82 protein-coding genes, 1 tRNA gene and 1 riboswitch are annotated in these 84,032 nt (G+C 59.2%); of the genes, 52 read left to right on the forward strand and 31 right to left on the reverse strand.

Features of this window, described 5'->3' with window-relative positions; translation table 11 throughout:
* Positions 1-1,169: signal transduction histidine-protein kinase/phosphatase UhpB (gene uhpB / locus BN1137_RS20480; protein WP_050720367.1), on the forward strand; the 1,169-nt coding region annotated here is incomplete at its 5' end.
* Positions 1,170-1,193: 24 nt separating this feature from the next.
* Positions 1,194-2,528, forward strand: a complete 1,335-nt coding sequence (uhpC, locus tag BN1137_RS20485; RefSeq protein ID WP_050720368.1) for an MFS transporter — start codon at positions 1,194-1,196, stop codon at positions 2,526-2,528.
* 13 nt (positions 2,529-2,541) lie between these two features.
* On the opposite strand, the gene BN1137_RS20490 is transcribed toward uhpC, so the two are convergent.
* On the reverse strand, positions 2,542-3,669 hold the full coding sequence (locus tag BN1137_RS20490; protein ID WP_050720369.1) for a GGDEF domain-containing protein: 1,128 nt from the start codon (positions 3,667-3,669) through the stop codon (positions 2,542-2,544).
* A 491-nt stretch (positions 3,670-4,160) separates the two neighbouring features.
* Here BN1137_RS20490 and BN1137_RS20495 point away from each other — a divergent pair, with 491 nt between their 5' ends.
* From BN1137_RS20495 to BN1137_RS20505, 3 genes are all read left to right on the forward strand, one after another.
* On the forward strand, positions 4,161-4,952 hold the full coding sequence (locus tag BN1137_RS20495) for a transporter substrate-binding domain-containing protein (RefSeq protein WP_050720370.1): 792 nt from the start codon (positions 4,161-4,163) through the stop codon (positions 4,950-4,952).
* 96 nt (positions 4,953-5,048) lie between these two features.
* Positions 5,049-5,993: an amino acid ABC transporter permease gene (locus tag BN1137_RS20500; RefSeq protein WP_050720371.1), complete on the forward strand. Its 945-nt coding sequence runs from the start codon at positions 5,049-5,051 to the stop codon at positions 5,991-5,993.
* Entirely contained in the window at positions 5,977-6,750 is a 774-nt protein-coding gene (locus tag BN1137_RS20505; RefSeq protein ID WP_050720372.1) for an amino acid ABC transporter ATP-binding protein, read from the forward strand. Before BN1137_RS20500 ends, BN1137_RS20505 begins: the two co-directional genes overlap by 17 nt.
* Before the next feature lie 66 nt (positions 6,751-6,816).
* On the opposite strand, the gene BN1137_RS20510 is transcribed toward BN1137_RS20505, so the two are convergent.
* Positions 6,817-7,188, reverse strand: coding sequence for a hypothetical protein (locus BN1137_RS20510; RefSeq protein ID WP_050720373.1), 372 nt, complete (start codon positions 7,186-7,188; stop codon positions 6,817-6,819).
* A gap of 185 nt (positions 7,189-7,373) precedes the next feature.
* On the opposite strand from BN1137_RS20510, the gene BN1137_RS20515 reads away from it, so the two are divergent.
* On the forward strand, positions 7,374-8,213 hold the full coding sequence (locus BN1137_RS20515) for a sterol desaturase family protein (protein ID WP_050720428.1): 840 nt from the start codon (positions 7,374-7,376) through the stop codon (positions 8,211-8,213).
* 69 nt (positions 8,214-8,282) lie between these two features.
* Here the strand turns inward: BN1137_RS20515 and BN1137_RS20520 are convergent, their stop codons facing one another.
* From BN1137_RS20520 to BN1137_RS20535, 4 genes are all read right to left on the reverse strand, one after another.
* On the reverse strand, positions 8,283-8,825 hold the full coding sequence (locus tag BN1137_RS20520) for a hypothetical protein (protein WP_050720374.1): 543 nt from the start codon (positions 8,823-8,825) through the stop codon (positions 8,283-8,285).
* A 131-nt stretch (positions 8,826-8,956) separates the two neighbouring features.
* Positions 8,957-10,279, reverse strand: coding sequence for a polyamine export protein PaeA (locus tag BN1137_RS20525; RefSeq protein ID WP_050720375.1), 1,323 nt, complete (start codon positions 10,277-10,279; stop codon positions 8,957-8,959).
* Between the two features lie 350 nt (positions 10,280-10,629).
* Positions 10,630-11,610, reverse strand: a complete 981-nt coding sequence (locus BN1137_RS20530; RefSeq protein ID WP_050720376.1) for a phage integrase — start codon at positions 11,608-11,610, stop codon at positions 10,630-10,632.
* A 75-nt stretch (positions 11,611-11,685) separates the two neighbouring features.
* Complete coding sequence (locus tag BN1137_RS20535; protein ID WP_157433878.1) at positions 11,686-11,988, reverse strand: helix-turn-helix domain-containing protein; 303 nt, start codon at positions 11,986-11,988, stop codon at positions 11,686-11,688.
* Positions 11,989-12,095: 107 nt separating this feature from the next.
* Between BN1137_RS20535 and BN1137_RS20540 the strand changes: the two genes are divergently transcribed.
* From BN1137_RS20540 to BN1137_RS20590, 10 genes are all read left to right on the forward strand, one after another.
* Positions 12,096-12,422 (forward strand): Cox family DNA-binding protein, encoded by a 327-nt coding sequence (locus BN1137_RS20540; protein ID WP_083443495.1) that lies wholly within the window; start codon positions 12,096-12,098, stop codon positions 12,420-12,422.
* A 75-nt stretch (positions 12,423-12,497) separates the two neighbouring features.
* A complete protein-coding gene (locus tag BN1137_RS20545) occupies positions 12,498-12,980 on the forward strand; it encodes a phage regulatory CII family protein (RefSeq protein WP_232306987.1) in 483 nt (160 codons plus the stop codon).
* A gap of 10 nt (positions 12,981-12,990) precedes the next feature.
* A complete protein-coding gene (locus BN1137_RS20550; RefSeq protein WP_050720378.1) occupies positions 12,991-13,401 on the forward strand; it encodes a hypothetical protein in 411 nt (136 codons plus the stop codon).
* A gap of 37 nt (positions 13,402-13,438) precedes the next feature.
* Positions 13,439-13,624 (forward strand): hypothetical protein, encoded by a 186-nt coding sequence (locus tag BN1137_RS20555; RefSeq protein ID WP_050720379.1) that lies wholly within the window; start codon positions 13,439-13,441, stop codon positions 13,622-13,624.
* A gap of 8 nt (positions 13,625-13,632) precedes the next feature.
* Complete coding sequence (locus tag BN1137_RS20560; protein ID WP_157433882.1) at positions 13,633-13,914, forward strand: helix-turn-helix domain-containing protein; 282 nt, start codon at positions 13,633-13,635, stop codon at positions 13,912-13,914.
* A gap of 46 nt (positions 13,915-13,960) precedes the next feature.
* Positions 13,961-14,407 carry a hypothetical protein gene (locus tag BN1137_RS23200; protein WP_408605560.1) on the forward strand — a complete coding sequence of 149 codons (447 nt, stop codon included), beginning with the start codon at positions 13,961-13,963 and terminating at the stop codon, positions 14,405-14,407.
* Positions 14,404-14,910, forward strand: a complete 507-nt coding sequence (locus tag BN1137_RS22955) for a hypothetical protein (RefSeq protein WP_232306989.1) — start codon at positions 14,404-14,406, stop codon at positions 14,908-14,910. The genes BN1137_RS23200 and BN1137_RS22955 overlap by 4 nt, the downstream gene beginning before the upstream one ends.
* A 394-nt stretch (positions 14,911-15,304) precedes the next feature.
* On the forward strand, positions 15,305-17,968 hold the full coding sequence (locus BN1137_RS20580) for a replication endonuclease (protein ID WP_198150689.1): 2,664 nt from the start codon (positions 15,305-15,307) through the stop codon (positions 17,966-17,968).
* 209 nt (positions 17,969-18,177) lie between these two features.
* On the forward strand, positions 18,178-18,516 hold the full coding sequence (locus BN1137_RS20585; RefSeq protein ID WP_157433879.1) for a hypothetical protein: 339 nt from the start codon (positions 18,178-18,180) through the stop codon (positions 18,514-18,516).
* 1,160 nt (positions 18,517-19,676) lie between these two features.
* On the forward strand, positions 19,677-20,210 hold the full coding sequence (locus BN1137_RS20590) for a hypothetical protein (protein ID WP_157433880.1): 534 nt from the start codon (positions 19,677-19,679) through the stop codon (positions 20,208-20,210).
* A gap of 34 nt (positions 20,211-20,244) precedes the next feature.
* Here the strand turns inward: BN1137_RS20590 and BN1137_RS22145 are convergent, their stop codons facing one another.
* The gene (locus BN1137_RS22145; protein ID WP_083443497.1) at positions 20,245-20,499 is read right to left on the reverse strand and encodes an ogr/Delta-like zinc finger family protein; all 255 of its coding nucleotides are present in this window, start codon (positions 20,497-20,499) and stop codon (positions 20,245-20,247) included.
* 505 nt (positions 20,500-21,004) lie between these two features.
* On the opposite strand from BN1137_RS22145, the gene BN1137_RS20595 reads away from it, so the two are divergent.
* The 3 genes from BN1137_RS20595 (at position 21,005) to BN1137_RS20600 (ending at position 24,345) form a co-directional block, all read left to right on the forward strand.
* The gene (locus tag BN1137_RS20595) at positions 21,005-22,219 is read left to right on the forward strand and encodes a hypothetical protein (RefSeq protein ID WP_050720384.1); all 1,215 of its coding nucleotides are present in this window, start codon (positions 21,005-21,007) and stop codon (positions 22,217-22,219) included.
* Positions 22,220-22,411: 192 nt separating this feature from the next.
* The gene (locus BN1137_RS22150) at positions 22,412-22,882 is read left to right on the forward strand and encodes a type III secretion system chaperone (protein ID WP_198150690.1); all 471 of its coding nucleotides are present in this window, start codon (positions 22,412-22,414) and stop codon (positions 22,880-22,882) included.
* Positions 22,883-22,893: 11 nt separating this feature from the next.
* Positions 22,894-24,345, forward strand: a complete 1,452-nt coding sequence (locus tag BN1137_RS20600) for a hypothetical protein (protein ID WP_050720385.1) — start codon at positions 22,894-22,896, stop codon at positions 24,343-24,345.
* Positions 24,346-24,734: 389 nt separating this feature from the next.
* Here BN1137_RS20600 and BN1137_RS20605 read toward each other — a convergent pair whose 3' ends face one another.
* Together BN1137_RS20605 and BN1137_RS20610 are read right to left on the reverse strand one after the other, a co-directional pair.
* The gene (locus BN1137_RS20605; protein ID WP_050720386.1) at positions 24,735-25,751 is read right to left on the reverse strand and encodes a phage portal protein; all 1,017 of its coding nucleotides are present in this window, start codon (positions 25,749-25,751) and stop codon (positions 24,735-24,737) included.
* The gene (locus BN1137_RS20610; RefSeq protein WP_050720387.1) at positions 25,748-27,562 is read right to left on the reverse strand and encodes a terminase large subunit domain-containing protein; all 1,815 of its coding nucleotides are present in this window, start codon (positions 27,560-27,562) and stop codon (positions 25,748-25,750) included. The genes BN1137_RS20605 and BN1137_RS20610 overlap by 4 nt, the downstream gene beginning before the upstream one ends.
* Positions 27,563-27,738: 176 nt before the next feature.
* Here BN1137_RS20610 and BN1137_RS20615 point away from each other — a divergent pair, with 176 nt between their 5' ends.
* The 24 genes from BN1137_RS20615 (at position 27,739) to BN1137_RS20720 (ending at position 45,631) form a co-directional block, all read left to right on the forward strand.
* Entirely contained in the window at positions 27,739-28,590 is an 852-nt protein-coding gene (locus BN1137_RS20615; RefSeq protein ID WP_050720388.1) for a GPO family capsid scaffolding protein, read from the forward strand.
* A 9-nt stretch (positions 28,591-28,599) separates the two neighbouring features.
* Positions 28,600-29,652 (forward strand): phage major capsid protein, P2 family, encoded by a 1,053-nt coding sequence (locus tag BN1137_RS20620; RefSeq protein ID WP_050720389.1) that lies wholly within the window; start codon positions 28,600-28,602, stop codon positions 29,650-29,652.
* 3 nt (positions 29,653-29,655) lie between these two features.
* A complete protein-coding gene (locus tag BN1137_RS20625) occupies positions 29,656-30,384 on the forward strand; it encodes a phage terminase small subunit (protein ID WP_050720390.1) in 729 nt (242 codons plus the stop codon).
* A gap of 114 nt (positions 30,385-30,498) precedes the next feature.
* Positions 30,499-30,960, forward strand: coding sequence for a head completion/stabilization protein (locus BN1137_RS20630; RefSeq protein WP_050720391.1), 462 nt, complete (start codon positions 30,499-30,501; stop codon positions 30,958-30,960).
* A gap of 20 nt (positions 30,961-30,980) precedes the next feature.
* Complete coding sequence (locus BN1137_RS20635; protein WP_050720392.1) at positions 30,981-31,493, forward strand: phage tail protein; 513 nt, start codon at positions 30,981-30,983, stop codon at positions 31,491-31,493.
* On the forward strand, positions 31,490-32,176 hold the full coding sequence (locus tag BN1137_RS20640; protein WP_050720393.1) for a phage virion morphogenesis protein: 687 nt from the start codon (positions 31,490-31,492) through the stop codon (positions 32,174-32,176). Before BN1137_RS20635 ends, BN1137_RS20640 begins: the two co-directional genes overlap by 4 nt.
* Before the next feature lie 4 nt (positions 32,177-32,180).
* A complete protein-coding gene (locus BN1137_RS20645) occupies positions 32,181-33,305 on the forward strand; it encodes a DUF2586 domain-containing protein (RefSeq protein ID WP_050720394.1) in 1,125 nt (374 codons plus the stop codon).
* A 3-nt stretch (positions 33,306-33,308) separates the two neighbouring features.
* Complete coding sequence (locus BN1137_RS20650; RefSeq protein ID WP_042654650.1) at positions 33,309-33,764, forward strand: phage protein; 456 nt, start codon at positions 33,309-33,311, stop codon at positions 33,762-33,764.
* Between the two features lie 3 nt (positions 33,765-33,767).
* Positions 33,768-33,977, forward strand: coding sequence for a TraR/DksA family transcriptional regulator (locus tag BN1137_RS20655; protein ID WP_042654649.1), 210 nt, complete (start codon positions 33,768-33,770; stop codon positions 33,975-33,977).
* A 25-nt stretch (positions 33,978-34,002) separates the two neighbouring features.
* Positions 34,003-34,329, forward strand: coding sequence for a phage holin, lambda family (locus tag BN1137_RS20660; RefSeq protein WP_005892368.1), 327 nt, complete (start codon positions 34,003-34,005; stop codon positions 34,327-34,329).
* Positions 34,316-34,777, forward strand: a complete 462-nt coding sequence (locus BN1137_RS20665) for a glycoside hydrolase family 24 protein (protein WP_050720395.1) — start codon at positions 34,316-34,318, stop codon at positions 34,775-34,777. The genes BN1137_RS20660 and BN1137_RS20665 overlap by 14 nt, the downstream gene beginning before the upstream one ends.
* 53 nt (positions 34,778-34,830) lie before the next feature.
* The gene (locus BN1137_RS20670) at positions 34,831-35,229 is read left to right on the forward strand and encodes a hypothetical protein (protein ID WP_232306991.1); all 399 of its coding nucleotides are present in this window, start codon (positions 34,831-34,833) and stop codon (positions 35,227-35,229) included.
* Entirely contained in the window at positions 35,126-35,356 is a 231-nt protein-coding gene (gene lysC / locus BN1137_RS22960; protein ID WP_232306992.1) for an Rz1-like lysis system protein LysC, read from the forward strand. Before BN1137_RS20670 ends, lysC begins: the two co-directional genes overlap by 104 nt.
* On the forward strand, positions 35,353-35,613 hold the full coding sequence (locus BN1137_RS20675; RefSeq protein ID WP_042871608.1) for a putative phage tail assembly chaperone: 261 nt from the start codon (positions 35,353-35,355) through the stop codon (positions 35,611-35,613). Before lysC ends, BN1137_RS20675 begins: the two co-directional genes overlap by 4 nt.
* A 50-nt stretch (positions 35,614-35,663) precedes the next feature.
* Positions 35,664-35,798: a DUF6890 family protein gene (locus tag BN1137_RS23205; RefSeq protein WP_408605562.1), complete on the forward strand. Its 135-nt coding sequence runs from the start codon at positions 35,664-35,666 to the stop codon at positions 35,796-35,798.
* Between the two features lie 9 nt (positions 35,799-35,807).
* Entirely contained in the window at positions 35,808-37,754 is a 1,947-nt protein-coding gene (locus tag BN1137_RS20680) for a phage tail tape measure protein (protein WP_050720397.1), read from the forward strand.
* Entirely contained in the window at positions 37,754-38,077 is a 324-nt protein-coding gene (locus BN1137_RS20685) for a DUF2590 family protein (protein ID WP_050720398.1), read from the forward strand. The genes BN1137_RS20680 and BN1137_RS20685 overlap by 1 nt, the downstream gene beginning before the upstream one ends.
* Entirely contained in the window at positions 38,074-39,261 is a 1,188-nt protein-coding gene (locus tag BN1137_RS20690) for a baseplate J/gp47 family protein (RefSeq protein ID WP_050720399.1), read from the forward strand. The genes BN1137_RS20685 and BN1137_RS20690 overlap by 4 nt, the downstream gene beginning before the upstream one ends.
* Positions 39,254-39,856 carry a phage tail protein gene (locus BN1137_RS20695; RefSeq protein WP_050720400.1) on the forward strand — a complete coding sequence of 201 codons (603 nt, stop codon included), beginning with the start codon at positions 39,254-39,256 and terminating at the stop codon, positions 39,854-39,856. Before BN1137_RS20690 ends, BN1137_RS20695 begins: the two co-directional genes overlap by 8 nt.
* Entirely contained in the window at positions 39,853-42,159 is a 2,307-nt protein-coding gene (locus tag BN1137_RS22965) for a phage tail-collar fiber domain-containing protein (protein WP_050720401.1), read from the forward strand. Before BN1137_RS20695 ends, BN1137_RS22965 begins: the two co-directional genes overlap by 4 nt.
* A gap of 13 nt (positions 42,160-42,172) precedes the next feature.
* A complete protein-coding gene (locus BN1137_RS20705) occupies positions 42,173-42,598 on the forward strand; it encodes a tail fiber assembly protein (RefSeq protein ID WP_050720433.1) in 426 nt (141 codons plus the stop codon).
* Positions 42,595-43,476: a hypothetical protein gene (locus BN1137_RS20710; RefSeq protein ID WP_050720402.1), complete on the forward strand. Its 882-nt coding sequence runs from the start codon at positions 42,595-42,597 to the stop codon at positions 43,474-43,476. The genes BN1137_RS20705 and BN1137_RS20710 overlap by 4 nt, the downstream gene beginning before the upstream one ends.
* The gene (locus BN1137_RS20715; protein WP_050720403.1) at positions 43,473-44,021 is read left to right on the forward strand and encodes a baseplate complex protein; all 549 of its coding nucleotides are present in this window, start codon (positions 43,473-43,475) and stop codon (positions 44,019-44,021) included. Before BN1137_RS20710 ends, BN1137_RS20715 begins: the two co-directional genes overlap by 4 nt.
* On the forward strand, positions 44,018-45,631 hold the full coding sequence (locus tag BN1137_RS20720; protein WP_050720404.1) for a hypothetical protein: 1,614 nt from the start codon (positions 44,018-44,020) through the stop codon (positions 45,629-45,631). Before BN1137_RS20715 ends, BN1137_RS20720 begins: the two co-directional genes overlap by 4 nt.
* Before the next feature lie 1,047 nt (positions 45,632-46,678).
* Here the strand turns inward: BN1137_RS20720 and phoU are convergent.
* The 5 genes from phoU to tadA form a co-directional block, all read right to left on the reverse strand.
* A complete protein-coding gene (gene phoU / locus BN1137_RS20725; protein WP_050720405.1) occupies positions 46,679-47,389 on the reverse strand; it encodes a phosphate signaling complex protein PhoU in 711 nt (236 codons plus the stop codon).
* A 158-nt stretch (positions 47,390-47,547) separates the two neighbouring features.
* On the reverse strand, positions 47,548-48,366 hold the full coding sequence (gene pstB / locus BN1137_RS20730; RefSeq protein ID WP_005328825.1) for a phosphate ABC transporter ATP-binding protein PstB: 819 nt from the start codon (positions 48,364-48,366) through the stop codon (positions 47,548-47,550).
* A 103-nt stretch (positions 48,367-48,469) separates the two neighbouring features.
* Entirely contained in the window at positions 48,470-50,119 is a 1,650-nt protein-coding gene (gene pstA, locus BN1137_RS20735; RefSeq protein WP_050720406.1) for a phosphate ABC transporter permease PstA, read from the reverse strand.
* A 51-nt stretch (positions 50,120-50,170) separates the two neighbouring features.
* Positions 50,171-52,408, reverse strand: coding sequence for an ABC transporter permease subunit (locus BN1137_RS20740; RefSeq protein WP_050720407.1), 2,238 nt, complete (start codon positions 52,406-52,408; stop codon positions 50,171-50,173).
* A gap of 204 nt (positions 52,409-52,612) precedes the next feature.
* Positions 52,613-53,152 carry a tRNA adenosine(34) deaminase TadA gene (gene tadA, locus BN1137_RS20745; RefSeq protein ID WP_083443499.1) on the reverse strand — a complete coding sequence of 180 codons (540 nt, stop codon included), beginning with the start codon at positions 53,150-53,152 and terminating at the stop codon, positions 52,613-52,615.
* Between the two features lie 306 nt (positions 53,153-53,458).
* Here tadA and BN1137_RS20750 point away from each other — a divergent pair.
* The 4 genes from BN1137_RS20750 to aceA all read left to right on the forward strand — a co-directional run bounded on the left by BN1137_RS20750 (position 53,459) and on the right by aceA (position 57,656).
* A tRNA-Pro gene (locus tag BN1137_RS20750) sits at positions 53,459-53,535 on the forward strand.
* A gap of 277 nt (positions 53,536-53,812) precedes the next feature.
* Positions 53,813-53,953, forward strand: a complete 141-nt coding sequence (locus BN1137_RS22765; RefSeq protein ID WP_198150691.1) for a hypothetical protein — start codon at positions 53,813-53,815, stop codon at positions 53,951-53,953.
* Positions 53,954-54,663: 710 nt separating this feature from the next.
* Positions 54,664-56,271, forward strand: coding sequence for a malate synthase A (gene aceB / locus BN1137_RS20755; RefSeq protein WP_050720408.1), 1,608 nt, complete (start codon positions 54,664-54,666; stop codon positions 56,269-56,271).
* Between the two features lie 71 nt (positions 56,272-56,342).
* On the forward strand, positions 56,343-57,656 hold the full coding sequence (aceA, locus tag BN1137_RS20760) for an isocitrate lyase (RefSeq protein WP_050720409.1): 1,314 nt from the start codon (positions 56,343-56,345) through the stop codon (positions 57,654-57,656).
* Positions 57,657-57,753: 97 nt separating this feature from the next.
* Here aceA and hda read toward each other — a convergent pair whose 3' ends face one another.
* From hda to upp, 3 genes are all read right to left on the reverse strand, one after another.
* The gene (gene hda / locus BN1137_RS20765) at positions 57,754-58,455 is read right to left on the reverse strand and encodes a DnaA inactivator Hda (protein WP_083443501.1); all 702 of its coding nucleotides are present in this window, start codon (positions 58,453-58,455) and stop codon (positions 57,754-57,756) included.
* Positions 58,456-58,658: 203 nt separating this feature from the next.
* Complete coding sequence (locus BN1137_RS20770; protein WP_050720411.1) at positions 58,659-59,699, reverse strand: DUF2066 domain-containing protein; 1,041 nt, start codon at positions 59,697-59,699, stop codon at positions 58,659-58,661.
* A gap of 134 nt (positions 59,700-59,833) precedes the next feature.
* On the reverse strand, positions 59,834-60,460 hold the full coding sequence (upp, locus tag BN1137_RS20775) for a uracil phosphoribosyltransferase (RefSeq protein ID WP_005320172.1): 627 nt from the start codon (positions 60,458-60,460) through the stop codon (positions 59,834-59,836).
* 176 nt (positions 60,461-60,636) lie between these two features.
* Here upp and purM point away from each other — a divergent pair, with 176 nt between their 5' ends.
* Together purM and purN are read left to right on the forward strand one after the other, a co-directional pair.
* On the forward strand, positions 60,637-61,674 hold the full coding sequence (gene purM, locus BN1137_RS20780; RefSeq protein WP_033131151.1) for a phosphoribosylformylglycinamidine cyclo-ligase: 1,038 nt from the start codon (positions 60,637-60,639) through the stop codon (positions 61,672-61,674).
* Positions 61,671-62,342: a phosphoribosylglycinamide formyltransferase gene (gene purN / locus BN1137_RS20785; RefSeq protein ID WP_408605561.1), complete on the forward strand. Its 672-nt coding sequence runs from the start codon at positions 61,671-61,673 to the stop codon at positions 62,340-62,342. Before purM ends, purN begins: the two co-directional genes overlap by 4 nt.
* Before the next feature lie 154 nt (positions 62,343-62,496).
* Here the strand turns inward: purN and BN1137_RS20790 are convergent, their stop codons facing one another.
* From BN1137_RS20790 to BN1137_RS20810, 5 genes are all read right to left on the reverse strand, one after another.
* The gene (locus BN1137_RS20790; RefSeq protein WP_050720412.1) at positions 62,497-63,258 is read right to left on the reverse strand and encodes a Nif3-like dinuclear metal center hexameric protein; all 762 of its coding nucleotides are present in this window, start codon (positions 63,256-63,258) and stop codon (positions 62,497-62,499) included.
* Positions 63,259-63,392: 134 nt separating this feature from the next.
* Positions 63,393-64,730 (reverse strand): sigma-54-dependent transcriptional regulator, encoded by a 1,338-nt coding sequence (locus BN1137_RS20795; RefSeq protein ID WP_050720413.1) that lies wholly within the window; start codon positions 64,728-64,730, stop codon positions 63,393-63,395.
* Between the two features lie 88 nt (positions 64,731-64,818).
* Positions 64,819-65,868 (reverse strand): sensor histidine kinase, encoded by a 1,050-nt coding sequence (locus tag BN1137_RS20800; protein WP_050720414.1) that lies wholly within the window; start codon positions 65,866-65,868, stop codon positions 64,819-64,821.
* Positions 65,869-65,974: 106 nt separating this feature from the next.
* Complete coding sequence (locus tag BN1137_RS20805) at positions 65,975-67,393, reverse strand: sigma-54 dependent transcriptional regulator (RefSeq protein WP_050720415.1); 1,419 nt, start codon at positions 67,391-67,393, stop codon at positions 65,975-65,977.
* Between the two features lie 268 nt (positions 67,394-67,661).
* Positions 67,662-68,510: a DUF2726 domain-containing protein gene (locus BN1137_RS20810; protein WP_050720416.1), complete on the reverse strand. Its 849-nt coding sequence runs from the start codon at positions 68,508-68,510 to the stop codon at positions 67,662-67,664.
* A 190-nt stretch (positions 68,511-68,700) separates the two neighbouring features.
* Here BN1137_RS20810 and BN1137_RS20815 point away from each other — a divergent pair, with 190 nt between their 5' ends.
* From BN1137_RS20815 to ppx, 3 genes are all read left to right on the forward strand, one after another.
* Entirely contained in the window at positions 68,701-69,213 is a 513-nt protein-coding gene (locus tag BN1137_RS20815) for a glycine cleavage system transcriptional repressor (RefSeq protein WP_050720417.1), read from the forward strand.
* A gap of 76 nt (positions 69,214-69,289) precedes the next feature.
* Entirely contained in the window at positions 69,290-71,359 is a 2,070-nt protein-coding gene (gene ppk1 / locus BN1137_RS20820; RefSeq protein WP_050720418.1) for a polyphosphate kinase 1, read from the forward strand.
* Positions 71,349-72,839: an exopolyphosphatase gene (ppx, locus tag BN1137_RS20825; protein WP_050720419.1), complete on the forward strand. Its 1,491-nt coding sequence runs from the start codon at positions 71,349-71,351 to the stop codon at positions 72,837-72,839. The genes ppk1 and ppx overlap by 11 nt, the downstream gene beginning before the upstream one ends.
* 66 nt (positions 72,840-72,905) lie before the next feature.
* Here the strand turns inward: ppx and mgtE are convergent, their stop codons facing one another.
* From mgtE to flgE, 9 genes are all read right to left on the reverse strand, one after another.
* Positions 72,906-74,249 carry a magnesium transporter gene (gene mgtE / locus BN1137_RS20830; RefSeq protein ID WP_050720420.1) on the reverse strand — a complete coding sequence of 448 codons (1,344 nt, stop codon included), beginning with the start codon at positions 74,247-74,249 and terminating at the stop codon, positions 72,906-72,908.
* Between the two features lie 124 nt (positions 74,250-74,373).
* Positions 74,374-74,543, reverse strand: a riboswitch (M-box (ykoK) riboswitch).
* Between the two features lie 186 nt (positions 74,544-74,729).
* The gene (flgL, locus tag BN1137_RS20835; RefSeq protein ID WP_050720421.1) at positions 74,730-75,938 is read right to left on the reverse strand and encodes a flagellar hook-associated protein FlgL; all 1,209 of its coding nucleotides are present in this window, start codon (positions 75,936-75,938) and stop codon (positions 74,730-74,732) included.
* A 3-nt stretch (positions 75,939-75,941) separates the two neighbouring features.
* The gene (gene flgK, locus BN1137_RS20840; RefSeq protein ID WP_050720422.1) at positions 75,942-77,942 is read right to left on the reverse strand and encodes a flagellar hook-associated protein FlgK; all 2,001 of its coding nucleotides are present in this window, start codon (positions 77,940-77,942) and stop codon (positions 75,942-75,944) included.
* A 3-nt stretch (positions 77,943-77,945) separates the two neighbouring features.
* Positions 77,946-79,043: a flagellar assembly peptidoglycan hydrolase FlgJ gene (flgJ, locus tag BN1137_RS20845; protein ID WP_050720423.1), complete on the reverse strand. Its 1,098-nt coding sequence runs from the start codon at positions 79,041-79,043 to the stop codon at positions 77,946-77,948.
* A gap of 55 nt (positions 79,044-79,098) precedes the next feature.
* On the reverse strand, positions 79,099-80,196 hold the full coding sequence (locus BN1137_RS20850) for a flagellar basal body P-ring protein FlgI (RefSeq protein ID WP_050720424.1): 1,098 nt from the start codon (positions 80,194-80,196) through the stop codon (positions 79,099-79,101).
* Positions 80,197-80,231: 35 nt separating this feature from the next.
* A complete protein-coding gene (gene flgH / locus BN1137_RS20855; RefSeq protein WP_050720425.1) occupies positions 80,232-80,903 on the reverse strand; it encodes a flagellar basal body L-ring protein FlgH in 672 nt (223 codons plus the stop codon).
* Positions 80,904-80,928: 25 nt separating this feature from the next.
* Positions 80,929-81,717 carry a flagellar basal-body rod protein FlgG gene (flgG, locus tag BN1137_RS20860; protein ID WP_033131136.1) on the reverse strand — a complete coding sequence of 263 codons (789 nt, stop codon included), beginning with the start codon at positions 81,715-81,717 and terminating at the stop codon, positions 80,929-80,931.
* A gap of 14 nt (positions 81,718-81,731) precedes the next feature.
* On the reverse strand, positions 81,732-82,478 hold the full coding sequence (gene flgF, locus BN1137_RS20865; protein ID WP_050720426.1) for a flagellar basal-body rod protein FlgF: 747 nt from the start codon (positions 82,476-82,478) through the stop codon (positions 81,732-81,734).
* Between the two features lie 145 nt (positions 82,479-82,623).
* Positions 82,624-83,982: a flagellar hook protein FlgE gene (flgE, locus tag BN1137_RS20870; RefSeq protein WP_050720427.1), complete on the reverse strand. Its 1,359-nt coding sequence runs from the start codon at positions 83,980-83,982 to the stop codon at positions 82,624-82,626.
* Positions 83,983-84,032 lie beyond the last annotated feature (50 nt).

Below are 84,032 nucleotides of genomic sequence, written 5' to 3' on the forward strand. Positions count from 1 at the left end.
TCGCCACCGTGACGGTGGCGGCGGGGCTGCAATCTCTGCTCTGGCATCTGGCCGGGGAGGATGGCCTCACCGCCCTGCTGCTGACCCTGACCGGCGGCCTGACCCTCACCTCCACCTGCATGCTGATCTGGCACTACCTGACCCGCGCCACCTGGGTGCCCCTCGGCCCGGCGCTGATCGATCAGCCGGTGGATTGGCGTTTTCGCCACCTGTTCTGGTATCTGCTGCTGTTCGTGCTGAGCCTCTGGCTGCAGCTCGGCCTGCCGGACTCGCTGGTGCGTTTCACCCCGTTTTGCCTCGCCATCCCCATCATGGCCATGGCCTGGCGTTATGGCTGGCAGGGGGCGTTGCTCGCCACCCTGATGAACACGGTGGCGCTGATGGCGGGCCAGGCCTGGCATGAACATCCGCTTGACCTGCTGCTCTCGCTGCTGGCCCAGAGTCTGACCGGCCTGCTGCTCGGCGCCGGCATCCAGCGCCAGCGCGAACTCAACCAGGCGCTGACCCGTCAGCTCGCCCACAATCGCCAACTCACCGAGCGGTTGTTGGAGACCGAGGAGAGCATCCGCAAGGAGGTGGCGCGCGAGCTGCATGACGACATCGGCCAGACCATCACCGCCATTCGCACCCAGGCAGGGATAGTGCGGCGGCTGGCACCGGACAACCGCGGCGTCGACCAGAGCAGCGCCCTCATCGATACCCTGTCGCTCGGTATCTACGACGCGGTGCGCGGCCTGCTCGGCCGATTGCGTCCGCGCCAACTCGACGACATGAGCCTGGAGCAGGCGGTGCGGGGATTGCTGCGCGAGCTCGAACTCGAACGTAACGGCATCGTCACCCGGCTCGAGTGGCAGCTGACAGATGAGGCGCTCTCCGATGCCCAGCGAGTCACCCTGTTTCGGGTCTGCCAGGAGGGGCTAAACAACGTGGTGAAACACGCCAATGCCAGCTCGGTCCGCATCCAGGCCCACCAGCAGGGCGAGCGGTTGCAACTGCTGCTGGAAGATGACGGCTGCGGCCTGCCCGAGCAAGCCCCCCAGGGCTACGGCCTGCTCGGCATCCGCGAGCGAGTACAGGCGCTCGGCGGCACCTTGCAGCTCTCCTGCCTGCACGGCACCCAGCTGACCCTGAGCCTGCCCAGTCGCAAACGGGAGAGCCCAGATGGCTGAGTTCCCACTCCAGAAGGGTTTTCCATGCTGAGCTTTATCAAGAGCCGACCAGCCGCGCCGCCATTGCGGGATCAGACCGAGATCGATGCCACCTATCGCCACTGGCGCATCCACCTGCTGCTGACCATGTATCTGGGCTACGCGGTGTTCTACTTCACCCGCAAGAGCTTCAACTTCGCCATGCCGGATATGCTTGCGAGCGGCATGCTGGGCAAGGCCGACATCGGCATGCTGTGGACCCTGTTCTACCTCACCTACGGTTGCTCCAAGTTCGTCTCCGGCATCATTAGCGACAGGGCCAATCCCCGTTACTTCATGGGGCTGGGGCTGATGGCGACCGGGGTCATCAACATCTTGTTCGGGCTCTCGTCATCGCTCTGGTTGTTCGCGGCGCTCTGGATTGCCAATGCCTTCTTCCAGGGCTGGGGCTGGCCCCCCTGCTCCAAGCTGCTGACCAGCTGGTATTCGCGCACCGAGCGCGGCTTCTGGTGGTCGGCCTGGAACACGGCCCACAACGTGGGCGGGGCGCTGATCCCGCTCATCGTCAGCACCATCGCCCTGCAGTATGGCTGGCGCTACGGCATGATAGTGCCCGGCGTCATCGCCATCCTGGTCGGGCTCTTCCTGTGCTGGCGGTTGCGTGACACCCCGAGCACCCTGGGGCTGCCCACGGTCGGCCAGTGGCGCAATGATGCGCTGGAAATCGCCCAGCAGACCCAGGATGCCGGTCTCACGCCACGCCAGATCCTGCGCAAATACGTGCTCGGCAACCCTTACATCTGGCTGCTGGCCTGCTGTTATGTGCTGGTTTACGTGGTGCGCACCGCCATCAACGACTGGGGCAACCTCTACATGACCGAGCAGCGCGGCTTCAACCTGATGAGCGCCAACTCGGCCATTTCGATGTTTGAAGTGGGGGGCTTTATCGGCGCCCTGGTGGCGGGCTGGGGGTCAGACAAGCTGTTCAACGGCAACCGGGGACCGATGAACCTCATCTTTGCGGTGGGGATCCTGCTGGCGGTGGGCTCACTCTGGCTGATGCCCTTCTTCAGCTATGTGATGCAGGCGACCTGTTTCTTTACCATCGGCTTCTTCGTGTTCGGGCCCCAGATGCTGATCGGCATGGCGGCGGCGGAGTGCTCCCACAAGGATTGCGCGGGCGCCGCCACCGGCTTCGTCGGCCTGTTCGCCTACATGGGGGCCGCGCTGGCGGGCTATCCCCTGGCCAAGGTGATGGAGATCTGGCACTGGAACGGCTTCTTCGTGGTGATCTCGGTGGCGGCCGGCGTCTCCGCCCTGTTGCTGCTGCCCTTCCTCAAGGCCCAGGCGCCGCGCCCCCTGCTCGCCGAACCGAGTTAATACAGATAGAACTTCAGGCGCTCTGGCAGACCCGGTTCTTGCCCGTCCGCTTGGCCTGATAGAGGGCCCGATCGGCCAGGCTGAACAGGCTATCGAAGTGCCAGTCGTTCAGGCAGGGAACCAGACCGATGCTGGCCGTGATCTTCATCCCATCCAGCGGCAGCGCCGCTATGCCCTGCAAGATCTGCTCGCAGCGCGCCTGCTGGGCGGCGGGATCGCGCTCCGCCAGCAACAGCACAAACTCTTCACCGCCAAAGCGGCTGGCGATAAGCCCAGGCTGGCTGGCCAGATAGCGGCCCACCGCCGCCAGCGCCCTGTCCCCCGCCTCGTGACCGTGGCGGTCGTTGATCTGCTTGAAATCATCCAGATCCAGCATCACCAGCGCCCCGCGCCTGCTCGCCTTGCCAGCGCGTGCCATAAAACCGCGCCGGTTCAGCAAGCCCGTCAAGGGATCCTGGCTGGCCTGCTGGCGCAGCGCCAACGCCCGGTACTGGGTGCAGAGCAGCAAGACACCGAAGGTGGAGAGGTAGTTACCCATCAACATGGAGAGAAAAGGCAGCACATTGACCGCATGCTGATCCATCAACACCTGGACATCACCGCTGAACAGAGCCCCCATTCGCACCAGATTGAAGCCATACAGCAGAATGTTGACCACGGTGAACACCAGCACGGCGGGCAGATAGGCCGGATAGCCGTGACGCCACACCTGCCGCACGATCACCGCCCCCAGCACCATGTAGCTCAGGCAGGCCAGCAGCACCCTGGGTGCCATGTCGTCGTTAAACAACACGCTCCAGCTCAGCACCACCACATAGACCAGCATAAACAGCGTGAACGCCCGCCAACTCGGGGCCTGGCCAAAGAAGCGCTGCAAGGCCAGCGGCATCAGCGCGATGCAGAAGGTGATGAGCAGGTTGGCCAGCCAGATCCCCGCGATGTTGGGGGCAAAGGCCTGCAGGAAGAACAGCGACTGGGCCACCAGGGCGCACAGGCTGGACCACCACCAGAGCCCGAGACCGGGGATCTCCCTGTGGGTTGCCCAAATGATGGAGAGGGTGATGAACCCAAGTCCATAGCCCCCCAACGCCATGAGCATCAGCGTGAATACATCCAGTTCGAGCAATAGTGAGGTGTTCATACCCAGACCTTCCTGTGAGGATGGCTGAGTATATTGGAAGGTCAGGGCAAGACACAGAAGGGGCCCTGCTCCTTCATCAAATAATTCTCATCTGCGCTGCACCTACCACGACCAACGGGGTCATCTGGCGATACCGTTGGGCGCAAACAAGCCCGTTTGATCCCCGCCATCGCCGTGAAAGCACCGCAAAGTGACCCTGATGGCGTTTTGCACTTGAACCCGTGCCATTAGATAGATATGTTGTTTTCATGTGGTTTTATGAGCCAAGCCGCGAGGAAAAACGTTCACTAACTTATTGAGTCATCTGACACAATCGACTTTTGGTACATTTTTCACTCAGCTCTCCCCTCATGGAATCTCATATGGGGCTTTTGCCCAACTCAAGACAATAATCCTGTCTTGCCTGTTGCCGGATGCAGCAGTCTCTTGTGCCATGGAGTCGCACGGGATCAGGTTCAAGGCCGAACACACTTTCGACAGAGACGTCACCTATGATCAAAAAACTCATTCTCTCTACCCTGCTGCTGTGCGGGCTGGCCAACGCCGCCGCCCCCAGCTCCACCCTTGACGCCGTGCTGGAGCGCGGTGTGCTGCGGGTCGGCTTCGATGCCGGCTATCAACCCTTCGAGATGACCAACAAACAGGGCCAGTACATCGGCTTTGACGTGGATCTCGCCAAGATGGTCGCCAAGGAGATGGGGGTCAAGGTAGAGTTCGTCAACACCGCCTGGGACGGCATCATCCCGGCCCTGCTGACCGACAAGTTCGACGTCATCATGGGTGGCATGACGGTCACCCCCCAACGTAACCTGCGCGTCAACTTCGCCGACCCCTACATCGTCGTCGGTCAGACCATAGTCCTGCGCAAGGACAAGGCGGGCGAGATCAAGTCCTTCAGTGACTTAAACGATCCCAAGTACAAGATTGCGGTCAAACTCGGCACCACCGGCGAGCAGGCGGTCAAACGCATGATCCCGAAAGCCACCCTGCTGCAGTATGAAACCCAGGACGACGCCAAGCTGGAAGTGATCAACGGCAAGGTCGATGCCTTCATCTATGACCTGCCCTATAACGCCATCTTCGCCTCCCAAAATAAGGATGCCGTGGTGCATCTGGACAAACCGTTCACCTTCGAGCCGCTGGCCTGGGCCATCCGCAAGGGCGATCAGGACACCCTCAACTGGTTGAACAACTACCTGCGCCAGATCAAGGGCGACGGCAGCTACGACCGTCTCTACAAGAAGTGGTTTGAATCCAACAGCTGGTTGAATCAACTCAAATAACCTCTCAAGGGGCGGCTCGCCGCCCCTTCACGCAGACCCCACACAATAACGACAAGAGAGGTTGTGACAGTGATCAACCCCAAATCCACAAGACAGATGGAAAAACAACCCAATCAGCTGCTCTGGCAAGGCGTCTTCCTGCTGCTGCTGCTGACTGCCATTTTTGGCATCTACAAGGCCGTACAATCGGTGGATTACACCTGGCGCTGGGAACGCATTCCCCAGTACATCGCCTATCAGGCCGAACAGAAGAACTATGCCGAGTTTGACGGCACCGTGGTCACCGACAAGGGCCACCTCTTCCTGCAAAACGATGCCGACCCCCATCAGCGTCAAGCCATCGCCGCCAGCGGCACCCAGGTAGCCGAAGGGGACACCATCTTCCTCGGCGATACCCTGGACACACAATTGAGCTGGACCGCAGGCCCCATCGCCTGGGGCGTCTGGGTCACGGTCAAACTCTCGCTGGTGGCTGGCGTCTTCGCCATCCTGCTGGGCACCCTGGCGGGGCTGGCTCGGCTCTCCCCCAATCCCGCCCTGCGCAACCTGGCTGTCACCTATGTGGAACTCATCCGCGGCACCCCGCTGCTGGTGCAGATCTTCATCGTCTACTTCTTTATCGGCACGGTACTCAACCTCGATCGCTTCACCGCCGGGGTCGCGGCGCTGGCGGTCTTTACCGGTGCCTATGTGGCCGAAATCGTGCGCGCCGGTATCAGCTCCATCCACAAGGGGCAGATGGAGGCGGGCCGCAGCCTCGGGCTGACCGCCGCCCAGACCATGCGCTACATTATCTTGCCGCAGGCATTCAAGCGGGTACTGCCGCCGCTCGCCGGCCAGTTTATCAACCTGATCAAGGACTCCTCCTTGGTCTCGGTTATCTCCATCACGGATCTCACCAAGGCCGGCCGTGAGGTGGTCAGCTCCACCTTCAGTCCGTTCGAGGTGTGGTTCACCGTGGCCCTGCTCTATCTGGTGCTGACCGGCACTCTCTCCTTCCTGGTGCGTCGTCTGGAGGTGAAATATGCGCGCAGCAACTGATCCCACACCCAACAAGCGCAATGGCGCCGATCCCATCATCAAGGCCACCGGGGTCGAGAAGATCTACGCCGGCGGCGTTCATGCCCTGAAAAACGTCAGCACCCAGGTCGCCGAAGGGGAAGTGGTGGTGATCGTCGGCCCCAGTGGCTCGGGCAAATCCACCTTCCTGCGCACCCTCAATCAGCTCGAGACCATCAACGACGGTGATATCGTCATCGATGGCATCTGCCTGACCGAGCCCGGCGATGTCAACAAGCTGCGCGAAGAGGTGGGCATGGTGTTCCAGTCCTTCAACCTCTTCCCTCATCTCAACGTGTTGGACAACATCAGCCTCGCGCCCCAGAAGGTACGCGGCCTGTCGCGCAGCGATGCGCTGGACAGGGCCAAGGCGCTGCTGCTCAAGGTGGGGCTTGCCAACAAGGCAGAGAGCTATCCGTCCCAGCTCTCTGGCGGTCAGCAACAACGGGTGGCCATCGCCAGGGCACTTGCCATGCAGCCGCGCATCATGCTGTTCGACGAGCCCACCAGCGCGCTGGATCCCGAGATGGTAGGTGAAGTGTTGGACGTGATGAAGGGGCTGGCCCGAGAAGGCATGACCATGGTGGTGGTGACCCACGAGATGGGCTTCGCCCGCGAGGTGGCGGACAGGGTACTGTTTATGGAGAGCGGCGAGTTGCTGGTGGATGAGAAACCCACCGACTTCTTCGACAATCCCCCCTCCCCCCGCCTGCGCCAATTTCTGAGTCAGGTGCTATGAGTCGGTTATGAGCCCATAACAACGAAGGGAGCCCAGGCTCCCTTCGTTCATTTAAACAGTCAGCCATCAGAAACGGTAACGGCTCACCAACCCCACATAGTGAGACTCTGGCTGCACCACGGGTGCCAAAAACCAGCGATCCGTGCTGTAGGCCCCCACGGCGGCCCCCAGCGCATTGGCCCCCGCATCGAGGGCAGAGAAATCCCCCTTGCCCGAGGCCAGCTCGATCAGCTCCCCTGCCACCCCAAGACCGGTGGAGACCCCGAAGCCAATCCAGCCTCGATGCTCCCGATAGCCGTAATGATCGGCGATAGCCGTGAACCCAGCCCCCATGGCCGCGCCGCCGGCAAAATGACTCAGCTCGCTGTTGAAGCTGTCATTCGCCTGTGCACTCGCGGTCAACAGGCCGAGCATGACGTAAACATATGTCGTTTTCATCGCGCCTCCCCACCTGACACCTTGCCGCTCATGGCACGCCCCAACCGGGGCGCCCTCTCTTCCAGTGTAAGCGAGGATCCCCGGCAGGGCGGTAGAGGCCTGCCGTGGTGGCGGAGTGAAATGTTAATGAATTTTTAAATTCCTTCGGTATGCTGGAACCCAACTGGTCCAACCGGGTGTATCACATGGATGTGCAACTGCTGCTGCTTTATCTCTCCCCCGTCTTTCTGGCCTTCATCGGCTGGGAGATGTTCTATCTGCGCAAGCACGGGGCGGCCTTTCCCACCGCCACCTACCAATGGCGGGATCTGTTCGCCAACGGGGCGCTGGCGCTGATGCACCAGGGCGGGGATGCGCTGGCGGCCATCGCCATCGCGTACCTCTACGACACCCTCTGGGGCTGGCGGCTGTTTGATATCGAGCTCAACTTCTGGAGCCTGCTGTTGCTGTTTTTGCTGCAGGACCTCTGTTACTGGCTATTCCACTTTGCCAGCCACCATGTGCGCTGGCTGTGGGCCTCTCACGTGGTGCATCACAGCTCCGAGCGACTCAACCTCTCCACCGCCTTTCGCCAGAGTCTGATGTACCCCATCTCCGGCATGTGGCTGTTCTGGATCCCGATGATCGTCATCGGCTTCCCACCCGAGGCCGTGGTCGCCACCGTGCTGCTCAGTTTGGGTTTCCAATTTTTCGTCCACACCCAGGTGGTGGGCAAGCTGGGCTGGCTTGAGACTATCTTCAATACCCCTTCCCACCACAGGGTGCACCACGCCAGCAATGCGAAATACATAGACCGCAACTTCGCCGGGGTACTCATCATCTGGGACAGGTTGTTTGGCACCTTCGTAGAAGAAGATCCCGGCGAGCCTTGCCGCTTCGGCATCACCAAACCGGTGCGCAGCTTCAACCCGCTCACCCTCACCTTCCACGAGTGGCGCGACATGCTGCGCGAGGTGCGTGGTCTGCCCTGGCAAGCGAAGTGCAGAGTGCTGTTTGGCAAGCCGGCTGGCCCCGCCTCTTCCTGATAGCGCTTCGCCACCCATATGACTGAGGCCACCCTGGGGTGGCCTCATCATTTATCCGCTCAGGGCAGCTTAACGCCCCGCCAGCACCCGCTTGGTCTGCTTGACCCAGTCGGAGACACGCCCCTGTAGGGGGAAGCCTTGCCAGATCTGCTCCCACTGAGCGGGGCTCAGCGGGCGACCCAGCCTGCGCTGTACGCCGGCATAGAGGTAGTCATGCGCCGTGGTGCGCGCCTGGGCCGAGGTGAGAAATTTGGCGACTGGATCGGTCAGGCGCACGTCTCGCATGCCGAGCAGCGGGTAGTCGCTGTGCACGGCGGCCAGCATGGTCTCGCGCATGGCAGACTCGATATAGCCACGAGCAAACAGCGCCGTCACCGACTCCAAGGATCCTTGATCCGGGCCATGATACTCCTCATCGAACACCGGGCTCGGTTCGGCCACGGCGCTTTGCACCTTGGCATCGGGATCGGGCTGCGGTACTACCACGGCGGCTTTGGGGGCCGCCGGCTTGGCCACTGTGGCCGGTTTGCGGGGGGCGCTCTGGCTGCAGGCACCCAGCGCAAGGGCCAATGCCACACACGTCAGTGCACGAGAACGAAACGACATCTGCATGATTGCTGATAACTCCTTTTACGATTCCTGAACGACCTTTGCGGTCGCGATGGGTCCCACTCTGGTGACCAGCTACTGGTCAATCTTGTCGATATCGGACACCCGGCCCGCCTGAGGAGCCGGGTATCCGATCACACCGTCGCGTCCGCAGCCTTCTCGGCGGCGATGGGCTCCACTCTGGTGACCAACAGTTGGTCAATCTTGTAGCTGTCGATGTCCACTACCTCGAACTTGTAACCGGCGTACTTAACCGAATCGGTGCGCTTAGGGATCTTGCGCAGCATAAACATGATAAAGCCGGCGATGGTCTCGTAGTTCTGTGCATCCGGGAACTCTTCGATGTCGAAGGCCCGCATCACGTCGGAGATGGGGGTCACCCCGTCCACCAGCCAGGAATTCTCGTCCCGCTGCACTATCTGCTCTTCCACCACGTGGGTGGCCCACTCACCCATGACGGTACTCATCAGGTCATTCATGGTGACGATGCCCACCACCAGGGCGTACTCGTTCATCACCACGGCGAAGTCGCCTCTGTGGTTCTTGAAGTACTCCATCGCCTCGTAGAGGTTCAGGGTGTCGGGGATGATGATGACGTTCTGCACCAGGGAGCCGCTGTTGAGATCGATGCTCTGGCCGCTGATGACGCGGATCAGCAGCTCCTTCGCATCGACGAAGCCCTTGATGCTGTCGAGGTTGTGATCACACACCAGGAACTTGTTGTGGGGGTGTTCGGCAATCTTGGCCTTGATGCTCTCCTCGCCCTCTTGCAGGGTGAAGTAGATGAGGCTCTCGCGCGCCGTCATGGCTGAGGTGACACCGAGGGACTGCAACTCGAACACGTTCTCGATGAGCTGATGCTCTTCGCGCTGGATAACCCCCGCCTCGGCGCCCGCATCCATCACCGCATAGATGTCATCCGAGGTGATTTCGTCGTTGCGCACCATGGAGACCCGCAGCAGGCGAAACAGCGCATTGGCCAGGCCATTGAAGAACCACACCAGCGGCATCAGCAGGGTCACGCACAGCAGCATGGGCCGCACCACTACCACGGCAACCCGCTCCGGCATGGTCATGGCCAGACGCTTGGGCATCAGATCCGCTATCAGGATAAACATGCCGGTGACGAACACGAAGGAGGCTATTGAGCTTATCTGGGAGAGCCAGGGGCCCTGATAGAAGCCGGAGATAAACGCCTTGATGGCGGGGTTCAGGGCGGATTCGCCCAGGATACCGCCCAGGATGGCGACGGTGTTGAGGCCTATTTGCACCACGGTAAAGAAGTTACCCGGCTGGGCCTGGAGTGCCAGCACTTTTTCGGCATGGCGATTGCCCTCGTCGGCCATCACCTGCAACTTGATCTTGCGGGACGCGGCGAGGGAGATCTCGGAAAGCGAGAAGAACACGCTGCTGGCAACCAGCAACATCAGCAAAAATAAACTATCGGCAAAACTCATGATTAACCTATTGCTACAGCCGCCTTAGCACAAGACGGCAAACTGGGCCCAGGATACCAGACCGTGAGTCCATCCGGGACTCACACAGGGGCCATATTCTAGCAGAAAAGTGCCCCTTGGGTGGCGTTATCTTAAGCGATTGCCTATTGCAACAAAAAAGGCGCTCAACGCGCCTTTTTATGCACTCTGCCATCAGATTTACTCATCCCTGCAAACCCAAGGAATACAGCGCGACGCCTTGCTATGTCTGGCTTACAGCAGTATTCCTTCAGCCAAGCGAGAAGCTCTGATGAGCTTTCATTCCCCCTCATGAATGGTCAGGTGTGGTCAATCGTGTGGACACTCCACACCTAACCGGCTCCACCTTTCAGCGGGTTGAACTGCACGGCATCCTGTAAAAAATCAGGGGCGAAATGAGCATAGGTCATCGTCTGCTGGATAGTGGCATGACCCAGGATCCGTTGCAGCACCAAGATGTTCCCGCCATTCGTCATAAAGTGGGTGGCAAAGGTGTGCCGTAGTGCATGCACGGCTTGCCCTTTGGGCAAATCAGGCTTAACAGCCTTCAACATCTCTCGTACCCGTAGGTAATTTGCAGTGGGAAACAACACCCCTCGTTTGTTCGCCACCCATTGAGCCTCAACCTCTGCACTGATGGGGACCGTCCGATTTTTACCGTTCTTGGTAGCCACGAACGTCACCCGTCGGTTGACTACATGCTCAGCCCGAACCGTGGAAGCCTCACTCCACCGTGCGCCGGTGCTCAGGCATAGCACAGCAATTCCTCGATCATCCCCGATCAACCCAGCCAACAAATGCTGGACCTCAAGTGGAGAGAGGTAACTCATCTCTCTAGGGGCAACCTTCAAAGCCTTCAGTTCCCGAATCGGGTTATCACTGCGGTAGAACCCCCCCTCAATGAGGAAGTTGAACATACCACTCAACTCCACCACCAGGCGATTGACGCTATTGGGGGTTATGCCTGCGGCAAGCATACGTGAGCGCAACAAAGTCAAGGTATGGGCATCAAGCTGATTGACCCGCACCTCACCCAGATAGCGATCTGCCCGCAGCAAGGTGCGGCGTGCATGGGTGCCCCATTTTTGATACTGCCCTTTGTGCGCCCACCAGATTTCGATGAGCTCGACCAGTGTGCGGGCATCTGCGAGCTTGCTCTGCCAGGGCTTGTCATGTTGTGTTGCCAGCACATGCCGCTCATAGGCAACTGCTTCGTGTTTCTTGGAAAACCTCCGCCGGATCCGCTTTCCATTGCGACCCGTCGGCCTGACGTCCACTTGGTACTGACCATCATCGAGCTTCTTAATCGACATAGCGAAGCTCTCCGACACTGGCCCGATAACACAGGCCCATAGTTTCTATGACATCAATAAACGCCCAATGAAGGGTTAACCAGTCTTCTGGTCTGAGAGGGATGAGTCGTTGCCCTCCTGCCCAACGTGTGCGAGAACCGGCGCGATCTGGCCGGATTCGGGTGAAACTTCATCAAACATGAACCAATCTCTGTATTTCCTAAATCGCTCAAACTTGAAAAGTTTTGCTCCAACTTCAAAAGACATCTGTGCTTTACCGCTCTCATAGCCGCAATAACTTGTGTAATTAATTCCTGTTAAATCAGTTAGTTCCTTTCTATTCAGTCTCTCCGACTCGCGAATTAAACGCAGTTTCTCTCCTGAGGTGATTGACGGCATTATCATATCTCGTAATAATTACTATAAATGACACATGACCATTGAGGTCGCCAAATCCCCTGAAAGCTCTCTACAGCCGGCAGGGGCAACCAGAGAGGTTATCAGATATGAGTGATCCAACCAAAACCCCGAGCAGTCAGACCGAGGTGCCCGCCAAGTTTGCTGTCGGTCTCACCCCTTCATTGGTTCACACCGATGCCGTGACCGCCGATGCGTTTGCCCATGCCATCGGCAAAACCCGCAAGGCCGTGGTGGAGATGATCAAAGTGGGCAAGCTACCCGGCGTAGAAATGAAGGTCCCAGGAAACCCCAATGCCAAGGGTGACTACTACGTATACCTGCCCGCCTGGAATGCGGGGCTGAAATTAGCCTTCGAAAGCAGGCCCAAGGAAATCCGTGATGGCTGGCTAGCATGGCTTGGGCTGAGTGTCTGAATGAACTGCATAAACACCTCTCGGTTTGTGGCTCGTTTGCCACCAAACCATAGCGACCTTTGGAGGGATATCAGAGTGTCGAATATCACTAAAAGCCTACACCCCCACTACCGCGGAGCCTGTGCCAGCTTCGCGAAGGATCACAACGTAGAGCGGGTGGCCACCAGTATTGGCATGTCTGCCCATGTACTGCGTAACAAGTTCAATCAGGCACAGAAACACAAGCTTTCAGGTGAAGATCTGATTGCGCTCTACCACGCCACTCATGACGAAACTCTGCTTGATGCTTTGTTGCTGGAATGCGGCTTGACTGCTGTCGCGATCCCCAGTACCGAGCGCGCCCCGTCATTGACTCACCAGGTGATCCAACTGAACTCACAGATAGCGAATATCGGCCAGCGTACCCTGGAGCTCACGGAACGGGGCCGCATCACCTGCAACGAACACAGCTCTTTTATGAGTATCGCCACCGCGGCGATGGGTTCTGTTGCTCTTCTCATCAACGATGTCGAGCAGCGATTCCAGGTGATGTCACCTCTTGCTGCATTGGCGATGTAAGGGGTTACGCATGAGTGCTGCAGAGAATTACCCAGCCTTATTAAGAGCCCAGCTTCTTCAAAGCAAATCCCAAGTACCGCGCTACTGGCGTGAGGCAAATCAAAAACAACGTGAAGCTGTCTGTTACATCGCTCAGTTGTCAATTGCGTTAGCGGGTCAGGCATTGCCCATCGGCAGGGCTGACAGAGAGTCGATCCGCCAGGCTGTGATAGCGCTTGGGTTACAGCATCTGTTTCATGGGCGCATATCGGAATACGAGTGGCACACCGGATGTTTACCGGAACGGCAACCAGAAGAGGAAACAAGATCAGCCGATCGGCTGGATAAGAAGAAAACCCTGTTGACTGAGATTGTCAGTGGGCAGAACACCGCAAATAGCGGGCAAAAGAAAACCCCGATCAACGGTGCAGCAAACACCTAACGGGGCTCTTATCAACAACCTAGCAAGGAAAGTTGACATGACAACTTTAGCAATCCCCTGCGCGCTGCGCAACCGCAAGATCCAGCACCGCCGTTTAGCTGGCCCCTATGGTCAGCACTATTCAGCTCAAGACCTGACAATTCTGACCCAACGTGCAAATGCACTGGTTTGGGCATCCCTGTTCGGTCACATCAATCGCATCAGTACCCACCAAGGAGCCTAACCATGTCTATGCCAAACACCGAAATGCCGTCCATGACTGCCCTCAACGACAGCACCCGCCAGCGCCTGCGCCAACTGCGCGAAACCCTGGGACTGAGTCGCCCCAAGTTTGCTGCACAGCTGGATATCCCGCCCACCACGCTCAAGAACTACGAGCTGGGCTATCGGGAGATTGGGGGTGGCTTGTTGCTGCGCATCATCAACACTCCCGGCCTGTCTGATTACACCGTTTGGCTAATGAAAGGCTCACTGATCATCCCTGAGCAAGTACGCCCGACCCAACCCCATTAATCCCATAAGGGGCTGCTCCGGTGGCCCCATCCATTAGGAGAACTTCATGAGCGACGCAATCAAGATCGCCCATCAGGCCCCCAAGCTGATCGAGGGGATGCTGGCCGACATGTTCGCTGCCCGAGCAGATGACAATCGAGTTTGCATGGGTTGCGTCCAGTCTGGTCCGCAACACATCCAGATCCAGCTGGTTGTAACCAGCCGCCTGGATGCGCTGCTGGATGATGACAGCGGAGACGATGACGAGCATGACGCCATTGAGTCAGCCTCGCCGAAAAGCGGGTTGTATATGAGCTGGCTGGTATACAGAGCTGAATTTATTGACACCAGCGGCTGCTCCAGAACAGACACTGATGAGCTCCTGGCCCTGGGGGCGATCCGCTCCATCTACTGGCTGGCCCTGGGGCAAGGGGAAACCTGGCTTGCCACCGAGATCGGCAACTGGTGGGAAGAGTGCGCCCCGCTGCATGGGCTCGGGGAGGTGATCAGATGAGAGACGCTCAACGCAGCATGCCTGACGAGATTGCCCGTCTTCACTATGAGAACGTATACGACGAGAAGTCACTCAGCACATTTTTAGAGCATTTGCGCGAGTATCAGACAAGGTTGCTCGCCTTTCGCCATCCGCGTGACAAAGAACGTGCAAGGGATTATCTGAAAGCCTGCCGTAAAGAGCGTTTCCGCATTCAAGAAGCGCGCAGCAGGATCAGTGGGCGAACAGCCCGTGCCCACTATTTACTCAACATTATCGGGATATTCCAGCGCCCTGATTTCTCCCCTGTAGATAAGTGGTGGGAAGTCTGGCACGAAGATGTGGCCCGCTTGCGCCATTATCAGTGCGAGTTACTCGGCTATCGCTGCCTGTCTCCTCGCCCGCGTGCCAGTGTGGCGCTGGCCCTATCCCTGTGCAAAGAAGCGCGCAAGCAGATCAATCATGCCCGCACGGTGATTGTCGCCCTCACGCCTCGGCATACCATGGGGAGTGCCACCCTATGAGCTCTCCACAGCCAAACACCCCGGACTTTGCAACACTGCAATCGGAAGCGGAGGCCGATATTGCCGCCTTGTCCGCCATCGCCAAGATAAAGCTGGCAACCCTTCGCCAATATCAGCACCAGCTCCTGGCTTTGCGAAAAGCTCACCTACCAAATCCCAGATTCCCCCGGTGCCGCTTGCTGTTTGAATGCAGGGAGGAACGCCGCGCCCGCATCGAAGCGTTATACACCGTAGCTCACCAGGAGCGGTATCTTGCCCACCTGCGCTGTGATGAGCCCCTGCCATTCTGATGCGGGACTACTACGCCGAGCTGTTCGACGCCAAGCCCATCCCACCCAGGCAGCACGCTGCCTGGAAATTGGCCACAGCCGTCAAGGCCCAAGCTAAAGCCATCATGAACACGCGTCGCGTGTCGCTGTGCTCCCTGACTCATTCACGCCTCCCGCCTGCTCGCCGCCCTGCGGCCGCGCTCGATCTCGATAGCCAGATCGCGGCCGTCCGCTCCTACTTTGTCGGGATCCAGGGTGCCTACGATTTGGACTGGGTGCTTGACCTGCTGGAGCGGCCGATCCCTCGCGAAAACGGGGGGACGGGGGTACAACTGCCCAAAGACCTGCGCGCTGAGCTGTTCGTGGGCTACTGCCGTCACCGCGCCCCTGACGTACTCAAGGGGGTGGCCATCACCAAAGAGGCAAACCACTGGCTATCAAGCCGTATCACCACCCTGCGCCAGGTGCAGAATGTCATCCCCGAGCCCCTCGAGCAGCTTCGCACCAAGGAGAGCCGCGAGTGCCTGGCAATCAACTATGTCGAGCGGGTCACCCGATTGCGTAATGCCGCCACCAATTTCGGCGCTGAGCAGGTGTCGCCGATCCGTTTGTGGAACATGTGCAAGCAACCGCTCGACGCCTGGGGCATGCTGCCCCGCCTGCCCAAGTTCAGAACGGCCGAGAGCCGCGACGACTTCATCGCCCACCACCTTATCCGCTGGCTCGATCCAAAATGGTGGGCTAGGCGCCTGCGCAAGATATGGGATCAATACAACGAGCATTGCGCCATCCTGCTCGGCAAGGTGCGCAAAGGCGTATCTGCCTACGTGTCCAGCCAAGGCCTGCAAGCCTTTGTCGAGCGCCAGCGAATGGCCGCCGCCTGGCTCAAGGACATGGAAGCCTATAACGCCGAAGACAACATCACTATCAGCCTGGAGGAGGCGGTTAAAGCCTCCATCGCCAACCCCGAGAACCGCCGCCATGAACTGGTGGTGCGGGCCCGCGGCTTTTCTGATGTGGCTGACGAAATGGGGTATGTGGGCCTGTTCTTCACCTGGACCGCGCCGAGCCGCTTTCACCCCTGGAAGACGGTCAAGGCTTCCCAAGCCGGCAAGGCCGACAGCACAACAGAGAACCCCAAGCACGACGGCTCCTCCCCCCGTGATGCGCAGCACTACATCAGCGAGCTGTGGAAGCGCTGCCGCTCTGCCCTTGACCGCAATCTGACCCGGCGGGGGGAATTCCTGGTGGAAGACCCCATCGACTATTTCGGCTTTCGGGTGGTCGAACCCCACCACGATGGCACACCCCACTGGCACCTGCTGATCTGGGTCAAACCAGAACACCAGCACCGCCTGATCGGCATCTTGCAGCGCTACGCCCTGAGCCATGACAAAAGCGACCTGGAGCGCAAGCGCCATCCAGACAGCAAGCAGCCCTATAGCGACATCACGCCCCGTTTTGACTGGAAGGTGATGGACAAGGAGAAGGGCGGCGCCGTGGGCTATATCGTCAAGTACATCGCCAAGAACATCGACGGCCACCGGGTCGGCGACGAAGGCGATCTGGAGGCCGAGACTGCCGCCACCGAAGGCGCTCGCCGGGTGCGAGCCTGGGCCTCGCTCTGGGGCCTACGCCAGTTCCAGCCCTTGAAGGGCCCGCCTGTCGGGATCTGGCGTGAACTGCGCCGCCTTCCTGGCCGCCTGCAAGAGGCCAAGGGGATCGTCGTTGCTCCTCTGGCCAGCCCCATCATGGAAGAGTGCCGGCGTTATGCCGACGCGGTGGACTGGAAGAACTTCACCCAGGCCATGGGCGGCCCCTGCTGCCGCCGTGATGAACGTCCCCTAAGCATCCACCGCACTGCCCTTGCCGAGCACTACAACCAGTACGGCGAACTGCAAACCAAGCTTGTGGGCGTGCGGGCCGCTGACGGCCTCATCCAGCAAACCCGCGTGGGGGAATGGGTGCTGCGCAAATGCGGTTCACAGGGAACCACTGAGGCCCAGGGTAGCGGGTTTTGGAGTCTAGACGAGTACAGCGAGTTAAGTGTTTGCGAGCAACGCGAGGGTCTTTCCCCCCTTGGAGCTCTGGCAACAACTGTACGCGACGATCTCGAAGGATCTAAAGAGGATCCGTTGGGCGGTATAAATCTATTCCATTTGGGGCTAGGCGGTGAAGAAGTGGCCATGGTCCGACGCGGCTTGATTGTCAGAGCGGGGGACCGGTCAGTTTGCATCCGGGATGGTGAGTTGAAAGTGACCGAACAGCATCCGTTCGAATCACCAAACGAGCCATCACCGTATCAAATTGAAGCCGAAGCCAGACGCCGGGAGGCAAAACGCCAGGCGGAACTCAAGGACGTGCGGGGCCTACTGGCCGAGTCAGGAGATCCAGCAGCCTGGCTGGCAAGCATGAAGGCCGCCGGCACCGAGGATGCCCTGGCGCTGCTGAATGCCCTAGGAGATGGGGATACCGAGGCAGCCCGCGTCCAGCTTAACCGGCTGCGCGATACCGTCGACCTGCGGACGTGGCCACTACCACCATTCGAACGCCGCCAGGAGGCGATCAGTAATGCCGAGTTCTTCGGGCTACCAGCTGATGGCCAGCGCTCAACTGCACGCAAACCAGATGTGCACCACCTCATTGCTGAGACGACGAGGGCGCACTTGGCCGACGTTTGTCCAGAGCATCGAGAGGTGATACTCACTCACCTGATGAGCAAAGCCGATGCCATGACCCAGGGCGGCGGCGACACCATCGCATTCGTGGCGGATCGGCTACTGGCATAACTAGACCAGAAAAGTAAAGAATGTAGATCCGTGCTTACCATAAAACACGTTATGCACACTTCAAAGTCGGGAACCCAATAACAAAAACCAATTCGTTTTGGTATGGGATGCCAACGTAGTCAAATCGCGATTATGTGACCAGTGGCGTCATTTGGGTTTTTTTTGTGAAAATTGCATTATTTGGGTGCACTATACTAAGTATAGTTTGTATGGATATATTTTCTGTTAGGGGGTTGATGCGTATGGGTTTTTTTAATTTATCAAAAGCATTTGATGAAGTTAAGGATGCTTTTGGTGCCAAAGAGACGGCGATAGCCGGAGCTAAATTACTAGGCAAGGGAGTAGTTAATGTAGCTCAGTATGCGACGACAACGGGTCTTGACACCATGCTGAAATCTTCGAGTGAAAAGATTCTAAATAAAGCTGATGCTACCGAAGAACAGCGAATGAGAGCCATAGAAATCGGAGAGCGGGCTAGCAGTCGCATTGCCGCCCGTCAAGAAAAAGAGCGTCTCGAGCGAGAATCTAAATCGTCTACGTCTAAATAACCTACTAGAGGTATGGTAAGTAATGTCAGTTGTATATCGAGCTAAGTGTTCAGATTGTAAGTATGAGTGGACTAGCAGAGCTGGGTTTGGTACTCCAGATTATTGTCCTAAATGCAGAAGTAAACATATCAGCTCATCGCCAATAAAGCGGTAACTTAGGAGCTGCGATCATGACCATAAGCTACGCAATGGTTCAGCATTACTGAGATAATCGATACAGTTTTCTGGTATCCATTATCACTGAGCATAAGGGGTATTACATTAAATTGATGCCCCTTTTTTCTACCTATTATCCTGTAAGATGTCTTGTTTTGCAGGGCAGTATTTTCCATTGTACTCCGCACGAACTCTTATATCAGAGATATCCACCTTGGAAGCCATAACTCGCTCCCCATGTCGGTCAGTTCCTTTCCAGCACTAGCCTGGTATTTGGAGTCTACTGATGCGCTATGGCCTATCAGAGCAAGTCTTGGCAATTCAGTCCAAAAAGCAGATAAGAATCTTTCGCAAACTCGAGCCCTAGGGCTCGACCGACAAGGGATCAGAACTGAGCGTAGTTGTAACGAGACTGGTGATTGACCTGAGGGAGCTTAAAGTGGGACCAATAGCCCCACTTGAATTAAATTAGTTAATCACTAGCGACACTTCTTGCACTGACTTTGCTTTGTTACCGCGTCACTTTGAGTCCGCAGACCAAACAGGGTCAAAAGCTCTTGCGCCGTTTTTGCTACAGTCCCGCATTGAGGACAAGTGTGAGGTAGCTTAATTGTGCCACTCATAAAAAACTCCCTATGACGATTTGTTTAAAATTCAGCCAAGACCACTGGTAGTGGCGCGGCTTGAGTGCCCAAATACAGGACATTGCCAAATATACCCAAATGGACCTATAAAAGCGACAAAGACTGGATCCCAATTTCGCAGGATATAGCCCTAAAGCCCCTCAGAAGTGCCCCCTGCTGGATAAATAGTTAGGAGGCAGCTATATCCTTACGGAATGGTCGTTTAACAGAACCTGCAAAAAATTCATGACTAGCAAAGTCTGTCACCCTCTTATGCTGGCCGGTAAGTAAAGCGCAGCAGAGCTCATGTTTTCATTGATTTTAAAGCCCATACGGTGCAAAAATACTCAAATGAGTATTATTGGTGACTCTTGAGGATCTATGAAAAACATTGTCTTGCTGATGGCATCCCTTGCATTGGGCGCATGTTCACAAACTCCACATAGCGATGCGAATGTGAAGTCATTTGTTGCGAAACCAGGAACATCAACCCCTCTGGATATGAGCAAATGGGAAGAGAAACGTAGCGGGCTGATTCCTGCCAGAAATGGCAATGTCATCTCCGCGAAGTTTTTTAATACGTACCCTGTCCCGGTCACCATCAGTCGATTCGAGTTCCCTGCAACAGAACATGTGGCATGTGCCATCAAGTCAAATGCACAGATCGTTGTACAGCCATACACCATCACTGACATTGACTTGATTGATGCCGCGACTCTGGCGGAGTGCCACCCAGATTTAGTGACTCACAAAGGGGCTAAGTTCATTGGAGTTCCCAATGACCATGATTATGCAGAATCCACTCGCACAACGGGTGTCATGCTGCAATTTGATGAAAAAGTCTATAAAACGACAGGTACCAGTACCATGTCATACCCACTTGTCTTTGATACTCGCAACATGTCATATAATTAAAAAATCAATAAGGGGCGCATTATGCGCCCCTTATTCATTGCCCCAGGTTGAGTTCCCGCTGCAGGGCCTGTCGCCCCTCTTGGCTCAGCGAGTTGATAAGGCTCAATGCCAACTGGCTGGTCGTACGCCCCGATGGGCTCAATGGGTGGCTGTATGACATCTGAGACACCCAGCTGTGCCCGCATTCCGCGTCCGTGCACTGGCAATACAGGTCCGAGGTATCACGGCTCAGGCGGTGCGTTTTGGTGATGCGCCCCAACTCCCCACATTCCCTACAAAATACCCGCACGCTACCCCCTGATACCTTTGATAAAAAGTCGTAGCATTCTACCACTAGACTGTATTTTTATACAGCGCTATGGATTTTCTACGAGGATTCTATATTCAGCCGTAGTTTATGAAGCAGTGTTTATAAGCACTATCCCGCTGTGGCAGCAAATACAAATTTAGCAGTATGTGTGATTCGTTAGTTTCCGTCAGACGCATCAATTGTTAAACGGCCATGTCGAGCATCTACAAGTAAAGCGATGTTTTCTGGTAATCACCAGCAGATACTATCCACTTGAGTTCACACACTTATAAAATCTTCCATATATAACTACAGGTCGTATTTTTTTATTTTTTCGTCTAAAAACAACAATCCAAATATTGACAATTAACACACCATTTATTTTCTTGGTTATCAGTTGATAATTACGTGATAGTTATCACACTATCTAGTAATTTTTAATGATTTAATTCCCGAGCAGATTCAATCACTGCTTAATAATTATATTAAACATAAGGGATATTGTATGAAATTCACTATTAAGAGAGTCGCCATAGCAATGCTATTGTCTTCAGCATGTGCTAATTCCTTTGCATCAACTAATTGGACTCAAGACGAAATTATCGTGAAACCAAAGGGAGCGGATGTCTTTGGCAATGTAATTCCGAATGAGTTGTCATACAAATTTTCCTACAACGGAGATGAACTATCGGCGGTAAATATGCTATTCAAAACCGGCGACAGTGGGTACGATGAAGATAGTATCTATAATGCCATTGTTGGCAGCCATTATTTTAAGTATGAAATGGGCGTAGATGGGAAAAAACGTCTAAAGGCCATAGTTCTGTTTAGCCAAGGACTTGATCGTGTATCAGGCACTAAAGATCAGATTGCTGAAAAATATTCGCTTAGCGCTAAAGTAAAGTCACCCACATTTCCAATGGCCGGAAAATGGATCCTTGTCGTCTCAGAAAGAGATGAACGCGGCCGCGCCTCAGTAGTTAATAAGTTTGGGATTGGCACCAACCTTCTTATTGCTATGCAAAAAAATGTCAATGCGTCAAGGCAGCCTCTTGATGGGATTAACTTTGATGACCCCTCTATTGGTAGCCCTATCGGCGCATTTGTTATCACTTATACCGATAAAGAAAAAACAGATTTCAAAGAGGTAAAAACATACGCTATAAATTCTACGCAGTGTTCTACATGCCCTCTACCACCAGTTCAAAAGCCGATTAAAAACTACTTATATGAACCAAAGATTAGTTATGTGTGGGATTATAAGGCCAATGGTGACTTTACTACCACCTTCAATTATATGATGACAGATGCATTTCAAATAAATGTAGTCCCATTTTATCAACAAGAAATAAAGGTTGAAGATACAAACCCAGATTCAGGAAGAGTTGGTAGAATTATGGAGTATGCTAATAATGTCTATAATCTCTCCCATCAGGCACAGCCAACACCAATGTATGAGTATATTTTGAGGGATGAGTCACTCCCCTCCGTTATTGTAGACGAATACTTGTTTGGCTTGTCTATGATGGGAATCGGAGTACCACAAGAGGACAGTCGAGATATTAACTTCTCCAGTATTATAAGCTCTGTTCCAGACTCAGGTGCTAATAGTGGCGATAATTTCATTACAGATTTATTGGTAAAGTATCTAGACAAGCGTTTTAATGGCCTAGGTTCTTTGGTATCACAAGCGGCCTCCTTTGGACCATCCTCAAATTAGTTATTAGCCTCAATGGGTATCTCAATAGATACCCATTTTATTACCAAATCAACCAATAACAAATGAAAACTCCAGAAAATTAAAAGCACTCTTTCTTAATGACTATACATGATAAAAAAACGACCATAGATAGTAGTTTCCCTCACACATATGGTTTTCAATACATCCACATTTAAAAAAAGGTATCACATGATGGAAGACCTTCAATATATACTCAATGATTTTTCAGAAAATTATAACCTACCTCTCCTACAGCTTAATGAGAACGGATGTTGCCAGCTACTGGTAGAAGATAAATTAATTATCTCTTTCATAGCTCACTCTTATCCCGATAAACTAGAGAAAAACCTCATGCTGGCTGCTAATATTGGTTTTTTAGAAACTGATGTGACGCTCCGTCAGAACACCTTGGAACTGCTCGCAAGCGCAAATTATGCATCTGTTGCGACTCAAGGTCATATTCTTGCATTAGCCCCTGATGACCGACAAATTATACTATTTGGACTCCGCTCATTATCTCAACTAACACTCATTGATTTGAGTGATTGGCTTTTAAGTATCACACAGATCGCCCTCACCTGGCAGACTAAACTAGCCATTTTTTCTGCTCAGAGAACTTTAGATAATAATATCTCTTCCCCAAGAGATGCAATTCGTATTTAGAAGGAACTAAAATGAAAGCAATACCTACCAATTCATCTTCAATACCCAGTTTATCTAGTTTTTCTGCCAAAGCATCTTTCAGTGAGGACCGAGTATTAAGTAAACGCGGGGAGGTGTGCGAACCCGGCATAACTCATCGTGGTTACAAATATGCAGTTTTAAGCGAACATGTTTTACGGTCTAACTTTGATCGCTTTAATAAGGAGAACATCAAAACTCATCTTGATCTAAAACAGGCAATGTTAAACTCTGCTCCCCCAGAGATCGCATTGACCGCCTACTCACTACTTAGTCCCGCTGGTTACCGTGGAGAACCTCTCACACAGATAAAATTACTCGAGGTGACTACTCTGCTAAACGAACTTATGGCAGATCAGACAAGCTTCCCACAGATCAAAAAACTGTTTGATGACGTCAGTCGAGATCCTCGGTTACAAGCATGCCTAGAGCAGCAGTATCCTGGAAAAATGGATGGGTTTGCAGGTGAATTACTCAATATAGGTAAAGAACAGTTACGCACAACAGGTGTTAATACAGCAATCAACCTGATGTTGCCAGGTGTTGGGATGCTGGTTACGGCTGGACGTGCACTACACAAAGCGGCTGAGCACTGTGATCATGAGGCCCATCACCTCCAGGTACAACAAATAGGTCAACTACCTGGACGAGACAGCCGTCTTGCCCGAGTTAGCGAAAGTGCACTTATTTCTAGCCATGCTAAACATGCCATAGAAGGAGCAACAGCTGCCACTTTAGGAATTACACTTGGTGGTTTAAGTAGCTTTGGTGTTGCAGGTGTTGGCACTATCGGTGTATCCCCCTTAGCCACAGAGGTTCTTCCAAAATTTGTCGGTAGTGCCGTTATGACTGGCTTACCAATGGCTGTAAAAAAAGCCACTACTTATGCCATTGAAAAAGAGGCTAGCACGACTCTTGAGGACAAACACCTTTCAGATATTCTTCCTAGACTAGAGGTAAGTAATAAAAAAGGTGACTTCAGCTTCAGTATGTTGGACAGCGCCTCAGTTAAGGCCATGCTCACCTACTTAGGACCGCGAGCCGATGAGGAGCTACTCCATAGTGATTCATCAGATGCAAAAATGATGGAACTGGCTAGGATTGAGCTAAAAAAACAACTGGGTTCACCTGCTAATGAGCACCTCCTGCCAGGTCAACCGCAAGAGAATGCACCAACCCAAGCCCTAAAGTTGAGTCATGATGCATTTAGAAAACTATTAGCAGAAGATTATCATTGGCTACTTCCTGCTGTACAAACCTTAGATAAAAAGACTGGAGAAGATATAAATATAAAACTGTCCTATAGTTTACCACTCGATTTTGATGGTCACACGACCTACCTTAGAAAAAGCCCCGAGCTTACTAATGAGCAATTAGATGCATTGAAAGAAACTGGTTCACCCAGTCAGCTGAAGTTACTCTATTTAGCTGAGGGATGGCTATAAATAGCTTATCTCACAACCTATATTGCTTTGTAAGCGCATCTCAGTTTTAACTTGGTTATTTGTGAGATACTAAAAACCATATTCCTGATGTGTGCAGACTAGTCGTTTTATATTAACAATTAAGTATCTTCGTTTTTAAAGTAGGTGTAATTATAAAGCCAGACCAGAGTAGGGCTGAACTTTTATAAGGCCATCAGTTTATTTTCGGGCATCAGTAAACCAACCAGACTCAACACAAGCTCGCTGATTATTTGAGAGAATAGGCTCAATGCGTGACTAGAAAAGAGTGTGACCACCCTGCAGTGGTCACACCCTTTACTATATACCCTAACCACGTCCCCTTTCTTATCTAAATAAACGTACTATTTTACCATGTTGAATGCTATTTTTTATACAGTGATTCCTATATTCTCCCGAAAATCGATCCATAAAGAACGAGGGAGTCCCGCACTGTTGATGGCATCCTGGATAAGTTCACACAGCGGCAGCACCTCGTTTCGGGCATAGGTGGTATCGTACTTTTCGGGATCCCCGAGCCCTCCCCCGCCATTGGTCGGGATGATACCGGCTAACGCCGCCGGGAAGCGGTGACTGGTCAATACATCCTGAGCGGTGATCCCCTTGATGGCGGCGAACTCGTCCTTGGTGGCGATGTCCCCCACCGGAATGAGCTTGATGCCATCGGGCTTGCCGTCGGGGATGTTGACGAACATGGAGCGGAAGTTCCCCACCCCCTTGGAATTGGCGATCATCTCTTTCATCTCGTCCTCGGTGTCGTCGTCCATGTTCGGGTCGGTGGCGTAGAAGATGAACCCCATGTGGGCACCGTTGAGGAAGTATTTGCGCCGAAACAGGGTGGCGTCTTGGTTGAGCAGGGCCGACTGCAGGCCCCCCAAGTAGTCGGGCATACCATAGACCTGCTGCTCGGGGTCGTACTGGGCCAGCCAGATGACATCCTCCGGCCGGTAAATCAGGTTCGGCTTGCCCTGCTGCAGGTAGACAAAACAGCCATCCTCGCGCCGGCGCAGATAGACGCTCGATAGCGGGTGTAGCCCCACCACCTGGCCAAAGCCATTGCGAATTTTAAGCAGGCCCGCATCCCCGAACTGCAGGTAGTTGTGCACGAACGCCGTGATGGTGGCGCGCTGGTTGGTGAAGCGCCCCGCCACCATGTTGCGCCTTGCCATCAGGATGGCCCCATGGTGGGCGTTGGCCCTGGCCACCTTGGCCAGCCCCTTGCGCTCGATGGGGGGCTGGTAATACTCGCCGTAGGGGTTGTAGAACACCCCGGTGTAATCGGTCATCCAGGCCGTGGGGTCGATGGCCTCTGGCATGCTGAAAGCCACAGCGCCGCGGTTGGGTGAGGCGACCGCCTGGGCCGGTTGGGATTTGTGTCGCTTGGTCATGCTGCCTTCTTCTCCTGGCTGGTTGCCCAGGTGGATTTGCGTTTGCGGTGGGTATCGAGGGGCTCATTGGCCACGGCGTGGGCGATGGCAAAGAACACGTCGGCGTGTCCGGTCACATTGTCCCGGGCGGCGCGGAACGTCATCTGGCCACCGCCAGTGGTGCTGCGCTTGATGGCGAGGAAGGCGAGCGGGATGTCCCTGTCCGAGCTGTCCCACTCGATGCGGTTTGCCTCCACCACGTCGATCATCTTGAGCACCAGCCGCGACTTGCTCTCGATGCTGTAGTTGATGGGGTGACACACCCCTTTGAAGACCGGCTTCAGGAGGTCAAACACCCCGGCGCCGATGCCGGAGACGTCGACCCCGAGGTAAGTGACCCGGAACTTCTTGGCGATGCGGGTGATCTCCTGCGCCTGGAACTGGAAGTTGAGCCCGCGCCAGTAGTGCTTTTCCAGCACCCGGAAGCGCTCGCCAGCGACGGTGGGCGGGGCGACCACCACCAGGGTGGCATTGTCTCGGGTGCGGCTCGGGTCATAGCCCAGCCACACCTCGCGCCGGCCGAACGGATCAAGGCGCCCGGGCTTGTAGTCCTCCCATCGAGTGGGGTCCACCCCTGCCCGCTCCATGTCCTGGAACTTGAACACCGACAAGGCATCATCGATAAACCGGCACATGTAGAGGCGATCGAACACCTCCTCCGGGTACTCATCCTTGAGCTCCTCGATGTCGATGAGGTGGCAGCCCAGCCGAATGGCATCCTCGATGGTAATGACGTAACGCCACTGCCTGTCCGGGCAGACGCGGCCGCCGTCGCGCAGCTCATCTTCGCCCGGAAAGTCGATGGCCACCCGGCTCGGGCGCTGTCCTTTCCAGCGATCCCCTGTCCAGAACCGGTACGCTTCGTGCACCTTGCTCGACGGGGTCGAGAAGTAAGTTTTGCGCCAGCGGCTCTGGGTCGCCATGGCGCTGGCCACGTCCGACAGCTTCTCAAAGTTGGGGATCCAGAAATACTCATCGATGTAGACGTTGCCGGAGCGGGACTGGGCGCTGTTGGAGTTGGTGGAGCAAAAGTGCAGCTCGGCCCCGTTCGACAAGACGATGGGGTTGCCGGTCAGGGTTAGCCCAAGGAAGGTCTGAGCAATCTTGCAGATGTAGGAGCGGAACACCTCCGCCTGGGCGCGGGTGGCCGACAGGAATATCTGGTTGCCACCAGTCAGCACCGCATCTTCCAGCGCCTCGCCGGCGAAGTAGTAGGTCATGCCGATCTGGCGGGATTTGAGGATATTGCGGGTGCGTGGCAAGGCCGGGTCGTTCTTGGCTTCCCGGCAACGCAGCTGGTAGCCGAACAGGGTACCCAGCCACTCGGCAAAATCCGCCTCTGTCAGGTGGCCAACCTCGTTCTTGCCCTTCTTGCCCCCTTTGCGGCTACCGCCATCCTGGCCACCTCTACCCCGCCTGCCACGTTCGGGTGAAGGCTCGCTCCCCTCTTCCCGCTGAGCCTTGAGAGACTGCTCCCGCTCGGCCCACTTGAGCGCCTTCTCCTTGAGGCTGACATGGTGGCCAATCAGCCGATCCAGCTCCTCCTGCTCGCCTTGGGTTTTCTTCTCCCGATGCAGCAGGGTTTGCACCCGGCGGGCGATGGCATCCTCCACCGCCTCATCGGTCAGGAGATCGCGCCAACCGAGCTTTTCAGCCCAGTAGTAGATGATGCGACAGGAGTTGAGCCCCAGTTCGTCCTTGATCTCCTGGGGCGTCCATCGTTTAAGGTAGAGTCCCCGCGCAGCATTGCGCAGCTCTTCGGGATACGCCACGGCGCCTCCATCGATGTGAATGATGGCGCCATCATAGCCAGCCCCCTCTCCCCGCTTATCCCACTGATGTTCTGAGCAATTCGGATTTCCTGCTGGATCCGAATCCACCAGAACACCATCGGGTGAAACCCCCTTGCCGACCCGATAGCCTGAGCCCGCATCACTTGGGAGCAGGCATGAACGAATCAACCTTGAGAACTGGCTTTGTCTGTATCGCCACCGAAGGCAAAGCGGTGGATGGGCGAGACATCACCCGCGACTGGCTCACCGACATGGCCGAGACCTACGACCCCAGCTATTACACCGCCGTCATCTGGCCGGAGCACGATCGCTGGTCCAGCTATGGCACCGTGCAGGCACTCAAGACCGAAGAGGTAGACGGCAAGCTCAAACTGTTCGCCGTCCTCTGCCCGAACCGGGACCTCATCTACTGGAATCAAAGCGGCCAGTATCAGTTCTGCTCCATCGAACCGTTCGAGCAATTCGCCGATCTGGGCCGTACCTACTTGATTGGCTTGGGCGTCACCGACCAGCCCGCCAGCACCGGCACCACCCATCTCAAGTTCAGCAAGAGCAACAAGGGCCAAACCATCGGCACCAGCGAACCGCTGGATCTCTCCATGTTCAAACTGCCCAAGCACGAGAAGCCCGATAGCCTGCTCTCAAAGCTGTTCAACCTGCTGTCCAGCCATGGCGAGCACGAACCACAACCCACCCCCAGCCAATCCGAGGATGAGGAAATGAAACCAGAACAGTTCGATCAGATGCTGGGGGCCCTGACAGGCCTTGGCACCAAGATCGATGCCTTCAGCGCCAAGCTGGAAACCAAACCGACCACGGAGCAGCCCACCGCCCCGGTCACCGACCCCGTCAAGGTGGACGAGCTGCCCGGCGTCACCACCGAGCAGTTCAACCAGCTGCAAACCCAGCTCAGTGAACTGACCGCCAAGATCGACCAGTTCTCCGTTGAAGTGCCGGGCCAGCGCCCGGGCGCGCTCGGCGGTGACGATACCCCCACCGCATATTAAGGAGCGACCGTGAGTCAGACCCTAACCGTCCAGGCCCGTCAGCGCCTCGAAAAATACAGTGCTGCCCTGGCCAAGACCTATGGCATCCCCGTTAACGTGCTGGACAAACAGTTCAGCGTCATCAGTGGCCCGGTGGAAACCGGCCTGCGCGCAGGCCTGCTCGCCTCGGTCGAGTTCCTGAACCTCATCACCTGTATGGATGTGGATCAGATCAAGGGCCAGGTGGTGCAGGTCGGCATCGGCAAGCTGTTCACCGGCCGCAAGAAAAATGGCCGCTTCAACGGCAAGGTCGGCGTGGCTGGCAACACCTACGAGCTGACCGAAACCGACTCCTGTGCCTCGCTCGACTGGGCGACCCTGTGTGTCTGGGCCAACGCAGGCAGCGAGGGCGAGTTCATCCGCCTGGTCGGTGAGTTCATCAACACGGCATTCGCCCTCGACATCCTGCGGGTCGGCTGGAACGGCGTCTCTGCCGAAGAGACTACCGACCCCGAGACTCATCCGCTGGGTGAAGATGTCAACAAGGGTTGGCATCAGATCGCCCGCGAGTGGAACGAAGGCAGCCAGATCATCAAGGCCGGGGCCGGCAAGAAAATCCACTTCGACCCGGACGGCAAGGGCGATTACAAGACCCTGGACGAGATGGCATCCGATCTTATCAACACCACCATCGATCCCCTGTTCCGCCAAGACCCGCGCTTGGTGGTGCTGGTCGGTACCGAACTGGTGGCGGCAGCCCAAGCCAAGCTCTACAGCGAAGCCACCAAGCCGAGCGAGCAGATCGCCGCCCAGAAGCTGGCCGAGTCCATCGCCGGGCGCAAGGCCTACATCCCGCCCTTCTTCCCGGGCAAGCGGATGGTGGTCACCACCTTGGACAACCTGCACTGTTACACCCAGCGCGGTACGCGCAACCGCAAGGCCGAGGATAACCAGGATCGCAAGTGCTTCGATAACCAGTACTGGCGAATGGAAGGCTATGCCCTGGGCGAGCACCTGGCCTATGGCGGCTTTGAAGAGGCCGACATCGAGATCGGCGCCGCACCGGCAGCGCCCGAGGCCTAAGTCATGAGCTCACCCGGTCAACGTCACAAGCAGCGCGTCCAAGCCATGCAAGGGGCCGCGCAAGCCGCCAGCTCCGGCATGGCCACCGGCGCAGTGGCGGACAGCCTGCACCTGCAACTGATTGCCCTGGAACAGGACATCGTCCGGCTGCGCAAGCTGGCGCGCATCGGTGACCGGGTGAACATGAAACGCGACGAGCTGATGCCCAAGTACCGCCCCTATGTGGAGCGCTATCTGGCCGCAGTCGCTGAGTCGGGCCAGCCCTATCAGAACGAGTTGTTTCAGCGCCTCATCATCTGGGCCTTTGACGTCGGCGACTTCGACGCTGGCATTGCCTGGGCGGAGCTCGCCATTGCCCAGGGACAGCGCACCCCGAACAACATCAAGCGCGACTGGGCCCACTTTGTGGCCGACACCGTGCTGGAGTGGGCCGAAAGCCAAGCGGCCTGTGGTCACGCCGTCGAGCCCTGGTTCTCCCGGGTGTTCGACAAGGTGCGCAATGACTGGCGCCTCAACGAGCGGTTGACCGCCAAGTGGTTCAAGGCGGCCGGTTGCCTGCTGCTGCGCGACCACGACGGCCAGCCCCGCCCCAGCGCCGTGGGCGACAGTGCCACCCTGGAGCAAGCCGATCACTGGCTAGCCCAGGCCGACAAGCTGCACGGCAAGGTGGGCGTCGGCACCTTGCGCCAAAAGATTGCCATGCGCCTGCGGGCGCTTAACCCGGAGCAATAAGACTCTCCGCGCCACCGCACCCCGGCGCGAATGCCATGGGCAGCCTTTGGCGAGCCTTGCGGCAATTGCGTGGCTACAGGGGTGCCCCATTTCAACCAACCAGCGAGGCACGCCATGTTTGCAGGCAAGGACATCGACTACAGCGCCGCCACTATCCGCAATGACGGGTTCTGGCCGGATGTGGCCATCGCTGACTTCGAGCGCCGCCGCGCCGTGCCTGCCGATCTGGATACCCAGACCACCGGCGCCGCCCTGCTGGCCGCGGTCTCTGAAATCAACCTGCAGCTCGAAAACCACCAAGCCGCTCTGCAGGGCAAGGGCTACCACACCGCCGCCGAGGTACCCGGGCCCAGCCTGGAAGGCGGCGCCAATGCGCTGACAGAGCAGTATCTGGCCGCCGTGTTTGCGCGCGCCAAGGCGGCCCTGCTGCCCGAGTTCGCCAGCGTCACCGAGCGGGCGACCGCCAACAACCAGTTAGAGCGAACGCCAGACCAGCGCGCCCACCTGCTGGCCGAGAGTCAGCAGTTGGTGCGCAGCATCAAGGGCAAGCACAGGGCGGGGGTCTCGCTGATATGAGCCCAGATAAAAATGCAGTCATGAACGAGCAACAGGCCCAGGGCTACTTCCTGCATGCGCTCCACGCCGAGCTGTTGCGGGTGTTGCCGGCCAAGTGCCACAAGACGCTGGATAGCTGGATGGAGAACGGCACCATCCGGCTGGAGCCCAAGAACATGGGCCCCACCGGAGTGGATGTGGCATGGCTCACCTATCAAGCGGTGTTCACCATCGAGCAGTTGCCGTTTCGCGAGCTGGATCCCGCCATAGTGCTCGCGTCAGTGGCGGCCTGGGTGCAGGAGCATGACGAATTCCGCGAGCGGTTCGAGCTGAGCGATCCCGAGTACGCCGTCACCCCGAACGATGAAAGGACAGCTGACCTTGAGATCCAGCTCCCCTTCACTGAGCCGCTGCGCCTGGTTGAACACGAGCAGGGCCCCATCAACTGGGACGGTAAACGCTGGAACGTGGCCCCCTATGACATCTGGGTGGCCGACCATATCAACCTCAATGTCGGCGACACCGGCCATCACCAGATCGGTGACCCGTCATGATCACCATCACCCTGGACACTCGCCGCAGCAAAGACCAGCTCAACCTGCTGGCCCTGCCACCCAAGAAGCGCAAGCGCCTGGTGTGGCGAGCAGCCAACGAGATGAAAAAGCTGGCCGCCCGTAACGTGCGCCAGCAACAAGACCCCAACGGCCAGCCGTGGGCACCGCGCAAGCGGGGCAAACGCAAGATGTTGCGTGGCCTGCCCAAGCTATTGCAGATCCGCGAGCCTCGTCAGGACGTGGCTGAGCTGGGGTTCACCAAGGGCACCATGAGCGCCCACGCCGGGGTCATCGCCAACACCCACCAGAAGGGGCACACCTACAAGGTAACGGCAGCCAGCCGGCGCCGTATTGCCCCCAGCGACGGCGGAAAAAACAAGCAGGCCAGCAAGGCACAAGCCCGCAAGTTGCGGGAACTGGGGTTCAAGCGCCCGGGCAAGCGCAAGCGGGCATACCGCTCGGCCTCACTGGGCTGGATAACGGGAAACCTCAACTACGCCCAGGCGGGGTTGCTGATCAAGAAACTCAAGGATGAACCGGCGGCCGAGAGCTGGGAGATCCAGCTACCCGCCCGCCCATTCCTGGGCGCCAACACCCAGCAGCGCGCGCAGGCCTTTGCCCGCTCGCTGCAGAGCATCAACTACGGCTGGGACGTCAACAAGCAAGGCATGAAGGGGAAATAACGGCATGTGGCCTTATGTACAGATCAACAACTTGAACCAGATGCAGGGGCCTGTGACGGAAGTCGAGCGTCACCTGCTGTTCATCGGCAGTGCGCCGACCAACACCAACAAGCTGCTCTCGCTCAACACCCAGTCTGACTTTGACAAGCTGCTGGGCGAGGCTGACAGCGAGCTGAAAACCAACCTGCAGGCCGCCATGGCCAACGCCGGCCAGAACTGGACGGCCGCCGCCTTCGTGCTGCCGACCGACATGGACTGGAAAGAGGCGGTGCGCGAGGCCCAGAAGACCCAATCCTTCGAGGGCTGCGTGGTACTGGGGCAGGAGTGGGACAAGGCGAATATCAATGCCGCCCACGCCCTCAACCAGGAGCTGATCGCCAAGTGGGGACGCTGGCAAGCCATGCTGCTGGCGGTACCGGGTATCGTCTCCACCGCCGAGGGTGGTCAGGACTGGAGCGAATACGAGGCAGAACTGGCTGCCCTGCAGGATGGCATCGCGGCTGAATCAGTCTCTCTGATCCCGCAGCTGTGGCCCAACCTCATCGGGGCTTACGCCGGCCGCCTGTGCAACAGGGCAGTGAGCATCGCAGACAGCCCTTGCCGGGTGAAAACCGGCGCTGTGGTCGGCCTTGGCAACAAGCCAACGGACAAAGACGGGATCCCGCTGCCGCTGGCCACCCTGCAGACCCTGGAAGCCAACCGTTACTCGGTGCCGATGTGGTACCCGGACTATGACGGGCTCTACTGGGCCGATGGCCGCCAGCTCGATGCCGAGGGCGGCGACTACCAGGTGATCGAAAACCTGCGTGTGGCTTACAAGGTCGCCCGCCGGATGCGCCTGCGCGCGATCGCCCGCATCGGCGATCGCTCGTTCAACTCCACCCCGGGCAGCACCGAGGCCGCCGTCATGTTCTTCGGCAAGGACCTGCGCCAGATGGCCAGCGCCACCACCATCAACGGCCAACCGTTCCCGGGCGACATTGCCTCACCCAAGGATGGCGACATCCGCATCCAGTGGACCGCCAAGAACCTGGTCTCCATCTATGTGGTAGTGCGCACCGTGGACTGCCCCAAAGGGATCACCGTCAACATCATGCTCGATTTGAGCCTCAACAACGGGGAGGGCTAACCCATGACCCGCCGTATTTCAGGCCAGTCCTTCGACACCACCCTGATGGGCACCATGGTGCACATCGAGAAGGCCAGCCTCTCCATCACCGACAACAGCGCCGTGGCGCAAACCCGTGGCATCCCTGATGGCTATATCGATGGGGATGTGGCCGCAGAGTTGGAGTTCGAGCTCGACGCCAAGAACTTCAAGATGCTGTGTGAGAGCGCCAAGCGTCAGGGCAGCTGGCGCGGCATGAAGCCGGACGATGTGTTGTTCTACGCCGACACCGGCGACGAGACCATGAAGGTGGAAGCCTTCGGCGTGAAGCTGGTGATTTCTGACCTGCTCGATATCGATCCCAAGGGCGGCAGCAAGGGAGTGCACAAAATCAAGGGGTTCGTTACCTCCCCAGACTTCGTGCACATCAACGGCATGCCGTACCTGTCGGATGACGACACCCGTCACCTCAAGGGCTAACCGATGGATCTGATCGACCGCGCCACCCAACACGCCGAGCGGATGCTGGCGGCCCAGCTGGATAGCCAGCTTGGCCGCAGCCACTACCAGGGCGAGAGCTTGCACCTTTGCGAAGCGTGCGATGACCCGATCCCGGAGGAACGCCGCCAGCGAGTACCCGGGGTGCGCAAATGCGTGCCCTGCCAGAGCCGCGCAGAACGTCGTGGCCAATAAGCATCGAGAACGGGATATGAACCCTATGCCAAACAAAGATCCCACCCTCTGGGCTGCCCTGCTGGCCTGGCTGATGGACAACTGGCCCGCTGTCTATGGGGCACTGCTGGCGCTGGCCATCGCCTTCCTGCGCATCACCTATGCCGGTGGGCGGGGTCGCCGCCGGCTGATTGAATCCCTGCTGTGTGGCCTCATCACCCTGGCGGCCGCCACCGGAACCCACTTGCTCGGGATCCCCCAGGAGGCCACACCGTTACTGGGTGGCATGGTGGGACTGCTTGGGATCGACATCATCCGCGACCGTGCGGCCCTGATGCTGCGCAAGAAGGAGGACAACAATGCCGCGCAGTAACTATCACCCGCAAGTGGCCGCCTTTCTCGACCTGCTCGCCTTTTCCGAGGGCACCAAGGGCTGGGGCGATGACGGATACGACAAGCTGGTCAATCCGGCTGGGTTCTTCACCGACTACAGCACCCACCCGAACGTGCTGGTGCAGGTCAACAAGACCATCAGCAGCACCGCCGCCGGTCGCTATCAGCATCTGTCAAAGCACTGGCCCCACTACCGTGACCAGCTTGGCCTGCCGGACTTTGGCCCTGAGTCACAAGATGCCTGGGCAATCCAGTTGATCCGCGAGCGCAAGGCGCTGGCCGATGTGATCGATGGTCGCATCCCCCAGGCCATCAGCAAGTGCGCCAACATTTGGGCCAGCTTGCCCGGCGCCGGCTACGGTCAGCGCGAACACAAGCTGACTGACCTGCTGGCCAAGTTCACCGAATTTGGCGGGGTGCTGGCATGACCGACCTCAAAGGCTTGCTCTCCTCTGTTTTTCTCATGGTCCCGATAGGGGTCATGTTGGCAGTGGGATGGATGTTCATCTCGATGGGGGGTCGCATCAATAGCTTGCGGGACGAACTGGCCACCGCCAACGAGACCATCACCGCCCTGCAGACGGTCAACAGCCAGCAGGCCACCGAACTACAGGAGCAGCAGCTGATAACGGCGAGCTTGCGCCTGCTGCTTAACGACCAGAACGCGGCCTTGGCCGAGCTCGACAACCAGAACAGGAAAACCGCGAATGAACTGCAAGATGCCTTGGCCACGCCGCCGGCGGGCCGCCCGGATTGCGCTCGCGAGCCTTTGCCTGCTGGCGCTTTGCGCCTGCTCCAGCCAGCCCACCACAGTGGTGCAAACCAAGGTGGTAAAGCGGCTACCGCCGCCGGGGCTGGTGCCCCACTGCCCGGAGCCTGACTTTACGGGGACCACCTACGGCGAGGCCGTGCGGTTTATCCCCACCCTGCAGACGGCGCTGCGGCGCTGCCAAACCCAGATCAACACCCTGAACCATTGGATTGAACAAGAGGAAACCACCCCATGAGCAAAAAAATCACCCTGACCATCGCCGGGACCGACATCAGCTTTGAACCGACCATGACCGCCTACAACGGCTTCATCAACGACATGATGCCCAACGACAAGGTAGCGCCGGCTCACAACTACCTGAAGAGGATCGTCTGCACCGAGAGCAAAGAGGCACTCGATGAGCTGCTCCAGCGTCCCAGCGCCGCGCTGCAGCTGGCTGGCGCAATCAACAAAGAGTTCGCCCCTGATCTGGAAATCACCGTAAAAAACTGACCGCGCGTGCCGAGGCCATCGAGCGCAACCAGCTGGAGCAGGTACTGGCACTGCGGCGCTACTACCTGCCCCATGAGGACGACGACATCGAGAGCCTGGCTCGCGCCACCTGGTTAGACAAGTATCACCGAGACTCCAACGCCATCGCCGTGGCCGAGGGCATCGCCAAAGCACTGAACGGATAAGAGACCCCTATGGCCTGGATGGAAAAATTGATGATGCAGGTGGCACTGGTTGACCAGGTCACCAAGCCCCTTGCTGGTATCAATGCCCAGATGGACAAGGTCAGCAAGGCTGGCCGCCAGGGCTGGAGCAGCATGGCCATGGGGGCGACCACCGTCGCCGGCGGCGTCATGGCGATCCAGGGGGCTCTTGGCCCCGCCATCGAAATGGATCGGGCGCTGGCGGAAGTGGCCTCCCTCGATGTGCAAACGGATGTGCTCGGGGCACTGGGCCGTGAAGCCCTCGCCCTGTCGGTGCAATATGGTGAATCCGCCACAGACATCGTCCGTTCTTCTTACGACATCCAGTCAGCAATCGCCGGGCTGGAGGGCAACGAACTGCCCGCCTTTACCCGCGCCTCCACCACCTTGGCCAAGGCCACCAAAGCCGATACCGCCACCATCACCAACTACATGGGCACCATGTACGGCATCTTCGAGCAGCAGGCCAAGCAGATGGGCAAGGCCAACTGGGTCGAGGATGTGGCCGGCAAGACCGCGCTGGCGGTGCAGTTGTTCAAGACCACCGGCCAGGGCATGGCCGATGCCTTTGGAGCGATCGGTGCCAACGCCACCGCCGCGGGCGTTTCGATGGATGAACAGTTCGCCGTGATCGGCCAACTGCAGGCCACCATGAGTGGCGGCGAGGCCGGTACCAAGTTCAAGTCGTTCCTGGCCGGGATCGGTGGTGCCCAGAAGGCACTCGGCATGCAGTTCACTGACGCGGCAGGAAACATGCTGCCGGTGCTGACCATCCTGGACAAGCTCAAGATGCGTTACGGCGAGACCATGAGCGTGGCAGAGGGGGACGAGCTCAAGAAGGCCTTCGGCTCGGATGAGGCGGTGGCCATGATCAAGCTCCTGATGACCAACACCAAGGGACTGGCCACCAACATCAACGCGCTGGCCAACACCCACGGCATGGGCAAGGCCGAGCAGATGGCCGCCTCCATGACCGACCAGTGGGAGCGGGTGACACAAGGATGGTTCGCCATCCGAGCGGCCGCCTTCGGAGTGGTACTGCCGGCCATCAATGCGGTGGTCGGCGTCTTTGCCGATGGCGCCAATGATGTGCTGCGTTGGACCCACCTCTTCCCGAACCTGACCAAGGTGATCAGTTATGCCGCCCTGGCTTTTATCGGTCTGGGTATGGTCACCGGCGCTTGGTTGCTGCTCGTCGGAATGGCTCAGTTGGCCGTCGTGGGTCTGGGTATCGTATTCGGGGCTCTAGCGTGGCCCATTCTGGCCGTAGCCGCTGCCATTGCCGCTCTGGTGATGTGGTGGGAGCCCATCAAAGCATTTTTCAGTGGCCTCATCTCCGCCATGGCCCCAGCTATATCAACCGTATTCGCACCTTGGGCCGCTATTTTGCCGGTGATCTGGGATGGCGTATCCAGTCTGATCGGCATCATCGCCCAGTGGCTTGGAACAACCAGTCAAGCCTCTGGCGCCTTCACCAACATGATCGCACTCGGGGAGGCTGCAGGAACCATTCTTGGAACAGTCTTCAAATTGTTGCTGTCGCCTATCTGGGCCGTGGGTAAAGCCATCCAATGGGTACTGGAAAAACTCAACGTATTACCAGGGGTTGACCTGGATATCAGCTCTTCAATGCCGGATCTCACCATGCCGACCATGCAGCCTATGACGATACCGGTCATGCCCGGGGTGATGAATGTGCCAGCGCAAGAGCGACAACAGGAGACGGTCAACGCGCCCCTCGCCCGCTACCGCCAGCAAGACCAGAGCAAGGTGCCATCCGGTGGCATTGGCCAGCAGCTGATCCAGGCCAACGCGGCCGCGACCTCTGCCAACCAGAAGCCGGCCAAGTCCCTGCATGTCGGCGAGGTGCACATCACCAACCAGAACCCGATGACCCCGGAGCAGATGGCCGAGAACGTCTGGCTGGAGACCAAGTGATGAATGAACCCAAGTACATCGATCTCCTGGTCGTCAACGGTGCCTGGCAACTCGATGCCGGCGGCCAGCCCCGCTACACCCAGGACCGCTACAGCATCGGTCAGGACATCAAGCACCGCATCATGGAGTCGGGGCTCGCCCGCAAGCTCATCGGCGAGCGTAGCCCGACCCTGCGCAGTGACGTGATGACCGAGATTGAACTGCTGATAGAAGACGACGAGCGGCTGGTGCCTGGCACCATCCTCATCAGTGAAGAGGCCCCCGACCGAGTGCTAGTCACCGCTCGCACCTATGAATTCGGCGAACTGAAGGTAACCCTGTGAACCTGCGCCCGACCGTGGACTTTATGGCCCTGCTGGCCGAGACCGGTGTCCCAACCACCGAACAGGCCATGGAGGCCGAACTCAAAAAGGAGGTGGTAGCCGCCGGCTCCCTCATCACCAATGACAGCGACGTGAGCCCGTTCTGGCGGCTGGTGCGCGGGGTGGTCATCACCCCGGCGCTCTGGCTTATCCGCACCCTCTTGGCTGGCCACGTGCTGCCCAACACCTTCGCGGCCACTGCCACCGATGCCTATCTCGACCTCAAGGCATGGGACGTGGACTTGACCCGCAAAGCCGACCAGAAAACCCGGGGCCTGGTCAACTTCGTCAAGGCCAACCCGAGCGAGGCCGTCACCATCCCGGCCGATATCTGGATCGCCACCGAGCGCATCAACGGCACTATCTACCGACTCAAACCACTGCTGGCGGTGGTGAGTCCTGCAGGCGAAGCCGTGGCCAAGGTGGTCTGCGAGGCGGAGTTCGCCGGCGCGGCCTGGAATCTGGCGCCGGGTTATTACAACCTGCTCAGTGAACCGGTGACCGGCATCCTGTCGGCCCGCAACGATGACAAGGAGTGGATCACCACCCAGGGCGCCGATGCCGAGGGCAATGACGCGCTCGGCCTGCGCATCCAGAACCAGTTCTCGGCGGTGGGTCGCTACCACATAGACGCGATTTACCGCTCCATGTTGGCCAGCGTCGCGGGCATTCGTGCCGATCACATATTCTTCGAGCACGAGGCCCCCCGGGGTCCGGGCACCGCCAACGCCTACATCCTGCTGGAGGTGGGTGCGACCCCGGCCAGCCTCATCGACCAGCTCAACGACTACGTGGGCCGCCAGGGCAACCATGGCCACGGCGATGACCTGTTTGTGATGGCCATGCCAGAGACCCAGCACAGCCTGACGCTGGCGATCTGGCCCCAGCCCAACCTCACCGACGAGCAGAAAACCGCACTGAAAGCCGGCGCCGAGAACCTGGTCAAGGCGGCGTTTCGCCAGTCGGCGGACTTTCCGAGCGTTACCCGCACCTGGCCGCGCTCGCGCTTCTCACTCTCCCAGCTGGCCCGCGAGCTGCACAGCCAGTTCCCCCAGTTGCAGAGCCTCAAGTTTGCGCAAGATGACATCGTGTCGGGGCTGGCCATCCCGCGCCTGAGCTCGCTGGAGGTGACCCTGCATGACTGACCCGACTCCGCTTGAACACAACCTACAGGCGCCGGTGCTACCCGATGCCAGCGCCCCCTGGTGGGAAGACGGCTACACCATCAGCCCGGCCCACGCCGAGCCCGAGTTTCTGGCCAAGGGGATCAACACCTTCTGGCAACGGCTCAAGGGCTGGCTGCTGCAGCCACTGGCCCAGCAAGACCCGCTGACCTGCTCGGAGTCCCTGCTGGCGCTGCTGGCCTGGGAGCGCGACATCACCCGCTTCAATGGCGAGCCGCTTGACCTCTTTCGCAAGCGGGTCAGGTTCGCCTTTGTAAACGCGAGGGACGCCGGCGAGGTTGCCGGCTTTAAACGCATCTTCGAGCGCCTTGGCATCGGCTGGTGTGACATCCACGAACGCCAGGCTGGCGCCCCCTGGGACGTCATCACCATCGAGGTGACCGACGGCGCCATCGCGACCAACCAGAAACTGATGGAAACCCTAATCCAACACTATGGCCGCACCTGCCGCCGCTATCGCTTCCAGGTGGTTTATCCGGTCACCTGCACCTTGCACACCGGCCGTATCGACATGAGCCAGCAGGTGTTCGGCGCATCACTCAAGAGGAACGCATGAGCCAGATCATTACCAACGCCTTCTCCCGCTACTGGCAGGAGTGCCTAGCAACTCAAGTGCCAGTGGTACTCGATGAGTTCGTGCTGGCCAACGTGCCGGATCTCGATCCCGATGCCGCCATCAACCCGGACAGCGGCCTGCCGCCGGCGGGCCAGATTGTGCACCGCCACGCGGTGGACCAGCGTGGGCGCATCAACAATGATGCAGTGGCCTACACCATCGTGATGGACACCACGGTTGGCGATTTCAGCTTTAACGCCATGTACCTCATCAACAAGACCACCGGCGTGGTGGGGATGATTGTGCACAAGGGACTGGAAACCAAACTCAAGACCAATGAGGCGACCGGCCAGACCGGCAATTCCTTAGTGAAATCCATGCTGATGGAGTACGACCGGGCCAGCGAGGCCACTGTCACCCAGGTGGATGCCAGCACCTGGCAGATTGACTATGCCGCCCGCCTTCGCGGGATGGACGATGACCTGCGCCTGCAGGCGCTGCAGTTCTTCGGGCCGGCCACCTTCTACGGTAACGGCTTTAACTTGGTCAACGAATCTGGGGTTTACAAGGTGCAGCCCGGGGTGGCCTATGTGGGTGGCCTGCGGGCAGAGCTTAACGAGATCAAGAAGGTGACCCCGGGCGCCAAGCCGGTGGGGCTCTGGCTCGACATCTACCGGGCGGGCTCCTTGCTTGATGCCTGGGTGAATCACTTCAGCCTGACCCTGAGCGTGCCGGACATGGTCGATTACCTCGACAGCAACGGGCACATGCACCACGTCGCCAAGGTGGCCATCATCAATGCAGACGGCAGCGTCACTGACGTGCGCCGCAAGCGCACCATCGAGCTGACCGGGGATGTAGCCGGCAAGGGCATCCTGGAAGACGCCCAGGGTGTCTGCATCGCGGTGGAGATCAAAGACGGCAGTCACCGCCACCAGTGGGGCGAGATCGACAAGGTGCCAGCCACCGCCAGCCGCTGGCCAACCTATAGCGAGGTGACGGACAAACCCACTTTGGAGCAAATGGGAGGATACCCGAAGACCGGCGGCCCCCTGGACGGGGGAGTCGACGCAAAAGACACCATCTACGCCAGAGCTGGGCTGATAGCCCGTTCGCGAGGTGGCAGTAATGGCGGCACCTGGCTTGGTCTTGAAGCCCCGGAAGATGCCGACCCGTACATCAGCGCCAAGGTTAATGCCGAAAATGCCCCATCAAAGGTCATCGGTATTGGCAGAAGTGAGATCACCTTCTACAAGCGCTTTACTACGAACAGCATGCGGATTTCGGACAATGCCGGCCTCAAATTTAGCCCCAATGCTGACCTTTCCGGGGTGAGCTGGGGCTTAGGGATGGACTCATCAAATGGCTACTACGGTTTTCATCGCTACCTTGACGGAACGTGGAAAGATGCGCCGATGCAGTTCCCTGCAAGTGGTGGCGTGACCGTCAGCGGCCCCATGGTCGTGGCCAAGGGCTACGCAAGGATTGAGTCATCCAGTCACAACATCCTTGAACTGAGTCAGCCTGACCATTCGTCCTCATTGATTTACAAACCGGTGAATCAGCAATCTATCCGCTTCGCTCGTGGCAATGGCTCAGCTGGAGATATACATGGCTACGGTGAAGTGGATGGCGATGGCTTCCGTACGCTGTCAGGTCGATTCCGTGCTAACTATCAAGCTGCCAACCGTGCCTGGACAGCGATGGGGCAGTGCCCATTTTGGCTTGAACCTCAACCTGTTGGGGGAAATGGCACGCTGCACGGCCTTATGGGTACTCAATTTGTTTACCCCGGATACTGGGCCGTTGAGATGTATCACGGAGTTTTCAACAACGACACCAACGCGGGCAACCTTGCCCATGTGTTTGTCGGCACGGATGGGGGGAACTTCACCAAAATCTGGCAGCTTTCCAATGCCGGCCAATTGCTCTCTCCAGGTGGTTGGAGAATAGAACCCAATGGCGATCTGTTTAGCCCCCGACTCGGTGGCACTAATGTGGTTGATTGGGTGGTTGGCAACTTCGCAGGCAAGAATGCCGCCAGCGGCAACGCCGATATCGTCGCAGGTGGCTGGGGGCAAGTCGGTACCTATATGTTTGCCGCACTGGTTAACGGCGTGGGCCAGCCCGGGCTCAGTGGCGTGATTGCCGGCGGTTATCTACGCCCATCGGGTGGTGGCGAATGGAGTTATGACAACGGGATTGCCTTACCTGGAACATGGAAGCAGCTCGGCAGCCTTCTCAACATGAACGGGGATGATCGGTGGGATGACCGCTCGACTCTCTTTATCCGCATCGCGTAACACGGTCACTACCATGGAACAGATTCAAATCATCAGTGCATTGCACCCTCGCCACATGTCGGATGACACCACCTCGATCACGTTGGATGTATTGTTTTCCCACCTCCCCGCCCCCGTGCAGTTCACTGCACGAAAAGATGACCCAGAGGCTCATGGGCGCGAGCTCTACAGCCGGGCGGTATTTGGTGAGTTTGGCGATATCGAGGTGCTAACACCTCCCCCGCTAACCGAGGCCGAGCAGCAAACCCGCCTGAATGCGTTACTCAAGCAAGCTGCCACCGCCATGGCACCGCTGGAGGATGCCGACAAGCTGGGCATCATCAGCGAGCCAGAGCGCGAACAACTCACCGCCTGGCAGCGCTACCGGGTCGCCCTCTACCGCTTACCGCAAAGCGAAGGCTGGCCCGCAGAGGTCACTTGGCCAGAGGCGCCGCAATGAGTTGGACACGAGGCCAGCTGGCCTGGCCCGCCAGTGTCGCCAGCCTGCACTCCCACGCCCAGGGCGTGCTAGGCCAGCTCCCGGCCACCCAAGATAGCGCCATCGCGCGCCTGCAGGAGCTTACCGGGCGGGCCCAGTACCGGACCCACCCGCTCAGCGAGCAGGCCGCCACCCTGGCGGGTCTGCGCGCCGAGCTCGACCAGTTGCTGGTCACTGGCCGCTGCCTCACCGTCACCCCCTACCTGCACGGGGTCGGCCAACAGCAGGGCCAGCAGTTCAGCCTAGCTGCCCCCAATGCAGTGGCCACCCTGGCCGCCAAACTGCAAGACGGGGCAGACCCCCTTCTGCCCAGCGGCCAACTGCATGCCCTCGCCTGGCTGGTCACCGGCAATAGCGCCGAGGACTTGGCCAAGCAGCTGGCTATCCTCTGCGCCCTGCTGCCGTTGCCGGAGTGGTGCGCCACCCTGCGCCGCCTCACCGCCAACAACGACACCATGAGCCAGCCCACCGCGGCCAAGGTGCCGCGCTGGCGCGCCGATGAGCCATTGACCTGGGCACCGCTGCGCCCTACCCGCCTGGCTCTGGGGGCAGAGCTAGCCCAGTTAGAGAGCCTGGCCCGGGACAGCCAGACCCCGATTGCCAAGCTGCAGGGGCTGGCGAAGCGCCGTGCCAACCGCCTGGTCACTCTCGCCGAGGCGCAGGCCAAGCTGGGCACCCTCTCCGGCACGCTCTGGCACTGGCAAGGGCAGGGGGATACGGCCAGCCTTGCCGCCCAACTCGGGCAAAGCTCCCCACCAGACCACAGTCAGAGCATGACGGTCGGTGCCCTGCTGCTCTCCCCGTCCCCGCTCACCTTCTGGCAGGAGTTAACCCCATGAGCCAAGCCATGCTGACCCTCGATGGCGAGCCCATCATCATGAAGTCGATGCGGGTGTCCGCATCGATGCAGTTTCAGGACAAGGACCAGAGCGGCCAGACCAGCTCAACCAGCAGCGCCGAACAGGGCGCCAAGGGCAAGGAGCTCGACATCTCCGGCCTCATTCCGTTCAAGGATGAGCGCATGCTGAGCCGGCTGTTTGAGCTGGCCGATGCCAAGGGCAATGGCGGAAAGCGTCACGTCTACCGGGTCGGCTCGCTGTTGGCCAAGTCGGTGAAGGTGCGCCAGGCCAAGTTTGCCGGGCGCATCACCGCCAGCGAACAGGAGGGGCTGCTGGCCTGGCAGGTGCAGTTCACCTTGAAGGAGTTCAACTCGGTACCGGAGAAGCGCGAACAACGCTTGCCGAAGAAAGCCCCCACCGTCGGCCAGGGTACCGCCAACACCAGCGCCGCCAAGCCTGGCACCAAAGGGACTGGTGACGACGAGCAAGACCTCAGCAGCTTCGAGCGCTATGTGCTCAAACCGATGGATGACATGCTGGCATGAAACTCTCCACGTCACTGACCCTCGCCGGCCAGCCTGTGCACCTAGTCGACCATGACCTTGTGCTGGACATCAACGCCGGCGGCCGCGCCGCCCTGACCATTGAAGGAACGGCCAGCAAGGGGCAGACCTTCACCCTGGACACCGGCTATAACGGTGACCTGCGCCGCTGGTTCACCGGTTACGTGTACGACGTGCAGCCTGCCGCCAATGGCGCCAGCAAGCTGCTGTGCCGCGAGCTGGCCGGTGCCCTGGGCTCCCGGCTGCCGGTCAGCCAGCAACACGCCACCCTGCGCGGCCTGCTGGCCTGGCTGACCGACCAAACTGGGCTGACCTTCCTGCTGCCCCAGGGCAGCGACTACACCGACCGGCCGATCCCGAACTTCACCAGCGCCGGCACAGGTTATCAGCTGCTCGACAACGCTGGCCGCGCCTTTGAGGTGCCCGACTTTGTCTGGTACCAGCAACCCAATGGCGCCATCTTTGTGGGCAGCCATGCCGACAGCCGCTGGCATGGCAAGGAGGTGACACTTGATTCCGCCTGGTCAGGCCGCCAAGCGGGCGACACCCTGACCCTGTCGCCGGTCCCGTCCATCCGACCCGGCACCATCATCAACGGCAAGCGGGTGATGCGGGTGCGGCTCAAGGGTGAAGAAATGACCCTGACCACGGCCACCCCTGGCAAGGTCACCAAGTCACCGGAACGGCGCAAGATAGAGGGGGTGTTCCCGGAGCTCGCCGACAAGATGCACCTACCCAAGTTCGGGCGGGTCGAGGCCATCAGCGATCAGGCCAGCGCTGGCCAGCTCAATGACCCCTTTCGCCCCCGCTATGCGGTGGACGTGCAACTGCTGGGTGAGGATGGCCAACCGGACAAGGCAACCCCGCTTTATCGGGCCGTGCCGCTACCGGTGCAGTTCGGCGGGCAGGAGCAAGGGCTGCTGCAGTTCCCCCTCGAGGGGACGCTGATTGAGCTGGGGTTTGCCTTTGGGCGGGCCGACCGGCCCTTTATCCGTACCGTGCTCGGCAGCAGCTGGTCCTTGCCAGACATCGCCCCGGGTGAGCAGTTGCAGCAGCAACGGGCCGAGGTGTTCCACCGCACCGATACCGTGGGCAACCTGCGCCGCCATACCGACCGGCGCCTGCATGACCGAGCCCTGCAGATGCACCACCAGAGTGACGACTACCTGGGGGAACATGGCCAGCATCGGCTGCAGGTGGCTCAGCACAGTATCGAGGAGGTGGGCGGGCTCAAGCTCATCGAAGCGCTGGGGGCCATCGAGCTGCTGGCCGGCGACGATCTCACTCTGGCGAGTCTGGGTAATATGAGCCAGACCACGGCGGGGGATCTGGTCGAGGTGGTGGGACAACTGCGCCGAGCTGTTGCCGGCGAGCTGCAGCACCTGGAGGCACCCCGTTCATGGATGGGGAGCGAGGGTGTGAACATCTTCCGACTGCTGCTGCAGCTGATGAACGTGGTGGAGCTGCTGGCCGCGGCCACTGCCAGCCACACCCACAGCGGCGGGCCAGTACCTGGTAACAACGAGGCCATGACGGGACATGGCCAACAGGCCAAGCAGTTGGCAGACCAGCTATCCCCCATCATCGAGTAAGTCACCAAGCGAAGAAGGCCCCACACCGTGGGGCCTTCTTCTATCTGCCTGACAGCGCCTGAGCATGGCCAGGGAATGGCGCCACATGAAGAGGCAGCCATCGGGCAGCGCTGCATCATACGTGAAGCCTGCGAACGCTCACAGCCTCCCTGCGCATGGCGGCGACACCCACCGCCGCGTCTGCGTCACGGAAACCGCGCTCATCCGCTCCCGCCTGCGGGGTTCACCGATAAAATTTTTTGCAAAAGTGGATTACCGCAAAGCCATAGGCCCAGACCGCGCCAGATAAAGGATCTTCGGCTTGGTGAGGATCTGAAAGGATCGAAGGAAAGTGCAGGGTTTTACAGTTTGAAAGAGGTCTGGTTAGCGATACCTAAAACGTAAGCCTTTGAATGTATTAGAGTGGCCGTGTTTTCCGTGAGGATTTGAAAAATCAGGAAGGATCCGGTTTGGTGCGAGGGGACCGCTGGAAGACATTTTGTTTCAGACAGTTAGGTGTAATGAGGGGGGATTTGATAACTGAAACTTTGAAAGGGCTCAGCGACCTTGGATACGCTGGTTGACCTGCCCCACAGAAAATAGATTTTCTGTGGGGCAGGTCACGCTTGATACTGCTCTAGTAGAAGTGGACCCCCTGGCCGGTTACTGAGTTGATTCATAGCTCCACATTGCCATAGCGTGGACACATTTAGGGCGAAAGAAAAGAAAAATCCATTAATTTCAAAAACATAGGAAACAAAAAAAGACAGCCTAGGCAGTCATGGTAACCACAACATCAACGAACTGCGTTGATCATTGGTTTCACCGGTGCGTCCGCCAAACAAAAAAGCCCCAGCGATGACTGGGGCTTTTTATTTCTAGTTTCTCGATGTGGTCACTACGTGGACAAGAATTAAAATAAATCCTTTTATTTCAATTAATTAGCCTGTCAACTCAAGGCGCTCAACGCGCCTTTTTATTCATTTACAACGGATTACTGGCCGATAGACCGCATAATCAGCCGTCTTGGTTGTCGCCGTGCCAGCCGTATTGAGCCAGCAATCAGACTCAATGTTTGCCGAGCAAGTCGCTCAGCTCATCAGCCTTGGTGTGGCGCACGTCCTTGCCCTTGACGTAGTAGACGATGTATTCGCAGATGTGCTGGCAACGATCGCCGACCCGCTCGATGGCGCGCGCCGCCCACAGCACGTTCAGTACCTGGGGTATGGTGCGCGGATCTTCCATCATGTAGGTCATCAGCTCGCGGATGATGGACTCGTACTCCCGGTCCACCTTGTCATCTTCCTTGTAGACGACGATGGCCGCCTCCAGATCCATGCGGGCGAAGGCGTCGAGCACGTCGTGCAGCATCTTGATGGTGCGACGCCCCATGTTCTCGAGCGACACCAGCGGCGGCTGCGGCTTGTTGGCGTTGTCGGTCAGCATGCGGGCAATCTTGTCCGCCACGTCGCCGATGCGCTCCAGATCGGTGATGGTCTTGATGATGGCCATCACCAGGCGCAGGTCGGAGGCGGTGGGCTGGCGCTTGGCGATGATGCGGGTGCACTCTTCGTCGATCGCCACTTCCATCGCATTGACCTTGTGGTCGTTGGCTACTATCTTGCGCGCCGCATCCAGATCCTGGATGTGAATGGCGGCGATGGCATCAGTCAGCTGCTGCTCGACCAGGCCGCCCATCACCAGCACCTGATTACGCACGTTTTCCAGCTCGGCATTGAACTGACCGGAGATGTGTTTATTGAGGTTCATATTGTCCATACAAATAATCCTTATTGCTCCGATTATGCCTTAGCCACTGAACTGACCGCTAATGCGTTTATTGACGTTCAGGCTGTTCATACCAATAACACCCTTTGTCGTGTTTATTGACCTTCAGGCTATTCATATCAATAACCCTTTGTCCCATCGCTCGGGTCTTAGCCGTAACGACCGGTGATGTAGTCCTCGGTCTTCTTCTTGGCCGGGGTGGTGAAGATGGTGTTGGTGTTCGAGTACTCGATGAGCTCGCCCATGTACATGAAGGCGGTCTGATCCGACACCCGCGCTGCCTGCTGCATGTTGTGGGTGACGATAACCACGGTGAACTGGCTCTTGAGCTCGTTGATCAGCTCCTCGATAGTCAGGGTGGAGATAGGATCCAGCGCCGAGGTCGGTTCATCGAGCAGCAAGACTTCCGGCTCGATGGCGATGGCACGGGCGATGACCAGACGCTGCTGCTGACCACCGGACAGGCCGAAGGCATTGTCATGCAGCCGATCCTTCACCTCTTCCCACAGGGCCGCGCCGCGCAGTGAACGTTCGGCGGCCTCATCCAGGGTGCGGCGGTCGTTGATGCCCTGCAGACGCAGGCCATAAACCACGTTCTCGTAGATGGACTTGGGGAAGGGGTTGGGGCGCTGGAACACCATGCCCACCTGACGGCGCAGGGCGGAAACATCCACGCTCTTGTCATAGATGTTGTGGCCGTGCAGCTGGATCTCTCCCTCGATGCGGCAGATCTCCACCAGATCGTTCATCCGGTTGATGCAGCGCAGCAGAGTCGACTTACCACAACCGGACGGGCCGATAAAAGCCGTCACCTGCCCTTTCGGGATCTTCATGTTGACGTTGAACAGCGCCTGCTTGTTGCCGTAATACAGGTTGAGATCCTTGACCTCGAGCGCGGTCTGTTCCGGGCTCAGGTTGAGCAAGTCCAGGGCGGTATGCTGGGTCGAAGTCGGTGTTACGTTGATCATCTGTTACCTCAATCAGTTCAAGGTGGCCGGATGTACTCCGGCGACCATCATGCTGCTGATGGCGGCCGCTGGCCGCGCATCTCTTGTCTCTGGGGTGGCTGGATTAATGCTCCAGCGACCGGAATTTCTCACGCAGGTGGTTACGAATACCGATAGCCGTCAAATTCAGGCCGACGATCACCGTCACCAGCAGGAAGGAGGTGGCATACACCAGCGGCCTTGCCGCCTCGACGTTCGGGCTCTGGAAGCCGACGTCGTAGATGTGGAAGCCCAGGTGCATGAACTTGCGCTCCACGTGCAGGTACGGGAAGTTGCCATCCATCGGCAGGGTCGGTGCCAATTTCACCACCCCCACCAGCATCAGCGGCGCCACTTCACCAGCTGCGCGCGCTATCGCAAGGATAAGGCCGGTCATGATGGCCGGGCTCGCCATGGGCAACACGATGCGCCACAGGGTCTCGGCCTGGGTGGCGCCCAGCGCCAGCGAGCCTTGACGAATGGTACTCGGGATACGCGCCAGCCCCTCTTCGGTGGAGACGATCACCACCGGCAGGGTCAGGATAGCCAGGGTCAGCGCCGACCAGATGACGCCGGGGGAGCCAAAGGTCGGGCTCGGCAGCGCTTCCGGATAGAACAGCTGATCGAGCGAGCCGCCGAGCGTGTAGACGAAGAAGCCCAGACCAAACACCCCGTACACGATGGAAGGCACACCCGCCAGGTTGATCACCGCGATGCGGATGATCTTGGTCAGGTTGTTCTTGCCCGCGTATTCGTGCAGGTAGACCGCCGCCACCACGCCGAGTGGCGTGACGATGACCGCCATCAACAGCACCATGAACACGGTCCCGAAGATGGCCGGGAACACGCCGCCCTCGGTGTTGGCCTCGCGGGGGTCATCGGAGACAAACTTGCCAATCTGATGGAACCAGTGCCCCACCTTGGCCGGCAGGCTCATGTCGTTGGGCCATACCACGTCCAGTACCTTGGACATGGGCATGCTGACCAGTTCGCCACGCATGTCCTTGACGGTGATGGAGTCCCGGTCCGCCTGGGTGCGCAGGGAGAACAGCTCCTTCTCCAGCACCTGGTAGCTATCGTTGAGGGTCTGCCGCTGTTTGGCGAGATCCATCTTGAGTGCGTCAGTCAGTTCCCCTTCCAGCTCGGCCTTGCGCTCTTTCAGGCGCAGCCGCTCCAGCTGGTAGTTGATGCTGCCGATGTCACCCTTTTGCAGATCGTTGGCCTGTTCGGAAAGCGCATTGGCCCGGGCCAGCACCCGCTGCAGAGCGGGGTGCAAGTCTGCCGTCAGCGCCTTGCCATCTTCTTTCACCCCAACGATGTAGCCGTAGAAGTTGCCGTTGGTGGTGCGCTCGACCATGGCGAGCTCGGCCGGCAGGGTCCGGGACTTGATGTCGGTCTCCAGCACCCAGCGAAAATCGAGGTCGACGAATTCGCGGTTGCCGGTCTTGACCAGATAACGGGTCAGCTCCTCGCGATCCTCCCCGGCCAGCGCCTGACCGGCGGAGCGCAGCCGCTCGACCGGAACCAGTTCACGATCGTTGATCTCGCCGATCAGCACGCTCTTGTTGCCATGCTCATCCTGCAACTGCCACTCATAGATGGGGTGCGGCCAGAAGTAGATCAGACCACGCCAGCCGATCAGCAGCAACAGACCCAGTACCGCTATCAGACTCAGGCTGACGGCACCGCCGGTCATCCAGATCCAGGGGGCCCCTGATTTAAACCACTTACCCATTATCGATTCCTTGTTCATATACAGAACGCCGCTTTTTAATAGAACTGCGCATTACAGAGAGCTGTATTTTTCGCGCAACCGCTGACGGATGAACTCGGCCAGGGTGTTGAACATAAAGGTGAAGACAAACAGGACGAAGGCCGCGAGGAACAGAACCCGATAGTGGGAGCTGCCCACTTCCGATTCCGGCATTTCCACCGCGATATTCGCCGCCAGGGTGCGCAGCCCCTGGAACATGGAGAAGTCCATGATGGGGGTATTGCCGGTCGCCATCAGCACTATCATGGTCTCGCCCACGGCGCGGCCAAGGCCCATCATCACCGCCGAGAAGATGCCCGGACTCGCGGTCAGGATCACCACCCGGCTCAGGGTTTGCCAGGGCGTGGCGCCGAGCGCGAGCGACCCTTGGGTGAGGTGCTTGGGCACCGAGAACACCGCATCCTCGGCGATGGAGAAGATGGTGGGAATGACCGCAAAGCCCATGGCGATACCGACCACCAGGGAGTTGCGCTGGTCAAACTTGATACCCATCTCGTTGGTCAGCCAGATGCGCGAATCCCCGTGCATGAAGGCGTTCTCGATGAGCGGGCTCAGGGCGAAGGCGCCCCAACCGATGAACAGCAGCACCGGAATGAGCAAGATGGCGTGCCAGCCGTCCGGCAGCCAGGTCCGGCCGCGCTCCGGCAGGTAGTTCCAGATCAGCGCCGTCAGCAGCATCCCCATCGGCAGCAGGATCAGTAGCAGGATCACCCCGGGTAGCGCCCCTTCGATGATGGGGGCGAGCCAGAGACCGGCCAGGAAGCCCAGGATCACGGTCGGCAGCGCCGCCATGATTTCTACCGTCGGCTTGACGTATTTGCGCAGGCCCGCCGACATGAAGTAGGCGGTATAGATGGCACCGGCCACACCGAGCGGCACCGCGAACAGCATGGCGTAGAAGGAAGCCTTGAGGGTCCCGAACACCAGCGGTACCAGGCTCAGCTTGGCTTCAAAATCGTTGCTGGCGGAGGTGGACTGCCACACATATTGCGGCTCGGGATAGCCTTCGTACCACACCTGTTGCCAGAGCGCCGACCAGGTCACCTCGGGGTGATCGTTCTCGACAGAGAACAACTTGAAGTTGTTCTCCTGCTGCATCATCAACAGGTTATGGCGAGGGGAGATGGCCAGCGCCGCCAGGGCGCCGCCTTCGACCTTCTCGCTCAACAGCTTGGTCTCGCCGGTGGCGTGGAAGAAGCTGACGGTACCGTCCTTGGCGCTGCTGATGAAGCCCTTACGGAAGTGCTCGGGGGTCAGCAGGTCGACCGGGCCATCACCCTTGAAGTCGCGGATCTGGGCGAACTGGCGCTTGCCATCCTTCGCGACTTCGAACCACTGGGAGATGATGCCGTTGTCATTGCCCACCAGCAGAGAAGAGGCGCCGGAGAGCAGCTCGACCTGGGTCACGTTGGCGTTGGGGGCGTTGATTTCCATCACGTCGCGCAGCGAGATGTCGCTGAGGTTGTGAATGTCATAGACCGACAGACGGTTGCCTTCGCGCACGAACAGCACGCGCAGGTTGGGGGTCAGCAACATCTGATCCACATGGCGCGGCAGGGAGGGAATGGCGTAGTTTTGGCTGCTCCACTCCACTTCGCCGGAGAGGAAGTTCTCCTCGCCGCTCAGTACCGTCATCACGCCACGACCGTCTTCAGTCATGGCGGCGGCGGCCATCTTGTCCTTGGTCGCCTCAAATACCAGGTGCTGCAACGCCTTGCCCTGGGGATCGACCACCATGGGCTCCTCACCGAAGGGATATTGCAGGCTGGGTTCGATGACCCGCACGTCGTTGGGATAGGAGACCTTGAAATAAGGCTGAACGACCTGCGCCTTGCCATCGGCAAAGCCATAGGCGATCAGCTTCTGGCCCGGGGCCGGGGTCGCGACGGCGGTGATCTTGCCGGCAATCTGGGTCTGACCCAGCACCTGACCCACCTTGAGGTTGCCATCGGCTTGCACCACGAAGAAGCTGACCTGACCCTGGTCGCTGAAGCGATAACCGATCTCGTTCTGCTCTTCAACGCCAAGCCAGGCGGTCTTGCCCTGTACCGGCAAGGTGAAGGAGGAGGTTGCTTCCATGCTGGCGCCATTGAAGATGGGTTTCACCACATAGAGCAGATAGAAGAATATAAGCAACAGGGCCACCAGTACCAGACCACCCCCTGTGGTCACTCCGTACTTGGCCAACTTGTCCTTGATCCGGCGTTTTCTACTGCCCGCCATGACCAGGTTGATCGATTCCGATGACATGCAAAACCTCAATGTGAGCTAGGCTTGGCGGCATTATATGGCGGTTGCATGACAGTTTTGTTACATCAAGGGTGATGAAGAGCAGGTTCTTTGCAGGAGAAGCGACGCGCTGCAGCGATCAGAAATGATAGCTGCAACTTACTGTTTATAAAGGGGGATTCGATATAGTGAAGCGCAGGGGAAGCCGATGCTTCCCCACATTGATCAGGCGTCTTGGTCGTTTACCTGCTTCAACGCCCGTTTTTCTGCCTTCTTCTCGGCCCGGCGCCGTTTGAAAAAGGCCGAGAGCTGGGCCGAGCAGGCATCCGCCAGCACATCGCCACAGAGCTCGACCCTGTGGTTGTGGCGGGGGTCCTGCAAGATCTCGAACACCGAGCCCGCGGCGCCCGTTTTGAGATCCCGGGCGCCAAACACCACCCGCTTGACTCGACTGTGGATGAGAGCGCCGGCGCACATGCAGCAGGGCTCCAGGGTCACATAGAGGGTGCTGTCGAGCAGCCGGTAGTTCTGCAAGCGCGCCCCGGCGGCGCGGATCGCCATGATCTCCGCATGAGCGCAGGCGTCATGTTCGCTGATGGAACGATTCCAACCCTCGCCTACCACCTCGCCCCCCAGCACCAGCACGGCACCGACCGGGATCTCCCCGATCCCTTCTGCCTGGCTGGCCAACGCCATGGCGCGGCGCATCCAGTGCTCGTCTTGCTCTGTCTGGCTGATATCGTCAGTCTTCTCTGATGGCGTCACGCCCGCTCCTCTTGCTTGTCTCTTTGCTTATCTTTTTGCATGTCTCTGATCCATGTTTCTCTACCGGCTCCCTATTTACCACTGACTGGCCTGCAATCGGTGCCGGGGGTGGTCTGGCATAGGAAGCATGCGGCCCCAAAGAGCCCAGTACGAATGGCCGCCGATTATGCCAAATCCCCCGCTTTAGCCCAAGTTGCATCGCCTCTGAACAATAAAGAAGCAATCGGCATCTCTCTGATAAAAAAGGAGTTGCACCCACTTGGTCATACCATTAGACTCCTTCTCCGTCAGCCGAGCTGACTCCGTCGGTGTGTAGCGCAGCCAGGTAGCGCATCTGCATGGGGTGTAGAGGGTCGGAGGTTCGAATCCTCTCACACCGACCATTTTCCCCGAAAATAGCCCAGTCTCTCGACTGGGCTATTTTTTTGTCTGCACTTTCTTCCCCACGCTATCTTCTTCTCTTATTCTCGTCTGCACCTCGCCATCCTGCTGCCATCGACCACAAACACAGCGCTGGCATGTTTTTTATACAGAACCACTTGAAGCTTTTATAAAGTGTCGCTAGGATACGCAACTTTTCCGCCGGCCATTCATACAAGGAGGTGGATAATCGGGTGAGGGAGTCACCAACCGGCTTGCAATTCAATGAGGCAAGCACCCATGACGCATATAGTTGATACCCAGCCCGACCAGCCCCTTCTCTCGTCTCAGCCCACCGCCATCGAATCCGCTGATACCGAGTACGGCAACATGGTGCACCTCGATGTGATCGATCTCGCCGCCCCGGATGATGACTATTGAGGCAACCCGGTGCCATCCACCCAGTGCCACCACCTGCAACGCTCGGATGGCCGATTGTCGACCCCATCTTGCGCTATATCTCCCGGCAAACTCTCGCCGATAAAAATAACAATAAAATGCTTAATTAATGCTCATTATTAGCATTAATAGCTACCTACATCCCTTGAACGCCCTCCTCTCCCTGCACGGTCCAATGATACAAACCTACGTTTTTGCTCGTCATTTCAATGACGCATCCCCCCTGCGCCCCTCCCCCGCTCATTTCCTTATTTGGTTTTAAACAGCAGTTCACCAACCAACGCCGCTGCGAACTGGATACTCACTGCATTCACAGTCTGTATTTCATACGCACGTTTTTACCAAGCTTGGAGTTAGGTCGGGATTTGTTTTTGCATTGGTAATTTTATTACGTAATTAATTACATTTTGCGTGTCTGGTAGAGCGCCCATCTACCCTGCCTGGGGAGCGGGATGAACAAGAGCATAACCATCTGCGTAGAGCTTTTACGCTAACCAAATAAATCCATTAAAAACATAATCTTAATAACCAACCAAAAACGGCTGTTTAAAAAATGAGGTTGACGGGACGCACAATGTTTTGCACCTTAGTAAGCGTGTTACCTCGCTGTTTCAACGGGGTTAAGAAAAACAGGGATCGACGTTAGTCGTAGTTAATAAGTTCAAAATGTAACTTTCAAAGGAGTGAACCCTATGTCGGCACCAGCCCAGACCATCAGCAGCACCCGTCTGCGTATACAAGGCGAGATGCTTCCCGAATACGCGCAAATTCTGACGCCCGCTGCGGTGGCCCTGGTATCTGAACTGGTGGAGCGCTTTGCCCCTCAACGGGATGAACTGCTGAAACAGCGGGTGGCCCGCCAGGCACGCATCGACGGTGGCGAGTTGCCGGACTTCCTGCCTGAAACCGCCCATATTCGCGAGGGCAACTGGACGGTGCGCGGCATCCCTGCCGATTTGCAGGACAGGCGGGTGGAGATCACCGGGCCGGTCGAGCGCAAGATGGTGATCAATGCCCTCAACGCCAACGTGAAAGTGTTCATGGCCGACTTCGAAGACTCCCTGGCACCGGCCTGGAATAAGGTGATCGAGGGTCAGATCAACCTGCGTGATGCGGTCAATGGCACCGTCGCCTACCAGAGTCCCGAGGGCAAGTCATATCGCCTCAACGCCAATCCGGCGGTACTGGTCTGCCGGGTGCGCGGCCTGCACCTGCCGGAAAAACACGTCACCTTCGACGGCGCCCCCATTCCCGGCGGCCTGTTCGACTTCGCGCTCTACTTCCTGCACAACTACCAGGCGCTGCTGGCCAAGGGCTCAGGCCCCTACTTCTATGTGCCCAAGTTGCAGAGCCACCTGGAAGGGCGCTGGTGGAGCGAGGTGTTCGCCTGGACCGAAGACAAGTTCGGCCTGCCCCGTGGCACCATCAAGGCAACCGTGCTGATTGAAACCTTGCCGGCGGTGTTCGAGATGGACGAGCTGCTCTATCAGATGAAGGATCACATCGTTGCGCTCAACTGCGGCCGCTGGGACTACATCTTCAGCTACATCAAGACCCTGAAGAACCACCCCGACCGTGTCCTGCCGGACCGTCAGGTGGTCACCATGGACAAGCCGTTCTTGAGCGCCTACTCGCGCCTGCTGATCAAGACCTGCCACCAGCGCGGTGCCCTCGCCATGGGTGGCATGGCGGCCTTTATTCCGGCCAAGGATCCCGCAGTGAATGAGCAGGTGTTCGCCAAGGTGAAGGCGGACAAGGAGCGGGAAGCCAACAACGGTCACGACGGTACCTGGGTAGCCCACCCCGGCCTCGCCGATACCGCCATGGCGGTGTTCAATGCCGCCATTCCCGCCGGCGAAAAGAACCAGATCACCGTGCTGCGTGAGCAAGATGCTCCCATCACCGCCGCCGAGCTGCTGGCCCCCTGCGAGGGTGAGCGTACCGAGGCGGGCATGCGCACCAATATCCGCATCGCCCTGCAATATCTGGAAGCCTGGATAGGTGGCAACGGCTGCGTGCCCATCTACGGCCTGATGGAAGATGCGGCCACCGCCGAGATTTCCCGCACCTCCATCTGGCAGTGGATCCGCCACGGCAAATCGCTGTCAAACGGCCAGGTGGTGACCAAGACCCTGTTCCGCCAGATGCTGGCCGAAGAGCAACAAGTAGTTAAAACCGAAGTCGGCGAGGCCCGCTGGCAAGCCGGCCGCTTCGCTGAGGCCAGCGGGCTGATGGAGCAGATCACCTGCGCCGATACCCTGATCGATTTTCTGACGCTGCCCGGTTACGAGCGGCTCTGAATATGAGCCCGGTACTGGGCTCGCCAATAACAAACAATGGACACGTGAAATCAATGAAAGAGGGAACTGATATGGCACTGACCCGTGAGCAACAGATCCAGGCTATCGAGAAAGACTGGGCAGAGAACCCCCGCTGGAAAGGGATCAAGCGCGGCTACAGCGCAGAAGACGTGGTGAATCTGCGCGGGAGCTTGCAGCCGGCACACACCCTGGCCCAGCGCGGCGCCGACAAACTGTGGGAACTGATCCACGGCAGCGCCAAGAAGGGCTACGTCAACTGCCTCGGCGCCCTGACCGGTGGCCAGGCGGTGCAGCAGGCCAAGGCAGGCATCGAGGCCATCTACCTCTCCGGCTGGCAAGTGGCGGCGGACAACAACCTCTCCTCCACCATGTACCCGGATCAGTCCCTCTACCCGGCCAACTCGGTACCGTCCGTGGTGGAGCGCATCAACAACTCCTTCGCCCGCGCCGACCAGATCCAGTGGGCCAATAAAGTCGGCCCGCAAGACGCCGGTTTCATCGACTACTTCCTGCCGATCGTGGCGGATGCCGAGGCCGGTTTCGGTGGCGTGCTGAATGCGTTTGAGCTGATGAAGGGCATGATCGAAGCGGGCGCCGCCGGCGTGCACTTCGAAGATCAGCTCGCCTCTGTCAAGAAGTGCGGCCACATGGGCGGCAAGGTACTGGTACCAACCCAGGAAGCGGTGCAAAAGCTGGTCGCGGCCCGTCTGGCGGCTGACGTCTGTGGCACCACCACCCTGGTGATTGCCCGTACCGACGCCAACGCGGCCGACCTGCTGACCACGGACGCCGATCCCTACGATGCCGGCTTCCTGACCGGTGAGCGTACCGCCGAGGGCTTCTACAAGGTGCAAGCTGGCATCGAGCAGGCCATCTCCCGCGGCCTGGCCTACGCCCCTTATGCTGACATGGTGTGGTGTGAAACCGCCAAACCAGACCTGGACGAGGCGCGTCAGTTTGCCGAAGCCATCAAGGCCCAGTACCCGGACACCATCCTGGCCTACAACTGCTCACCAAGCTTCAACTGGAAGAAGAACCTGGACGATGCCACCATCGCCCGCTTCCAGCAGGAGTTGTCCGACATGGGCTACAAGTACCAGTTCATCACCCTTGCGGGTATTCACAACATGTGGTTCCACATGTACGAGCTGGCCTACCAGTACGCCCGTGGCGAAGGGATGAAGCACTACGTCGAGATGGTGCAGGAGCCGGAATTTGCCGCGGCGACCCGTGGCTACACCTTCGTGGCGCACCAGCAGGAAGTCGGTACCGGCTACTTCGACAAGGTCACCACCGTCATCCAGGGTGGTCAGTCCTCGGTCACGGCGCTGACCGGTTCGACCGAAGAAGATCAGTTCCACTGATAACTTGTTGATAGCAATAAAAAACCCCGGCCTGGTGCCGGGGTTTCTTTTTGCTCGTATTTCATTGGTGGAGGAGCGATACCGCCACCAACGGCGATCAGAGCTCGAGGATCTCTTTCACAAAGGGGATGGTGAGTTTGCGCTTGGCGCGAAAGGAGGCGTTGTCGAGCTGATTGAGGGTCGCGAGCAGGGTACGCATGTCGCGGGACAGCCGGTTGAGCAGGAAACGACCCACGTCGATGGGGAGCTTAAAGCCTCTCAGCTCGGCGCGCAGCTGCAGGGCACTGAGCTTGCCCTCATCGTCGAGCTCGTCGAGGTGAAAACTCACCCCCCAGTCGAGGCGCGAGGCGAGATCCGGTAGTTGCAGCCCGAGCTTGCGCGGTGCGCTGCAGCCGGTGACCACCAGCGTCCCCTCACCCTTCTCTTTCCAGCGATTGTAGAAATCGAACAGGGCCCGCTCCCACAAGGCGTTGCCGGCGATGGCTTCCAGGCTGTCGAGACAGACCAGGGGCAGGCTCTCGAGGGCATCGAGCATGCTGGGATCCAGCTGTTCAAACTGATCGAGGGAGAGATAGGCAGCCGCGGCGTCGCGCGCATTGACCTCGGCGCAGGTGGCGTGCAGCAGGTGGGAGCGACCCGAGCCCTTGGCTCCCCAGAAATAGAGGAAAGGTGAGCCCTGACCAATGGCCGCATTCTTCAGTGCGGTGATCAAATGGGCATTGTTGCCGGGATAAAAACTGACGAAGGTTTCATCATCCGGTAATTGTACGGCTAAAGACAGTTGGGCCGGTTGCTTCACTCGTTGGGCTTTGACTGTGACATTTGTGCCCAAGTGTATCATTGCAACGGCAGATAGAGAACCGCCCGGACTCGGCCGGGCGGTGGGGATAATGGGGAAAGGATCAAGCATGCGACCATTGGTAGCGCAGGCGACTGCTTCTCAGGCCGCTCGGGAGAACCGCACAGCGGCTCTCGGCCGGTCAGCTTGATTCCCACTCAGGATCAGGGCTGAGACCACTGATAGCGCAAACCGCTGTCGGTATCTTCAATCTGACGCAAGCGGCTTTCCAGTTGCAGACCGCGCACCAGCTCCGCCTTGTCGCCCTGCAAAGAGAGATTGAAGGTGATCTTGTCCCCTTCCAGCTTGCCGATGGCTACCTTGGTGACACTGGCCATGCCCTGCAGCATCTTCTGCATCTGTATCATGTCATCGATGCCAGACAGCCCTTCCACCACCAGGGTCTGGCTCGAGATGACGCCCGAGAGACGGGTGCCATAGTTTTGCACCAGCCAGCCGGCCAGGGCATCGGCAACCCCTTGCGCCACCTCGGTCTGGGAGCCAGACCCCTCCCCCTTGGTCAACTCCACCAGCTCAGCGCTCGTCTGGGCACCCGGCTTGGCGCCATAGAGTCCCCAATCGATGCTCCACTTGCCCTCTTCTTTATCGTCGGGCGTCAGCTTGCCGAGCACCACCATCTCGGCGCCGTAACGCTGGCTCGCCTTGAGAATGGGATCGGCGAAACGCCCCCACACATCGGTGGCATTGACCGCCATATTGTCATCGAGATCCATCAAGGGGATGCTGACCGGCAACCCCATGGCCTGCGCCTGGGTACGCAGTGCGGCGGCCCAACCATCGCTGGATTGATCAGGCAGGATGCGGCGCTCTCCCTCATCAAGCACCAGCCAGAGCGCCATCTGCGGACGAGCGGGTCCGAGCAGGGCAAACTTGCTCTGGGCGATCAGGGCATTGACCTTGGCGACGTCGAAATCCGCCTTGAGAAACTTGACCGGCCCCACGTCCTGATAGCTGTAGTGCTGCACATAATCTGCCGGTGCGGCCAGCGCCTTGACCACGTCGGGCTGGGTGACAATGTCACGTCGGCCGGTGACCTTGATCAGCACATCCCCCAGCGCCTGGGACTGGGCGGCGGTCATGTCGCCGCTGGTCGGCGCCTTGCCCTGATAGAGATCGGTCACCTGGGCGGCCGACACCGTAAACGCCAGGGCGCAGCAGAGGAGAGTCACTAAGCGTATAAGCATAAAGAAGATTCTCGAAATGGGAGATGGTGCTTATGGTAGCGGCAAGGCGCGCTTCCCAGCAAGACTGAGCGGTAGAAACAGCGAAGCCGGCGAGGCGCCGGCTCCACACCCGCGAGGCGGGTCATAAGGTCTGCTTACTTGGTGCCGAAGATCTTGTCACCGGCATCGCCCAGACCCGGGACAATGTAGCCTTTCTCGTTCAGACCCTGATCGACGGAGGCGCAGTAGAGCTCCACGTCCGGGTGAGCGGCTTCCAGCGCCTTGATGCCTTCAGGCGCGGCAACCAGCACCAGCACCTTGATGGACTGGCAGCCCTTCTTCTTGAGCAGGTCGATGGTGGCAATCATGGAGCCGCCGGTGGCCAGCATGGGGTCGATGACCAGGGCCAGACGCTCTTCGATGTTGCTGACGATCTTCTCAAAATATGGAACCGGTTGCAGAGTCTCTTCGTCGCGGTAGATACCGACCACGCTGACACGGGCACTCGGCATGTGCTCGAGCACACCATCCATCATGCCAAGACCGGCGCGCAGGATGGGCACGACGGTGACCTTCTTGCCCTTGATCTGGTCAACTTCCACTGGCCCGTTCCAACCATCGATGGTAACCTTCTCCGTTTCGAAGTCAGAGGTCGCTTCGTAGGTCAACAAACTGCCCACTTCTTTGGCCAGTTCACGGAAACGCTTGGTGCTGATATCGCCTTCGCGCATCAGCCCGATCTTGTGTTTGACCAGGGGGTGTTTGACTTCAACGACTTTCATTATTATCTCCTCTCAACCGGCGCAAAAAAATCGCGGAATCATACAACAAAAGCCACCGCTTGTAGAGCTTTTCCACGCGAAAACGCGCAAACGATTTCCTTTCTGCTTTTACCCCGCCACTGTTAGAATACGCACCGAATTTTACCCTCCACTTCTTTATATGACGGGGAATACGCGTGACTGACAAAACCTCACTGAGCTACAAGGATGCTGGCGTAGATATCGATGCCGGCAATGCACTGGTTGAACGTATCAAAGGCGTGTCAAAGCGCACTCGTCGTCCCGAAGTCCTTGGTGGTCTTGGCGGCTTTGGGGCCCTGTGTCAAATCCCTGCGGGCTACAAGGAGCCGGTGCTGGTTTCCGGTACCGACGGGGTGGGCACCAAGCTGCGTCTCGCCATCGATCTCAAGAAGCACGACACCGTCGGCATCGACCTGGTGGCCATGTGCGTCAATGACCTGATCGTGCAAGGCGCAGAGCCGCTGTTCTTCCTCGATTACTACGCCACCGGCAAGCTGGACGTGGACACCGCCGCCGCGGTGGTGACCGGGATTGGTGTGGGCTGCGAGCAATCCGGCTGCGCCCTGGTGGGCGGCGAAACCGCCGAGATGCCGGGCATGTATGAAGGGGAAGATTACGACATCGCCGGTTTCTGCGTCGGTGTGGTGGAGAAGAGCGAGATCATCGACGGCAGCAAGGTCGGTGACGGGGATGCCCTGATCGCCCTGGCCGCGAGCGGCCCCCACTCCAACGGCTTCTCCCTGGTACGCAAGATTTTGGAAGTCTCCAAAGCCGACGTGCATCAGCCGCTGGGGGATACCACCCTGGCCAACGCCCTGCTGGAGCCGACCCGCATCTACGTCAAACCCGTGCTCAAGCTCATCAAGGAGTGCGAAATTCACGCCCTGTCTCACATCACCGGTGGCGGCTTCTGGGAGAATATCCCCCGCGTGCTGCCCGCCAACACCCAGGCGGTGATCGACGAGCAGAGCTGGCAGTGGCCGGCGGTGTTCAGCTGGCTGCAGCAGGCCGGCAACGTCACCCGCCACGAGATGTACCGCACCTTCAACTGCGGCGTTGGTATGATCATCGCCCTGCCCGCCTCCCAGCTGGAAAAAGCCCTGACCCTGCTCAAGGCCGAGGGTGAAAACGCCTGGCACATCGGCCATATCGCCAAGGCCGCCGATGGCGAGGAGCAGGTCATCATTCGATGAATGACCTCATCAACAGCCCGATGACGCCGCATAAACGCATCCTGGTGCTGATCTCCGGCAGCGGCAGCAACCTGCAGGTTATCCTCGACAGTTGCGCCAGCGGCAGGATCCCGGGGGAAGTGGTCGGCGTCATCAGCAACAAGGCCGATGCCTATGGGCTGGTGCGCGCCAAGGAGGCTGGCGTCGCCACCAGCGTGCTGGCTCAGCAGCAGTTTGCCAACCGGGATGACTACGATCTCGCCCTGCAGGCGCTGATGGCGGACTACAAGCCGGATCTGGTGGTGCTGGCAGGCTTTATGCGGATCCTGAGCGCGCCCCTGGTGCGCCACTTCGCGGGGAGGATGATCAACATCCACCCCTCCTTGCTGCCAAAATACCAGGGCTTGCACACCCACCAACGCGCCATCGACGCCGGTGATGTGGAGCACGGTGCCAGCGTTCATTTCGTCACCGAAGAGCTGGACGGCGGCCCGGTGATCCTGCAGGCCCGCGTGCCCATCTTCGAAGGGGATGACGCAGACGAGGTGGCGGCCAGGGTACAGGCCCAGGAACACAGCATCTACCCGCTGGTGGTGCAGTGGTTCTGTGAAGGCCGGCTCGCGATGCAGGAGGGCGCAGCCCTGCTGGATGGCGCCGTGCTCGGCCCGGCGGGTCATGCCAGCGACTAAGCAAACCAGATGTGAGATGTAAAAAAAGGAGGCCGATGGCCTCCTTTTTGTTTCTTCATTCACTCTAAAAGCAGCACAAATGAATAATTAATGTGCAATTAACAGCAAAAACGTTCACAAAAGTGCACATAATCCATTCAATAAACTGCCTTCTCTAGACCGGATTATCGATGTCGATAAAGGTCACGTCCAGCCCGTGCACGGTCGCCAGCCACTCCCCCAGCGCCTTGACGCCATAACGCTCGGTGGCGTGATGGCCGGCGGCGTAGAAGTGCATGCCCATCTCGCGGGCGGTGTGGATGGTCTGCTCGGAGGCCTCGCCGGAGATGAAGGCATCGATGCCCTGCTCCGCCGCCAGGTTGATGTAGCTCTGACCGCCGCCGGTGCACCAGGCCACGGAGCTGATAAGCTCGGGCCCTGTATCACCACTGTACAGTGGTGTACGGCCGAGGCGCTCGGCGATGAGTTTCGCAAAATCGCTGCCGCTGATGGGCTCCTCCAGCTTGCCCACCATGGCCACGCTCTTGCTGTTCCAGGGCTCGAGGCCGCGGCGTACCTTGATGCCGAGCAGCTTGGCGAGCTGGGCGTTGTTGCCGACCTCAGGATGCACATCCAGGGGCAGATGGTAGGCAAACAGGTTGATGTCGTGGGTCAGCAGGGTCTTGAGGCGGCGCTGCTTCATGCCGGTGATCTGGGCCGGTTCACCGCTCCAGAAGTAGCCGTGATGGACCAGGATGGCATCGGCGTTGGCCGCCACCGCCGCATCGATCAGGGCCTGACTGGCGGTGACGCCGGTCACCACCTTGCGGATGCGCTCACGCCCCTCCACCTGCAAGCCGTTGGGACAGTAGTCCTTGATGGCGTGTGGCTCAAGCAGGTGGTTGAGCAGGGTTTCCAATTTTCGATGAGAGATCATCAGGGTCTCCTAACAGGGGCAGCCCCGGCGGTTGCAAGCAACCATCAGGGCTTTGGGATCAATCGTCAGGCCCCCATGATAATCGAGCAAAGCCTGCAAGGCCACGACACAGGCACGCAGCTCAAACCGACAACTCAGGCGGACAGCTCAATGCCGGCGTCCCGCATCTGGGCCAGCTTGTAGCGCAGGGTACGCGGGCTGATGCCAAGCCGGTCAGCCACGGCCTTGCGACTGCCGTTGCACTCTTGCAGGGTGTCCAGAATGATCTGGTGCTCCTGCAGTTTCAGCTCGCTCCCCAGCCCCTCGCTCACCACCGGGCGTTCGAACGGGCGCACCAGTACCTCGTCCGTCTCCTCCAGAATGAGCTGCGCCTCCCCTATCACCCCGTCCGGGCTCAGGATCAGGGCGCGCTGCACCACGTTGTCGAGCTCTCGCACGTTACCGGGCCAGGGGTGGGCCAGCAGCCGTTCACGGGCGGCATCGATCAGCTGCGGGGCGGGCAGGCCCATCTGGCTGGCATGCAGCGCCAGCAGGTGTTCGGCCAGGGGCAGGATGTCGCCGGGCCGCTCCCAGAGCGCCGTCCAGCGCAGGGGGAAGACGTTGAGACGGTAATAGAGATCCTCGCGAAACAGACCGTCCTGCACCGCCTTCTTGAGATCCCGGTTGCTGGTAGCGATGACCCGCACATCGAGGGGAATGAGCTTGCGGCTGCCGAGCCGCTCCACCTCTTTCTCCTGCAATACCCGCAGCAGCTTGGCCTGCAGGCTCAAATCCATCTCGGTGATCTCGTCGAGCAGCAGGGTGCCGCTCTGAGCCTGTTCGAACTTGCCGGGGCAACCCTGCACCGCGCCGGTAAAGGCGCCCTTGTCGTAGCCAAACAGGGTCGCCTCCAGCATGTTCTCCGGAATGGCGGCGCAGTTGATGGCGATGAAGGCCTGCTCGGCCCGGCTGGAGTTGTCGTGAATGTAGCGGGCCAGCACCTCTTTACCTGTGCCGCTCGGCCCCGTCACCATGACGGTGGCCTCGCTTCTGGCGACCCGGGTGGCCAGCTGGAACAGCTCGGCTGTCTTGGGATCCCCGTACACCACGGCCCGCTTCTCGATCTTCTGGGGCGGCACGTAGCGACTGACCTGATTGAGCAGCACCTCGGGGGAGAAGGGCTTGGCGAGATAGTCGATGGCGCCCTCGCGCATAGCGCGCACGGCGCCGTCGATATTGGCGTAGGCCGTCATCAGCAGCACCGGCACCTGGGGATATTGCTGGCGGATATTGGCCAGCAGGGTCAGGCCGTCCATCCCCCCCATCTGAATGTCGGAGATGACCATGTCGAAGCTCTGGCGCGACAGGGAGAGCAAGGCCCGCTCGCCGCTGTCGGCCTCGCGGCACTCATAGCCGCCGAGCAGCAGGGTGTCCACCAGCGCCTCGCGCAGGCCATTGTCATCTTCCACCACCAGAATACGAGCCTGGGTCATGCTATCTCTCCCACCGCTAACAGGGCCTTATCGATATTTATATCCGCGTCCATATTCATGTCCGTCCACGGGCGGGATCCGGCGCGGCTCATGCCACGCCCCCGAGGCGCATTGCTTGCTGATGCAGGGGGAATGAGAGGGTAAAGCAGGTCCCCTCACCGGGCACAGAGGCGACACCGACCTCCCCCTGATGGGCGCGCACCACGGATTGCACCACAGCGAGACCAAGGCCGGTGCCTTGGGAGCGGGTGGTGAAGAAGGGTTCGAAGATCTGGTTGAGCAGGGCGGCAGGCATGCCCTTGCCGTTATCGAGCACGCGCAGCTCCACCCGGTTGCCGCTGCGCACCGCGCTCACCAGCAGGGAGTTGGCCCCGGCCTGCTGGGCGTTGGCGATCAGGTTGTTGATGGCACCGGCCAGCGCATTGCTGTTGGCCAGCAGGCAGAGATCCGGCTCGGGGGCCTCCATGTGCAGCGCGCAGCCCTGCTGTTGGCAGAAGGCTTCGGCGCCGGCCTGCACCTCCGCCAGCAGCCCCTGTACCGAGATGGGGGCGACCACCTGGTTGTCGTCATTGCGGGCAAACAGCAGGATGTCGTTGATCTGTTTTTCCAGATCCTGGAGCCTCGCCATCAGCTTTTGCTGGAACTGGCTACGGGATTCCGGCTTGAGGGTACGGTTGGCGAGGTTGGCCGCATAGAGCATGGCGGCGGAGAGCGGGGTGCGGATCTGGTGCGCCAGGGAGGCGGCCATGTTGCCGAGGGCCGACAACCGCTTCATGTGGTTGACCCTGTCTTGCAACTGGCGGGTCTCGGTGAGATCGGTGATAAACACCAGCTGGCCCGGTTGATCCGGCAGCGGCTGGGTCGAGAGCTGCACCCGACGGCCGTCCCGCAGGGAGATCTCGTGACCATCGTCTTCGCGGGGCTGGAAACAGCGGGCGATGATCTGGCGCCAGAGCTGCCCCTCCAGCGGCTCCCCCAGCAAAGGCTTTCCTAGCAAAGAGTGTGCGGCCGGGTTGGCGCGGGTGATGCGCCCTTCCCCATCGAGCAGCAGTACGCCGGTCGGCAACGCCTGGAAGATGGCGTAGAGCTGGCTCACCTCGTGAGACTGGAGCGGATTGTCCTGCTGCAAGATTGTCATAAACCTGACCTCAAACTGGGTTTGGGATCAGGTTATTCAATTTACATGCCAACAAAATAATAGCTATATATCAATGCATTAGACATTTTGCGTCAAAGCATTGACCTCAGACTTCCTTGCTCATGCCGTATTTTTTCATCTTCTCCACCAGCGTGGTGCGGCGCATGCTGAGCAGGTCGGCGGCGCGGGCCACTACCCCGTCCTGGGATTCCAAGGCCTGGCGGATCAGCTCCACCTCGAGGTCGGCCAGCATCTCCTTGAGATTGAGCCCCTCCTGGGGCAGCTGCATGGAGAGCGAAGCCGTGTTGCCAAGCTCCAGCTCAGGCGGGGTCTGGAACACTGCCGCCAGCGCATCGCGCTCATCCATCTCGGTGAGACGCTCGTCCCTCGGCTCGCAGGGCAGCAGGCGGTAGCGACCCGGCAAGTCCGCCACATCGACGATCTGGTTGGGATAGAGGATGAGTAGCCGCTCGATGAGGTTCGACAGCTCGCGCACGTTGCCGGGCCAGGCGTATTGCATCAAGGACTCCATGGCGCGCTGGGTCAGACGGATCATCCCCCTGTGCTGCTCGACATGGCGGTTGAGCAGCTCCTGCAGCAGCAGGGGAATGTCGTCGGCCCGCTCGCGCAGGGGCGGCGTCTCGATGGGGAAGACATTGAGGCGATAGTAGAGATCTTCGCGGAACCCCTGGGTGCGGATCATCGCCTCCAGATCCCGGTGGGTCGCGGCGATGACGCGCACATCCGCCTGCACCGGCTTGCCGCCCCCCACTCGGTCGAACAGGCGCTCCTGCAGCACCCGCAGCAGCTTGACCTGCATCGGCAGCGGCATGTCGCCAATTTCATCGAGGAACAGGGTGCCGCCCTGGGCCAGCTCGAAGCGGCCGCGACGGGCGGCGATAGCGCCGGTGAAGGCGCCCTTCTCGTGACCGAACAGCTCGCTCTCGAGCAGCTCCGCCGGGATAGCGCCGCAGTTGATGGGCACGAAGGGGCCTTTGCTACGGGCAGAGAGTTCGTGGATGGCGCGGGCCACCACCTCCTTGCCGGTACCGGACTCCCCCAGGATCAGCACGTTGGCGTCGGTATCCGCGACCTGACCGATGAGACGGCGCACCTCCTGGATGCCCCTGCCCTTGCCCACCAGCAGTCGCAGCAGGGCCTGGCCCTTGTCGTGCAATTGCTGACGCGGGTGCAAGGAGATGAAGGCCTGGCAGAAGTGCAGCTGACGAGTCAACGACTCGTAGGTAAAGGGGGCGTCACTGCCACCGATGAAGTTGCTGTTGGGGTGACTGGCCTCAATCAGGGAGAGGAAGGGGATACGAGGGAAGGCGGCGAGCAGCTCGGCGAGGGGGCGCTCCTGCAGTTCGCCCGTCAATATCCCTTGCAGCGGGCCGGAGGATTCGATGGCCACATCAAGCTCGGGCTCGGCCACCTCCTGCCAGGGGATCCCCATGAACGAAAGCACTGTCCCCAGCTGCTGGCGCCGCTGTTCATCGGCATCGACAATCAATACTTCCATTGCCATCCTCTCCATCCTTTTCTGCACCTGAAGCCAAACTGTTGTTTTTTTCGTGCTTAATATGGCTAGCCATGCACGTTATAAGCGGCACAAAGTGCCAAAATTCTGGCGCCTTGTCAAAACTTGTCGCGCCCTGCGCACCGCAACGCGATCGGGCTCACAGAGGACAACGTTTTTCATGTCACCGGGGAGCGAGCGAACCACAGGGGGCAGCAGAAAATGTAGCAGAAAGACGGAGGGTGTGGCTCCGGCCGAAGCCGAAGCCAAACAAGACTCAGTGTTTGATCTGAGCGTGGGAGGCTGCGTAGCGGCACTCAGGGAAACGGCTGCAGGCCAAAAACAGGCGACCGACATGAGGCCCCTTCTTGGCTTCACGCTCCACCAGGGGCGCATCACAGCGCGGGCAGTGGGGGGGCTCCACCGACACCGCGTCTTCCTCATCCGGATCGGCAAACAGGTTGTCTATCAACGCAGGCTCAGATTCAACCAGCGAGGCCTTGTCGGCGCCCGGCAACGGACCCGCCGGTATCTGCCCGTGGCGATTGTCGACCAGATCGACCCCGTCCAGCAGCAGCGGGTTGAAGGTGGGCTCGCGGCGCTCACCCGGCAGCAGATCCTCGACCGGCGCCGCCGTCTTGGAGAGCAGCGGCAGCAACTGCTCGCGCAGCTCTTCCACCTGATAATGGCTGCTCGCCGGGATCTGCAGCAGCGGCAGACCCGCACTGTCACAGGCCGATTTCAGGAAGGCATCACGGGCCTTGCGCTTCTGGTGACGGTGGGAGCTGTCATCGAGCTCGACGGCGCAGAGAAAGGAGAGATCCGCCGGATCGCACAGCAGATAGTCAAAATGCTTGGCGCTGATCTTGTTGAATGCCTGCTGCCACTTGCTCTTGCCCATTTTGCTCTCAGGGGTCAGCACATCGGCCACTCGCACCTTGGCAAAGACCCGCGCCCGATCACCGACCGCCAGATCCAGCACCCCGAGGAAGGATCGCTCGGCCGGGCTGAACAGGGTTTCCTGCAGATCATAGGGCAACGCCTTGGCGTGCTTGCCGCGGGACCAGAAGATGGCCAGCAGGAGCAGTACCAATAACACCAATCCCGATACGACTAGGGTATTCATGAGCGCACTATCCAGTTCACAAAACAGAGAAGGGGCATCACTCTACCACGGGGGCCGCGGTCAGGCAGCGCAGAAATGGCCAGCGCCGCTTGCCAGCGCTTTTTTTCACTAAAATTGCGCGAGGCGGGGCTTCATATGGCCTGCCACTGCAGGCACAATGCTATCAAAACCCAATTCGAAGGAGAGCAGGATGCAAAAGCAATTGGTTGTCACCGTGATAGGGGCAGACAAACCCGGTATCGTCGAGAGCCTGGCCGACATCATCACCCGCCAGCAGGGTAACTGGCTGGCCAGCTCCATGAGTGAACTGGCGGGGCAATTTGCCGGCATCTTGCATGTCAGCGTGCCCGATGAGCATTACCGCAGCCTGTGCGAGGCGCTGGTGATGCTGCCCGGTCTCACCGTCAGCTTCGCCGAAGGTCAGCTCAGCCCCGAGCCCGCCCGCCAGGTGATGCTGAGCGTCACCGGCAACGACCGCGCCGGCATCGTGCACGAGGTCGCCAGCATACTGCGCCAGCTCAACATCAACGTCGCCGATCTCACCACCGGCTGCGAGCCCGCGCCCCACTCCGGCGCCCCGCTGTTCTATGCGCACGCCCTGGTGGCCCTGCCGCCCCAACTCGAGCTCGACGACCTGGTCACGGCGCTGGAATCCCTCTCCGATGATCTGGTGGTCGACATCGATCAGGCCGTGACAGAATAGGATCCGGCATCATCAATCTGTCATCTTTTCACGCCATTACTGCCGCGCAGACGCAACCAGATCACAGAGGCACCACATGAGCACCGACAAGCAGTATGAAGAGAAGGAGCTGAGTTGGCTCTCATTCAATGAACGGGTGTTGCAAGAGGCGATGGACAAGACGGTCCCCCTCATCGAGCGGGTCCGTTTTCTGGGGATCTTCTCCTCCAACCAGGACGAGTTCTTCAAGGTACGGGTGTCTGACGTCAAGCGCCGCATCCTCATCAACGAGGTACACGGCGGCGACGACGAGGCCAAGGTGTTGCTGCGCGCCATCCAGCAGAAGGTGATGGCGCTCGGCGAGGCATTCGACAACACCTACAAAGAGCTGCTGATAGCGCTCGCCCGCCACAACATCTTCCTGGTCAACGAGAGCCAGATCTCCGAGGCTATCCAGCAGTGGCTGCGAGTCTTCTTCCGGGAGAAGGTGCTGCGCCACATCATCCCCATCCTGCTCAACAAAGAGGTCAACCCGGTCAAGTTCCTCAAAGACGAGCATACCTACCTCGCCATCGAGATGAAGAAGGGAGGCCAGGTTATCCAGTACGCCCTGGTGGAGGTTCCGACCGACGATCTGCCCCGCTTCTTCCAGTTGCCACCGGAAGGGACCCGCCGCAAGAAGCAGATCATCATCCTGGATAACGTCATCCGCTTCTGTCTCGACGAGATCTTCAAGGGCTTCTTCGACTACGACGAAATCGCCGCCTACGCGGTCAAGCTGACCCGGGATGCGGAGTACGATCTCTCCGATCAGCTGGACTTGAGTCTGGTGGACAAGATGAGTGACGGCTTGAAGCAGCGGCTCACCGCCATGCCGGTGCGCTTCGTCTACGAGCGGGAGATGCCCGCCGCCATGATAAGCTTCCTGAAACTCAAGCTGCAGATAAGCTCTTACGACGCCATCATGCCCGGCGGCCGTTATCACAACTTCAAGGATTTCATCGGCTTCCCCAACGTGGGCCGGGATTATCTGGAAAACCCCAAGCTGCCGGCGCTCGATTGCCGCGACTTCGACGGCTTCGTCAACGCCTTCGACGCCATCACCAAGCAGGACATTCTGCTGTATTACCCCTATCACAAGTTCCATCACTTCACGGAACTGGTGCGTCAGGCAGCGTTTGATCCGGCGGTGAGCGCCATTCGCATCAATATCTACCGGGTCGCCAAGAAGTCGCGCATCATTCACTCCCTCATCGACGCCGCCAACAACGGCAAGAAGGTGACGGTCGTGGTAGAGCTGCGCGCCCGCTTCGACGAGGCGGCCAACATCGACTGGGCCAACATCCTGACCGATGCGGGGGTCAAGGTGGTGTTCGGGGTGCCGAGCCTCAAGATCCACTCCAAGCTCTGCCTCATCACTCGCCATGAACACGGCGAGGCGGTGCGCTACGCTCATATCGGCACCGGCAACTTCAACGAGAAGACCGCCAAGATCTACACCGACTTCTCCCTGCTGACCCGCCACCCGGACATCACCGCCGAGGTGGAGGGGGTGTTCGAATACATCGAATATCCCTACCGGCGCTACAAGTTCAACCACCTGCTGGTCTCCCCCATCAACAGCCGCCGCCAGCTCTATCGCCTCATCGACGCCGAGCTGGCCAACGCCAAGGCGGGCCAGCCGAGCGGCATTACCCTCAAGATCAACAACCTGGTGGACAGGGATCTCATCAACCGGCTCTACGCCGCCGGTCAGGCTGGGGTGCCTATCCAGATGATCATCCGCGGCATGTGCGCCCTGCGCCCCGGGGTGCCGGGTCTGAGCGAAAATATCCAGGTCATCAGCATCATCGACCGCTTCCTCGAGCACCCGCGGGTCATGGTGTTCCACAACCGGGGTAACCCCCAGCTGTTCATCTCCAGCGCCGACTGGATGAGCCGCAACATCGACGGCCGGATCGAGGTGGGCACCCCCATCTACGACGAGCGCCTCAAACAGCGCATTCTGGACATCCTCCAGCTGCAGCTGAGCGACACCTGCAAGGCAAGGGTCATCGATGCAAACCAGAGCAACGAATACGTGAAGCGGGGCAACCGCCGCAAGGTTCGTTCTCAGGTTGCGATTTACGATTATCTCAAACGCATAGAGTCAAACCATGGACAATAGTCTGTACGCCGCTGTCGATCTGGGCTCGAACAGTTTTCACATGGTCATCGCCCGCCTCAATGAGGGGCGGATGCAGATCGTCGATCGCATCAAGGAGCGGGTCCGGCTGGCGGAGGGGATGGACGAGCAGCGCCGCATGTCGGACGAGGCCATGGCACGAGGCCTCGATTGCCTCGCCCTGTTCGCCGAGCGGCTGACCAACATCAAGCCTGACCAGATCCGCATCGCCGGCACCTACACCCTGCGCCGCGCCAGCAACGCCCGTGACTTCGTGCGCGAGGCGGCCCTGGTGCTCAATCACCCCGTCGAGATCATCAGCGGTCAGGAAGAGGCCCGCCTCATCTATCAAGGGGTGGCGCACACCCAGCATATCGAAGGCCAGGTGCTGGTGGTGGACATAGGTGGCGGCAGTACCGAGCTCATCATCGGTGAGGGGTTTGACCACAAGGCGCTCACCAGTCGCAAGATGGGCTGCGTCAGCTTCACCCAAAGCTTCTTTGGCAACGGCAAGCTGAGCGAGAAGGCCATCAACAACGCCGTGCTGGAGGTGCAACACCAGCTCGCCCCCATCGTCAACCAGTACCGCAAGCTCGGCTGGCAGAGCTGCCTCGGCAGCTCAGGCTCCATCCGTACCGTGCGGGACGTGTTGCAGGGGGAAGGTTGGACCGATGGCAGCATCACCCTGGCGGGGCTTGAGCGGCTCAAAGAAGAGATGCTCAAGCACAAGAAGGTCGAGCAGCTCAAACTCGCCGGTCTGACCGAGGAGCGCCAGGGGGTGTTCGCCGCCGCGGTCGCCATCCTGCTCGGCCTCTTCACCTCCCTGCCCATCGAGCGGATGGAGTATTCCGACGGTGCCCTGCGCGAAGGCTTGCTCTACGAATTCGAGGAGCGGCTGCAACATCACGACATCCGCGAGCGCACCGCCCTGGCCCTCATCAGCCACTACCGCATCGACAAGCGCCAGGCGGCCCGGGTCGAGCAGACCGTGCTCTCCCTGTTCGATGCCCTGAGCGAACCCTGGCAGATGCCCATCGAGCCCTACCGCGCCATCCTCGGCTGGGCGGCGCGGCTGCACGAGATTGGGCTCGCCATCAACTACAGCGGCATCCATCGCCACTCCGCCTACATCTTGCAAAACACCGACCTGCCCGGTTTCAACCAGGACGATCAAGCCCTGCTGGCGGCCCTGGTGCGCTTCCAGCGCAAGGGACTCAAGCTCTCCGAGCTGCCCGCCCTGCCCAACCACGACGAGCAGACGGTGCTGCGCTGCATCCGCATCCTGCGCCTCGCGGTGGCGGCCCACCACAGACGCCAGGACAACCTGCTGCCCCCGTTGAAGGTGCTGGCCGCCGGGGATCAGCTGGTGGTTACCCTGCCCACCGAGTGGTGTGAGGATAACCGCCTGCTGATGCAGAACCTGGAGAAGGAGCACCGCTATTGCCAGGAGCAGGGCTGGCCCCTGCTGTTCCAGCTGAGCTGACCGCTCCTGCATGCAAAGAGGCAGCCCATGGGCTGCCTCTTTGCTATTGCGGGTTCGAACGCCTGCTTACTGCAACTCGGGCAGCAACCACTTGGCGATTTCGAAGTAGATGATGAGGCCGGTGCCATCCACCAGGGTGGAGATGAAAGGGGCCGAGACCACTGCGGGATCGATCCGGAAGCGGCGCAGTACCATGGGGATCACCGAGGCGACGGTGGCACTCCAGAGCACGATGGCGATGATGGTCAGGGTGACCACCATGCCGATCTCGGGGCCCACCCCCAGACTCCAGGCCCGTACCCAGGCCGCGATGGCGATGGCTACCGAGATCAGCAGACCGGTTGAGAGCTCCTTCTTGAGCACGGTACCCAGGTTCTTCAGGCTCACCTCCCCCACCGCCATGGCGCGCACTATGGTGGTGGTGATCTGGGTGCCGCTGTTACCGCCGGTGCCGATCAAGAGCGGAATGAAGAAGGCCAGCGCGATGGCTGCCTCCAGCTGCTCCTCGAATGCCCGTAGCACGGTGCCGGTGTAGGCTTCGGCCACGAACAGGATCAGCAGCCAGCCCACCCGCTTGCGCCACAGCTGCCAGGGCGTCGCCTGCAGATAGGGGGTGTCGAGAGGTGAGGAGCCACCTTGGCGCTCCGCATCCTCGGTGGATTCGAGCTCCAGGATGTCGGCAGCATCATCCACGTGGAAAACCCCCACCAGCCTGCCCTGCTCCTCCACCGGCAGGGTCGAGATGTCGCGGTCGATCAGCAGGCGAGCCGCCAGCTCCTGATCCGCCCTGGCGTTGATGCGCACCGCTTCCCTGTCCATCAGCTCGCTCACCGGTCGCAGGGGATTCGCTATCAGCAAGGACTTGAGGGAGAGGCTGCCGAGCAGACGCTGATCGCCGTTGACCACGTATAGCTGCTGGAACAGCTGGCCCTTGTCCCAGGCGTCGTGGATCAGCTGTTTGGCGTTATCGACCGTCTCCCCCTCATGGATGGCGAGAAACTCGTGACGCATGTTGGCACCCACCGACTCACTCGGCCAGTCCAGCAGGGCGTAGAGGCCCGACTGTACCGGCTCGGGGAAGCGGGAGAGCAGTGTGTTGCGATCGCTGTCATTGAGCTTGCGCAAGATACCCAGCAGATCGCGCCTGGCCATGGCTCCCTGCAGCAGGCTGACGATGCTGGCGTGCAGCCGCAGCAAGAGGCGGCCGGCACAGTCCGGTGGCAAGGAGACGAGCAGCGCCGCACCTTCGGAGGTGGGTAGGGTATCAAAGATACAGTTGAGCTCTTCCGGACGCAGGGTCAGCAGCTGGTCGGCGCGTTGTACCGGATCCAGGTTGCGGGCAAGCCAGCCTTGCAGGGCGGCCAGGTCGAGCAGTTGATGACGATTGAGCAGGGTGTGTGTTTTCTTCATCACAGATATCCTCATGTGATCCCGGGTCGAGCCCGAGAGCAGCCGACAGATGGCGGCCGCCGTTTGCAAGAAAACAGCAATTTGATTGACGAGTAATAGGCAGGAAATGACGCCGTTCGGCGTGTCATCATCCCCACGTACCAGCTTTAGCACTGCATAACGTATCCGGCACGCCGGAAGCCACTTGGGTTTACACCTTAATCCGATGAAAACTGTCCTGATCTTGGGCGTCTCTCGACGTCGTGAGATCAGTGGCCTGTGTTTATGCAGGAGCCTCGCCTAACGAGATGCTGCGAAAAATAGCCACAGCCTTGGGCTGTGCGGGCGGCATCATCGGCGAGTCGCGGGCCTGAGTCAAGCCAAGCGGGCCGCCGGCAATAGGTTGTTACAAATTGAACGACGGGAAGGAAGGCAGATGACGAACGAGAGGAGCTGGCTCCCCCGGGCCGGGGCCGCGGGGGAGCACTATTTCAGTGAATGTCAGCGGATATAGTCAAACAGGGTCAGCTTGCTTATCTTGCTAAACGCCAGCTGGGAGGCGCTCATGGCGGCATCCTCCTTGGAGAGCGCGGCGATCACCTCATACATATCGGCCTCGGAGACCTTGGCTCGCGCCTGCTGATTGAGGGTGCTTAAGCCATCGTTCGAGCTCATCACCTGCTCCAGGCTGTTGAGTCGGCTGCCCACGTCCCCCTGCCCCCTGTCTATCTTGGTTCTGGCGTTGTCCATGTGGGTGGTGGCATTGGCCACCGCCAGCTGGAAGTCATCCGCCGAGATGTTGGGGTCGCGCAGGGCCGAGATGAAATCGGACATGCCGTTGAGCACGTTGTCGCTCTTTGGCGCATCCAGTGCAAAACTTTGCGCCGCGCCGCCGGCCGGCAAGTCCAGGGTCAGCTCCAGCCCGTTGAAGGCTATCTTGTTGCCCGCGCTGTAGTCGCCGCTTTGCACCAGGGTGCCGCCGCTGTCCTTGATCTCGTAGGTATCCGGCGGGCCCACCAGGGTGTTCACGGTGAACGCGTTGCTGGCAAGGGACGAGTCGTAGTTGTTGCGATAAAAACTCTCGAAATTGCCCTGATCCCCCACCCCGACCTTGATGTTGGCACTGGTGGCACTGGCGGTGCGCCGGGTGGCCACCGTCTCGAACAGGTTGAAGCCGGAATCATTGGCCGGGATCTGCACCGTGGGCGAGACCTGGATGCTGCGCTGCCCTGTGTCCCCCTGGAACACGTAGTTGCCGCTCGCATCCTTGACGAAGGGCTGGGTCTTGCTCTGGTTGCCACCGAAGATAAACTCCCCCTGGGAGTTCTTGCTGTTCATCAGATCGAACATCTGCTTTTGCAGCCCCTCCAACTCGCTCGCGATGGCGGTGCGCTCCTCCGAGCCCATGGCCGAGCTGTTGGCCTTCTGGATCAGGGTCTTGGCGCTCAACATGGCGGTGTTGATGGAGGTCAGGACGGTATCTTCGTGGCCCAGGCTGTTCTCCAGCAGGCTGCCGTTGACCGAATATTGCTTGAAGAGATCGATCTCCTTGGTCAGCGCCATCTTCTGGCTCATGCCGGAGGGATCTTCCCCCGCCCGGCTGAACTTGTCACCGGTCATCAACTGCTCGTAAGCGGTGTTCTGGCGTTCGCTGACCTTGCCCATGGTGGCGAGGTTGCGGTCATAGATCATGTTGGTGGTAATGCGCATGACTTACCTCACGGAAGACAACAGGGTGTCGAAGATGGTCTTGGCGGTGCTGACGATCTGGGCCGAGGCCGCATAGGACTGCTGGAAGCGGATGAGGTTGGCCGCCTCCTCCTCCAGGTTGACCCCGGAGACGCTCTCGTAGATGCCGGTGCTCTGGGTCAGCTTGGCTTCATTGGCCTGCAACAGGGTCTTGGCCTGGCTGGTCTTGTTGCCCACCCCGGTCACCAGCGCGCTGTAGGCGTCGTTGAAGGTCATCTTGTCGTTGCTGGTGGCGGCGTTGTTGTTCTTGCGCACCAGCTCCTTGTTTTGCAGCTCCGCCAGGGCCAGGCCGTTGGCGTTGTCGGCAAAACCGTTCTTGTTGTAGCTCAGATTGAAGCTGTCCTTGGCCTCCACCTTGCCGGTGATGCTGAAGTCATACCCCGGCGTCGCCTTGGGATCGGCGTAGACCTTGGGGCCCCCCAGCGGGCTCTCGAGGGCGGCCATCAGGTTCTGGCCCTTGCTGGACGCCGGCGCCACCCCGATGAGGGTGGTGCCATCCGCGGCATACACCTCGTAGTTGCCGCTGTTGTCGATCTTGATGACTTGAGGGGCGGCGGGATCCAGGGTATTGGCACCAAAGCCCGACCCCGTACCGGTGTTATAGATACCGGTCATTTTTATCTCGCCAGAGCCTATATTTTGAGCATTTTTATCTGCTTTTACAGGAGAGGCTAGCGCAATATCTTCCGGTCGAGTGATAGCAGCGGCCAGGCCGGCGGCGGCATGCTTGGTCGGCTGCAACAATATCTTGTCGCCGGCGGCCGGGGCGCCGGACAAGTCGATCTCGATGCCATGCCCCGCCACCTCGAACTTGGCGGGCGGGGTGGCCCCCGTCATCAGGGAGGTACGCTTGCCGCTGCCGTCGATGGAGAACACCTCATAGCCGGTGGCGCTGCTGAACTTCACCTCGTAATCGAAGGTGGTGACCTCCTTGCCCTTGCCGGGCACGAAGTTCACGCTGGCGGCGCCGCTGCCGGTGTTGCTGCTATAAGGCAGGCCCTTGCTGGCGGAGAGGGAGAAGAGATCGCTGCCCAGCTCGTTATCGAGATCCATCCCCAGCCGGTTTTGCTGGTTCATGGCATCGGCCATGGCGGCAGCCAGTTGTCCCAGCTCCCGCTTGGAGGGCTCCAGATCCCGGCGCGCGCTGAACAGGCCACCGAGACCGCCACCGATATCCTTGTCATTGACGCTGGCCTTGTTGGAACCCAGAGTGAGCTGCAGGGTCGAGTCACGAGAGTCTGGATCCCCCGCCACCATCTTGAACTGGGCCACGCCACCGTCCAGCACCAGGGAGTGGCCGGTGCTCATGTTGACCAGCATGCTGCCGTTGGGCTGGGTCACGGTACGAATGTCCATCTTCTCGGAGAGCTGACGCACCGCCTCGTCGCGCTGATCGAATAGCATCAGGTTTTCTTCCGGCGATCCATTAGTGCGGACGATGGCCTGGTTCAGATCGTTGATGCTGCTCAGCAGGCTGTTGACCCTGTCGGTCTCGTCGCTGATGGTGGAGTTGATGGTGTCGGACTGCTTGTCGAGCTGGCTGGAGAGGGTCTGATAGCGGTTCACCATGCCGTTGAGCTCGCTCAGGGTGGTCTTGCGCCCCCCGATCTCGGCCGGCGATTCGTTGGCGGTATGAAACGCCTTGAAGTAGGAGGTAATGGTGGTGCCCACGCTGTTGCTGGTGTCACCGAGCAGGCTATCGAGCTGGAACAGTTGATCGTAGCGGGTACCGGAGGCGTGATAGGCGGACGTATCGCGACGCATCTCCCCCTGGGCATAGTTGTTGATGACCCGCTGGGTCACCATGTCACCTGTCCCCAATCCGACGGAATTGGTATACACCAGGGTGCGTTCACGTACATAGCCCTGGCTATTGACGTTGACGATGTTGTTACTGGTGGTCTGCAGCAGTCGCTGCTGGGCCATCACACCCGAGGTTCCGATTCCAAGCAGATCGCTTGCCATAACTTACAGCTCCATCTCTGTGTTTCTGGTTGCAGTGTTGCCGGGCGAGGAGTAGCCGGCGATGGCATCACTGCGCAGTACCTGTTTCAGTTTCCTGGCGTACTGAGGGTCGGTGGCATAACCGGCCTGCTGCAACGCCTCGAAATAGCGGTCAGGGCTATCTGCCTTGGCCAGTGCCCCCTGGTAACGGGAACCGGAGGTCAGGAAATCGACATAATCGTTGAAGCTCTCTTCAAACGACTCATAGGAGCGAAACGCCGCCTTCTGGCGAGATGCCACCCCTTGCTCATATTCGAGGGTGCTGACCACCGCCTTGGGTCCTTCCCAGCGAGGATCGGCCTTGATGCCGAACAGGTTGTGGGTCATCTGCCCCTCCCCGTCTTTGATCACCCGCTTGCCCCAGCCACTTTCCAGCGCGGCCTGCGCCACCAGCACCGCCGGGCTCAGCCCTAGCTTATCCGCCGCCTTCTTGGCCAGCGGCATCAGCCGGTTGACAAACTCCTCCGGGGTATCGAATACCTTGCCGGTCGTGTCCAACGCCTGAGTCTGGTCCTGCGAAGCGCGATTCATGGGTGGAATGGTGCGATGGGTTCTTCTCGGCATGGCCAAGACCGGTTCGGCCCCCTCCATCCCCTTCTCAGCAAAATCTTTGCCAACTTTTGAGGCTTCAATCAAATCGTTCGGGGCCGAGGTGGGAGCCTGATAGGGTTTATGCACCCGTTCGGTGCGCTGCGGCATCTTGAGCACCCGGCCATCGTTATGGGTGAAGCTCTTCTCCGGCGAGAACTGCTTGACCACCATCTCGGCGATGCCAAGGCCGCCCTTGCTCGACATGTCGGCGACCCGCTGCTCGTCGAGCATGCCCTCGTAGAACTGGGTGTAGCTGCTGTTCATGGGGTTGTCTTGGGTCAACACCGCATTGGCCTCACGCATCCCCTTGAACAGGGTCTGGGTGAAGATGGACTCGAACTGGCGGGAAGCCGCCATCAAGGCATCGGCTTTCCCCTCCTTGTTCAGGCTCATCCGGCGCAGTTTGTCCAGATTTTGAACATCCTGCACCATGCCAATATTGATACCGCTTTGGGTGTCGAACTCTGCCATACCTACCTCTTTGCCGCCCGTGGCAAGCCTTTGCCGCTTAACGCTTGCTAAACCGTTACAAAATGACCAACTGTCCCTGGATGGCGCCCGCCTGCTGCAGGGCCTCCAGGATCGCCATCAGATCGCCGGGGGCGACCCCGACCTGATTCACCGCCCGCACCAGATCGTCCAGGGTCGCGCCGGTATCGAGCTTGAACATCCGCCCCGGCTCCTGCTGCACGTTGATGGTGGAGTTATTGGTGACCGTCGTCTGGCCACCCGCCAGCGGATTGGGCTGGGACACCTGCTGGTTCTCGGCGATGGTGACCGTCAGGCCACCGTGGCTGATGGCGGCAGGTCGCAACTTGACCTGGCTGCCGATGACGATGGTGCCGGTGCGCGAGTTGACGATGATCTTGGCGGACTCGCTGGCCGGATCGATTTCAATGTTCTCGATGGTGGCCAGATAGGCGACCCGCTGACCCGGGTCGCGCGGGGCAAACACCTTGATCGAGGTGGCATCCAGCGCCTGGGCCATGTTCGGACCCACCAGATCGTTGATCGCATCGGCCAGTCGCCGGGCGGTAGTGAAGTCGGGTCGGTTCAGGTTGAAGGTGATGGTATCCCCTTGCGCGAAGGAGTTGGGCACCTCGCGCTCGACGGTGGCGCCATTGGCGATACGGCCCACGGTCGGGGTATTGACCACGACCTTGGAGCCATCTGCCCCCTCGGCACCGAGACCACCCACTACCAGGCTGCCCTGGGCAACCGCATAGACCCGGCCATCCAACCCCTTGAGGAAGGTTTGCAGCAGGGTGCCGCCGCGCAGGCTCTTGGCCTCGCCGATGGCGGAGACGGTCACATCAATGGTCTGGCCCGGCTTGGAGAAGGGTGGCAGATCGGCGTGAATGGCGACCGGTGCCACATCCTTGATCTTGGGCTTGATGTTATCGGGCACCTTGATGCCGAAGTTGTTGAGCATGGTCCTGAAGGTCTGCTCGGTGAAGGCGTTGTTCTTCTCCCCGGTGCCGGGCAGCCCCACCACCAGGCCGTAGCCGATCAACTGGTTGTTACGCACCCCTTCCACCGAGCTGAGATCCTTGATGCGGGAGGCGTGCGCCAATCCGAGCGGCAAGCAGCAGCACAGCAGTGCGAGCAGACGAAGTCGATTCATGAGAGCTCCTAAAGTGACCACCAGGGCCCTGAGTACTAAATGGGCCACCAGGGACCATTGAAAAAGCTGGTAAGCCACCCTTGTTCCTGGCTGTTGGCCAGATCTCCGGTACCGCCGTAATGGATGCGCGCATTGGCGACCCGCTGGGATGACACGCTGTTTTCCGAGGTCACATCTTCGGGGCGTACCATGCCGGTGATACGGATGTACTCGTTGCCATTGTTGAGCATGATCCACTTCTCGCCGCGCACCAGCAGATTGCCGTTTGGCAATACCTTGACCACGCTGACCGAGATGTTGCCCTGCAGGCTGTTGCTCTGATCCGCCTTGGCCTGCCCCTTGAAGGCACTGGTCTGGCCGATGGAGGCGGAGAGATCATAAGGGCTCGCCGTCACCGGCACCCCGCCCAGGGTGACGGGCTCCAGCTCCAGCTTGTTGTCCTTGCCGCTCTGGGTGTTGGCCTTCTTCGACGCCGAGGTCGATTCGGCCAGCTGGATGGTGATGATGTCGCCCACCCGGTGTGCCTTGATGTCCGAGTAGATGCCATTGACCTGCTCGGGCTGGAAGATGGCGCCGGTCGGCCGCACCGACACCGGATCGGTCTCGCCGTAGACGGGCGCAAACTCGGGATCGTCGGGCTTGGCGGTATTGGGGGTGCTGGCACAGCCTGCCAGCGTCAGCAGGCTCAGCATCCATAGGGCTTTCATCATGGGCCTCCGCATAGGTGCCTGATTAGGTACGTTGGGTCAGGAAGGACATCATGGAGTCCACGGCCGAGATGACCTTGGAGTTCATCTCGTACACTCGCTGGGCCTGAATGAGGTTCACCAGCTCTTCGGTCACGTTGACGTTGGAGGTCTCCAGCATGCCCTGCTTGACGACCCCCAGCCCATCCGCCCCGGCCGTGCCCTGAATGGGCGCACCGCTCGACTGGGTCTCGAGGAACAAGTTCTCCCCCATGGGTTGCAGGCCGGTCGGGTTGACGAAGTCGGTGGTGTTGATCTGGCCCACCACCTGGGACTGCCCATCCCCCTTGAGCTGCACCGACACCTGACCATCCTCACCCACGGTCACGCTCTGGGCATTCTCGGGGATCTGGATCTCCGGTTGCAGCGGGTAGCCGTTGCCCGGCGTCACTATGGTGCCTTCATCGTTGAGGGTGAACTGGCCGTTGCGGGTATAGGCGGCGCTGCCGTCCGGCAGCTGGATTTCGAAGTAACCGCGCCCGCTTATCATCAAGTCCAGGGAGTTATCCGTGGTTTGCACGTTGCCCTGGCTGTGGTTCTTCTGGGTGGCGACCACCTTGGCCCCCGCCCCCAGCATCAGACCGGAGGGCAACTCGGTATCGGCCGAAGAGCGGCCACCAGGCTGGTTGATGTTCTGATAGAGCAAGTCCTCGAAGATGGCACGGGCCTTCTTGTAGCCGACGGTGCTGGCGTTGGCGAGGTTGTTCGAGGTGACAGAGATGTTGGTCTGCTGGGCATCGAGGCCGGTCTTGCTGATCCAGAGTGCAGGGTTCATTTAATGCTCCTTGATTAGCTGATACGCAGCAGCTGGGTTTGGGCCTCGTCATTTTCCTCGGCCGTTTTCATGATCTTGACCTGAGTTTCAAACTGACGTTGCAAGCGAATGAGGTTGGTCATCTCGTCGACCACGTTGACGTTGCTGCCTTCGAGCGAACCCGCCAGCAGGCCGACATTGGCGGAGGCGGCTTCATTCTGGCCATCTTTGCGTCGAAACAAGCCATCCTGCCCCTTCGCCACCGCATCCGCCGGCGGATTGACCAGCTTGATGCGCTGGTAATCCTCTGCCAGGTTGGGGGCGGCCCCTTCCGGACGGCCGCTGATGGTGCCATCTCTGTTGATCTCGATCTTCTCCATGGGCAGCGGCAGCACTATGGGCTGACCGCCGTCATCCACCACGTTGAGGCCGGTCGAGGTCTGCAGGTTGCCCGCCGCATTGAGCTGCAAATTGCCCATGCGGGTGTAGGCCTCTTTCCCATTGGGATCCTGCACCGCAATCCAGCCCTGGCCGTCGACGGCGACGTCAAGATCCCGCCCCGTGGTCATCAGCATGCCGTGCTGCAGGTTCTGGCCCGGACTCTCGGTCATGGCGAACACCCGCGTGGGCAGCCCTTCGCCAAACGCCTGCATGCTGCGCGCCTGCTCGAAGTCAGACTTGAAGCCGATGGTGTTGGCGTTGGCCAGGTTGTTGCCACGCACAGCCAGGCTGTTCATGTTTTCCTTGGCCCCGGACATGGCGATATAAAGCAGGTGATCCATGGGATCCTCCGTCAAACAGATGACTCTGAACGGACAACTGCAAGTTGGATGCCAAGACAAATAAGGGTGCTGTACAGAGAGGAGAAAATACGTGGAGCAGGTGTAAAAAAGGGCGCCTAAGCGCCCTAATCGTCAGCGGTGTACCTTAGCGGATCTGCAATATGCTCTGCTGCAGCGAGGTGTTGACCTCCAGCGAACGGGAGTTGGCCTGGAAGTTACGCTGGGCGGTGATGAGGTCCACCAGCTCGGTGGTCAAGTCCACGTTGGACTGCTCCAGCGCCGACGACTTGATGGAGCCGAAGGTGCCGGAGTTCGGGGTGCCCGGCAAGGCATCGCCGGAGAGCAGGGACTGACGCCAGGAGGTGTCGCCCACCTGGGTCAGTCCCTGGGAGTTGGCAAATTTGGCCATAGCGACCATGGCGACCTTGACGGTGGTTGCATTGCTGTAAGTGGCGGAGACGATGCCGTCCGCCCCGATCTCGACCTTGGTCAGGCGGCCGACGGTGGAGCCGTCCTGAGTCAACTTGTTGACTTCAAAAGGCGACGAGTACTGGGTCACAGTGCCGAGCTTCATCTCGATCGCCTGGGTGCCGTCGGCACCATTGGTGATGATACCAGCGCCCGGTGTTCCCAATGCTTCTGTCTTGATGACCGCCGGTGTAGTCGGGCTCACCATCTTGCCGGAGGTATCGAAGGTCACGCGGGCGCTCAAGGGTGCTTGGCTGACGCCGGTGGCCATGGTGGTGGCGGTACCGCCTGCGATGTCGATGGGCTTGTCACCCTGATACAGATACATGCGCCAGGCGGTCGGCACGACCGGCTTGGTCACATCCGCCGGATCAGCTTCTTTCACGAAGTACTGAGTGATGGTGTGCGGCTCCCCCAGGGAATCGTACACAACCACCGAAGTGGAGGAGGAGTAGGTGTCCGAATCCTTGGGATCGAACTTAGAGGCGTCAGCGGCACCGTTGCCCGCTGCCAGCGGTAACGCCTTGGAGGGCAGGTTGAAACCAGCATCGATCTGGGATGTCATGACGGGCTCACCGGCCCTGTCCGGGATCTGAATGGGCTTGGTCGCGTTGATGCTGACCGCCTTGGGGGTGCCGTCGGCGTTGGTCTCGTAGCCCTGCAGGTAACCGCCGGAATTGCTGACCATATAGCTGTTTTCGTTGAGCTTGAAGGCACCGGAGCGGGTATAGGTGCGGTCCAGGCTGGTCATGTTATCGGAGGTGACGAAGAAGCCGTTGCCCTGAATGGCGAGATCCAGCGCGTTGTTGGTGAATTGCAGCGCTCCTTGGTGGAACTGCTGTGCCACCGCCCCCGTTGCGACCCCGTTGCCGACCTGGGTCTTGGCATTGACGAAGATGGAGTTGGCGTAGACATCGGCAAACTCGGCGCGGGACTCCTTGAAGCCGGTGGTATTGACGTTGGCAATGTTGTTCGCGGTGACGTTCAGGTCTTTTTGAGCCGCATTGATGCCGCTGAGGGCATTGTTAAATGACATGTCTTTCTCCTTAGATCACTACGTTATATGGTCGGGGTCGGGGTCGGGGT

It is taken from the genome of Aeromonas tecta (assembly GCF_000820185.1).
Classification (GTDB): Bacteria; Pseudomonadota; Gammaproteobacteria; order Enterobacterales; family Aeromonadaceae; genus Aeromonas; species Aeromonas tecta.

Bases quoted from the DNA above. Each gene is read 5' to 3' on its own strand.
- uhpC (WP_050720368.1), top strand. From the start codon at position 1,194: ATGCTGAGCTTTATCAAGAGCCGACCAGCCGCGCCGCCATTGCGGGAT.
- BN1137_RS20490 (WP_050720369.1), bottom strand. From the start codon at position 3,669: ATGAACACCTCACTATTGCTCGAACTGGATGTATTCACGCTGATGCTC.
- BN1137_RS20495 (WP_050720370.1), top strand. From the start codon at position 4,161: ATGATCAAAAAACTCATTCTCTCTACCCTGCTGCTGTGCGGGCTGGCC.
- BN1137_RS20500 (WP_050720371.1), top strand. From the start codon at position 5,049: ATGGAAAAACAACCCAATCAGCTGCTCTGGCAAGGCGTCTTCCTGCTG.
- BN1137_RS20505 (WP_050720372.1), top strand. From the start codon at position 5,977: ATGCGCGCAGCAACTGATCCCACACCCAACAAGCGCAATGGCGCCGAT.
- BN1137_RS20510 (WP_050720373.1), bottom strand. From the start codon at position 7,188: ATGAAAACGACATATGTTTACGTCATGCTCGGCCTGTTGACCGCGAGT.
- BN1137_RS20515 (WP_050720428.1), top strand. From the start codon at position 7,374: ATGGATGTGCAACTGCTGCTGCTTTATCTCTCCCCCGTCTTTCTGGCC.
- BN1137_RS20520 (WP_050720374.1), bottom strand. From the start codon at position 8,825: ATGCAGATGTCGTTTCGTTCTCGTGCACTGACGTGTGTGGCATTGGCC.
- BN1137_RS20525 (WP_050720375.1), bottom strand. From the start codon at position 10,279: ATGAGTTTTGCCGATAGTTTATTTTTGCTGATGTTGCTGGTTGCCAGC.
- BN1137_RS20530 (WP_050720376.1), bottom strand. From the start codon at position 11,610: ATGTCGATTAAGAAGCTCGATGATGGTCAGTACCAAGTGGACGTCAGG.
- BN1137_RS20535 (WP_157433878.1), bottom strand. From the start codon at position 11,988: ATGCCGTCAATCACCTCAGGAGAGAAACTGCGTTTAATTCGCGAGTCG.
- BN1137_RS20540 (WP_083443495.1), top strand. From the start codon at position 12,096: ATGAGTGATCCAACCAAAACCCCGAGCAGTCAGACCGAGGTGCCCGCC.
- BN1137_RS20550 (WP_050720378.1), top strand. From the start codon at position 12,991: ATGAGTGCTGCAGAGAATTACCCAGCCTTATTAAGAGCCCAGCTTCTT.
- BN1137_RS20555 (WP_050720379.1), top strand. From the start codon at position 13,439: ATGACAACTTTAGCAATCCCCTGCGCGCTGCGCAACCGCAAGATCCAG.
- BN1137_RS20560 (WP_157433882.1), top strand. From the start codon at position 13,633: ATGCCAAACACCGAAATGCCGTCCATGACTGCCCTCAACGACAGCACC.
- BN1137_RS23200 (WP_408605560.1), top strand. From the start codon at position 13,961: ATGAGCGACGCAATCAAGATCGCCCATCAGGCCCCCAAGCTGATCGAG.
- BN1137_RS22955 (WP_232306989.1), top strand. From the start codon at position 14,404: ATGAGAGACGCTCAACGCAGCATGCCTGACGAGATTGCCCGTCTTCAC.
- BN1137_RS20580 (WP_198150689.1), top strand. From the start codon at position 15,305: ATGAACACGCGTCGCGTGTCGCTGTGCTCCCTGACTCATTCACGCCTC.
- BN1137_RS20585 (WP_157433879.1), top strand. From the start codon at position 18,178: ATGGATATATTTTCTGTTAGGGGGTTGATGCGTATGGGTTTTTTTAAT.
- BN1137_RS20590 (WP_157433880.1), top strand. From the start codon at position 19,677: ATGAAAAACATTGTCTTGCTGATGGCATCCCTTGCATTGGGCGCATGT.
- BN1137_RS20595 (WP_050720384.1), top strand. From the start codon at position 21,005: ATGAAATTCACTATTAAGAGAGTCGCCATAGCAATGCTATTGTCTTCA.
- BN1137_RS22150 (WP_198150690.1), top strand. From the start codon at position 22,412: ATGGAAGACCTTCAATATATACTCAATGATTTTTCAGAAAATTATAAC.
- BN1137_RS20600 (WP_050720385.1), top strand. From the start codon at position 22,894: ATGAAAGCAATACCTACCAATTCATCTTCAATACCCAGTTTATCTAGT.
- BN1137_RS20605 (WP_050720386.1), bottom strand. From the start codon at position 25,751: ATGACCAAGCGACACAAATCCCAACCGGCCCAGGCGGTCGCCTCACCC.
- BN1137_RS20615 (WP_050720388.1), top strand. From the start codon at position 27,739: ATGAACGAATCAACCTTGAGAACTGGCTTTGTCTGTATCGCCACCGAA.
- BN1137_RS20625 (WP_050720390.1), top strand. From the start codon at position 29,656: ATGAGCTCACCCGGTCAACGTCACAAGCAGCGCGTCCAAGCCATGCAA.
- BN1137_RS20630 (WP_050720391.1), top strand. From the start codon at position 30,499: ATGTTTGCAGGCAAGGACATCGACTACAGCGCCGCCACTATCCGCAAT.
- BN1137_RS20635 (WP_050720392.1), top strand. From the start codon at position 30,981: ATGAACGAGCAACAGGCCCAGGGCTACTTCCTGCATGCGCTCCACGCC.
- BN1137_RS20640 (WP_050720393.1), top strand. From the start codon at position 31,490: ATGATCACCATCACCCTGGACACTCGCCGCAGCAAAGACCAGCTCAAC.
- BN1137_RS20645 (WP_050720394.1), top strand. From the start codon at position 32,181: ATGTGGCCTTATGTACAGATCAACAACTTGAACCAGATGCAGGGGCCT.
- BN1137_RS20650 (WP_042654650.1), top strand. From the start codon at position 33,309: ATGACCCGCCGTATTTCAGGCCAGTCCTTCGACACCACCCTGATGGGC.
- BN1137_RS20655 (WP_042654649.1), top strand. From the start codon at position 33,768: ATGGATCTGATCGACCGCGCCACCCAACACGCCGAGCGGATGCTGGCG.
- BN1137_RS20660 (WP_005892368.1), top strand. From the start codon at position 34,003: ATGCCAAACAAAGATCCCACCCTCTGGGCTGCCCTGCTGGCCTGGCTG.
- BN1137_RS20665 (WP_050720395.1), top strand. From the start codon at position 34,316: ATGCCGCGCAGTAACTATCACCCGCAAGTGGCCGCCTTTCTCGACCTG.
- BN1137_RS20670 (WP_232306991.1), top strand. From the start codon at position 34,831: ATGTTGGCAGTGGGATGGATGTTCATCTCGATGGGGGGTCGCATCAAT.
- BN1137_RS20675 (WP_042871608.1), top strand. From the start codon at position 35,353: ATGAGCAAAAAAATCACCCTGACCATCGCCGGGACCGACATCAGCTTT.
- BN1137_RS20680 (WP_050720397.1), top strand. From the start codon at position 35,808: ATGGCCTGGATGGAAAAATTGATGATGCAGGTGGCACTGGTTGACCAG.
- BN1137_RS20685 (WP_050720398.1), top strand. From the start codon at position 37,754: ATGAATGAACCCAAGTACATCGATCTCCTGGTCGTCAACGGTGCCTGG.
- BN1137_RS20695 (WP_050720400.1), top strand. From the start codon at position 39,254: ATGACTGACCCGACTCCGCTTGAACACAACCTACAGGCGCCGGTGCTA.
- BN1137_RS22965 (WP_050720401.1), top strand. From the start codon at position 39,853: ATGAGCCAGATCATTACCAACGCCTTCTCCCGCTACTGGCAGGAGTGC.
- BN1137_RS20705 (WP_050720433.1), top strand. From the start codon at position 42,173: ATGGAACAGATTCAAATCATCAGTGCATTGCACCCTCGCCACATGTCG.
- BN1137_RS20710 (WP_050720402.1), top strand. From the start codon at position 42,595: ATGAGTTGGACACGAGGCCAGCTGGCCTGGCCCGCCAGTGTCGCCAGC.
- BN1137_RS20715 (WP_050720403.1), top strand. From the start codon at position 43,473: ATGAGCCAAGCCATGCTGACCCTCGATGGCGAGCCCATCATCATGAAG.
- BN1137_RS20720 (WP_050720404.1), top strand. From the start codon at position 44,018: ATGAAACTCTCCACGTCACTGACCCTCGCCGGCCAGCCTGTGCACCTA.
- phoU (WP_050720405.1), bottom strand. From the start codon at position 47,389: ATGGACAATATGAACCTCAATAAACACATCTCCGGTCAGTTCAATGCC.
- pstB (WP_005328825.1), bottom strand. From the start codon at position 48,366: ATGATCAACGTAACACCGACTTCGACCCAGCATACCGCCCTGGACTTG.
- pstA (WP_050720406.1), bottom strand. From the start codon at position 50,119: ATGGGTAAGTGGTTTAAATCAGGGGCCCCCTGGATCTGGATGACCGGC.
- BN1137_RS20740 (WP_050720407.1), bottom strand. From the start codon at position 52,408: ATGTCATCGGAATCGATCAACCTGGTCATGGCGGGCAGTAGAAAACGC.
- BN1137_RS22765 (WP_198150691.1), top strand. From the start codon at position 53,813: ATGACGCATATAGTTGATACCCAGCCCGACCAGCCCCTTCTCTCGTCT.
- aceB (WP_050720408.1), top strand. From the start codon at position 54,664: ATGTCGGCACCAGCCCAGACCATCAGCAGCACCCGTCTGCGTATACAA.
- aceA (WP_050720409.1), top strand. From the start codon at position 56,343: ATGGCACTGACCCGTGAGCAACAGATCCAGGCTATCGAGAAAGACTGG.
- BN1137_RS20770 (WP_050720411.1), bottom strand. From the start codon at position 59,699: ATGCTTATACGCTTAGTGACTCTCCTCTGCTGCGCCCTGGCGTTTACG.
- upp (WP_005320172.1), bottom strand. From the start codon at position 60,460: ATGAAAGTCGTTGAAGTCAAACACCCCCTGGTCAAACACAAGATCGGG.
- purN (WP_408605561.1), top strand. From the start codon at position 61,671: ATGAATGACCTCATCAACAGCCCGATGACGCCGCATAAACGCATCCTG.
- BN1137_RS20790 (WP_050720412.1), bottom strand. From the start codon at position 63,258: ATGATCTCTCATCGAAAATTGGAAACCCTGCTCAACCACCTGCTTGAG.
- BN1137_RS20795 (WP_050720413.1), bottom strand. From the start codon at position 64,730: ATGACCCAGGCTCGTATTCTGGTGGTGGAAGATGACAATGGCCTGCGC.
- BN1137_RS20800 (WP_050720414.1), bottom strand. From the start codon at position 65,868: ATGACAATCTTGCAGCAGGACAATCCGCTCCAGTCTCACGAGGTGAGC.
- BN1137_RS20805 (WP_050720415.1), bottom strand. From the start codon at position 67,393: ATGGCAATGGAAGTATTGATTGTCGATGCCGATGAACAGCGGCGCCAG.
- BN1137_RS20810 (WP_050720416.1), bottom strand. From the start codon at position 68,510: ATGAATACCCTAGTCGTATCGGGATTGGTGTTATTGGTACTGCTCCTG.
- BN1137_RS20815 (WP_050720417.1), top strand. From the start codon at position 68,701: ATGCAAAAGCAATTGGTTGTCACCGTGATAGGGGCAGACAAACCCGGT.
- ppk1 (WP_050720418.1), top strand. From the start codon at position 69,290: ATGAGCACCGACAAGCAGTATGAAGAGAAGGAGCTGAGTTGGCTCTCA.
- ppx (WP_050720419.1), top strand. From the start codon at position 71,349: ATGGACAATAGTCTGTACGCCGCTGTCGATCTGGGCTCGAACAGTTTT.
- mgtE (WP_050720420.1), bottom strand. From the start codon at position 74,249: ATGAAGAAAACACACACCCTGCTCAATCGTCATCAACTGCTCGACCTG.
- flgL (WP_050720421.1), bottom strand. From the start codon at position 75,938: ATGCGCATTACCACCAACATGATCTATGACCGCAACCTCGCCACCATG.
- flgK (WP_050720422.1), bottom strand. From the start codon at position 77,942: ATGGCAAGCGATCTGCTTGGAATCGGAACCTCGGGTGTGATGGCCCAG.
- flgJ (WP_050720423.1), bottom strand. From the start codon at position 79,043: ATGGCAGAGTTCGACACCCAAAGCGGTATCAATATTGGCATGGTGCAG.
- BN1137_RS20850 (WP_050720424.1), bottom strand. From the start codon at position 80,196: ATGAATCGACTTCGTCTGCTCGCACTGCTGTGCTGCTGCTTGCCGCTC.
- flgH (WP_050720425.1), bottom strand. From the start codon at position 80,903: ATGAAAGCCCTATGGATGCTGAGCCTGCTGACGCTGGCAGGCTGTGCC.
- flgG (WP_033131136.1), bottom strand. From the start codon at position 81,717: ATGAACCCTGCACTCTGGATCAGCAAGACCGGCCTCGATGCCCAGCAG.
- flgF (WP_050720426.1), bottom strand. From the start codon at position 82,478: ATGGATCACCTGCTTTATATCGCCATGTCCGGGGCCAAGGAAAACATG.
- flgE (WP_050720427.1), bottom strand. From the start codon at position 83,982: ATGTCATTTAACAATGCCCTCAGCGGCATCAATGCGGCTCAAAAAGAC.